This is a genomic window from Paenibacillus sp. SN-8-1 (assembly GCF_050995535.1).
GTDB lineage: Bacteria > Bacillota > Bacilli > Paenibacillales > Paenibacillaceae > Fontibacillus.
On record NZ_CP194782.1, the window covers coordinates 4,195,686 to 4,310,102 of the forward strand.

At 49.6% G+C, this 114,417-nt stretch carries 115 protein-coding genes, 1 pseudogene and 1 riboswitch (2 of these 117 running past the window's edge); of the genes and pseudogenes, 33 read left to right on the forward strand and 83 right to left on the reverse strand.

The features are described 5' to 3' along the window. The 3 genes from ACRRNK_RS20520 to cidR all read right to left on the reverse strand — a co-directional run. Positions 1-73, reverse strand: partial view of an amino acid permease gene (locus tag ACRRNK_RS20520; protein WP_433944444.1) — the start only. 1,328 nt of this gene lie to the left of the window's left edge; the window shows 73 of its 1,401 coding nt (coding positions 1-73); its start codon is at positions 71-73; the stop codon falls past the left edge of the window. Between the two features lie 207 nt (positions 74-280). Further along, positions 281-715: an Rrf2 family transcriptional regulator gene (locus tag ACRRNK_RS20525; RefSeq protein ID WP_433944445.1), complete on the reverse strand. Its 435-nt coding sequence runs from the start codon at positions 713-715 to the stop codon at positions 281-283. 33 nt (positions 716-748) lie between these two features. Beyond that, entirely contained in the window at positions 749-1,663 is a 915-nt protein-coding gene (gene cidR / locus ACRRNK_RS20530) for a cidABC operon transcriptional activator CidR (RefSeq protein ID WP_433946962.1), read from the reverse strand. Between the two features lie 122 nt (positions 1,664-1,785). Here cidR and ACRRNK_RS20535 point away from each other — a divergent pair, with 122 nt between their 5' ends. Together ACRRNK_RS20535 and ACRRNK_RS20540 are read left to right on the forward strand one after the other, a co-directional pair. Continuing rightward, the gene (locus ACRRNK_RS20535) at positions 1,786-2,163 is read left to right on the forward strand and encodes a CidA/LrgA family protein (RefSeq protein WP_433944446.1); all 378 of its coding nucleotides are present in this window, start codon (positions 1,786-1,788) and stop codon (positions 2,161-2,163) included. Next, entirely contained in the window at positions 2,160-2,846 is a 687-nt protein-coding gene (locus ACRRNK_RS20540; protein ID WP_433944447.1) for a CidB/LrgB family autolysis modulator, read from the forward strand. Before ACRRNK_RS20535 ends, ACRRNK_RS20540 begins: the two co-directional genes overlap by 4 nt. Positions 2,847-3,037: 191 nt before the next feature. Here ACRRNK_RS20540 and ACRRNK_RS20545 read toward each other — a convergent pair whose 3' ends face one another. From ACRRNK_RS20545 to ACRRNK_RS20555, 3 genes are read right to left on the reverse strand one after another with little or no spacing between them, the layout of a single operon-like run. Further along, complete coding sequence (locus tag ACRRNK_RS20545) at positions 3,038-3,235, reverse strand: hypothetical protein (protein ID WP_433944448.1); 198 nt, start codon at positions 3,233-3,235, stop codon at positions 3,038-3,040. Then, entirely contained in the window at positions 3,232-3,966 is a 735-nt protein-coding gene (locus tag ACRRNK_RS20550; RefSeq protein WP_433944449.1) for a hypothetical protein, read from the reverse strand. The genes ACRRNK_RS20545 and ACRRNK_RS20550 overlap by 4 nt, the downstream gene beginning before the upstream one ends. A 10-nt stretch (positions 3,967-3,976) precedes the next feature. Then, positions 3,977-4,525, reverse strand: a complete 549-nt coding sequence (locus ACRRNK_RS20555) for an NAD(P)H-dependent oxidoreductase (RefSeq protein WP_433944450.1) — start codon at positions 4,523-4,525, stop codon at positions 3,977-3,979. 152 nt (positions 4,526-4,677) lie between these two features. Here ACRRNK_RS20555 and ACRRNK_RS20560 point away from each other — a divergent pair, with 152 nt between their 5' ends. Beyond that, a complete protein-coding gene (locus ACRRNK_RS20560; protein WP_433946963.1) occupies positions 4,678-5,319 on the forward strand; it encodes an HlyD family efflux transporter periplasmic adaptor subunit in 642 nt (213 codons plus the stop codon). Between the two features lie 9 nt (positions 5,320-5,328). After that, positions 5,329-6,876: a DHA2 family efflux MFS transporter permease subunit gene (locus ACRRNK_RS20565; RefSeq protein ID WP_433944451.1), complete on the forward strand. Its 1,548-nt coding sequence runs from the start codon at positions 5,329-5,331 to the stop codon at positions 6,874-6,876. Between the two features lie 77 nt (positions 6,877-6,953). Here ACRRNK_RS20565 and ACRRNK_RS20570 read toward each other — a convergent pair whose 3' ends face one another. The 3 genes from ACRRNK_RS20570 to ACRRNK_RS20580 all read right to left on the reverse strand — a co-directional run bounded on the left by ACRRNK_RS20570 (position 6,954) and on the right by ACRRNK_RS20580 (position 10,241). Then, on the reverse strand, positions 6,954-7,454 hold the full coding sequence (locus tag ACRRNK_RS20570) for a GyrI-like domain-containing protein (protein WP_433944452.1): 501 nt from the start codon (positions 7,452-7,454) through the stop codon (positions 6,954-6,956). Then, entirely contained in the window at positions 7,447-7,776 is a 330-nt protein-coding gene (locus ACRRNK_RS20575; RefSeq protein ID WP_433944453.1) for a DUF6054 family protein, read from the reverse strand. The genes ACRRNK_RS20570 and ACRRNK_RS20575 overlap by 8 nt, the downstream gene beginning before the upstream one ends. Positions 7,777-8,021: 245 nt before the next feature. Further along, the gene (locus ACRRNK_RS20580) at positions 8,022-10,241 is read right to left on the reverse strand and encodes an S-layer homology domain-containing protein (RefSeq protein ID WP_433944454.1); all 2,220 of its coding nucleotides are present in this window, start codon (positions 10,239-10,241) and stop codon (positions 8,022-8,024) included. Positions 10,242-10,473: 232 nt separating this feature from the next. Here ACRRNK_RS20580 and ACRRNK_RS20585 point away from each other — a divergent pair, with 232 nt between their 5' ends. From ACRRNK_RS20585 to ACRRNK_RS20595, 3 genes are all read left to right on the forward strand, one after another. Continuing rightward, positions 10,474-10,986, forward strand: coding sequence for a ferritin (locus tag ACRRNK_RS20585; RefSeq protein ID WP_433944455.1), 513 nt, complete (start codon positions 10,474-10,476; stop codon positions 10,984-10,986). 208 nt (positions 10,987-11,194) lie between these two features. After that, positions 11,195-11,617: an RrF2 family transcriptional regulator gene (locus ACRRNK_RS20590; protein ID WP_433944456.1), complete on the forward strand. Its 423-nt coding sequence runs from the start codon at positions 11,195-11,197 to the stop codon at positions 11,615-11,617. 64 nt (positions 11,618-11,681) lie between these two features. After that, positions 11,682-12,326 carry a nitroreductase family protein gene (locus ACRRNK_RS20595; RefSeq protein ID WP_433944457.1) on the forward strand — a complete coding sequence of 215 codons (645 nt, stop codon included), beginning with the start codon at positions 11,682-11,684 and terminating at the stop codon, positions 12,324-12,326. A 149-nt stretch (positions 12,327-12,475) separates the two neighbouring features. On the opposite strand, the gene ACRRNK_RS20600 is transcribed toward ACRRNK_RS20595, so the two are convergent. Then, positions 12,476-13,435, reverse strand: a complete 960-nt coding sequence (locus ACRRNK_RS20600; protein ID WP_433944458.1) for a DMT family transporter — start codon at positions 13,433-13,435, stop codon at positions 12,476-12,478. Between the two features lie 242 nt (positions 13,436-13,677). Here ACRRNK_RS20600 and ACRRNK_RS20605 point away from each other — a divergent pair, with 242 nt between their 5' ends. The 4 genes from ACRRNK_RS20605 to ACRRNK_RS20620 all read left to right on the forward strand — a co-directional run bounded on the left by ACRRNK_RS20605 (position 13,678) and on the right by ACRRNK_RS20620 (position 17,656). Beyond that, the gene (locus ACRRNK_RS20605) at positions 13,678-14,760 is read left to right on the forward strand and encodes a suppressor of fused domain protein (RefSeq protein WP_433944459.1); all 1,083 of its coding nucleotides are present in this window, start codon (positions 13,678-13,680) and stop codon (positions 14,758-14,760) included. Between the two features lie 200 nt (positions 14,761-14,960). Then, positions 14,961-15,731, forward strand: a complete 771-nt coding sequence (locus tag ACRRNK_RS20610; protein ID WP_433944460.1) for an N-acetylmuramoyl-L-alanine amidase family protein — start codon at positions 14,961-14,963, stop codon at positions 15,729-15,731. Between the two features lie 451 nt (positions 15,732-16,182). Beyond that, positions 16,183-16,680: an RNA polymerase sigma factor gene (locus tag ACRRNK_RS20615; RefSeq protein WP_433944461.1), complete on the forward strand. Its 498-nt coding sequence runs from the start codon at positions 16,183-16,185 to the stop codon at positions 16,678-16,680. Then, positions 16,673-17,656, forward strand: a complete 984-nt coding sequence (locus ACRRNK_RS20620) for an anti sigma factor C-terminal domain-containing protein (RefSeq protein ID WP_433944462.1) — start codon at positions 16,673-16,675, stop codon at positions 17,654-17,656. Before ACRRNK_RS20615 ends, ACRRNK_RS20620 begins: the two co-directional genes overlap by 8 nt. Before the next feature lie 176 nt (positions 17,657-17,832). Here the strand turns inward: ACRRNK_RS20620 and ACRRNK_RS20625 are convergent, their stop codons facing one another. From ACRRNK_RS20625 to ACRRNK_RS20720, 20 genes and pseudogenes are all read right to left on the reverse strand, one after another. After that, positions 17,833-19,119 (reverse strand): ABC transporter substrate-binding protein, encoded by a 1,287-nt coding sequence (locus ACRRNK_RS20625; protein WP_433944463.1) that lies wholly within the window; start codon positions 19,117-19,119, stop codon positions 17,833-17,835. 35 nt (positions 19,120-19,154) lie between these two features. Beyond that, the gene (locus ACRRNK_RS20630; protein ID WP_433944464.1) at positions 19,155-21,293 is read right to left on the reverse strand and encodes a methyl-accepting chemotaxis protein; all 2,139 of its coding nucleotides are present in this window, start codon (positions 21,291-21,293) and stop codon (positions 19,155-19,157) included. Between the two features lie 456 nt (positions 21,294-21,749). Next, entirely contained in the window at positions 21,750-22,712 is a 963-nt protein-coding gene (locus tag ACRRNK_RS20635; protein WP_433944465.1) for a GGDEF domain-containing protein, read from the reverse strand. A gap of 24 nt (positions 22,713-22,736) precedes the next feature. Next, positions 22,737-23,615, reverse strand: coding sequence for an EAL domain-containing protein (locus ACRRNK_RS20640; RefSeq protein WP_433944466.1), 879 nt, complete (start codon positions 23,613-23,615; stop codon positions 22,737-22,739). 142 nt (positions 23,616-23,757) lie between these two features. Further along, positions 23,758-24,345: a hypothetical protein gene (locus ACRRNK_RS20645; RefSeq protein ID WP_433944467.1), complete on the reverse strand. Its 588-nt coding sequence runs from the start codon at positions 24,343-24,345 to the stop codon at positions 23,758-23,760. Next, positions 24,342-25,172 carry a hypothetical protein gene (locus ACRRNK_RS20650; protein ID WP_433944468.1) on the reverse strand — a complete coding sequence of 277 codons (831 nt, stop codon included), beginning with the start codon at positions 25,170-25,172 and terminating at the stop codon, positions 24,342-24,344. The genes ACRRNK_RS20645 and ACRRNK_RS20650 overlap by 4 nt, the downstream gene beginning before the upstream one ends. Before the next feature lie 102 nt (positions 25,173-25,274). Continuing rightward, entirely contained in the window at positions 25,275-25,490 is a 216-nt protein-coding gene (locus tag ACRRNK_RS20655) for a hypothetical protein (RefSeq protein ID WP_433944469.1), read from the reverse strand. 136 nt (positions 25,491-25,626) lie between these two features. Next, complete coding sequence (locus ACRRNK_RS20660; protein ID WP_433944470.1) at positions 25,627-26,421, reverse strand: collagen-like protein; 795 nt, start codon at positions 26,419-26,421, stop codon at positions 25,627-25,629. Between the two features lie 211 nt (positions 26,422-26,632). Next, positions 26,633-27,103 (reverse strand): YfbM family protein, encoded by a 471-nt coding sequence (locus ACRRNK_RS20665; RefSeq protein ID WP_433946964.1) that lies wholly within the window; start codon positions 27,101-27,103, stop codon positions 26,633-26,635. Positions 27,104-27,143: 40 nt separating this feature from the next. Further along, on the reverse strand, positions 27,144-27,389 hold the full coding sequence (locus ACRRNK_RS20670) for a zinc ribbon domain-containing protein (protein WP_433944471.1): 246 nt from the start codon (positions 27,387-27,389) through the stop codon (positions 27,144-27,146). Then, on the reverse strand, positions 27,386-27,937 hold the full coding sequence (locus ACRRNK_RS20675; protein WP_433944472.1) for a VanZ family protein: 552 nt from the start codon (positions 27,935-27,937) through the stop codon (positions 27,386-27,388). The genes ACRRNK_RS20670 and ACRRNK_RS20675 overlap by 4 nt, the downstream gene beginning before the upstream one ends. A gap of 238 nt (positions 27,938-28,175) precedes the next feature. Then, positions 28,176-28,775 (reverse strand): hypothetical protein, encoded by a 600-nt coding sequence (locus tag ACRRNK_RS20680; RefSeq protein WP_433944473.1) that lies wholly within the window; start codon positions 28,773-28,775, stop codon positions 28,176-28,178. 4 nt (positions 28,776-28,779) lie between these two features. Continuing rightward, positions 28,780-29,247 carry a GNAT family N-acetyltransferase gene (locus ACRRNK_RS20685; protein WP_433944474.1) on the reverse strand — a complete coding sequence of 156 codons (468 nt, stop codon included), beginning with the start codon at positions 29,245-29,247 and terminating at the stop codon, positions 28,780-28,782. Between the two features lie 25 nt (positions 29,248-29,272). Beyond that, positions 29,273-29,653, reverse strand: coding sequence for a hypothetical protein (locus ACRRNK_RS20690; protein ID WP_433944475.1), 381 nt, complete (start codon positions 29,651-29,653; stop codon positions 29,273-29,275). A gap of 14 nt (positions 29,654-29,667) precedes the next feature. Further along, complete coding sequence (locus ACRRNK_RS20695) at positions 29,668-30,126, reverse strand: RidA family protein (protein ID WP_433944476.1); 459 nt, start codon at positions 30,124-30,126, stop codon at positions 29,668-29,670. A gap of 19 nt (positions 30,127-30,145) precedes the next feature. Beyond that, positions 30,146-30,817 (reverse strand): HAD family hydrolase, encoded by a 672-nt coding sequence (locus ACRRNK_RS20700; RefSeq protein WP_433944477.1) that lies wholly within the window; start codon positions 30,815-30,817, stop codon positions 30,146-30,148. 13 nt (positions 30,818-30,830) lie between these two features. Continuing rightward, positions 30,831-31,121, reverse strand: a complete 291-nt coding sequence (locus ACRRNK_RS20705) for a YciI family protein (protein ID WP_433944478.1) — start codon at positions 31,119-31,121, stop codon at positions 30,831-30,833. A gap of 83 nt (positions 31,122-31,204) precedes the next feature. Further along, a complete protein-coding gene (locus ACRRNK_RS20710) occupies positions 31,205-31,594 on the reverse strand; it encodes a tautomerase family protein (protein WP_433944479.1) in 390 nt (129 codons plus the stop codon). 101 nt (positions 31,595-31,695) lie between these two features. Further along, positions 31,696-32,817 (reverse strand): IS200/IS605 family element RNA-guided endonuclease TnpB, encoded by a 1,122-nt coding sequence (gene tnpB / locus ACRRNK_RS20715; RefSeq protein WP_433943985.1) that lies wholly within the window; start codon positions 32,815-32,817, stop codon positions 31,696-31,698. A gap of 172 nt (positions 32,818-32,989) precedes the next feature. After that, positions 32,990-33,517 (reverse strand): annotated as a pseudogene (locus tag ACRRNK_RS20720) (YfiT family bacillithiol transferase). A gap of 172 nt (positions 33,518-33,689) precedes the next feature. Between ACRRNK_RS20720 and ACRRNK_RS20725 the strand changes: the two are divergent. The 3 genes from ACRRNK_RS20725 to ACRRNK_RS20735 all read left to right on the forward strand — a co-directional run bounded on the left by ACRRNK_RS20725 (position 33,690) and on the right by ACRRNK_RS20735 (position 35,491). Further along, positions 33,690-33,845 (forward strand): hypothetical protein, encoded by a 156-nt coding sequence (locus ACRRNK_RS20725; protein ID WP_433944480.1) that lies wholly within the window; start codon positions 33,690-33,692, stop codon positions 33,843-33,845. A gap of 346 nt (positions 33,846-34,191) precedes the next feature. Beyond that, positions 34,192-35,049: an alpha/beta fold hydrolase gene (locus tag ACRRNK_RS20730; protein WP_433944481.1), complete on the forward strand. Its 858-nt coding sequence runs from the start codon at positions 34,192-34,194 to the stop codon at positions 35,047-35,049. Then, positions 35,042-35,491 (forward strand): PAS domain-containing protein, encoded by a 450-nt coding sequence (locus ACRRNK_RS20735; RefSeq protein WP_433944482.1) that lies wholly within the window; start codon positions 35,042-35,044, stop codon positions 35,489-35,491. The genes ACRRNK_RS20730 and ACRRNK_RS20735 overlap by 8 nt, the downstream gene beginning before the upstream one ends. A gap of 48 nt (positions 35,492-35,539) precedes the next feature. Here ACRRNK_RS20735 and ACRRNK_RS20740 read toward each other — a convergent pair whose 3' ends face one another. The 8 genes from ACRRNK_RS20740 to ACRRNK_RS20775 form a co-directional block, all read right to left on the reverse strand. Further along, a complete protein-coding gene (locus tag ACRRNK_RS20740) occupies positions 35,540-37,009 on the reverse strand; it encodes a serine hydrolase domain-containing protein (RefSeq protein WP_433944483.1) in 1,470 nt (489 codons plus the stop codon). Positions 37,010-37,291: 282 nt separating this feature from the next. Next, positions 37,292-39,253 (reverse strand): amino acid ABC transporter ATP-binding/permease protein, encoded by a 1,962-nt coding sequence (locus ACRRNK_RS20745; protein ID WP_433944484.1) that lies wholly within the window; start codon positions 39,251-39,253, stop codon positions 37,292-37,294. Further along, complete coding sequence (cydD, locus tag ACRRNK_RS20750) at positions 39,250-40,983, reverse strand: thiol reductant ABC exporter subunit CydD (RefSeq protein ID WP_433944485.1); 1,734 nt, start codon at positions 40,981-40,983, stop codon at positions 39,250-39,252. Before cydD ends, ACRRNK_RS20745 begins: the two co-directional genes overlap by 4 nt. Then, positions 40,983-41,999, reverse strand: coding sequence for a cytochrome d ubiquinol oxidase subunit II (gene cydB, locus ACRRNK_RS20755; protein WP_433944486.1), 1,017 nt, complete (start codon positions 41,997-41,999; stop codon positions 40,983-40,985). Before cydB ends, cydD begins: the two co-directional genes overlap by 1 nt. Continuing rightward, complete coding sequence (locus ACRRNK_RS20760; protein ID WP_433944487.1) at positions 41,986-43,389, reverse strand: cytochrome ubiquinol oxidase subunit I; 1,404 nt, start codon at positions 43,387-43,389, stop codon at positions 41,986-41,988. The genes cydB and ACRRNK_RS20760 overlap by 14 nt, the downstream gene beginning before the upstream one ends. 593 nt (positions 43,390-43,982) lie before the next feature. Beyond that, the gene (locus ACRRNK_RS20765) at positions 43,983-44,447 is read right to left on the reverse strand and encodes a nitrous oxide-stimulated promoter family protein (protein ID WP_433944488.1); all 465 of its coding nucleotides are present in this window, start codon (positions 44,445-44,447) and stop codon (positions 43,983-43,985) included. A gap of 194 nt (positions 44,448-44,641) precedes the next feature. Next, the gene (locus tag ACRRNK_RS20770) at positions 44,642-46,324 is read right to left on the reverse strand and encodes a hypothetical protein (RefSeq protein WP_433944489.1); all 1,683 of its coding nucleotides are present in this window, start codon (positions 46,322-46,324) and stop codon (positions 44,642-44,644) included. A gap of 5 nt (positions 46,325-46,329) precedes the next feature. Beyond that, on the reverse strand, positions 46,330-47,121 hold the full coding sequence (locus tag ACRRNK_RS20775; RefSeq protein ID WP_433944490.1) for an ABC transporter ATP-binding protein: 792 nt from the start codon (positions 47,119-47,121) through the stop codon (positions 46,330-46,332). Between the two features lie 326 nt (positions 47,122-47,447). Here ACRRNK_RS20775 and ACRRNK_RS20780 point away from each other — a divergent pair, with 326 nt between their 5' ends. Next, on the forward strand, positions 47,448-48,698 hold the full coding sequence (locus tag ACRRNK_RS20780) for an ArnT family glycosyltransferase (RefSeq protein ID WP_433944491.1): 1,251 nt from the start codon (positions 47,448-47,450) through the stop codon (positions 48,696-48,698). Between the two features lie 109 nt (positions 48,699-48,807). After that, the gene (locus ACRRNK_RS20785) at positions 48,808-51,171 is read left to right on the forward strand and encodes a stalk domain-containing protein (RefSeq protein ID WP_433944492.1); all 2,364 of its coding nucleotides are present in this window, start codon (positions 48,808-48,810) and stop codon (positions 51,169-51,171) included. A 124-nt stretch (positions 51,172-51,295) separates the two neighbouring features. On the opposite strand, the gene ACRRNK_RS20790 is transcribed toward ACRRNK_RS20785, so the two are convergent. The 5 genes from ACRRNK_RS20790 to ACRRNK_RS20810 all read right to left on the reverse strand — a co-directional run bounded on the left by ACRRNK_RS20790 (position 51,296) and on the right by ACRRNK_RS20810 (position 57,225). Further along, the gene (locus ACRRNK_RS20790) at positions 51,296-52,897 is read right to left on the reverse strand and encodes a response regulator (RefSeq protein WP_433944493.1); all 1,602 of its coding nucleotides are present in this window, start codon (positions 52,895-52,897) and stop codon (positions 51,296-51,298) included. A gap of 14 nt (positions 52,898-52,911) precedes the next feature. After that, positions 52,912-54,744, reverse strand: coding sequence for a sensor histidine kinase (locus ACRRNK_RS20795; RefSeq protein WP_433944494.1), 1,833 nt, complete (start codon positions 54,742-54,744; stop codon positions 52,912-52,914). Between the two features lie 424 nt (positions 54,745-55,168). Continuing rightward, positions 55,169-55,348 carry a hypothetical protein gene (locus ACRRNK_RS20800; protein ID WP_433944495.1) on the reverse strand — a complete coding sequence of 60 codons (180 nt, stop codon included), beginning with the start codon at positions 55,346-55,348 and terminating at the stop codon, positions 55,169-55,171. Between the two features lie 165 nt (positions 55,349-55,513). Then, complete coding sequence (locus ACRRNK_RS20805) at positions 55,514-56,242, reverse strand: DUF6081 family protein (RefSeq protein ID WP_433944496.1); 729 nt, start codon at positions 56,240-56,242, stop codon at positions 55,514-55,516. Between the two features lie 62 nt (positions 56,243-56,304). Further along, positions 56,305-57,225: a prenyltransferase gene (locus ACRRNK_RS20810; protein WP_433944497.1), complete on the reverse strand. Its 921-nt coding sequence runs from the start codon at positions 57,223-57,225 to the stop codon at positions 56,305-56,307. Positions 57,226-57,476: 251 nt separating this feature from the next. Between ACRRNK_RS20810 and ACRRNK_RS20815 the strand changes: the two genes are divergently transcribed. Further along, complete coding sequence (locus tag ACRRNK_RS20815; RefSeq protein WP_433944498.1) at positions 57,477-59,849, forward strand: putative bifunctional diguanylate cyclase/phosphodiesterase; 2,373 nt, start codon at positions 57,477-57,479, stop codon at positions 59,847-59,849. 123 nt (positions 59,850-59,972) lie between these two features. Here ACRRNK_RS20815 and ACRRNK_RS20820 read toward each other — a convergent pair whose 3' ends face one another. Next, complete coding sequence (locus tag ACRRNK_RS20820; RefSeq protein ID WP_433944499.1) at positions 59,973-60,953, reverse strand: aldo/keto reductase; 981 nt, start codon at positions 60,951-60,953, stop codon at positions 59,973-59,975. Positions 60,954-61,081: 128 nt separating this feature from the next. After that, positions 61,082-61,966: a GNAT family N-acetyltransferase gene (locus tag ACRRNK_RS20825; protein WP_433944500.1), complete on the reverse strand. Its 885-nt coding sequence runs from the start codon at positions 61,964-61,966 to the stop codon at positions 61,082-61,084. A 222-nt stretch (positions 61,967-62,188) separates the two neighbouring features. On the opposite strand from ACRRNK_RS20825, the gene ACRRNK_RS20830 reads away from it, so the two are divergent. Continuing rightward, positions 62,189-63,403, forward strand: a complete 1,215-nt coding sequence (locus ACRRNK_RS20830; RefSeq protein WP_433944501.1) for a hypothetical protein — start codon at positions 62,189-62,191, stop codon at positions 63,401-63,403. A gap of 190 nt (positions 63,404-63,593) precedes the next feature. Here ACRRNK_RS20830 and ACRRNK_RS20835 read toward each other — a convergent pair whose 3' ends face one another. Together ACRRNK_RS20835 and infC are read right to left on the reverse strand one after the other, a co-directional pair. Further along, entirely contained in the window at positions 63,594-63,797 is a 204-nt protein-coding gene (locus ACRRNK_RS20835; RefSeq protein ID WP_068620988.1) for a cold-shock protein, read from the reverse strand. 190 nt (positions 63,798-63,987) lie between these two features. Further along, positions 63,988-64,461 (reverse strand): translation initiation factor IF-3, encoded by a 474-nt coding sequence (gene infC, locus ACRRNK_RS20840; RefSeq protein ID WP_433944502.1) that lies wholly within the window; start codon positions 64,459-64,461, stop codon positions 63,988-63,990. A gap of 65 nt (positions 64,462-64,526) precedes the next feature. Here infC and ACRRNK_RS20845 point away from each other — a divergent pair, with 65 nt between their 5' ends. Beyond that, on the forward strand, positions 64,527-64,838 hold the full coding sequence (locus ACRRNK_RS20845) for a hypothetical protein (RefSeq protein WP_433944503.1): 312 nt from the start codon (positions 64,527-64,529) through the stop codon (positions 64,836-64,838). A 13-nt stretch (positions 64,839-64,851) separates the two neighbouring features. Here ACRRNK_RS20845 and ACRRNK_RS20850 read toward each other — a convergent pair whose 3' ends face one another. The 5 genes from ACRRNK_RS20850 to ACRRNK_RS20870 form a co-directional block, all read right to left on the reverse strand. Next, positions 64,852-65,340, reverse strand: coding sequence for a hypothetical protein (locus ACRRNK_RS20850; protein ID WP_433944504.1), 489 nt, complete (start codon positions 65,338-65,340; stop codon positions 64,852-64,854). Further along, entirely contained in the window at positions 65,294-66,823 is a 1,530-nt protein-coding gene (locus ACRRNK_RS20855) for a GTP-binding protein (RefSeq protein WP_433944505.1), read from the reverse strand. The genes ACRRNK_RS20850 and ACRRNK_RS20855 overlap by 47 nt, the downstream gene beginning before the upstream one ends. A 12-nt stretch (positions 66,824-66,835) precedes the next feature. Next, a complete protein-coding gene (locus ACRRNK_RS20860; RefSeq protein WP_433944506.1) occupies positions 66,836-67,312 on the reverse strand; it encodes a hypothetical protein in 477 nt (158 codons plus the stop codon). A 250-nt stretch (positions 67,313-67,562) separates the two neighbouring features. Further along, positions 67,563-68,744 (reverse strand): NAD(P)/FAD-dependent oxidoreductase, encoded by a 1,182-nt coding sequence (locus ACRRNK_RS20865; RefSeq protein WP_127198564.1) that lies wholly within the window; start codon positions 68,742-68,744, stop codon positions 67,563-67,565. Positions 68,745-68,778: 34 nt separating this feature from the next. Further along, positions 68,779-69,237, reverse strand: coding sequence for a DUF1641 domain-containing protein (locus ACRRNK_RS20870; protein WP_433944507.1), 459 nt, complete (start codon positions 69,235-69,237; stop codon positions 68,779-68,781). Positions 69,238-69,604: 367 nt separating this feature from the next. Between ACRRNK_RS20870 and ACRRNK_RS20875 the strand changes: the two genes are divergently transcribed. Then, entirely contained in the window at positions 69,605-69,766 is a 162-nt protein-coding gene (locus tag ACRRNK_RS20875; RefSeq protein ID WP_433944508.1) for a hypothetical protein, read from the forward strand. 129 nt (positions 69,767-69,895) lie between these two features. Here ACRRNK_RS20875 and ACRRNK_RS20880 read toward each other — a convergent pair whose 3' ends face one another. Next, the gene (locus ACRRNK_RS20880) at positions 69,896-70,252 is read right to left on the reverse strand and encodes a hypothetical protein (RefSeq protein ID WP_433944509.1); all 357 of its coding nucleotides are present in this window, start codon (positions 70,250-70,252) and stop codon (positions 69,896-69,898) included. 36 nt (positions 70,253-70,288) lie between these two features. Continuing rightward, positions 70,289-71,281, reverse strand: a complete 993-nt coding sequence (locus ACRRNK_RS20885; protein ID WP_433944510.1) for a ketoacyl-ACP synthase III — start codon at positions 71,279-71,281, stop codon at positions 70,289-70,291. 102 nt (positions 71,282-71,383) lie between these two features. Further along, positions 71,384-71,465, reverse strand: a riboswitch (cyclic di-GMP riboswitch). 197 nt (positions 71,466-71,662) lie between these two features. Here ACRRNK_RS20885 and ACRRNK_RS20890 point away from each other — a divergent pair. Continuing rightward, positions 71,663-72,382 carry a 3-ketoacyl-ACP reductase gene (locus ACRRNK_RS20890; protein WP_433944511.1) on the forward strand — a complete coding sequence of 240 codons (720 nt, stop codon included), beginning with the start codon at positions 71,663-71,665 and terminating at the stop codon, positions 72,380-72,382. A gap of 455 nt (positions 72,383-72,837) precedes the next feature. Here ACRRNK_RS20890 and ACRRNK_RS20895 read toward each other — a convergent pair whose 3' ends face one another. Continuing rightward, complete coding sequence (locus ACRRNK_RS20895; RefSeq protein ID WP_433944512.1) at positions 72,838-73,434, reverse strand: hypothetical protein; 597 nt, start codon at positions 73,432-73,434, stop codon at positions 72,838-72,840. 127 nt (positions 73,435-73,561) lie between these two features. Between ACRRNK_RS20895 and ACRRNK_RS20900 the strand changes: the two genes are divergently transcribed. Continuing rightward, positions 73,562-73,795 carry a hypothetical protein gene (locus tag ACRRNK_RS20900; protein ID WP_433944513.1) on the forward strand — a complete coding sequence of 78 codons (234 nt, stop codon included), beginning with the start codon at positions 73,562-73,564 and terminating at the stop codon, positions 73,793-73,795. Positions 73,796-73,800: 5 nt separating this feature from the next. Here the strand turns inward: ACRRNK_RS20900 and ACRRNK_RS20905 are convergent, their stop codons facing one another. The 4 genes from ACRRNK_RS20905 to ACRRNK_RS20920 form a co-directional block, all read right to left on the reverse strand. Next, positions 73,801-76,284, reverse strand: a complete 2,484-nt coding sequence (locus tag ACRRNK_RS20905; RefSeq protein ID WP_433944514.1) for an FtsX-like permease family protein — start codon at positions 76,282-76,284, stop codon at positions 73,801-73,803. After that, on the reverse strand, positions 76,278-77,045 hold the full coding sequence (locus ACRRNK_RS20910) for an ABC transporter ATP-binding protein (RefSeq protein ID WP_433944515.1): 768 nt from the start codon (positions 77,043-77,045) through the stop codon (positions 76,278-76,280). Before ACRRNK_RS20910 ends, ACRRNK_RS20905 begins: the two co-directional genes overlap by 7 nt. A gap of 203 nt (positions 77,046-77,248) precedes the next feature. After that, positions 77,249-77,818 carry a hypothetical protein gene (locus ACRRNK_RS20915; protein WP_433944516.1) on the reverse strand — a complete coding sequence of 190 codons (570 nt, stop codon included), beginning with the start codon at positions 77,816-77,818 and terminating at the stop codon, positions 77,249-77,251. A 203-nt stretch (positions 77,819-78,021) separates the two neighbouring features. After that, positions 78,022-78,231: a DUF378 domain-containing protein gene (locus ACRRNK_RS20920; protein ID WP_433944517.1), complete on the reverse strand. Its 210-nt coding sequence runs from the start codon at positions 78,229-78,231 to the stop codon at positions 78,022-78,024. A 114-nt stretch (positions 78,232-78,345) separates the two neighbouring features. Between ACRRNK_RS20920 and ACRRNK_RS20925 the strand changes: the two genes are divergently transcribed. Next, the gene (locus tag ACRRNK_RS20925) at positions 78,346-78,864 is read left to right on the forward strand and encodes a cupin domain-containing protein (protein ID WP_433944518.1); all 519 of its coding nucleotides are present in this window, start codon (positions 78,346-78,348) and stop codon (positions 78,862-78,864) included. 346 nt (positions 78,865-79,210) lie between these two features. Here ACRRNK_RS20925 and ACRRNK_RS20930 read toward each other — a convergent pair whose 3' ends face one another. The 4 genes from ACRRNK_RS20930 to ACRRNK_RS20945 form a co-directional block, all read right to left on the reverse strand. Next, entirely contained in the window at positions 79,211-79,741 is a 531-nt protein-coding gene (locus ACRRNK_RS20930; RefSeq protein WP_433944519.1) for a hypothetical protein, read from the reverse strand. Positions 79,742-79,954: 213 nt separating this feature from the next. Further along, positions 79,955-80,689: a Na-translocating system protein MpsC family protein gene (locus ACRRNK_RS20935; RefSeq protein ID WP_433944520.1), complete on the reverse strand. Its 735-nt coding sequence runs from the start codon at positions 80,687-80,689 to the stop codon at positions 79,955-79,957. Positions 80,690-81,015: 326 nt separating this feature from the next. Next, a complete protein-coding gene (locus tag ACRRNK_RS20940) occupies positions 81,016-81,945 on the reverse strand; it encodes an NAD-dependent epimerase/dehydratase family protein (protein WP_433944521.1) in 930 nt (309 codons plus the stop codon). 117 nt (positions 81,946-82,062) lie between these two features. After that, the gene (locus ACRRNK_RS20945) at positions 82,063-83,085 is read right to left on the reverse strand and encodes an LCP family protein (protein WP_433944522.1); all 1,023 of its coding nucleotides are present in this window, start codon (positions 83,083-83,085) and stop codon (positions 82,063-82,065) included. A 41-nt stretch (positions 83,086-83,126) separates the two neighbouring features. Between ACRRNK_RS20945 and ACRRNK_RS20950 the strand changes: the two genes are divergently transcribed. Continuing rightward, the gene (locus ACRRNK_RS20950; protein ID WP_433944523.1) at positions 83,127-83,333 is read left to right on the forward strand and encodes a hypothetical protein; all 207 of its coding nucleotides are present in this window, start codon (positions 83,127-83,129) and stop codon (positions 83,331-83,333) included. A gap of 15 nt (positions 83,334-83,348) precedes the next feature. On the opposite strand, the gene ACRRNK_RS20955 is transcribed toward ACRRNK_RS20950, so the two are convergent. The 15 genes from ACRRNK_RS20955 to ACRRNK_RS21025 form a co-directional block, all read right to left on the reverse strand. Beyond that, complete coding sequence (locus ACRRNK_RS20955) at positions 83,349-83,474, reverse strand: hypothetical protein (RefSeq protein WP_433944524.1); 126 nt, start codon at positions 83,472-83,474, stop codon at positions 83,349-83,351. A 12-nt stretch (positions 83,475-83,486) separates the two neighbouring features. Continuing rightward, entirely contained in the window at positions 83,487-84,923 is a 1,437-nt protein-coding gene (locus ACRRNK_RS20960; protein WP_433944525.1) for a sugar transferase, read from the reverse strand. After that, positions 84,920-86,110, reverse strand: coding sequence for a glycosyltransferase family 4 protein (locus ACRRNK_RS20965; RefSeq protein ID WP_433944526.1), 1,191 nt, complete (start codon positions 86,108-86,110; stop codon positions 84,920-84,922). Before ACRRNK_RS20965 ends, ACRRNK_RS20960 begins: the two co-directional genes overlap by 4 nt. Further along, positions 86,076-87,188, reverse strand: coding sequence for a glycosyltransferase (locus ACRRNK_RS20970; protein WP_433946965.1), 1,113 nt, complete (start codon positions 87,186-87,188; stop codon positions 86,076-86,078). Before ACRRNK_RS20970 ends, ACRRNK_RS20965 begins: the two co-directional genes overlap by 35 nt. Then, positions 87,163-88,440, reverse strand: coding sequence for an O-antigen ligase family protein (locus tag ACRRNK_RS20975; protein ID WP_433944527.1), 1,278 nt, complete (start codon positions 88,438-88,440; stop codon positions 87,163-87,165). The genes ACRRNK_RS20970 and ACRRNK_RS20975 overlap by 26 nt, the downstream gene beginning before the upstream one ends. Then, entirely contained in the window at positions 88,437-89,924 is a 1,488-nt protein-coding gene (locus ACRRNK_RS20980; RefSeq protein WP_433944528.1) for a glycosyltransferase, read from the reverse strand. Before ACRRNK_RS20980 ends, ACRRNK_RS20975 begins: the two co-directional genes overlap by 4 nt. Beyond that, positions 89,921-91,327 (reverse strand): polysaccharide deacetylase family protein, encoded by a 1,407-nt coding sequence (locus tag ACRRNK_RS20985; protein WP_433944529.1) that lies wholly within the window; start codon positions 91,325-91,327, stop codon positions 89,921-89,923. The genes ACRRNK_RS20980 and ACRRNK_RS20985 overlap by 4 nt, the downstream gene beginning before the upstream one ends. Before the next feature lie 359 nt (positions 91,328-91,686). Further along, a complete protein-coding gene (locus ACRRNK_RS20990) occupies positions 91,687-93,687 on the reverse strand; it encodes a lipopolysaccharide biosynthesis protein (RefSeq protein WP_433944530.1) in 2,001 nt (666 codons plus the stop codon). 6 nt (positions 93,688-93,693) lie between these two features. Next, on the reverse strand, positions 93,694-94,818 hold the full coding sequence (locus ACRRNK_RS20995) for a DegT/DnrJ/EryC1/StrS family aminotransferase (RefSeq protein ID WP_433944531.1): 1,125 nt from the start codon (positions 94,816-94,818) through the stop codon (positions 93,694-93,696). 3 nt (positions 94,819-94,821) lie between these two features. Beyond that, positions 94,822-95,403 (reverse strand): acyltransferase, encoded by a 582-nt coding sequence (locus ACRRNK_RS21000; protein ID WP_433944532.1) that lies wholly within the window; start codon positions 95,401-95,403, stop codon positions 94,822-94,824. Positions 95,404-95,651: 248 nt separating this feature from the next. Further along, a complete protein-coding gene (locus ACRRNK_RS21005) occupies positions 95,652-96,989 on the reverse strand; it encodes a nucleotide sugar dehydrogenase (RefSeq protein WP_433944533.1) in 1,338 nt (445 codons plus the stop codon). 26 nt (positions 96,990-97,015) lie between these two features. Then, positions 97,016-98,029, reverse strand: a complete 1,014-nt coding sequence (locus tag ACRRNK_RS21010) for a Gfo/Idh/MocA family protein (protein WP_433944534.1) — start codon at positions 98,027-98,029, stop codon at positions 97,016-97,018. A 378-nt stretch (positions 98,030-98,407) separates the two neighbouring features. Next, positions 98,408-99,049 carry a YveK family protein gene (locus tag ACRRNK_RS21015; RefSeq protein WP_433944535.1) on the reverse strand — a complete coding sequence of 214 codons (642 nt, stop codon included), beginning with the start codon at positions 99,047-99,049 and terminating at the stop codon, positions 98,408-98,410. 51 nt (positions 99,050-99,100) lie between these two features. Further along, positions 99,101-100,153: a polysaccharide deacetylase family protein gene (locus ACRRNK_RS21020; protein WP_433944536.1), complete on the reverse strand. Its 1,053-nt coding sequence runs from the start codon at positions 100,151-100,153 to the stop codon at positions 99,101-99,103. A gap of 169 nt (positions 100,154-100,322) precedes the next feature. Further along, positions 100,323-101,702, reverse strand: a complete 1,380-nt coding sequence (locus tag ACRRNK_RS21025; protein ID WP_433944537.1) for a glycosyl hydrolase family 28-related protein — start codon at positions 101,700-101,702, stop codon at positions 100,323-100,325. 278 nt (positions 101,703-101,980) lie between these two features. Between ACRRNK_RS21025 and ACRRNK_RS21030 the strand changes: the two genes are divergently transcribed. Next, complete coding sequence (locus tag ACRRNK_RS21030) at positions 101,981-102,928, forward strand: GNAT family N-acetyltransferase (protein ID WP_433944538.1); 948 nt, start codon at positions 101,981-101,983, stop codon at positions 102,926-102,928. Positions 102,929-102,964: 36 nt separating this feature from the next. Here ACRRNK_RS21030 and ACRRNK_RS21035 read toward each other — a convergent pair whose 3' ends face one another. Then, entirely contained in the window at positions 102,965-103,759 is a 795-nt protein-coding gene (locus ACRRNK_RS21035) for an HNH endonuclease (RefSeq protein ID WP_433944539.1), read from the reverse strand. A 541-nt stretch (positions 103,760-104,300) separates the two neighbouring features. On the opposite strand from ACRRNK_RS21035, the gene ACRRNK_RS21040 reads away from it, so the two are divergent. Then, a complete protein-coding gene (locus tag ACRRNK_RS21040; RefSeq protein WP_433944540.1) occupies positions 104,301-105,845 on the forward strand; it encodes an alpha-amylase in 1,545 nt (514 codons plus the stop codon). 143 nt (positions 105,846-105,988) lie between these two features. Continuing rightward, the gene (locus ACRRNK_RS21045) at positions 105,989-106,162 is read left to right on the forward strand and encodes a CsbD family protein (RefSeq protein ID WP_433944541.1); all 174 of its coding nucleotides are present in this window, start codon (positions 105,989-105,991) and stop codon (positions 106,160-106,162) included. 287 nt (positions 106,163-106,449) lie between these two features. On the opposite strand, the gene ACRRNK_RS21050 is transcribed toward ACRRNK_RS21045, so the two are convergent. Continuing rightward, complete coding sequence (locus ACRRNK_RS21050; RefSeq protein WP_433944542.1) at positions 106,450-107,769, reverse strand: MFS transporter; 1,320 nt, start codon at positions 107,767-107,769, stop codon at positions 106,450-106,452. A gap of 209 nt (positions 107,770-107,978) precedes the next feature. Between ACRRNK_RS21050 and ACRRNK_RS21055 the strand changes: the two genes are divergently transcribed. After that, positions 107,979-108,569: a TetR/AcrR family transcriptional regulator gene (locus ACRRNK_RS21055; protein ID WP_433944543.1), complete on the forward strand. Its 591-nt coding sequence runs from the start codon at positions 107,979-107,981 to the stop codon at positions 108,567-108,569. Between the two features lie 112 nt (positions 108,570-108,681). Here ACRRNK_RS21055 and ACRRNK_RS21060 read toward each other — a convergent pair whose 3' ends face one another. Next, positions 108,682-109,689 carry an iron-hydroxamate ABC transporter substrate-binding protein gene (locus tag ACRRNK_RS21060; protein ID WP_433944544.1) on the reverse strand — a complete coding sequence of 336 codons (1,008 nt, stop codon included), beginning with the start codon at positions 109,687-109,689 and terminating at the stop codon, positions 108,682-108,684. A gap of 241 nt (positions 109,690-109,930) precedes the next feature. On the opposite strand from ACRRNK_RS21060, the gene ACRRNK_RS21065 reads away from it, so the two are divergent. The 5 genes from ACRRNK_RS21065 (at position 109,931) to ACRRNK_RS21085 (ending at position 113,923) form a co-directional block, all read left to right on the forward strand. After that, positions 109,931-110,164, forward strand: a complete 234-nt coding sequence (locus ACRRNK_RS21065; RefSeq protein WP_433944545.1) for a helix-turn-helix transcriptional regulator — start codon at positions 109,931-109,933, stop codon at positions 110,162-110,164. 452 nt (positions 110,165-110,616) lie between these two features. Further along, positions 110,617-110,967, forward strand: coding sequence for a DUF2178 domain-containing protein (locus tag ACRRNK_RS21070; protein ID WP_433944546.1), 351 nt, complete (start codon positions 110,617-110,619; stop codon positions 110,965-110,967). Between the two features lie 269 nt (positions 110,968-111,236). After that, positions 111,237-111,863, forward strand: a complete 627-nt coding sequence (locus ACRRNK_RS21075; RefSeq protein WP_433944547.1) for a TetR family transcriptional regulator — start codon at positions 111,237-111,239, stop codon at positions 111,861-111,863. A gap of 36 nt (positions 111,864-111,899) precedes the next feature. Further along, complete coding sequence (locus ACRRNK_RS21080) at positions 111,900-113,174, forward strand: MFS transporter (RefSeq protein WP_433944548.1); 1,275 nt, start codon at positions 111,900-111,902, stop codon at positions 113,172-113,174. 311 nt (positions 113,175-113,485) lie between these two features. Next, positions 113,486-113,923, forward strand: a complete 438-nt coding sequence (locus ACRRNK_RS21085) for a hypothetical protein (RefSeq protein ID WP_433944549.1) — start codon at positions 113,486-113,488, stop codon at positions 113,921-113,923. 152 nt (positions 113,924-114,075) lie between these two features. On the opposite strand, the gene ACRRNK_RS21090 is transcribed toward ACRRNK_RS21085, so the two are convergent. Beyond that, a complete protein-coding gene (locus tag ACRRNK_RS21090) occupies positions 114,076-114,267 on the reverse strand; it encodes a 2-hydroxymuconate tautomerase (RefSeq protein ID WP_433944550.1) in 192 nt (63 codons plus the stop codon). 82 nt (positions 114,268-114,349) lie between these two features. After that, positions 114,350-114,417, reverse strand: partial view of a 6-phospho-3-hexuloisomerase gene (gene hxlB / locus ACRRNK_RS21095; RefSeq protein ID WP_433944551.1) — the 3' portion only. The gene runs 490 nt beyond the window's last position; only the last 68 of its 558 coding nucleotides appear in the window; the start codon falls outside the window, past its right edge — the gene reads right to left on this strand; its stop codon occupies positions 114,350-114,352.

The following is a 114,417-nucleotide window of genomic DNA, read 5'->3' on the forward strand; positions in this document are numbered from 1 at the left end:
CTTTCTTTAATGTGTTACCCTTGTCCTTCATCTCCATCATTGCTGAGATGGACTTCCTTCTCATTATATTCATCCGGATTCCCCTACTCTAAATTTAGTCAGCTCTAGCTGTTATGATTTACGATTTCATGTATCATATTTCGCTATTATAAGGAATTTAACCAAACAAAAGAAGAATAAGCTGTGAGGTAATATATTACTTTTCCTTTTTGTCAAATTTATTGGCATAAAAAAAGCACCCGATGGGATGCTTTCGACGATATTCCAAGTTTTTGAGCGCTTACTTGGCAGACTCGCGCTGAACCAGATCGGAGACAACCTGCTCCATCGTTATGGATGAAAGTTCCTGTTCCATTGCATTCTGCGCCCGGGTGAAGGAAGACTCGAGAGTCGATTGGATGTTCCGTCCGACAGCGCATTCTGGATTCGGATTGCTGTGAATGGAGAACAGCTCATCTGAAATATCCACCTGAACTGCCCGGTATACATCCAGCAAGGTGATATCTGCAAGCGGGCGTGCGAGCCTGGCTCCTGCCACCCCTGCTGAGGTCATCACAAGCCCCGCACGGCTTAGCATACTCATAATCCGGCGTATGACGACAGGATTCGTATTGACACTGCCCGCAATGAACTCGGAAGTAATACGCCCTTCCTTCTCCAGATCGAGCAGAGATAATATATGCACTGCAACAGAAAAGCGGCTGCTGATCGCCATTTCGTCTACCTCCTAAGCCTAGTATAGGCCTAATTATACCAGAGACTCCCCCTGCTTGTTATTCCCTCCGGTTAATACCTCTTGGGCAAAACGAATCCATTCTCTTGCAGCAAACGACAAATAGCGGTCCTCCCGCCAAATGATACCCAGGTTCCAGGGAATTACCGGGTCCACCAGAGGCAAAATGGTAACCCGGGAAGGGTCCACTTCCCGGCACACCGTCTCTGGCAGGAGAGCGACTCCCAGGTTAGCCGCTACCATCTCACTAATTAAATCCCACTGAGAGCTTTCATAGACGACTCGGGGCTGAAATCCAACGCGCATACATTCCGTAATAATCCGGTCATGAAGAACGAAGTCCTCCCGGAACAAGACAAAGGACTCCTCTACAAGCTCGGTCAAGGGGGCCTCCTTCTGGCCAGCTAGCCGATGTGACGGGTGCACGATCAGATTCAGCTTCTCTTCCACAAAGGAGAAGCACTCAAGTCCCTCCACAGTTACGGGCAGCACAGTGATACCTACATCCAGCGCCCCACTGTCCGTATCCGCCTCCACCTTCTTGGCCCCGTCCTCGAACAGCTGAATCGTAATGTCCGGGTACCGCTTATGGAACTGTCCGATGATCTTTGGGAAGAAGCTGGCTCCTACCATTGGCGGAAGACCAATTCGAATATGCCCCTTCTTCAAATTCCGCAGATCGTCCAGCTCCGCCGACATATTGTTGAATGACTTGACGATATTCTGAGCCTGGTTAACCATAATCTGTCCGGCATCCGTTAGACTGATCCGCTTGCCAACTCTGTCAAACAAGACGATCCCAAGCTCCTCTTCCATCTGCCTGATCGTCTTGCTGATGGTCGGCTGTGTGATATACAGCGACTCAGCCGCTTTCGTAAAGCTCTTCAAACGGGCTACCTCGATCAGATATTGCAATTGACGGATATCCACAGGAAGCACCTCTTCATTCATAGCCATTTGGAATGTGAAATATTCAATATATGCATTATACCTATGAAAGTAATTGATGTAAAATTTCAATATACACAGAAAATGAAAAGAGGCTTTCGCAAATGGGAAAACTAAAGTCTTTGCTGATGGGTGTTCTACAAATCGCCATCCTGTTCTTTATTTCCATGGCTATGAATAAAATTGTGGACCTGCTCCACTTGAATATACCTGGAAGTATCCTGGGAATTATCGTCATATTTACCCTGCTGAAGACCGGTGTCTTGAAGCTGGAATGGATCGAGAAGGGGGCCAATTGGCTGCTGGCCGAGCTGCTGCTGTTCTTCATCCCTTCCGCGGTAGGTGTAATGAAATATATTCCTATGCTTGAAAGTGATGGAGTTCGCATCCTGATCGTCGTTATTTTTAGTACATTTATTGTTATGGCCAGCTCGGGCCTTACAGCGTCCCGAATTGCCAAGCGAAAGGAGAAGCAAGTATGATTACAGGTCTGATCTGTCTGTTCATCACGGTAAGCCTTTATTTTGTATGCAAAAAATTGTACGGATACAAGCCCCGTGTCTATTTATCCCCGCTGCTTGTCACTCCGCTGGTTCTAGTCATTGGGCTTCTGCTCGTTCATATCCCTTATGAAGCTTACAACAGCGGAGGGAAATGGCTCAGCAGCATGCTGCAGCCGGCAACGATCGCCTTTGCCGTACCTCTGTTCAAATACTATAAAGTGCTCAAGAAGTATGCGGTCTTGATTCTAATCAGCGTCCTGTCTGGTTCCGTTGTGGCCATGGTATCCTCCCTGCTGCTCGCTCAGAGCATGCATCTGGATAACGCCCTTGTGAGCAGTCTTGTGCCGCGCTCCGTCACTACCCCCATTGCCATGAGTGTATCCGAGGTAATTGGCGGAGTGCCCAACATCACGGCCGTCTTCGTCATTATCACTGGGCTTCTTGGTTCCATTATCGGTCCTATGATCGTTAAGATGTTCCGGATCGATAACGAGGTTGCGCGTGGTGTCCTGTTAGGTACAGGCGCCCACGGTACCGGTACCTCGAAAGCCTTCGAGCTAAGCTCGCTGACAGGCACCATCTCAAGCATTTCGATGATTGTCGCCGCCTTGTTCACCCTTGGTGCAGCCCCATTCATCATCTCTATGTTAGCCCGTCTATAAATGTAAGCACACTGCTCACATACTGAAGTAGCCCTGTCCCCCTGGGACAGGGCTTTATTATTTGCTCTGCATGAAGAAGATCAGCAGCTACAACATAACCGTTCAGAAGTAAGTCTAATTAAACCAAAAAAAACCGCAGGCCCAATACAGGCTGTGCGGTTCTTCTTGGTTTTTCCCTTTGACCTGAAGGCTCATTTATTGTTGGGTTGTCTGCCCAGGTTTTTATTTACCCACTGTGCCACTGAGGACTCGCTGCCTGCTCCTAGTTCCTCCGAGAATTCGGCATCCACCTTGGCCGCCCCCTTCTGCCCGGCAAAATTCCGCAGAGCCGAGCGAAATGCCTGATCCGGCATTTGAAGGTCACTCTTTGCGCTCTTATTGTTATTCATTCCTGCCGCCCCTTTTCTCTATGATCTGCTGATTTCCTCTCCAGAATGTTCCGAAGAGCCTCCCGGTAAGCCTTATCTCCGGCGTCATCATCGCTCTCAGGCACTGTCTTCACTTCCTGCTCCGGCTCAGCCATCTGCCTTAGAGCCTGGCGGTAATCTTCATCGCGGGTCGTCGTCATGTTCCTGGCCAGAACCTTGTCCACTGCTGCTCCGGCATCATTTCTCAGTGTATCTGGCTCCTGAGCATGAGAACCTGGCTGGGGCTCTAGCTGACGGGATCGCGATTCCGGATCGCTCCGGAACTCCGGTTCAGGCCGCGGCTTCGCGACTTGTTCCGATGGCACTCTATAATCGGGCCTCGTAATTTGTTCTGCTGCCGCTCTATGCTCTTGCTCTGTTGTCGCTATACGATCCGGCTTCACAATTTGTTCCACAGTCGCTCTATGCTCCTGCTCCTTAATTGCTCCCGGAGCATTAAGCTCCGGCTCGTCTTCAAGCCTCCGCTCAGCTACAGGCTCCAATATTTCATTGATCTGCATCACAGTAGGATCAAGCCGGGCAGGATCACCGGCATCCGGACGGGCTGCGCTGTCCGATCGCGCGGCGGCTTCCCCGGAGACTTGTCCGCCGGGTCTCTCCTGCTGCTCTCTGACCCTTCTGCTGGATCTGATATTGAAAATAACGAGGAATATAACCCCAATGACCACCAAAGCTGCAAATGCGTACTCCATAGAGCGCCCCCTACCTGGTCTGTGCATCCGATAATTTAGCCGCAACGCTTGCGGCCCTCTGGCCCAAAGCTCTTCCGAGAATCAAATCCTTCTCGGACGGCAGATTGGGCGGATCATACGGGGACAGCTCTACAGGACAGGTAACTCCAACCCCGTAGTAAGAGCCATACAGGGCATTCTCCCGGATATTTCCCGGCAGACCGACAATGATCATGCCTTGATGCAGCATAGGAACAATCAAGTTCAGCATCGTTGCCTCAACCCCTCCGTGTACCGTCGCGGTTGTACAGAATACGGCGCCTACCTTGCCGATGAGCGCGCCCTGTGCCCATAAATATCCCAGCTTATCAATCCAACTCTTCAGCCCGCCGCTGATCGACCCGAAATGCCCCGGGCAGCCCCAGAGAATCGCATCCATCTTGGGCAGATCCTCTACCCTTGCATCCTTAACATGATGCAGATGCACCTTGGCGCCGGGAATCTCCGCCCCTTGCGCCACGGCCCGTGCCAGTGCTTCAGTATGGCCGTTATCACTGTCATATACGACATAAATATTCATATCCAATCCCCTTTACCTTCTATCCTTCGTGTATTGGTATGCCCGAAATAACAGAGAATCATTAGCTTCCCATACTGAATAAGGGAAGAACTTTCAGGAAATCCTCTTCACAGGAATGAGAGCATGAACTTCGATAAAACAAAGAGGGGGCAATTCCTATGAGTTCACGTGCAATACTGGTCAATATTCTGGTTATTGTGGTGATCCTGGCCGGGGCTGGAGCAGGAATCTACTATTACAATCAGAACGCCAACTATGTCAAAACCGATAATGCGCAGGTTGCCGGACAGCCAATCACGATCAGTGCGCCCGCAGCCGGTAAGCTGGTAAGGTGGAATGCCAAGGTCGGCCAGGTCTACAGCGCGGGGGAACGCCTTGGTTCTGTTCAGTCCACCGCCGGAGCAGCCGACATTACCCTTCCTGTGTCCGGTACAGTTGTACAGCAGACCGGGGTACAGAATGCCCTGGTAGCGGCGGGTACGCCGCTGGGACGGGCCTATGATTTCGATAATCTCTGGATTACCGCCAATATTGATGAAACACAGATTAACGACGTTAAAGTTGGGCAGAGCGTGGACGTGTATATTGATGCTTTTCCCGGAACGGTCATATCGGGCAAGGTAGACAGTATAGGACTGGCCACGGCGGGCACCTTCTCCCTGCTCCCGACCTCCAATACCAACGCCAACTATACCAAGGTGGCTCAGGTCATTCCGATTGTGATTACCGTAGAGGGCTATAAAGGGCTTGGCATCGTTCCAGGCATGAACGCATCAGTAAGAATTCATATTTAGGGGGCACCTATGGAAAATATATCGCTCGGCCGCACCCTGACCGTTCTGATGCTGGGCGCGTTCATCTCCATTCTGAACCAGACGCTTCTAAATGTGGCCATCCCGCATCTGATGAACGACTTTAACGTGTCAGCCACAACCGTTCAGTGGCTTTCGACCGCCTATATGCTGGTCAACGGCGTCCTGATTCCGATTACCGCCTTTCTGATTGAATCATTCGGTACACGGTCTCTGTTCATCTCGGCTATGGCCCTATTTGGAGTTGGTTCTGTCATATGCGCGGTGGCTCCAACCTTCTCGATCATGCTGATCGGCCGGATCATACAAGCCGGCGGCGCTGGCATTATCATGCCTCTTGTGATGAACGTGTTCCTGACGGTCTTTCCTCCGGAAAGGCGGGGCGCCGCTATGGGAACGATGGGTATTGCCATGATGTTCGCCCCTGCGATTGGTCCTACCCTGTCCGGTTGGATCGTAGAGCACTATACTTGGCGCATCCTGTTCATCATGGTCATTCCGCTGACTTTGCTCGATATCATCTTATCCTGGCTCTGGCTGCGGAATGTGTCCAAGCTGTCATCACCCAAATTCGATATGCTCGGCACTCTCTTCTCCACCATTGGGTTCGGAACCCTGCTGTATGGCTTCAGCTCCGCGGGCAGCAAGGGCTGGAGCAGTGCTACCGTCGTCATTTCACTTGTGCTGGGTGTCGTGTTCATCCTGCTCTTCATCTTCCGGGAGCTCGGAATGGACAGTCCGATGCTGGAGTTCCGTGTTTTCAAGTATGATATCTTCACCATCTCAACCTTTATTGGCTCCGCCGTAAATATGACCATGTTCGGGGCCATGCTGCTCCTGCCGATCTATCTGCAGAATATTCGGGGCTTCTCACCGCTTGAGTCGGGTCTGCTCCTCCTCCCAGGCGCGCTGCTAATGGGGGTGATGTCGCCGATCTCGGGAAGCATCTTCGACCGGATCGGCGCACGGCCGCTGGCGATCATCGGTCTTGCCATTACAGCGCTCACCACCTTTGAGTTCAGCAAGCTGACCTCAGATACTACCTACGGCCACATTATGATGCTCTACACGGTGCGCAGCTTCGGCATGTCCCTCCTGATGATGTCCGTTCAGACAGAGGGGCTTAATCAATTGCCCCGGCATCTCGGGAGCCATGGGACGGCTATGTCCAACACCGTTAGGCAGATTGCCGGCTCAATTGGGACGGCCCTGCTTGTCACGGTAATGACTACAAAGACCACCGCGCATCTGGCTGACTACGGAAATGTGATTACGACGAACAATCCATCTGTAACCGATCAGATCGGGAACCTCAGCCAGACGCTGGCTGCAGCGGGAGGACTTCCGCCTGAAACTGCTCAGGGCGCAGCACTTCAGGTCGTCTACGGCCTTGCTTCCAAGGAATCCGCCATTCACGGGATTAATGACGCCTTCATTATTGCCACCTGGATCGCCGTCATCGGTCTGGTCCTCTCCCTGTTCCTGAGAAGATCTGTAAAGCCTTCTGCTTTGAGGCCGATCGATACCCCAGAACAGTGATCGTGATCGCCTCACCGCACAAAATAAAGGACCCCAAGGCATGCAATCGCCGGGGTCCTTACTTGTATGAATTCAGGTTATTTGAGTATAGGAATGAGTATGTTAAATTCAGGCTCCTCGGTATGCGGGTCCTGGTCTACCGGGTATTCTTCGCAGTGGGTCAGATCCCCCGGAGCCTTCTTGTATCCCTGCTCTTCAATCCAGGCAAAAATGCGCTCATAGGATTTGTCGATATTCTGTCCCTTGCGATGCTCCAATCTGGCATAGGAAAGTGCCGGAACCGTAATACTGACCATTCCCTCAGGGATGTCATCAGCCCCCGATACTTGCATGGCGGAGTAATGGATGAAGCCGCTCTCCGTTACCTGATAGGAGAGGCCGAGCAGGGTACTCGGATCGGATACATGCTGAATTTCATGCAGGCGGTCTTGCAATTCCTGAATGACCTTGCGAATGCCGCCTGCGCCCGCCTCGGCAAAGGTCCCCTCCCATTTAATGCCTACGGCCTGAAAGGCCGGTTTCTCCACAATCGTTATTTCATGGCTCAGTGTCATCTTCAGCTTCACTCCTCTAATCAACAATATATTCGCTTAAAACCCTTTCCACACTTCCAGCGAAATCGTCTGAGGCTCCCCAGTCAAACTTAAAGATCATCCCTTCGGACGAGCCTGTTGAAATGGCTCTGACTTCTGTCGTGCCATAAATGTTATCAGCTATGACTACAAGAGCAACCCGGTTCTTCACCCGAAAGAAATACTTCTCGAAGATCAGAGTTCCGATCTCCCGGCCATCGCCCAAATCATGAGACTCCTCATGGATCAGATCGGCGTCCAGGCCTTCTTTTACCAGCTCCCGTACATCTCTTGGTGTCAAATTCACTTTAAATCTGCTTTCGCTCACCTTCTTTGCATCCTCCCTGTATAAGAGTTGTTGGCGCATCGACTAAGCGGTAGTATCTCTACTACCCAGCCTAACATTTCCTGGGGGTGTGTTTCAAATATTGGGTATGTTAGAGCTGCCAGTGCTCTTTCACAACATTCTGCGAGCATGAAGACAAGTAATATCGAAACTTGTAGATTGAGTTCCTGTATGCAAAGAGGGATTTCGCCAATGCGAAATCCCTCTTCCTTGTAATTCAGCTTAGTCTAATACAGCTTCAACAGCATTGCTGCCGCTTCAGCACGTGTGGCCTTTGCCCCAGGTGCAAAGCGGTTGCCTTCGATTCCGTTAAGCAATCCTGCATTAACCGCCGCCGCCACATATGGAACGGCCCAAGCCGGAACAGCTGCTGCGTCCGCAAAAGTCAGCTTAGCCTTAGGATTTACCTCAAGGCTCAGCGCCCGTGCCACCAGAACCGCCATTTCAACACGAGTAAGCTCTTGGGCTGGACGGAGTGTATTGTCGCTATACCCGCTGATCAGGCCGGAATTCACCAAGTTCTGAGCAGCCTCTTTTCCCCATGCGGGTATTTGATTCGCGTCTTTAAAGCTCAGCTTCTGTCCGGAACCAGCAGTTCCAGGTCCAATAACCCGGTTCAGCATGACCATGAACTCCAGCCGGTTAACCGCTTTGTTAGGGTAGAACTTACCATCTCCATAGCCATTAACCATACCTTTGGTCAGCGCCTGGTTGATGGCTGATTCCGCCCAGTGTCCTTTAATGTCTGCCACCAGGGGAGCCTGCTGATCTTTATCCCCTGTGCCTCCTGTCGTATTACCGTTGCCGTTGCCGGTGCCATTGCCATTGCCATTGCCATTGCCACCATTACCCGGCGCAGTAGTACCGTTCCCCGCTCCTGCACCATTTCCGCTTGAGCCGGAACCGGAACTTCCATTGCCGTTCCCGCTTCCGCCGGTGTTCCCGCTATTATTATTGCCGCTTCCCCCACCGTTGTTACCGCCTTCTTGACCACCGGAAGCACTCTTCTTCACGATTCCGAACTGATCAATGATGAACGGCTTCTTGTCATTCAAATTCTGGTCAATCTCATAACCAATGACCGTCAGCTTGTTGTCATCAATCGTAACTCCGACGAAATTCTGAACCTGACTGCGCATAGGGCGTTTGGCATCAGCTGGGTCGGGGCCATACTTGGCTGCATGGTTCTCATCTGCAACCTCGAATAAATTGTAGTACGGGTCTCCCAGCTTATCACTCTTGTTCTTGTAGTATACCTTCGGTCCGGCAGTGGCCGGAATCAAATAGATCGGGCTTCCCGGATTGACGGTATACTCAATCGTTTTGCCATTGATCATTTCCGTGATTTTATTGGTCTTCTCAGCTGTACCATCTTCCTTGATCGGCTTGGTGCGGGCATAGATATGATCATGGCCTTGGAAGACCAGGTCGATTTCCAGCTCTGCCATGATTGGAGCAATCTTCGTGCGTACGCCGTTCGGTCCCATAATATCTTCGTCCGTGGCGTGATTGGATGTCGTGTAAGGTCCTTTGTGGAAATTCACAACAATCCATTTGGCTCCCGCTGCGCGGGCTTCCTTCACATCCTTCTTCAGCCATTCCACCTGAGCCTCAGAGAAATTCGCATAGGTAGCATTATCCTCTTCATTGCTGTTCAGGATAGCGAAATGGGTATTGCCGTAATTGTAAGAATAATAAGCTCCGGTCTTCGTGTCCGAGTTATCTGCCTCTTTAATGTTGAAATGCTCGATAAAGCTGTTGGCATCCTCTTCATGATTCCCGGCTGCTGGAACGATGGTCGTATTGAGGAGACTATTTTCGGTATGGCCTAACAGCCAATCCCACTGCGTCTCTTCTTTACCCTTATCTACAATGTCACCGTTAATCATCATAAATCCTGCGTTTGGAATCGTCTTGAACGCCTTCGCGATCGTCTCAGAGGACAGAATCGCTTCCTCTTCAGTTTTAGCTTGTGTATCGGTCAGATCGATAAAGGTGAAAGCTCCGCTCTTCGGAGCTGTTCGGAATGTACCTGTCCTGCTCCATACCCCAAGCGCTTTATCTCCAACCCGGAAGTAGTATTCCGTATTTGGAGCAAGTTCCGTGGCCACTGCCTTATGTACAAGCTCCCCCGGTGAGTTAGTGGAAACTGCGCTTGTGCCGTTAAATTCTAAAGCGCCACTGAAGTCAGCCTCCTCGCCTTTCTTCTCAACCGCTTGAACATCATTTCCTGTTACTGTAAGTGGTGTAAACCAGGTGAAGCCCTTCGAAGTAGCCGCATCCCCATGGAAAGTCACGGTGACTTTGCTCACCGAATCCCCGTCTCCCGATGCTGCAACTCCATCTTCAGCTCTGGCCGATCCGGCCGGAAATGCGGATGCTAATCCCCCTAACAACAGAATAAACGCCAAAAATACTTTAAAATAACTGCCTCCCCAACGCTTCATGACTACACTCCCTCTTTATACTAAAGCTTCGCCTGCTTCTCAATTTGGACAATTGAACAAATGAAGCTCTCTAGGGATTGTAGTCAAGCTGTATTAATTGAGTGTACGATTTATGTAAGAGCAATGTAATTACTTTCAAAGGGTGGTCTCAAATAAGTGATTTAATTGCTGTCCGGGCATAAAGTGATATGTTAGTATAAGGATGATTTCTCATTTCCAACACAGGAAGGGCGTGGACGACTTGGTAAAAGAATCATTATACGAAGCTCTGAACGAACAATTTAATTTTGAACTCCACTCTGCGCATGTCTACCTGGCTATCGCCGGTTACTGCTCGGCCGTCAATTGGGATGGCTTTGCCAACTTTTTCTTAGTCCAGGCTGAAGAAGAGCGGTTTCATGCATCCAAAATCTATAAGTTCCTGAACGACCGCGGCAGACGGGTGCTTCTTTCAGCACTTGAGGAGCCCAAGAACGATTATGACTCGATTCTCGATGCTTTCGAGCATGCCTACAAGCATGAGCAAGTGAACACCCAGCGGATCTACCATCTGTCGGATCTGGCTCTGGATGACCGGGAGCACGCCACACTCCAGTTCCTGTCCTGGTTCATTGAAGAACAAGTGGAAGAAGAAGCGCTGTTCGATGGCATTATCCAAAAGCTGAAGCGGATTGATGTGAACAGCACAGCCTTTTTCGAGCTGGATAAGGAATTTGGCGGACGCTCGTTCTCTCCGGAAGCCTAAGACTAAGCAAGGATCATACCTGACTTAACACAAAGAAAGAGGGCTCCTCGCCCTCTTTCTTTGTGTTCCATGTTCAAACATACAATTCAAACAGCTTATAGCGGTTGTTCGAAGTCCCCGCATATAGGTTATATACTGTGCTTGAAATTGTAACAGTTAAATTATATACTGGTAATGAACTACCAGGAGAGGGGATTGGCACCACAACATGTCCAACGATAAATTAATAGGTTCCCCTAACTTCAAATGGTTCGGTCTTGCTGTTCAGGCCCTGGTTGTGCTATCCAAGCAGCCGGAGTGCTGTCCAAGCGGCGAGATTGCCTGCCAGCTGCATTCTGAAGCCACTCTGCTCCGCCGGATTCTCTCCAAGCTTGCTTGCGAAGGCATCCTGGAGACAAGAGAAGGCCGAGTCGGTGGTTACCGGCTGAAGCGCGCACCCGAGGAGATCTCTCTGAAGGACGTTTACCTCGCCTTGGAAGAGAAAGGTCCTTACTGCAGCGCGATGCTTGAGACCACGGGTGATCATGCTTTCGGAAGAGAAATGCATGAATCGTTCTCTGCCATCGTTCAGGAAATCAATGAAAATGTGCTTCAGGTATTAGAGAAACATACCGTGGCTGATTTGATGTAGTCTTTTTTCGGTTTTAACTGTGCGATTTATTGCACAGTATATTATATATTTAGGAGTGATTCAGATGAGTAACCAAGTTCAAGTGGCTCAAGATCTTTACACCGTATTGAAGGAAAGACATTCCGTTCGATCCTACGATCCATCCGTACGCATCTCCCGTGAAGAGTTAACCGAAATTCTGGAGCTTGCCTCTACTGCACCGTCCTCCTCCAATATCCAGCCATGGCGCTTCCTTGTCATTGATGACGAGAAGCTGAAGGAAGAGCTCGTTACGATCGCGAACGGTCAGAAGCACGTAGCCGAAGCAGCAGCAGTCATCGCGGTTCTGGGGGATCTGGAATCCTATAACAAGGCTGACCAAATCTACACCAAGACCGTTGAAGCAGGTCAGATGACCGAAGAGAGCAAAAATGCAATGGTTGAGCGTATTGTGAAAATGTACGGCGGTCTGCCTAAAGACAAACTTCATAACATCAATCTTCTGGATGCAGGCCTAGTCTCCATGCAGCTTATGCTTATCGCCAAAGCTAAAGGCTATGATACCGTGCCTATGGGCGGCTTCAATGCAGAGAAGTTCAAGGAAGCGTACAGCCTTCCTGACACATTGGTCCCTGCTGTTCTTATCGCTATCGGTAAAGCTGCTGCACCGGGCCGTTTCACTGGAAGACTGAGTGTGGAAGAGACTACGTTCTGGAACTCTGTGAACTAATATAGAATGAACTGAAAACCGCCGATAACTTGAAGAGCTGTCCCATGCAATTTGTTCAGATGACAAATTGCCGGGACAGCTCTTGTTATTGGGTCAATTATTGAAAAGCCTAACCAGATGAATAGACATTGTTCTGGTTTCTAACACCGTTAGAGTCCATCCCTCTCATGTCCCTCGCTGCTACGGCCCCTCTTCTTCCGGGTCAGTACCCCCTTTGGCAGACACACGCCGACTACACCCACCAAGATCATCACGGTTCCGATGAAATGATAGTACGCCAGCGCCTCATGTAGAATAACCGCACCCGCCCCAATAGTTACGACAGTCGATAGTTGGTTGAACACACTCATTTTGGAGGCCTCAATCCGGGAAATCGCATAATTCGAGAGCAAGGAAGTGCAGACAGAAGACAGCACAGCCAGATAAAGGATGGCGGTGATGAAGCTTATCTCCGTAAATGGCTTGAAGTACGTGCTTATCGTCCCCTCCGCTGCATGTCCGGCGAGCGACATCGCGTTAAATACGATGAATCCGATACTGATCATCACGAAGGTCACGTCCGAAAGCTTCAGGCTCTTCATCCACTTTCTAGCAAGCACTGTGTAGATGGCCATGGATAGCGCGGATAACAGAATCAGGATCAGGCCAGCGGCGTTAACCGAATGAGCCTGAGTCCCTTTCATCAAGAAAATGAAAATTACCCCGGCCACAGACAGGAGCATACTCAGCTTCTGCAGGAGACTCGCCCGTTCCCCCAGCAGCAGCGAGGCCAGAATCATGGTAAGAATGGGAACTGTCGCCGTAATAATCCCCGCTTCGGACGATGAAGCATAGACCAGGCCAAAGGTCTGGAACGCGAAGAAGAGCGCCGGGTAGAAGATGGCCAGCGGTAGAATTCGCAGGACACTGCTCCATTGGATGCTCAGCCGGTTTCGGCCTAGGAGCAGCAGCAGGACGGCAGCAATCAGGGATACCGTGAACCGGTGTGCGAGAATATCCGAAGGGGATGCGTTCTCAAGCGCGATTTTCACAAAAATAAAAGAAAAACCAATAATGAGCGCATTTGCAATTGCGGCCATGTAAGCCTTCACTAGAGATTGATTGTTCATATATAAGTTCCTTTACCGTCTGTCATGCAGACTGAAGTTTCATGTGCACTTCTATTCTATATGGGTTAGTTGCGGACAACAATACAATCCCCGGAAAAATATAAGTTTCTCCTTTCTATCTGGCAGCTTATGAAGGACTAAAGTCATGTTTTTACCAAATATGACCACGGGATGTCATTGTCCATGTTAGAATTTAGCGGATAAAAGCAAAAAAATGACGACATAGACAGGAGGCCCTTTTGATGAGCCACATCGACCACGAGCTTGAGGATGATCAGGCACCCGGATGGGATGCCATTGATGCGCAGATGCAGAGAATTTATGGAGATCAGGAGCCGAAGCACTACGGAACCCTGATTCCTTATATGCTCGGAGGCCCGGATCCACTTAACGGGATCAGCGCCTATATACAGAATGAACCGGTGCCGCATTGGCACTTTGTAACATACGGATTCTCGGAATTATATGAGAAGGAGTCTGAGGATACCGAGTACAGCGGTTATGGATTTGAGCTGACCTTCCGTCTGCTGAAGGGACCGGATGAGAGCGAACCGCCTGCGTGGGCGCTGAACCTGCTGCAAAATATGGGCAGATATGTTTTCAGCAGCGGCAATGTCTTCAGATCGGGCGATTATATGGATGCGAACAGTCCTATCGCCCTCGAGCACGACACACAGCTGACGGCGCTTGCCTTCATAGATGACCCTGACCTTCCGGAGATCACCACACCGAATGGCAAAGTGAGCTTCCTTCAAATGGTCGGCATCACGCGTGATGAGCTGGAATCCATGCAGGCCTGGAACACCACCGGAGTGCTTCGGGAAGCCGCGGAATCAGGAAAGCTCCCTCTCTATGTTACAGACTTGACCAGACCTTCACTTCTAAGTGATCCACAGCTAAGCGAGAAGATACGGCTGGGCGCGGACAAAGACGGGTCAAGTACCGGCTTCCTGTTCGTGGATCAGCTGGACTGGCAGGAGCAGAAGGGGCTGTTCCGGGGAACCACGTATACGCTGGTCATTGGGGCGAAGCAGGCCTCTGTCATCAGCAAGGTTCTGCCTGGCCGGTTACTGAAGGAGAATCCGCTTACCCTGTCCTCCTCCGAGTGCAGGGTCACCTTCCACGCGGGTGAGAGCTCCGGCGTAGATGTGCAGGAAGACGGCATGGACCTGATCCTGAACGAGGAAGCGGTGCGCGAGCTGAGCCAGAGGCTTGAGCCGGTGGCGCAGGAATTCAAGCTGAGCGCCTGCAAGGGACTCTCCGTCAAGATCGTGCGAACCTTGATCCGGGACCAGGATGGCCAGATCGTGGAGACGATTGGCTGATCGCCAGGCATCGCTGGGCGGCTAGCGAAGTGGTGCTGATCGGCTGGGTGACCGAATGGCTAAGCTGCTAATCGGAGCAGGCGTCTCTCACTATCTATTTGCGATCTCATTATCTTTTTATCAACCTATTAGTGGTCTGCTGATATATAATAGATTCTATGAAATTATTACCTATAATCGTGTTTAGGAGTGTACAAACGTTGAAGAAAAGCTATACCTCTCTACTTGCTATGCTAGCTATGATGGTTGTCCTCGTCTCCTCCACCAGTGCTGCGGGGTCCTCCGTAACGGGAGCCCAAACAGAATCAGGATCGGGCTCAGCAGCAAGTGCCGAAGTCAAGAAGACTTATGTCATCTGCATTGATCCGGGGCATCAGCTCAAGGGTAACAATCAAAAGGAACCGATTGGCCCCGGTGCTACCGAAAAGAAGCCCAAAGTCAGCTCCGGCACACAGGGCGTAGCCACTAAAAAACCGGAATATGTGCTGAATCTGGAAATCTCCCTCAAGCTGAAGAAAGAGCTGGAGAAGCGCGGATACAAGGTCGTCATGACCCGCGAGAAGCATAATGTGAATCTGAGCAACAAAGAGCGTTCCGATATCGCAGGCAAGGCCAATGCCGACCTCTTCATCCGTATTCACGCCGATGGGGATAACTCCCCGAAGACCGAAGGCTTCAGCGTATTGTATCCGGCCCAAAGCAACAAGTATACCAAAGCCATCTATGCGAAGAGCAAGCTTGCCTCCGAGTATATCCAACAGGGAATGAAGAGCGCGACCCAGGCCAAATCCAAGGGCGTGGTTCCCCGCAGTGACCTGACCGGCTTCAACTGGTCGAAGGTTCCCGTAACCTTAGTTGAGGTAGGCTTCATGACCAATCCGGCTGAGGACAAGCGGATGTCTACAAACGCTTACCAGGACAAGCTGGTAGCCGGGATTTCTGCCGGCGTGGACAAGTATTTTCAAAAGTAAGTGAGTAAGTGAGTAAGCGGCCTGTGCTAAGTGGGTGGGTGAGCTACCTGTGGTAACTGGTCTGTGGTAACTGGTCTGTGGTCCCTGCTAAATGAGTGATTGTGTGCAAGGAATGAGCCCATCCTTACGTATCGACTTTCAATGAATCATTCGGCCTGCGCGGTGCGCGGGCTTTTTGTATGCCTGAAAAGGCGCGGGTACTAACCGCAATTCCATAAGGATTCCATAGTAATTCCATAGGAAGTGCTGACCTACATAATCGTCGTCCAGCAGACCAGTAGGTTATCAAGAAATCCCGCGCAAGCAGCGATTCAGTGGTCTCTCATTTCCTGTAGCGTCTTACCGTGAACAGTCAGGCTACCGATTGTAGAGTCTTCTGGATAGTAATTTTCGGGGGAATTGTATACTTTTCATGCTGCCCCATCGTTATAGTGCCGGAAGGAGGGAAGAGATGACCCCTGCGCAGAGGGAATGGACCCAGAATCAAATGAACAAGATGCACAGCTATCTGGTAAAATTGGGGGCTTCAAGCGAAGATGCCAAAGACATTATACAGGACACGTTCTACAAGGCGTTACTTTACGAGGACTCCATCAAGCCGGACAAAATGTCCGCCTGGCTGTTCAAAGTAGCCATCCATGCCTACTATGATTTGTGCAGGCGCTCCAAAAGACAGGCCTCTCTTCCCTCCTTGGAAGAGTTGGTCTCCACGGAGTTTTTGCCAGAGGAATGGCTCACAAGCCAAGAGGATCGCCAGGAGGTGCAGAAAGTGCTGGAGAAATTGTCTCCGGTGCACAAGCAGGTGCTGGAGCTCAGATACAGGCAGGAAATGAGTTATAAAGAGATCGGCGAATCCCTGGATCTGAAGCCAAATAACGTGAAGACCTATTTATCGCGGGCCAAGAAGCAGTTCGCCAAAATATACAGGAGGTCGGGTAAGCATGAGTGAACATGAAGATGAGCATGACAAGCTATCGTCGGAGAAGGCTTTTGACGGTGATTCCGTGAATCGGATGTTTCGTAAAGCCAGATGGAAAAGTATATTACGAAACACCTGTATTTCAGCTGTTGTCTGTATTGTGCTGTTCCTGGGAGGATTCATTCTAAATCAACAATTAGCCAATAAAGCGGGCTGGAGCGCATTCACACCCATTGAATTAAATAAACGCATTACCGGGCCCAATTTGTATATGGATCACCCTCAGTTCCGTTACAGCTTACTTGGAGGAACGTTAGAATATCAAGAATTCAAGATTATCGAGAATCGGGTTATTCCTTGGGATGATCATTCACTGAAGTACAATGTGATTGAAGGCGAGGCTACCGAGCTGCTTGGAAGCAGCTCGGGAGTCCCCGTCATGGAGAATGGACAGGAGCGCTTCTTCAATGACCGCAGTGGAGAGCGCCAAATGCTCTTTTATCATCCAGCTATGAAATATGATTATTATTTTAACGACTTGCCTCTATTGGATAAGATGAGAGATGACCAGTATATCGAGATGGGACTATCCTTCGATAAGGGATATACGCTAAGCCAAGTGGATCAGATGCTGCCTCAGGGTGTGCATGCATCTTGGTACTGGGCGGACAGCTATAACGAGAATGATCTTAAACATTTGAAGTTCAAGGCTGCACCGGAACGGGCCGAAGAATTGTATGGGTTCCAGGCTTACATGGAACCCGGCGATTATACAAGGAGGACTACCGAGGAGAAGTTCCTGATGGATATCCAGACTGTCATAGATTCCAGCAACGCTTATTATTCTAAGCAAGCTGCCCATGTCCTTGCCGCCGTAAAGTCACACCAGCAGTCGGGCATGATTATCGGCGTTGTCGTTACAGGAACCAGGGATCTGCTGAAATCTCTTCAGAAGCTCCCTTTCATTAGGGCTGCGACCCTTGGGGCGACCGTCGATATGTATTAATCTAACATTTAACTTAGGAGTATATTAACCTGGTATATAAATTGAAAATATGTAATAACACGCTATAGATTATATACCTATGTATAACCGCAATAAGCGGCCATCCCCAAATGGCCGCTTTTTGCTTTATGATCTTTTACCAGACGCTGCTCCTCGCTGCGCTGCTTCACCAGCCGTTAACGCTTGGCCTGTGCCCACTTGGCATTCCACTCGCTGAAGAAGGTACGGATATCGGGGGCAACCGCCGCTTTCTGTACAAAGCTGGTGTCCCAAATATCAAATCCGGCTTTTCCGGCGATCGTGTAATAGTCTCCGTCCATACCCACATCCTCTATAAGATTGGGCTTATAGGACATGAACTCCTGCAGCTGTGGCAGATTGGAATCCCGCGTTCTCAGAGTCGGGATAAATCCGGTATCATCCGCTATGCTGGAGTCTTCAAGCAAGAACTTAATCCACGCCTTGGCGGTTTCCTTGTTTTTACTATTCTTATTGACCACGTACCAGGCATCCGAGCTAAGGGTTGCGTTCATTTTATCGGTAGTTGAGACCGGCAGCGGCATAAACCCGATATCGCCGGGCTTGATTCCGCTATCCTTTCCGGCATCCAGTATTTGCGGAATGACCCAGTTCCCCAGATAGAACATGGCTGATTTCCCCTGGGCAAAACTCAGCTTGGAGTCCTCCCAATGATCGTTGTACAAATCCTTCTCCACATAACCTTTGTCCACCAAAGTACGGACGATATCTAAAGCCTTGCCGATTTCGTTGTCTTTCTGGAACGGGGCGTTGGAATTAATCATGTAATTCAGGGCGTCAGAACGTCCGTTCATGACTGGCACCATCATTGCGCCCCATTGGGTAAGTGTCCAACCGGATCCGTAATTCAAGTTCAGCGGCGTGATTCCGGCCTGTTTCAGCTTCTCGCAAGCCTCATAGAACTCCTGCATTGTCTTGGGAGGTGTCGTAATCCCGGCTTTACTGAAGGCCTGTTTGTTATAGACAAGTCCCATGGCGCTAACACCTACGGTGATGGCGTAATGCTTATCGCCCTGCATTTGAACGTTGGCATAGTACAGGTTGTCGAACAGTCCCATGTCATCCAGCGGTTCGAAATATTCAGGAAAGTTCTTCTTCTCGAAGTTATTGGGCATGATCAGGACATCCCCGTAATTGTTGCTCAAGATCCGGACCCGGATATCTGTCTGGTAATCCTTAAGGCTCACCACCTTCACATCTCCGACTTCCGGGTATTTCTTCTTGAATTCCTTCTCATATTTGTCGAAGGTGCCGTTCTCGAGCAGGTCACTGCGATGGGTAATAAAGGTGATGTCGCCGTGAACGCCAGAAGACGCTTTGGCCGCTGTATCCGTGTGAGTCTGTTCGGATCCTTCATTACTGCAGCCTGTGAACACTACTGTGCTAAGAAGCAGAGCGGCGGTTAATCCCTTCCATTTTCTCATTGTTAATCCTCCAATAGCCTGTTTATGATGGTACATCAGTTCACCTGAAAAGAAGCGAGGATGTCACGCAGCGATGTCGAGAGCTGTTCCAGCTCGCCAGACAGCTCCACCAGCTTGTCGCTCATCTTCAAGTGGTCCGCGTTCAGCGAGGCTACCTGTTCAGTAGACGCGGACGTCTCCTGGGAGACGGAGCTTACGTTCGAGATGGTGTCGCTCAGTACGAGCTGTGCGTTCTTCAACTCGTCTACCGATCCAGTGACCTGTTCAGAGCGTTCAATGAGCTGGCTCATTTGATTACGGACATTTTGCAGGATTCCGTCCGTGTTCTTCACCGTCTCCACCTGAGATTGATATAACGGGTAGGCTTTGGACATTTCTGTAACGGTGTCCCCGATTTCGTCTTGAATCTTGCCGATGATCCCTGTCACGACATCGATGGAAGAACGGGATTGATCGGCCAACCGGCGAATCTCATCGGCCACGACCATGAAGCCTCTGCCTGCCGCGCCGGCCCGCGCCGCCTCAATGTTGGCGTTCAGGGCAAGCAGATTCGTCTGCTGGGTCATTTCCTTCATGACATCCAGGATTTTGTGTATCGATGAGGTGCTCTCGCTCAATTGATTCACACGATTCATCATTTCACGGGTAATCTGCTCGGTGGTATAGGTCTGGTCGGTCAATTCATTCATGTAATTAGTACCTTGCTCGCTATACTCACTGACTTGAATGGCCGCGAGGTTCATCTCCACATTGGTGTTCACGAATTCGGTCATCTGCTGATTGATCACCGTGGTCATCTCTTGCCCCTTCTCCGCTTCCAAAGCCAAGGAGTGGGCACCTTGGGCGATATACTCCGCGGCCTCGGTTGCTTCGGTGGCAGCAACCGAAGTCTGACGGGATACATCGGCCAGCTGGCCTGCTGTCGACATGACTCTTTTTGCGGAATCCAAGGTTTGTCTTACAAGAGCGGAGATCTGCTCCATCATAGTGTTGAAGTTGCCCGCCAATTCTCCAATCTCATCCTTGCTCTTAATGTCCGTCCGTACCGTGAGATTCCCTCTTGCCCCTTCATTCAAAAGGTCACGCAGCTTCACTAGCGGGTTAGCGAACATGCGCACCATAATCATACCTAGCACTACGGCAACCAATGCGGAGCCGATCAGGGCTAAGATGAGGAAGGTGAGGATTCGGTTCGCGTTCTTAAGCAGACTCTCAACCGTGATATCCCCGGTCAGGTACCAGCCCGTGATATCTGACTTGCTGTAAATATATAGCTTTTGATGCCCCGTGCTATCCTCTCTGGTCAAAGTGCCCGAGGTTGAGATTTCCTTGTCATTCGCTACCGGCACGGTAAAGGCAGGCTTACTGCCGATAGCCGAACCTGCGGTGGAGTAAATCGTCTGGCTTGTCGCGGGATCGTAAATATGTACTGCACTTCCTTCCTTGGAGTCGGACAGCTTCATATTCTCCAGACGGCTCGACAACGCCTTCATGTCGATCTCGACAAAGAGCAGCGCGATGGTTCCGTCATAATCCCTCAGTACACGCGCATGTCCAAAGCTCGGTTTTCCGTTCGCGATAAATCCGTTAGCCGAAGCTGGAATCCAGACGGACTCCCCTTTTGTCTTCATGGCTTTGTCGAACCACTTCTGGGCTGGCAAGGTATCCAGGTTAAGGTCCACAGAACTGGCTAAGGCTGAGCCGTCAGGCTTGAACAGCGTGATAGAACGGATATTATCGTCTGAGGAAGCCGAATTCTTAAGGTAGGTATTCAGATTCTTCTGCTGCTCCATGTACTCCAGCGTGTCCTTCTTCGTGGAGGCAAACGTTCGAAGGTCATTCAGAAAATTCTGGTCCACTATAAATTGCAGCGAACTATCTTGATACTTGGCAAAAGTCATATCGAGATTTGTACTAGACTCGATAATGGTCTGCTTGGAGAAGCCCGATACCTCGTCCATAATGGATTGCTTTGCCATAGAGTAAGACTGCCAACCAACCAAACTGACAATAATAAAAACGCCAATGAAGTAAAACAGAAACAGCCTGACCCCTACGCTCCTCTTCGGGTTCAGCTTCCACCTGCCTGTGTTCGGGTCGCGCACCACATTGCTCCATTGATGAAGCCAGCGTGAAACCCACCCCCGGGAATGCTTTTTTTGATGATTATCCATATGCTGCTACCACCTATCCCTTACTCCGTTATTCTCAGCTTGCTGTGGCCGCTGCATAGGCAGCCCTTCGCAAAAAACTAATATTAGAAAAAATTCGGCGCAATTTTCACCAAACTGAGGCTATTACTATCAGTATATCGGTAGCTAATCGCAAAAATTTAAGTAATCGATGAGGTTACAAAAATATTTATTTGCACAATATATTTTTTTGCCAATAAGTTAGCGTTTTCATGCATTTATAGGGATATCCTCTATATTACGCTCACAGGACTGAACACTAAATTTCATAAGTTCTACGCTAATTCCCTTTAACATTTAACTTAATTTATTATTTATGTGACTTAACTTTTATTATTTGTAACCTTACAGCACAAAAGGTGAGAACCACCACTATTCAGGCAAGAACCGCGGATCTGATAAAATTAAAAAAAGCCGCATTTCTGCGGCTCTCACTCTTTAGCACAAGTTAGACTGCCTCTCTACATTGGTGTAGAAACAGCTGAATTTGTGCTTTTTGCATATTTTCTTAATTCGGGCGGATTCACTGACAATCTCCTCAATACTTCCAAACTGACGGGATTCATTCGTGACCACAGCGATTGAGATGCTCACCAGCGGAATGGACTCGACCTGACCGAATCTGTTCTCACTGATCACATACTCGCGCTGGAGATCCTCCTGAGAATAGAAGGAGGTGATCGTATTATCGAACTGCCGGATGATACTGGTACATACTTCTTCATAAGCGGAATCATTCAGAATAGCAATGAAGTCATCCCCTCCAATATGCCCTACAAAGCTGTCAGGCTGTGTCACCTTGCTGCGGAGAATGGAAGCCGTGGCCTGAAGCAGCCTGTCCCCTTCCTTGAATCCATATGTATCATTATAGGCCTTGAAGTTATCGAGGTCGAAGTACAGGACACTGAAAGTCTCTTGGGCTAGGGATAGCTTCAATCTCTCTTCAATGGTGAGGTTGCCCGGAAGGCCTGTCAGCGGATTAAGAAAGCTGGCTATCGTTGCCCGAATCTCGGCGAAGCTGAGCAGCAGATTCCGGATGCTGACTACACCGTGAAATTGACCGTTCCTCGTCACAATCACGTAGTCGTAGAGCTCTTCTTCCTCCCGCGCCATCGCGAGCTTGCTTACTTCGGTAATATTCTCGCTATAATCCACAATAAGCGGACTTTGGTTCATCACAAGCTCAACCGGCCGGCCCATATACAAATTGTATCCGTACAGTGTGCCAATCAATTGGTAGAACCTGGCCCTCATCACCAATGCGGCAGGCTGACTGCCGTTCTGCACAACGACGCCCTGAAGCTTAGGGTTATTCTTGAAGATCTGGTCCACCTTCTCGCATTTCGTGTTCACGTAGACGTGTGGTATCACTTCCGCAATCTCTCCAATTTGTGAAATCATTCTAAGCCCCCCTTGTACAGTATTTCAGAAAGAAGCGGCCGCCTGCTTCGGCGGAAGCGACCCCATGGTCAGTTCGCTGCTGGGCCGACCCAGCGCATAGCCTTGTCCCATATGTACTCCCCGATCACGCAGATAAGTCAGTTCCTCCGCACGCTCAATGCCTTCCGCGATGACATGGGTTCCCGATTTATTCGCATACTCCACCAGAATCATCACGATCTGCTGCTGTACCGGATTCAGATGGATATTCTGAATGAGTGAACGATCCAGCTTCACATATTCCGGCTTCAAATAGACCAGTGTCTTCAAGCTGTTGTAACCCGACCCCGCATCATCTATAGCAATCCGGAAGCCCTGAGCCCGATAGGAGGCCAGTACGCCTTCGTAAGATTCATAATCAGTCACCGCCTGCTTCTCGGTCAGCTCAAATACGATTTGGCCGGGAGACAATCCATATCCCTTCACTAATTCAAGCAGCTCACCGCTTGAAATATGTTCCTCGCACAAGGCATGCGGATGGACATTCATAAATATTAGGGCATTACTTCGTTCCGGCAGACCTGCCACCTTCTCCCGAAAGCTTCTTAGTGAAATTTGTCTGCAGCCCTGCTCGAACAGGGAGACCTGATCGGTCTGCCCCACGAAATCATAGAAATGCTCTGTTGTCGGGAACAACTCCGATGCGGGAGGTCTATTCAATATCTCGTAACCTACGTTCTCCCCGGTGTCCAACTCGAGTATCGGCTGGAAGAAGGTAGACAGCGTCTGATCCCTCATAATTTGATGAAAGGCCACGAACCTCCTGTACTCCAGGATCTCCTTCTTGCGTGCTTGATTGAGATATTGGAAATAGGTGAACAGACTGTTGTGATGTAGCCTGGAAGTATGCTGCTTTGTCATCATGCTCTCCCGCTTTCTTCTAAACGATATACACCTATAGTAGTACACGTCTGATTCAGAAGTTGCATGTAAATGTTAATGGAGCATTAAAAATTATGAGAATAGTACCATTTCGTGTAGGATATATCTCTAATTAGGAGTCAGTCTATACCTTGGCCTCATTGATATATTCCTTAGCATACCGATAGGCTAGTCTTAGCAACAGGAACTCGGCCAATAGGGAAAGTAGTCCACAGAAAGGTAACACGCTAACAGCCAACACATCGGGTGCATTCAGCACAAATGGCAGGAAGATCAGAATACTAACATTCACGATCAGATAGAAGGCTCGGCGCATGGCTGTAGTATGCCGCAGCTCACGCAGCTCATGTACCCATGCTATGGCTATCAACCCCTGGAATATCCAGTATACAAGCAGCGTATGCAGCATCAACACTACCACTGAGAGGAAGCTGAGCTGCAGCGGCTTATCCAATAAATTCAGAAAGCTGATCTGTGCCCCTTGAATGACCTCGGGTAACGAGCCGACGATCAGCACGAACGCTACCCACTTTGCTCTCACAAAAGAATCATGCTTCCGGCTTAAATCACGCAGCGCCAGCGCAATCATAATATAGCCGATGAAGTCAGGCAGGATATCCAGCCCGACTATATACAAGTCAAGCAGGATGAATACAAGTCCCCAGCCAATCCGCCGGAAGGCATTAGATAATGGTGGAGTTATTCCTATCATTTCGAGCCACCTCCTGAACGAACAAGCCGTTTCATCTGTTCATCGGTCAGGTTTAAATTGCTGTTGATCGTGAAGAACTGGGTGACGCTGCGGCCATCCCGTAGACGAAATTCAAGTCTGCACTGAGGCTGATAGTTGACATAGGCAAGTGGGCTATGATCAGGGATTTCCCATTTATATGAGATAATCAGACCTTCCCCTTTTCGTAAGGAAATAGGATATTTAAGGGATTCAATCGGCTTATCGGACAGGTAAAGATGAAGAAACGGCTTCAGCTGGTCACTATAAGTGAAATCGATGCGCTCTAATATAGCAGGCTTCAGCAGCGTTCCAAAATTAGCACCCGTTCTGTCCGAAGAAGCTGATGACGAGTAGAAATCAACGATGTTCGCATTTGACGCCGGTAGAACCTGTATCTCACCAATCGGGACTTTACGCGGCGGACCCTCGGTATAGAAGACAGTCGCCTCCTTGATCGTCACCGGTGTCTTAATGGGCTGCTCAGATCCTTGGGCGTTAAAGCCCGCAATTGCCTTCATTTCGTTCTGATAAGTTCCGCTATTCCAATTAGATAAAGTGAAGCTGAGCTGCGGCAATTCATCAATCTGTACCCCTGTCACCTTATTGGGGCCATTCTTGTTCTCCAGATAGATCAGCTCTATACTTTTGCCATCTTCAGCAATCAAGGTATTGTAATTGTTCAGGAATAAGGGCTCTGCCAGCTGCATGCTCCGGTAATACCATAGGTTCCCACCCCAGCTTCCGAAGATAAGAAGGAGAACGACTGCCCAAGCTGCTATTTTTTTCGGTTTGGATTCGGTCTTCACTTCATCACTCCTCTCTACCCCTTATTCCATCTCCATAAAAGAATAGCGCCTGTGCCGCGCATTCATAGCCACTTCTAATTAAGAGATCACCACATACGAGTATCATCTCGTATTCACCCAATCAATGAATATCACTCCAACAAGCAGGACAAGAATACCCGCGCACAGACGAATGAACCCTTTCCCCTGCCAGCCTAGCCGGCCTTTATTGTAAGGCTTCAATCCGAAGTACAGCCATTCCCAGAACTTCTGGGGAAAAATTAATGCAAACAGACCTACCATTATACCAAAAGCAATACTAGCGAAAATAAGGCCCATCTTTGTCCTCCAGTTCTCACTTTTTTTGTGAACAATTAACGCTTTACCTATTTATTTTACCATTAATTGGGTGTAAAATTTTGTTCTACCAAATAAAAAAAGCAGTCATGAGGAAGTCATGACCGCTTATCCTGCATTATGCTAATTTCTCAATAACAATGGAGGCACTTACTGTTGGTGTGCTGGCAGCGCCGCCGCCAATTGAGTTTTGCAGGGTTTGGGCCCCTGTAGGATCGATGCGGTTCAGGGTCAAAGTTCCACCCGCCGTTAACGCGGTAACCACTTGGCCCGTATATGGGTTATTACCCGCACCTGACCCATAGTTACTGCATAGAACCAATGCAGCTGGCGCTGCCCCCGCAGGATCAAAGAACAGTCCGAAGGCACTGTTACCCGCGGTCGGGAATACCTCCCACGTAATCTTATAGGTACCACTTGTGTTAATGACAATAGTTGAAGGGGGCGTAAAGGTAATCGCGGTAGAATTGATGAGCGAATGGTTAAAAGTTACAGCACCGCCCTCTCCTCCTCCTGTTGGCGCCGCGGCTACGGTCTGCGCCTCATCACTGCACAGGAAGGCGAAGTCGGAAATGCCGCCCGCTGGCCCGGCAGGTCCGGCTGGGCCTGTTGCTCCGGCTGGCCCCACTGGACCTTGTGGTCCCGCTGGTCCTACCGCACCTGGAATCCCTTGGGGTCCAGGGAGACCTTGTGCTCCAGCTGGTCCGATCGGTCCCGGAATACCTTGTGGTCCTTGTGGCCCTGGAGGCCCTGGTACAGGGGTTACTTTTACAATTGGCGGCGGGCAGCTCACTCTAACGACTTTCTTTTTAACAATAAATTTCTTGTGATGCGCTCCCTTTCTTCTACACACCTTACACATTCTTCCGTGTCTTTTGCCGTGGGACTTAACTAATGAATGTTCAGTACTCAATTGGACACCTCCTCAGGATTAGACTACATCCTACGCATATCCGTCCCGCAGGGCATGTGCTCCAACCCAGCAGCCTGGCAGGCATTCATCCAATTTCCCGATAAAGAGGCTTCTGCGGATTTAAGTTTGTCCTGAACATCCAAGCATTCTCCGGTACTCTGGGGAGGAAGATATCCTCCCGGACCGCCGTCTCTCACCCCGTTGAAAGGTACTAGGAAATGAACAACAGCATGGCATTCCCCTGTCTAACCGCCTCCATATAGTATTCTTTCAACTCCGAATAGTAAAAGAGCACATATTCCATCTCCTCATCTTGGGACCAATCTTGAGAGGGGTAGATCTCCAGCTCATTCATGACGGCCGCGTCAAAGCGCTGCTTAAGATCCTCTTCGGTTATGTTCACCAAGGTTAGAGCCACCTCTTGCACTTCCTTATTGGTCAAGTAGCGCGTCTTCCCGTACCCTAGATCTTCACCGACCTCCGTCCCGCCCAGAATAACATTGAACAGCGGAGCCTCGCCCTCCCATGCGCTTCCGTTCAAGAGAAAGTGGATCGCATGCCAGGATTTGTCCAGATCCAGCCCCACTTCCTTCTCATCAAACACAACCGTCTCCGCATCCACCTCTCCCTTAATAATTAGATCCAGGGTCTCCTCCGAGATTTGCTTCAAATTTCCAATCATACCCACGATTTGCTCCACTCCTTTGTATTAAATGTAGACTTCAACCTCCGAACAGAATATCCATGATCGTGCCCAGCTTTCCGGATTTGTGCCCTCTTAGCACATCCGGGTCATAGACCTCGACAATCCCGCAATGTGTACATGAGACAAACAGAAAGTGATTATGCTCGATATCAAAAATTTTACTCAGACCCGTCCCGCTCATCGCCACTTCCCTCACATGGCAATCGGTATTGCCGCATTTGGAGCATTTGTAATTATTAATAATCGCTTGTTCGATATTCATAATCTCCGAGGCCTCCCTTTAGCCCACTTATTGTAAATTAGTGATCCTACAGTAAAACCAGCCGTATTCAGCATGACATCATCTACGTCCCCAGAACGCGGATAGATCAGGTTCTGCTCGGTAAGCAGCCACTGAAGAAGCTCAATGCCAAGCGAGAGAATCAGCCCGGCCAGGATCACATTACCCGTATTCCTGAAGAACCTCTTATATGCCCCAAGACAGCCGAGCGGAAGCAGAAGCAGCACATTTCCCCCAATATTCTTCAGTCCTTCGTATAATGAGCTGTTCAAGGATTCAAGCATTCCCTTAAATGGAACCAGGTTAATAATGACTCCCTGACCATAAGCCTTCATGTGGAGAATAGCTCCTGCGCTAAATGGAATGGGAAAAAAGGTCACAGCCACAACACCACAGCCATATAAAGTTACGACGATACTCCCCAGCATACGGGTAACCGGCCTGCGGAGCATGAGGTTCACGACAATGACGATAGGCATGACGAACAGGAAGCCGAGGAACATTGCTTGACGAGAACTAACCATATTCATTCTTAGCGCTGTTTATCACCGCTTCACCTCTGTTTACTTTTACCCGCAGGCCTGAATCTGTATCACTCACACTCTATAAATAGAACACGGCCCGGCCATGGATCGTTATGCTCCTGGCCGGGCCGTGTGTGTGTGAAATTTGGGATACCCTCATTCTAGCCGATATGGAGCCAGGTCTCTGCGCTATTCCTCACATTTGCTATGGGAACCGCAAGACCCATCCCATCTTCTGACCAACCTAGTAACGCTGCTTGAATCTCTCCAGCCACCAATCCTTGGAGATCAGGTACGGGCCGTCAATCGGCATAATAATATAATCTGTCACCGGTTCAATCGGGGCGGTAATCCCTGCATAGACCAGATTGACGCTGAGGGAGAAGGGCTTGATCTTCCTTCCAACCATCCGCTCGTACTCCTCAACGTATTTATTTACTCTGGGGAAGCCCTCCCAATAGTACATCGCCATTTGCCCACCAGCGGGCATGTTCCACCACTCTATAAAGGCTGGCCAGGAATCGATGCAGCATTGACGCAACAGATCCCCCTCTATATCACTGAAATGGCGTTCAGCCAAGCCTATTCCCGGACCGAGTTGATGAGACCGAATGGCATAATTGTTGGCGAGCAGCATGACCAGCCGATCCCACCATTTATCCCACTGCTGCTTAAGAACCAGCTTATCCTTTTCTTCCATGACTGGATCCTTGGGTGCGGGCCAGAATCTCTGATGTCCTTCACCCGACTCTGTAAATAATCCGTACATACAGCCTACATAGATAGGAAAATTCAACATATATTCCCCTGACAGGCCAATAACCCAGTTGCTTGCTAATCTCATCGCTCTAGATCCTTTTCGTATAGATTAGAATAGGCTTATCGCCCATTGTACTGCTATTCACTTCCTCAAATCCCTGTGCATGCCAGAACAGATGCGCGGGCTCGTTGTTCGCAATGACTCCGATTCTGAGTTCCGTCACCCCCCGCTCCCTCATCAGATCATAGAAATGGCTTAGGGCCTGCTTCGCATACCCGTGATTCTGGTATTCCTTCTTGATCGTGAGCAGTCCAAGCCATGGGTATCCGTCATTCGGATTCTTCATCAGCCAGTCTATGACCCCTACATAGTTGTGGTCCGCTTCAATGAGGAATCTCTCCGCACCGATCCGCACAGATTCACTCCTATCATCTATGATCTCCTGGAGAGTTAATTCTTCCTTATCATTTGAGATCAGGTTGAACGCCGGATTAGAATTCATAATCACAAGTTCAGCTTCCACGTTGTCCGCGGAACACTCCACAAAATTCAACATGTTCAGTTCCCCCATGAACTATTCCTTATCTATTAACATTATCGTAAGTCTTGAACAGTCCCTTTGTCTCCAACCATTGCTGAAGGGCCGTGACAGGAAAGTAATATCTGCCTTGGATCCGTATATAGGGAATAGGGTTCTCCCCTGAGAATCCTGCTGAATTCACCACATCATTCTTGAGTATGGTGTTCAGCTCGTCCTCCGTAATACCCAGGAACATGCTCGCCTCCTGAGCATCCATCATAACTTTATTCTGCACTGGTTCAGTTACCGGCTTAGCTGCCGGTTCAGCCACCTCTGTGAGTGTAATTTCCTTATGGGTACTGGAAATAATCCAGCATCCCAGCACAATACAGATACCCAGAAATGCAATAGCTGCAGCCAGCCCCTTACTCGATGAGTCCAACACCGTTCCCCCTCTTACTCCTCAACTTGAAATATCGTATCCACAATGATTGGCAGGTTCTCTCTTACCGATACTGCTCCAAACACGGACCTGGCGTGACTTCCGCGTTCACCGAACACATCCAAGAACAGATCGGTACATCCATTCAGTACTTTATGATGTTCTTCGAACTCGGGACCTGCATTCACGAAGCCTTGAACCTTAACAACCCGGATAACCTTATCCAGTGATCCCAGTGCCGACTTCAACACAGCCAGCACCTCAAGTCCTGCCAGCCTTGCAAATTCATAGCCTTCCTCTGTGGTGTACTCAATTCCAAGCTTGCCCTTCGGGTGCCCTGACGGACCCTTGCCCGAGACGAACATAAGCCCGTTAACGATGATATAATTGGCATATTGAGCAGCAGGCTGGCTTGCCTCAGGAAGCACGATATTTAGCTCTGTAAGTCTATTCTCAGCGGAATATCCAGACATATATTTCTACCTCCTTTATTCAGATTAGGCTTAATCCATAAATATGCTCATAAGCTCTTGTACATGGGATATCCTGAATCCTGCTCACAATCAGATCGGCTCTCGATAAATCCTGATTACCCGAATTGGCATTGATATACCCGATGCACTTCATGCCGGCAGCCTTGGCCGCCGCGATGCCGTGGGCAGAGTCTTCAAGCACCAAGCAGCGGCCCGGCTCCGCCCCAAGCAGCTCAGCCGCCTTTAGATATACATCCGGTGCGGGCTTGCCCTTGGCTACCTCTTCCCCGCTTACCACACACCTGAATTCCTCAGCTATGCCAAACTTCAAGAGTACCTCCTTGATGAACTCTGGCGGCGATGAAGAAGCGATCCCTACAGGGATCTTGAGTTGCTTCATCTCCTCAATGAAATTCTTAATTCCCTGAATAGGCTCCATCGGTGCCGCTCTTAATGCCTTAATTTTGCTCTCCAGCTGATACCTCAGAATGTCCTCAACCGAATGGGACAAGCTGTAATCCTGCTTGATGAGCCCCCACATTTCAGGATTCGTCATGCCAACGTACTTCTCCAGCTCTTTCTGTGTAATCTCGGCCCCATAATATTTCATCGTGTCTAAATCGACTTCAAAGTGAAGAGGCTCACTGTCAATAATGACCCCGTCCATGTCAAAAATAAAAGCCTCTAGCATCTATATCCCCCTCTCATTTATCCATGTAGCTCCCGAACTGCTCATCAAATTTAGTAATTTGAAACTCAGTAATTTCATATTCGGCAACTCTATGCTTATAGAAAGGATCGTCCTGGATCAGCTCTTCTACTTCTTCCCGGCTTGAAGCTTTGGCGAGGATAACTCCCCCTGTGCGGGGGACCTTCCTGCCGGAAAAAATAAACCGCTTCTCCGCATACTGCTTTTCCAAGAACTGTACGTGTTCCTCAATATACTGATCTACAACTTCCAAGGGCTGCAGGTAATGCAGACTAATGATGAACATGGATGACTACCACCTTTACGATTACTTTATTGAAGCCAGTAAAGAATTCACCTCAGGGATAGCAGATTCAGATTCCCTTCCCTTTAAACATTCACTTTATAATTCAGCTGAAGCTCATCCCCGGGCAATCCACGGATTCCCCAATTATGCTTGGGCGTCTCAAATATCGTAATCTCAATATCATTAGGCTCAATGTGCAGCTCACTCGATATCCGCTCGAACAGCAGTGTGATGAGCTTCTTCTTGGATTCTACCGTTCTGCCTTCAAAAATACTGATCTCTATAATCGTATATTTGTCCGACCGATCCTCCGAGAAGAGGAAATCCTCCTGCTCCAAATGAATGAACCGGTGGAATCTCTTCCCCGCCGGATACTGAAATGCATCAACCACACAGCCATGAATAACAGAGGACAGCTCCGCTTGTATGGGTTTTAGATGTTCCTTAATTCCGTAAACCTTGATTTGTGCCATAATTAGCCTCCTTTTTTCTTGAACTACTCTCCACTTAACACCTACGGGTCGTTTGAAGTGGGAGATTCCTAAGTACGAAAGCCTATCGGCTTTTAATTTGATTAGGCTATCCCCGTAGTCCCTACGGTTAGAAGTCTTATAGCTTCATTTTTAAGATTCTGTCCTGCGTTAATATCCCTGTCGTGATGTGCTCTACAAGAAGGGCAATCCCATTCACGAAGGTTTCGATGTTTAACGTCTTTGTTTTTATAGCCGCAGCACGAACACAATTGAGAACTAGCGAAGGTTTTAGATACAGCAATCACTTGCTTACCATACCATTTTGCCTTGTATTCTAACATCTTGTGGAATTGCGACCATGACACCTCACTAATGGCTTTGGCTAACTTAGGATTCTTCAACATGTTCGTGACTTGCAATGTCTCAATGCCAATGACATCGTGGTTTTTGATGATATCCGTAGAGATTTTTTGCAAGTAGTCTGTTCTTGTATGGGTGATCCATTCGTGGAGTCTTGCAACCTTGATCCGCTGTTTGTTCCAATTTGAACCACCCTTCGTACGTCTGGAAAGAATACGTTGTGCTTTTGCTAGTTTCCCTTCGAGTGTACGAAACCATTTCGGGTTAGAGAATACCTCTGCTGTACTCAGGATAGCAAAGTCCTTCAGCCCAACGTCAACACCAACAGAAGAACCTGTTTTTTCTAATGATTGCACTTTTGTTTCTGCAAGAATAGAAATGAAGTACTTTCCGCTGGGATTACGCCTAACGGTTGCGTTAAGAATACGCCCTTCTACTTCACGACTTTTAGCAAAGCGAACAAGACCCAGTTTAGGCAATTTAATTTTGTTGCCTACAACGGCAATATTTCCGTTTGTTTCCTTTGTTGTGTATGACTGCACTGGATTTTTTTTAGACTTGAAGCGAGGTGCATGGTTCTGCTTTTTAAAGAATCGTGTATACGAATCGGCAAGGTTTTTCAGTGAGGATTGAAGGGCAATGCTGTCCACTTCTTTTAGCCAGACTAATTCTTTCTTTAACTGTGTCAATTCAACAGAACATGAATGGTAAGTTAATCCTTTTCCTGTTTCTTTGAAGATATCCGTCCATTGTGCTAAAAAACGATTAAATACAAAACGACTACACCCAAATGTTTTAGCAATTAGGAGTTCCTGTTCTTTCGTTGGATAGATACGAAATTTGTATGCTTTGTTGACTAACAATACGTTTCACCTCACTATCACCAGAACCTACGTTCTCATTATACCATGTTCAGGTAATTTTTGGCTATTACCAACCGACATTCATCCCCTCCCTACTCATTAGGCTTCGCCCTCCACATTCCTTGAGGAAGGGGTATTCTGTCGGAAGGTCGATAAAAATAGAGTATGTATTCTAAATGCCCATCCGGTCTCTTAAAGCTGTGATATGAGCGGTATGGTGCTTGCCATGCCAGACATAGACGCCCAGCGTATAGTCCAGCCGGCTCGAATTCTTCGATTCGGGATGATAGAACATCCGCGTGTAATCTGATTCGCTCATGGAGTTTAGAACGATCCCCCATCTCTTATGCAGTGCCTCTAGCAGATTTAGTGAAGGCTCAATAGCTCCAGTTAGAGAGTCCTGCAGATTAGCCCAGCGATCCTCGTAATAAGGCTTGATCGACGGGTTCTCTTATGTAAGCGCCAGCTTGAACCGAATATAACTGTTCATATGGCTGTCCGCTACATGATGGATCACCTGCCTGATCGTCCACCCGCCATCGCGGTACGGGAGATCCAGCTGATCTTCACTTAACCCTTGAACCGCTTCCCTCAATTGGGACGGAAGCTCTTCGATTTCCTGAATCCAGCTTGCCTTTTGATCCTGTGAGATTTCTCCCTCGAATGCAAATTTTCCAATCGGGTATCTCATGTCCATAATAAACACCCTTTCCTCTATCAAGTTAAATTGCCATGCCTGAATTTGGTATCTCCAACCAGTGTACCAGACCACTGCCCGGCTGGAAATAATGAGAAATAGTCAGGTGGCGTAGTTCATTTTTCGGGTAAATTAAGAGTAGATTGAATTTGAAGAAGAATGGAGGTTCGTAGGTATGAAGATGATCATTACACAGCAGGAAGCTATGGAGAAGGGCGTCTGGAAGGAAGTCGTCAGAATATTTGGAGTTGCCCAGGAGGACGAGGTCTGGCCTAACGAGACTTACATACTGACTGAGGAACAAGCTCGGCAGCTGGGGTTTATTAGCTAAGTCTGCTGACGGCAGTTGGCTGGCACAACCATGAAAAAGCTCTCCACGAACGATACGAGATCGTTACGGAGAGCTTTTTTGCTGCTGATTATCCGATGCTGTAATACAAGGCTCTTTGGCCTTCCTTTGGTATCCAGCCATCATTGCCATTATGAGGCATACCTCTTGACTCAATATTCGCGCATTTACTTAAGGGAGAACGCTCACTCTCCTTATAATTGACGAGCAATTATGACACTTTATTCCACTCATTTACAAAAGTCCAGGCCCGTTTGTCTATCCGCTCGCCCAAACGTGTTACAATAATTAAATAGGTGTTAGACAGGTCCACCGAGAGGAGTTCGTTATGGCTGAAAATATACTTATACGTAACAATGTAAAGATAACAGGCAGCGGTACGACAAGTATGATATTCGCACATGGTTTCGGTTGTGATCAGAATATGTGGCGGTTTGTTGCCCCCGCTTTTGAGGAAGACTATCAGACTGTATTGTTTGATTATGTGGGCTCCGGGAATTCAGATGCATCGGCTTATGACCCTATCCGGTATGGGGAACTGGCTGGTTACGCTCAGGATGTGCTCGAAATTTGCGAGACACTGGGCCTTAAGGACGCCGTATTGGTTGGCCACTCTGTCGGAGCGATGATTGGCATATTGGCCTCGATCCAGAAGCCGGAGTTCTTCAGCCAGTTGATCCTGATTGGTCCTTCACCCCGGTACATCAATGATCTTCCCGATTACATCGGGGGATTTGAGCTCAGCGACCTTGATGGCTTATTTGATTTGATGGACAAGAACTATTTCGGCTGGGCCGGTTACCTGGCTCCTGCCATTATGGCGAATTTGGACCGTCCCCTTCTCGCTGCTGAATTGGAAGAGAGTTTTTGCAAGGTGAACCCTGCCATTGCACGGCAGTTCGCGGAGGCCACCTTCTATGCGGATAACCGGAAAGATCTTCCCAACGTGACGACCCCCGCGCTTATCCTGCAAAGTAATGAAGACATTATTGCCCCGCTTGAAGTGGGTGCTTATGTATATCACCATATTCCGGTCAGTACGCTGAAAATTATGGAAGCAACAGGCCACTGCCCGCATATGAGCCATCCTGAAGAAACGATCGGGCTCATCAAGGAGTATCTGGCAAGCAATACGAATACGTCTAAAGGCCCTTCTGGACAAGGAGGAGCTAAAGCTAATGGATGAGCGATTAAATTATGCCCCTTGCGGTTATCTTTCCTTATCGGAAGACAATACGATCCTTACCGTCAACGAGACCCTTCTTCAATTGCTTGGGTTCGATCTGCAAGGACTGCGTGATTGCCATATCGAATCCATCTTGACAAGGTCCAGCCGGATTCTCTTTCAGCTCCATTTCATGCCGCTGATCAAGCTAAATGGAAAGATCGAAGAGATGTTCCTGATCCTGCAATCCGCCAGCGGAGCTGAGGTCCCTGTTCTCCTGAGTGCTGTTCGGCGGGAACAAGAGGGAAGCCCTGTCCACGACTGCATTATTATGGTCATGCGCCGCAGGATGGAGTATGAAGAGCAGATCTATGCCGCTAAACAAGCTGCCAAGAAGGCGGGTGAGGAACTGGAGTTCCTAGAGGCAGCGCTTACGAAGAAGCGTAGTGAGCTAAGCGGTTAACTTGAATAGGGAGGCAGCTGTCTCCTTGCAGCATTATATATACCTCGCCTAGTGATCCGTATACAGCACCCCTATAACCTTGGGAACTTGCCCCAGTCCCTCATTTACATTGCGGACGCTGTCTATCGTTAACCGTTCATCTCCAAACCGGAAGGTGAACGTGTCGCAAAATGGCATTTGCAGCCAGCGCCAGATCATTACAAAGGTATCCTCGCTCTCCCAGTATCCTGATGCGGAAATCAGATGATCACTGCCCTCTATCGTCACCCGGTTCTCAATCCATTCTCCCGAGCCGCAGATCAGTGTATTCTGTGTCCCGTCGAGGTGCATCCCCAAGGCCGAGAATGCCCCTGCAAATTCAAATTCCACGACATCAATATGGTAGGAATTGTCCGTAAGCTTGTAACGCTGACCTGATCTGTTCAGTGCCTGATAAGGCACTGCCCGCACCTTGGGCGACGATAAGCTCAGTGTCTTCAGCTTCTTCTGAAGCACCGCAAGAGCTTTCCCTGAGTCAACCGTCTCTGTTAGAGACCGCCGCCCGGCTTCAGCCGGAAGCGCAAATCCCGGGAGAAGATGCTCCCAGACCAGGTTTAGTACCTGCTGCATGTCCTCATGCCCGCCCGTCATTACAATCACAGCCTTATGCCGAGGCAAAACAATACAATATTGCCCAAAAGCTCCATCTCCGCGGTAACCCCCATGGCGGCTCATCCAGAACTGATAGCCATATCCCTGGCTCCAGTCCATACCCCAGCTGCCTGGATTCTCAATCTGAAGCGAAGTTGCTTCGCTTATCCAGCTTGCTGGGATAAGCTGCTGCCCATCCCACTTTCCCTTCTGAAGATACAGCTGTCCGAACTTCGCAATATCCTCTGTCCTTAGGTTCAATCCAAAGCCGCCGGTATTCTTCCCAAGCGGGCAGGTATCCCAATGAGGATCTTCAATCCCAAGCGGTTCAAATAACCGCGGCTTTAAATAGTCGATCAGGCTCTGACCAGTAACCTGCTGAACAATGACCGCCAGAATATGAGATGCCCCGCTGCTGTACACAAAATGTGTACCAGGCACTTCATCAGGCTCCGCAAGGAAGAACGCCTTCACCCAATCTCCATCCGGATCCGCATACATCAGCTCCATAGGATCTGTGGCATGACCTGTGGACATCGTTAGCAGATGCTCCACCTTCATCTCACGTAGATGAGGCCCCGCCGTCCCCGTTAGTTCTGAAGGAAAGAACGAAGTCACCTTATCCTCGGTGGACAGCAGCCCCGATGCCACAGCAAGACCCACAGCGGTCGAAGTGAAGCACTTCGTCAAAGAGAACAACATATGCTGACGCTCCAGCGTATAGGGTGCCCAGGCTCCTTCAGCCACAACGGCTCCCTTCCGCAGCACCATTAAGCTATGCAATTCCTGCCCGCTTTGCTCGATTCCCTCCAAAAATGCCGTTATTGCCCCTGCCGATACACCTTGTGATTCCGGGCTGCTTCGCAGCAGCCGACGAGCTTCAGCCATACTTTTGTCACCTTCCGAATAAATAGAATACTAATCTGTATCTCTATTATCCGGGTAGCCTTTGTGTAAAGTCCAGTATGAGACTTGTGCGATTCATTTCTGCTTAGTTTGAAATTAGGACCAGTAGGCGTAGTAGCTATGTTGGCTGCGCGTGCCAGACAAGATTTCTTGTTTGACACGCTTCTTTTGTTGAAGTCGATACATTATAAGGAAACTAAAGAAATAAACATTTATACCAAGGCAGCTGATTTGTGCCAGGTATTCAATTACGAAGTCTTTAGTTCAATCCTTCTTGAGATACTTAGCGGCTCTACACTCAACAATTACGGGCCGATCCATATCGTACAAATTCCGGTAACGCGGATAGCGCGCCATCAGCTCCTCATGGGTTCCCCTCATTTCAATTCTGCCATTCTCCATAAAGATGATCTCATCCATGTTCTCGGTTCCAGCCAGATGATGGGTGACCCAAATCAGTGATTTGCCGTTAGTGGCATCCAGAATCGTCCTCATCAACTCCCGCTCCGTTCGCGGATCAAGTCCCACGGTAGGCTCATCGAGGATGACAACCGGCGTATCCTGCAGCAAAATACGCGCAAGCGCCACCCGCTGACGTTCTCCGCCGGAGAACCGTTGGCCGGTCTCCCGCATAAGGGTCTCGTACCCAGCGGGAAGGGTCCCAATCAACCGGGCAAGCTGAGCCTGTTCGGCAGCCCGGCGGATCTCCTCATCCGCAGCCTGGGTCCGGCCCAGCCGGATATTGTTCGCCACAGTCGTATCGAACAGATGGGGACGCTGATTGAGTACAGAGATGACCTCAGGAATATGGTCGCCGAGGTCTCCGGCCATCATCCCGTTAATCCGCACAACTCCCGCAACTGGTGCAAGCGCCCCCTGAATGAGCCCGAGCAGGGTTGACTTCCCGGCTCCACTGCGCCCGATCACGGCAATCCGCTTGCCCTGCGGAATATCCAGCGAGATACCGCGGACCGCAGTCTCTGTAGTCCCCTCATAGCTATAGCTCACTTCTTCCAGCCGAATGTGCGCAGCCCTTGGCTTCACGAATCCGGCGCCGACAAGAGCGCCGGCTCCGCAAGCGGCTCTCGGCCGCTCAAGGCCCGACCGTGCCACTTCGGCAGCTCCCGGCTGCTCTTGGCTCGGCCGTGTGGCTTCGGCAGCCCTCAGCTGCTCATGGCTCGGCCGCGCGGCCCCGGATGCGCCGGCGGCTTCGGCGGCCTTAGCCCCTTCAGCCGCTCCGCCCCGGCCCGCGGTCCGGGCCGCTTCCTCACGTCCGGCTGAAGATATTTCATTCAGCCTATTCAGCGAGTTCCGGTAACGGGGCAGCTTCTCCACCGCCTCAGATACGGGGAGGAAGACGTCCATCAGCGGGAACACGACCAGTACAAAGGCGGCGATAAGTGTCCCATTCATACTGCCATCCGCCGTCCGCCCGGCTGACCAGAACATCATGAGGAGGACGCCGCCCAGTACCACAAGCTGCCCGAGCAGGGCTCTTACTCTCGCCCATCTCTTGAGTACCCGGTCCGCCCTGGTAATCCGGGCCTCATCCGCTTCATAGGAGGCCAGGAAGTCCCTGGTCCTTCCGCTGATCACCCAGGTGCCCAGTCCCATCACCGCATCCGTCAGCTTCTGATACAGCCGGCTGCGTTCCTGCTTCATCCGCTCCTGAGTCCTTGTGGTCATGAGCAGGGATATGAAAGGAAGCACGCCAAGCAGAATCAGCAGTAGACCTGCGGTCATCAGGGCAAAGGTGGCGTCGAACCGGCCCAGCGCAGCAATCACGACTGCATACATGACCACCGCAACCGACCCCGGAAAGGCAGTCCGCAGATATACATTTTGCAGCTGCTCGATGTCCTCCGCCAGCACGCCCAGGATGTCTCCGGTCCGGTATTTGGAGCGTAGGTTCAGCGCACCCGGCTCCAGACTGTCATACAGTCTCACCCGCATTTGGGACACAATGCGCAGCACCGCGTCATGCCCGACCAGCCGCTCCACATAATGCAGGACAGCCCGGCTGATGCCGAATGTTCTGACCCCCACGATGGGAACATACACCAGCAGGATGTTCTCGGGGCGAAGCGCCGACTTTGAGATCAGATACCCGGAGGTGAACATCAGCATCGAGGCAGCAGAGGCTGTCAGCACACCAAGGATAATAATCAGGATGAACCGCCCCAGATGGGTCTTAATATACGGCTTCAGCCAGCCTTCTTGTCTCATGCTGCTCCCTCCTCCTGTTCCATAACCAGCGCGTAATAGGCGCCCTGCTTCATCATTAATTCCTCGTGGGTTCCCACTTCTGCCACCCTGCCTTGGTCCATGACCACGATGACATCCATATCCGGCATCCAGTGCAGACGGTGGGTCGCAAGAACAACTGTTTTCCCTTCAAAAAGCTCAAGCATCGTCGCCTTCAGCTCATACTCGGTCTCTATATCCAAATGGGCTGTCGGCTCATCCAGCAGGATGACCGGGCGATCACTAAGTAAGGCCCGTGCAAGCGCAACCCGCTGCTCCTGGCCTCCGCTGAATCGCCTTCCTCCGCCGCCGATCATCTCTTTATACCCATCCGGCAGCTGTTCTACGACCGGACCGAGCCCGGCCGCTTCTACGGCCTGCTTCACTTCATCCAAGGAGGCTTCAGGCCTGTAGAACTTCACATTGTCTTCAAGCGTGCTGCTGAAAATATAAGGCTGCTGCGGAATATACACGATCTGATTCCGCCAGACCGCCTCCGATAATGAATGCATAATCCGTCCATCTAGCTCCACTAAGCCTGCGCTCGGGCGAAGGAATCCGCCCAGCACATCAATCAGCGTGGACTTGCCCGCGCCGCTCTCCCCGATTATGCCGATCTTCATTCCTGCGGTTAACCGGAGATCTACACCCTCCAGTGAGGGTCCCGACCCTTCTTCATGCGTCACGCTGAGCCCCGACAAGGCCAATCTGCTGCCATCCGTCCAGCTGTAGTCCGGCTCAAGATCGCCCTTCTCACTCAGTTCCTCACCTGACTGGCTGTTCATGATCGCCTGCATGGCCTCCCCGGCTTCCTTGCCGTCCAGGGTAGCGTGAAAGTCTGCGCCTACCATTCTAACAGGAAGGAAGTATTCTGGTGCCAGAATGAGCACGGTCAAAGCCGGCAAAAGCACCATATGACCGTTAACCAGGCGCAGCCCCAGGCTTACCGCGACGGATGCGACCGACAGCATAGTGAAGAAATCCAGCGCGAAAGAGGACAGGAAGGCGGTGCGCAGCGTCTTCATTGTGGCTGCTCGGTAGCTACCGCTTACACGTTCAATGGACTGGCTGTGCGTGCGGCTGCGCCCCAGGAACTTCAGGGTCTCCAGACCACGCAAGGAATCCACAAAGTGGTTCGACAAGACTTTATACGTCTTCAACTGACCTTCCGTCTGCTTGCGCGCGGCGAGCCCGACCAGGATCATGAAGACGATCAGAATAGGCATCGTCATGGTCAATATGACCCCCGAAGCCGTATCCAGCGTGTAGATGAAGCCAAGAATCAGCACCGGGGTGAACCCGCCTGCCAGCATACGCGGCAGCAGCAGTTCGATATAGGTGCGGAATTTAGTGACTCCCTCCAGCACGAGGGTAACGAGATTACCTGTCCCTTCCTTGCCGGCATATCTCGGTCCGAGCTCAAAGAGCTTGCCCATTAGTTGGCTGCGCATCCGGGCGCCTGTGAGTTCAGCGAATTTGGCAGCAATAGACTGCTGGAAGTAGACCGTAATCTGACGTACGGTAAAAGCACACAGGAACAATACAGCTGTGCCGTATTGTTCCTGCAAAGGTTCCCCTGCGAACAGCGCGGAGACAGCCTCCGCCAGCCATTTGGCCTGCAGGATAATCGATAGGGTCTGAATCAAGGTTAGGACGGCCATAGCTGCCATTACCGGCCGTATGCCTTTCAGCCCCAGCAGTTCGCGTCCCATTAGTACTCCAAGTGATCTTTCTCGTGAACCCGCTTGTGGAACACGAAATAGCTCCAGATCTGGTAGCCGAGGACGAATGGCAGCAGGGACAGGGCAACAATGGTCATAACTTTAAGCGAATAATGTCCGGAGGCTGCATTGTCAATAGTTAGACTGAAGGCGCTGCTCAGCGAGCTGATCATCACTCGCGGGAACAGTCCAATGAAGACCGCGGCGATAGACAGGGCAATGACCGCACCGGTCATGCCGAACGCCCAGCCGTCTCTTTTATCCGAGGTAAACCATCCGGCCAGCAGGAAGGCTGCAAGCCCGAGAACCGCGACAATGGCAAGCAGTCCTCCACGTACTTCAAACACATCCGTCATCGTGTACGTAAGAATCGCGAACAAGACAAGCAGCACGGCCAGCGGAATCAGCGCCGTCTTCGCCTGGCTGCGCGCACGGTCCCGAAGCTCCCCGGTTGTTCTGAGCACCGTGAACAGAAGTCCGTGAACATAACAGAGCACCACCACCACGATCCCGCCAACCAGTGTATAGAGGTTGACCATATCGAAGAGCCCCGCCTTCATCTCCATATGCTGGTCTATCGGGAGTCCCTTCAGTAGGCCTGAGAAGACCACGCCTAGCAGGAATGGCGGCAGGAAGCTGCCCGCGAAGATTGCGATGTCCCAGGTCTTCTTCCACCGCGCGGAATCCACCTTGCCGCGGAATTCGAACGCAACCCCGCGTCCGATCAGGGCAAGAAGGAGCACCACCAGCGGAGTGTAATATCCGCTGAACATGGTGGCATACCAGTTCGGAAAGGCCGCGAAAATCGCGCCCCCCGCTGTAAGCAGCCATACTTCGTTGGCATCCCAGAACGGACCGATGGAGTTAATCAGAACCCGGCGGTCCGTATCATTCTTGGCGAGCACCTGGGTGGCCATGCCTACGCCGAAGTCGAAACCCTCCAGGAAGAAGAACCCGATGAACAATACCGCAACCAGCACGAACCATAATTCATTAAGAGACAGCATGATATTCCTCCTTGCCAAACGGATCATGAGTATGGGCTTTCGTCTGCTCTTCCGCATACGGCCCCTTTTTGATAACGCGAACGAACAGATAGACCAGTACCGCGGCAAGCGCCGCATAGATCAGGCAGAACGCGATCAGGGAGAACAACACTTGCCCGGGAGTAACGCTAGGCGAGACGCTGTCCTTCGTCTGCATGAGTCCGAACACGGTCCACGGCTGTCGGCCGAATTCCGTCATCACCCAACCGGATGTATTCGCAATGAAAGGCAGTGAAATGCTGAAGAGCATGGTGCGCCAGTACCACTTGTTAAGACGTTCGAGACGTTTCCTTGCCGCCAGATAGACTCCGTAAGCACTGAGCACGATCATCAGACAGCCTGCGGCAATCATGATGCGGAAGCTCCAGAAGGTTGTACGAACCGGCGGGATATAGTTGCCCGGACCATAGGTCTTCTCATACTGGGCTTGCAGCTCGTTCATCCCCTTCACTTCCCCTGAGAATTTGCTGTACGACAGGAAGCTCAGCAGATAAGGAATTTTGATCTCGTATTTATTCTCTTTGGTTGTCGGGTCAATCGAAGCTACAACCGTCCACCCTGCGGGATCCCCGCTCTTGCCCCAGAGTCCCTCACTGGCGGCCATCTTCATCGGCTGTGTCTTAACCAGGTATTGAGCCTGCTGGTGGCCAAAGATCGCGGTCAGGAAGGAAGAGATCAGAGCTACTATCACGGCAATTTTGAATGATTTCTTGAAAAAATCCACGTCCTGCTTCTTCAGCAGCTTATACGCGCTCACACCGGTAATCAGGAAAGCTCCGGTTGCAAATGCGCCCAGCACGGTATGCGGGAATTCCACCCACAGCTGGCCATTGCCGATCAGCGCGAAGAAATCGTTCATTTCCGCCCGGCCGTTATGGATAGCGTAGCCCACCGGTCTTTGCATGAAGGAGTTGGCGGCAAGAATCCAGAAGGCGGAGATGGTTGTGCCAAGCGCCACCAGCCAGATGCTGAGAAGGTGCACCTTCGGGGATAACCGATCCCAGCCGAAGATCCACAGTCCAATGAAGGTCGATTCCAGGAAGAACGCGAACAGCGCCTCCACCGCAAGCGGTGCGCCGAACACATCTCCGACGAACCGGGAGTAGTCCGACCAGTTCATGCCGAACTGGAACTCCTGCAGAATGCCGGTAACAACACCAACTGCAAAGTTAATCAGGAACAGCTTCCCCCAGAACTTCGCCATTCTTTTGTATTCTTCTTTTCCCTTGACTACATACATCGTCTCCATCATCGCGATCAGCAGAACCAATCCGATCGATACCGGAACGAAGAAGAAGTGAAAAATTGTGGTTGCAGCAAACTGGATGCGTGCAAGCAGTAACGTATCCATTTCTCTCTTTTCCCTCTTTCTGAATTTGTTTGTTGTTCAGGTGTTACTTTCGATCTTGACTTTGATCTTACATTTGGGCTTGAATTCATCTCATCCCAGGCAAAATGAAGCCGTTCTTGGTGTAGTTATTGCATCACGTTGTGATCCTGGTCACTATTTTCGCAAAAATTTTCTTTTGCGCTTGTGATAATTATCACATCCATCCGCTCAATTCAGACAGATTTGTGACAGAAATCACATAACAATGCATAAATTTAAGATGACATGTTCTCCATTGGGAATGGTCGTAACTACTGAGAATGCTTGCTCCACTTTCGGCCGTCGCCCGCCTCCGGGTTTCTTGATTTACTGTATTTCACTGTTGAAATCCGGAGATAAAGCATATGCTGCCGATGTAGCTTTCTTTCAGAAAGCTTGTAGGCGGCCGTTTACGCTCCTTCAGTTCCAAGCGTCCTCTCCGTTACTCCTGTCCCTGCATGCCGATATTTCAAACACGCTTTATATAAGCTTTTATTTAAAAGAAAAAGACTGCTCTCCAGCAGAATAAACTGCTTACAGAACAGCCTTTTACCGGGTGATCCCCGTAAATTCAACTATGGAGTAGGGTGCTTATGCTTATCTCCCCGCTGATCTAGCAGATGCCATATTGCCAGCACCGGGTGGCTCATCAGCATCCGTGGACCCGAGTACCTCATCACTTCTTTAATCTGCAGTCGCTGCTTAGGCTTATAACAATGAACCGGGCACTCTACACATGTCGACTTCTCTTCTCCGAACTGACACAGGCTCAGCCGCTTCATTGCATATTGATGCAGCACATAACATTCCTGGCACAGCCGGATGGTGCGGCTGCCATTGTCACAGTCATGCATGCGGCTTGCCCGGTTATGATGACCGGAGCAGTACCTTCCGATCATGAAGCTAACGGTCAGCTTCTCGCGTCTGATTCTTGGCCCGTTATTCTCAGCCTTACGCACCGCTTTCGGCTTTACCGCAGTCTGCCCCACCAGTTCGTAGAGTTCGTAGGCCCACTCTCTTGTTCTCCTTCTATTATCCATAGGCTCCTCCTGGACAAAATGATCTTATCCGCATTGTATCTGCTTATCCGCAGGAGCGCTGTGATTCCGCCAACATGAATCTGGATAATTGTTTGTCATATGGATTGAACTAAAGACTGCGTGATCGATTCTTTTGCATAACAAGTGTTAGCCTTGATCCATGCGCTCATTTCTTTAGTTCATTCCATTTAGCATCAACGATTTGTATTCTTTAAGCTGTTCAGGCTGCTGGAACGGAATACGATCCTCCAGCCTGCCACGTTCAGCACCAGCAGCAGCCCCATGTAAATATACACTCCGTAAGGTATCTCGGTGCTGAAGTAATGAATCCCGGCAAAAACGCCCAGGATCAGCATGAGCGGAATCGTCAGTATCGCTTCCTTCTGCTGGGTTGCCTCGAAGGCTTCCGAGAACGGCAGCGCCTTCCGAAGCACCAAGAAGCAGATTAGCGTATACAGCGGCAGCATCAGCAGCACATCCAGCAGATCCGGCAGAATTCTCATACCGAATATGGCAATAAATATAATGCTCTCCAGAATGAACATCGGAATCAGCAGTCTCGCCAGAAAAGCCTTGAGCGTTCCCTTATAGATAGGAGCCGTATGGCTGATCGGGGCAATCTGATAGATCCATGACCCTTTATATCTGCCCGAGTACTTCAGCATCATGACAACAGTAGGCACAAGCAGCGCACAGAAATAAATGAATAAATACATCCGGCTTGATGCAATCCCCTGAAGTCCGCCCTCATGGAAGTCCAGGAAGAAGAAGATGAACGGGAAGATAATCGAGAAGCCCAGTGTCGGATAGACCTTCAGCTTGAAGTCCCGCTCTGTACTCATCATTTTGGCGGCAAAACGGAAGAAAGTCTCCTCCTCACGGCTGCCGCTGACCCATTTAGCTACCAGATCCGTCAGCCTTCCCCCTGCGCGCCCTGCCCGAACACTCTGATCGGACAGCTTCTGCAGATTACGTTCAAAGGCAGGCATCATTTTGACATAGATGAAGAGCAGAATTATAGGCACCAGAATGACCAGCAGCGTGAAGATCATGTAGTGACTTTGCCTTGCTCCGTGCAGCAGGGTCTCGAACGGGGAACCGAACCAGATGGGGAACAGGAAGATCTGCCACCACTTTGGCTGAAAATGCACCGTGAGGTTCACCAGGTTGAACAGCCGGCTGACCAGCTGATAACCGATCGTAATCCCGATCGATAGAGCAATCTGCACATAGTTGATCATATCCTTCAGCTTCTCTCCGTCAAAGAACTTCAGCACGAAGAAATAGAGGACCGCCGTAAGCACCACGATCAGAATATCCATCAGGATGGTTTCAATCAGGAAGATTAGGAAGAACAAGACACCGTGCTCAATAAGGCCGGCAATCAACGACGGAGCCGCCAGCGTCCCGGTAACGAAGAACATATAGATTAGAATATGAATCAGCTTCGCCATATTGATTGTCTTCCGGTCCACCGGCTTGGTGAACAGAATCGTCTTATCCCGGATATCCAGCAGTACGGAAGAGAAATCCGAGATCAGCGAGGTCATCACCAGGAACATCATAATGCCGAACACGATACTCATTTGAAAAATATAATTGTCTCCGAGCAGAACGATCGGAACCAGCATCAGCCCCATCAGCCCGTACAGCCAAAGCGACCGTATAAAGGAATTGCCTTCCTTCTTATTCTGATCGCCGAGAGCAGTATCTTTCTTCTTCGATTTATTCCCGCCAGCTATAATCGTTGGGACCCTTCGTCCATCCATAATGAGCTTAATCTGGAGAATTGACCTCATCATGGCATAGTCAACGCCCGCCTTCTCAAAGGCCCCCCGGAATAGATCAAGTCCTTTCAAAATCCGGCTTTCTATCATACGGCTCAGGCCTCCTGTACGGCAGCCACGAACGCTTCAGCGATCTGCCTGTGCTCATTGAAGCCGGTCAGCTGATTGAAGATTTCCTCCAGCGACCCTTCCTTGCTCCGGTCCTTCAATTCGCTAAACGTTCCATCGGCGAGAATTCGCCCCTCACCCAGCAGAACAATCCGGCTGCTGATCTTCTCGACCACATCCATAATGTGAGAAGAATAGAAGATCGTCTTCCCCTGCTCGGCGAGCAGCGAGAGGATCTCCTTCAGAACCATCACACTGTTCGCATCCAGACCGCTCAGCGGCTCGTCGAAGAACAGAATATCCGGGTTATGCAGCAGGCTTGAGATAATCATTACCTTTTGCCTCATCCCCTTCGAGTAAGAGCTGATCCGGGAATTGTAGGCCTCCTTCAATCCGAAGCAATCTATTAATCTTCTTGCTTTCTCATCTGCAGCATCCCGATTAATTCCATATAATTCTCCGATAAAGGTCAGGTACTCCTTCGCCGTAAGTGTATCGTAGATTTCAGCGATCTCAGGCACGTAACCGATTCTCCGTTTATAGCTGATATCCCCGCTCGAGATATCAGTTCCCAGGATCTTAACTTCCCCTGTATATCCTTCCACGAGCCCGAGCATGATCTTCACGGTCGTGCTTTTCCCTGCACCGTTAGGTCCTATGTATCCTATAATCTGGCCTTTGAACACATCCAGATCAATGCCATTCAGTACGTATCTGTCGGAATATTTCATCCGCAGGTCACGGATTGTAATTACGGGTTCTCTATTCACCATTCTCATTACTCCTCTCATTCACTCCAGATATTTTACCATATGTTTCTAAATGGCGTTAAAACTCTATCCTTCATTCCAATCGCCGTAGAATCGCCCCACTATAGGGTAAAGTTTCCTGAAAGTTCCCCGCTGGGTTGGCGAATCATACTATATACCTTTATACTTATTTAGGTTGCTATACACTAGGAATATAAGACTACCAAGAACTCTATGGAATGAGTTACAGAGGTAATTCACACCATATTACTAAATGGCTTTGGAAGTATTAGCAACTTTTCACAGTTTTGCGCGTTTATATATTACATGATGAGAAAGGGAGAGTTCTGATCCTGATGCAATCTTTTTGGTCTAAGTCTTTTCGGGGCAACAAACCTGCTGTAATTATTTTGCTGCTTATTATTTTTATTCTAGCAGCTTATTTGAGAGTTGACTTTCTCCGATCTGTTCAACATTCCGTCTCCACGGACTCCAAGCAATACGACATTATGGTCAAGCAGATTCTGGAGAAGGGGGTCTATGGGTACCGAAGCACGGAATCCAATGCTCAGGTATCGCCAGGTCTACCTATGTTCATGGCGGCGGTCTATAAGCTAGTAGATTACAAGACCCATGATCCAGCTCCTTACATTCGTTATATTCAGGTCGTGCTCAGCCTCATTACCCTCTTTCTCATTTATCGGTTGGCTAGGCGCATGGGAGGGACAGCAGCCGGACTCTTGGCTGCCTTTGTCGGTGCCATTTATCCTCCATTTATCTGGAGCAACGGCGCAGTGCTCACCGAGGTTATATGTACGTTCTTCCTGGTCTCTTACTTGTACCTCCAGATTGTTGCGTTCGAGAAGAAGACATGGAAGTGGGCTCTCGCTAGCGGCGCCCTGATCGGGTTAACCGTGCTGACCCGGCCGGAGTTCCTGCCGCTCATCTTTGTATGTCATGCCGTCTACTTCCTTTGGACGAGAAAATGGAAGGACACGCTCAAGCTGCTCTTGGTCACCTTGATTGGAGCCGGTATTATCCTGTCTCCGTGGGTGGTCCGCAACATCATCACCATGAAGCAGGTCATTATCGTTGCGACTCAAGTGAATCCATTTGCTGCCGGAACCTATCCTTACAACAACTATTTGGACGGAATGGTAGACCGTCACGGGAAGACCCAAATGGAGGTTGCCAAAGAACGCCTTAAGGTTGGATTTACCGAGAAACCATGGTTGTTCCTGAAATGGTATACCATCGGAAAGCTGGATTACATTTACGGGAAAATGTATTTTGGAGCCGGACATAAGCCTTATTACTCGGTCTTCCCATATGCTATCCGGAATTTGTTCCACCAGTGTCTAGTTCTATTCTTCCTGGTCGCCTTAGTTGGCACTGCCCGCCGTTTCCGCAAACCTGAATTTCTGCTGGCCTCGACCGTGGTAGTTATGTCCTTGATCCGGCTGCTGTTCGTTCCGGAATTCAGATACAACTACACCGCCATGCCGGTCATCATCATTCTGGATTGCGTAATTGGAGTTGCCATCATTCGATGGGTATACACCCGCTATAAAGGACGGAAGAATCCTGCTCCAGCCGTTTCGGAGTAAAGTGCGTCATTCCTTAACCCTATGACAACGTATTGGAAAGCACATGAATTTATTCGTGTGCCTCCTTTCCTATTGTCTAAATTCAGAATTTAAAGGAGTACATTTGCTAATGGATTTTAAAAAGGCTACCTTGGTCACTGCCCTCATCATTTCCCAGGCTGCTGCGGCGATGCCTGCAAGTGCTGAAGCTGTCTCCTCCTCGCAGGTGCAGTCACAGGCAGCGGCCGGGGTACAATCTCTGAACTCTGCCTCACCTGTTACATTCGAGACTAACGGAACAACAAAGCCTGGCACTAATTCTTCGCTGGAAGGAACCAAGCAGGTTGCTGCGGTTAATTCAAATAATCAGACTACCGAGAACACTGCTCCATCATCCCAGGCTACCCAGCAAGACCAGACATCGGGTTCCCCTGCCACTTCCAATCCCCCTGCGGATAGCCAAGGCAGTCAAAGCAGCGTCCCAGCGGATGGAGCCGGCACTACGGATTCCGGGAGCAGTACCTCCGGGGACAGCTCACAGCCGCCAGACGGCGGCACGCTGACGATCCCAGATCCTACTTCCAGTCCTGCCACACTAGCTCCTGCAACCACCGGCAGCGGACAGCTGATTCTATATATGGACAGCAGCAGAATGGAGCAGGATGGCCGCGTCTATACGGCTACGCATCCGATGACCGTGAAGAAAGGCGTCTCTTATGTCGGAATTCGCTCTTTGGTAGACCGGGTCGGTTATCAACTCGCTTATGACGGGAAGACCAAAGAGACGATTATTACTTACGCAGGGAATGAGCTTAGATTCAAGACAGGCAGCAGCATCTACCGGGTCAATGGAGTCTCCAAGACGATGCGGGGCGCCTCTTATCAGGACAAGAATGTATTTATGGTTCCTCTGACTGCCATTACCCAGGCGCTGAATATTCCTTATAGCGTAAGCGGCAAGAAGGTCATTGTTCAGCTGTCCACCAAGCCGGTCGCTACCTTCTCGGTACAGTCCGGTGATATCTTTGCCGGTCAGACTGTACTGAACTTTGCTACCAAAAGCTACTCTCCCAAGGGACTGCAAATTGTGAATGAACGATGGGTGGGCCGTCCCGATCAGGACATGTTCCAATCGGCTGGCACGTATCCGGTAACTTACTCTGTTCAGGATTCGAGCGGGGAATGGAGTGCTCCATTTACTTTGAACATCAAGGTAGTTAATCCCAATGTGCCCCCGGTAGCCCAATTCGTTACCGACAAGTCGGAGTATAAGATGGGTGAACTCGTAACTATTACCGATCAAAGTACAGATGAAGAAGGTGCCATCACAGACCGAAAATGGACGAATAAGCAGCTTGCTTACTTCACTCCGGGATCTCAGACGATCTCGTTAACAGTTACAGATAAGCACGGGGCTACCAGTACGATAGAGAAGACAATCAATATTACCAATGAGACTCTATATACAGAGGACCAATTCTACAAGCTGTTCACACCAGTCGGACAGAATCTCCAGATTAACGGAGCAGGCGTGTTGAACTACGACAAAATTCCGTTCACCTATACGACCGAGCCGTATACTCTGTTCCGCGACAGTGGACCGGAATCGGTCACAAGTGAGGGCATTCTGTATCAGGATACCATTACAGGTCTAACCCGCTTCATGATCCATCACCGCAACCGGCTTGGTGAGAAAGCCAAGGTGTATCTGGTCGCGAAGAATATGGATTCCCAGAACGCAAAGATTGATTATCTGAGCTATGGCACCGCTGGACCTAACCAACACCCTGAACTGACAGGCCGCTTATCAGTACAGCGTTATTTCGAGAACTATCAGACCAGCAGCAAGCAGAAGACGGTTACGCTGGCTCCAGGCGAGACCAGAGTAATCTTCGAGGACCTGAGCGCAACCGCTCTCAGCCAGGAAGATGTAATCTCCCTGTTCGGAGATTTGTACAGTGATTCCCAAGTCCAATACACCGTCATGATCGTGAAGGCCAATAACGATCCAATCAAGGCACTTACAACTCTGCCTTCGCTGGACCCGAAAGAGTCCATCATTCGGGGAACCTTCGCTGACTCTACTCGTGTCTTCGAATACGGTGAGCTCGTTGGCAATACCAACATGCGCCTTCATTTGACAGATAACACGGCAGATCCATTCCAGACGGGAACTGATGGAATCATGGGAACTCCGGCTACGAACTCAGGCAACTATGGTGTATTGTACAAGATTATTCTGCACCGTGTGGCTCCGAACACCCTGATTACGTTCAATCCGCGTGGAGGCCTATATATGGGCGCCGCATTGGTGAACGGCAATGTGGTCAGCTTCTCACATTCCGGTTCAGTTAACGTACCGAACCAGACCAGCGTCCTCTATAGAACGAAGGACTATGAAGAGAATGTAGAGATTTGGATCTCTCCTTCAGCCGGAAGCAACATGCCGTTCGCATTGCTCTTCATGCCAATGTCTCCGGTGAAACAGCAATAACAACAAAATCCAGCTAACGCTTCCTATGTGTTAAGGTATTATTCTTATTTCATAAGAGACATACACAGCCGCTCCAATTCGCAGTGATCTGCGGGGGAGCGGCTGTGTCGTTCCATTTCAGTTATTAGTCTGCTCTCCGGTATTCCCGAGGGGTCATTCCAGTGACCTTCTTGAATACCCGGCTGAAATATTTCTCATCCTGAAACCCGACCATAGTCGAGATTTGGGACAATCTCAGATCCGAGCTTCTCAGCAGCTGCTTCGCCTTATCGATCCGCAGCTTCGACAAATATTCAGACAGATTCTCACTGGATACCTGCTTGAATTTGCGGGAGACGTTCTCCCGGCTAATGAAGAACCGGTCCGCAATATGCTGAAGGGTAATCTCTTGATGATAATTGGTATGAATATACTGTTTGATATCTTTTACCAGCTGGCTATCCAGCTTCTTTGTGCCTACGAACTCACTTGAGATGTCCTGGAGGGTATTCACGATCTGATCCTTCCAGTATTCCATTGAGAAATTACCCATCTCATCGTAGGGAAGCTCCATGCGCAGCGAAGACAGCTCGGACGGCTGCGTCCTACTGAACAGGTCCTTTTGCGAGCGAAGCAGTTCAGCTGTAAACTCTTCATGCCAGCTCTCCAGCTGCTCAGCAGTAATCACCTGCATTTTGCTAATTTGGGTATACCATTCATCTACTGCCTCATTAATCTTTTCACTGCTCCCGGACATTACGGCGAATTTAAACTTCTCAATATAAGGGGTAAAAGGGCTTGGAGTCTCATCCCCGCTGCGGCGCCGATATTCATGAATCCGCTGGTCCTGCTCAAGAAGGTTCCGCCTTCTGAGCGCCATCATTGACTGCTCAAACGAGGCCCGAATCCCTTCGGGAAACGCCCAGGCACTCCCCCAGCCTATATCGAACTGAACCTGGTAAGTTCGCTGCATGGCTTCATTTATTTGCTGAAGACGTTCCTTGAATGAATCGCTGGAGTCCCAAAATAACAGCACGACATCAGCTCCGGCATTCAGGTACCGGAACGCATGTCCACAGTTGCCTTCTGCAAGCACTTCGTTACATACATTCACAGTCACATACGATGCCAGCTCCAGATCATCATGAAGCCGGTCCAGAAACCGGCGATTCACTGGATGCAGCGACAGCACCGCAACCATTACGTGCTTCGTGCCGCGGCTGAGCCCCAACTCCTCTTCAAGCCGCTGCGGGTTCAATTTGGAATAAGGAATGGCACCTGAAACAAAGTCGGTTAGGAGCTTATCCCAATAGACAGGCCGCAGCACATTCAGCTGGATCTTCTGATCAAGTGAAGCGATCCATTCTTCCTCCTCTTGCTTCCACATGCTCAGCGCGCGCTCAGCGGCTGCAACCAGCTGCTTGCTGTTAAGCGGCTTCAGCAAGTAATCTGTGCCCCCATACATAATGGCGGGCTTTACATAATTGAAATCCTGATAACCGCTAATGACAATGGTCTTGGACCTGGGAGAATTCTCATGGATCCATTTCAGCAGCTGCGAGCCATCCATTAATGGCATAACCATATCTGTGAAGATAAGCGCCGGTCGTTCAGACTGGATAATCTCAATGGCTTCCTTTCCATTCCCAGCTTCATAGACATCCTTAATGCCGTAGTTCTCCCAGGGAATGAAATAGCGGACCGCTTCCCGCACATGCATCTCATCGTCAACGATTAGAGCCTTCATAATTCCCTCCTTCCTCAAGGTTCCCCGGGCAGCTTCCCAACGGGGATAGTAAGTGTAACCGTAACTCCCGCATACTCATTTGCGGAGATGTGAATCTTGGATTCCTTCCCGAAATATAATTGCAGGCGGGCAAGCACATTGCTAAGCCCAATACTCTCTGATGACTTATCTCCTCCATCCATAATAGCGCTTTCAACTTTGTGTGTCTGATTTGCTTGAACACCTGCCCCGTTATCCGAGACGCTGATGATCATATCTCCCAAATTGCTTATTGTGCTGCTGATCGTGATCCGTCCGTCCCTAATGCCTTCTTTGAAGCCATGCTTGAAAATGTTCTCCACAATGGGCTGCAGTATCATCTTGGGCACCAGAATATGCCGGGTCTGCTCTTCAATATCCAGCATAACAACAAGATTCTCTTCTCCAAAGCGTCCCTTCTGAAGCAACAAGTAATTCTCCACATGCTCGAGCTCTTCCTGTAAGGTTACCTCTGTCTTCTCCATTGTCATCGTATAGCGCATCATGCTTCCAAGAGAATAGATTTGGTCATAGACCTTGGGCGCATTGTACCTAAGCGACATCGACCCGATTGATTGCAAGGCATTATAGAGAAAATGAGGATTGATCTGTGCCTGCAGCGCCTTAAGCTGATTGGTCTTGTTCGCAAGCTCCAGACGATACTCGGTTAGAATCAAGTCATTAATGGTCTTGGTCATCTCTGTCATTTTCCGTGCCAATATACCGAATTCATCCCCGGATTCTATATCAATCCTGGCATTGAACTGGCCAATCTGGACCTTTTGCGTATAGGCAATTAATCGCTGGATGGGTGTAGTGAACCGGATCGATATCCAAATCGCCGCACACACGGCAATAATCAGGAAGACGAGCCCAATGACCGCATTAATCTCGGTAATATGTCCGGCATCACTGTACAAATTATCGTAGGGCACCAGCTTGATGAGCGCACCTGTGAAGAGAGGACCCGGAATTCGCTTGAAGAATACAATCCCGCCGAAGTCCTCATCTTGGGAATAGAAATAGCCTTCGTTCTTATCTTTAGGAAGACTGCTCCATACCGCAGTCAGCTGGCTGATATTCTGTCCCTGCTCCGAGGCATATAGCACCTTCTGATCTTCATTGACCAGATAGAGCTTCTCCGTTCCAGGAGTGAACATGGATTTCGTAATCTCACGTAGTTCAGTCAACATGAAATCGATGGACAGATTCGCCATCACTTCATTACTCGGAGTACGGAAGATGGGATAATGGACGCTGAATACCTCCGTGGTCCCCGATTTCAGATTCGGAATGACAGACTTAAGCCCATATCGGTGATCCAGATGGGTAGGTTCAAGAAACGGCCGATTTCCCCCGGTTTGGTCTTTTAAAGGAACATAGCCTGGGTTCTTCTCCCTGCGGAACATTCCCTTAATCAGAGTATTGGAAAGTTGATTGGCCCGGATATACAGATGAATCTGATAGATATCGCCATTCGACTGATACAGGTTATAGAGTTGACTCGCCATAATATCCCGGTTGTCTGATAGCTCGTTACCCTTACCCAGTGAGTCGGAAGGTCTAGTGCTCTCAATGACGGTGAACAAGGAGTTGGGCAGGTTAATCCCGCTATAAATCGATGACGCCAATTGATTAATTCCGCTAAAATAGTTAGATAAATTCGCGCCGCCAAGGGTCAACAGCCTAGTATTCTCATTGATCGACTTCTTCGTCACAGACTCCTTCGTATACAAATAGGAGGCAGTTAACGAGATACCCGCGGGTACCACTGTGATGAGTAGAAGCAGAGACATGAGCTTGGCTTGAATGCTCATTTTTTTGAACAACGTCCACCCACCTTTTTTTCAAAATATTAGCAGAGTTCCGAGATATTTTCTACCTTATATTAGAATGTGGTGAGCAGCGGATAGTAGAGTATATATAAGCCATAGTTAAAATGTTCACATTTGTGGGTACAGTCGTAACTACGGGGAATGCTTGACTTTCGGCCGCTGCCCGCCTCCAGATTTCTTGATTTATACCGCAAGGCGGATGAAATCCGGAGACAAAGCATATGCTTCCGATGCAGCTTTCTTTCAGAAAGCTTGTAGGCGATCGCTTTCGCTCCTACAGTTCCAAGCTTTCCCTCCGTTACACCTTACCCTCAAGTCAAATTTTTAACTGCGTCTTATATAGCGAATGAAATGAATAAAAATAAGGCAGGGTCACTAGACCCCGCCTCGGATGCACTTGCTTATTTAGCAGCTCTGACTATTCATCATCCTGCTTGCTGATATATTCATTCGGAACATCCTTGCCCTCTGCGTTATGGTTCTTGAATTGGCTCAAGCGGCCTGCTCTAAGCTCACCGCCGCGCACATCGCTTACACTCTGACCGTTATTGTCCAGGCCCTTGAAAGTCTTTGGGTCGTTCTGCTCCGGATGTGTCACCCTTTATCCCCCCTCTTACTTACCAATTCGTTCATCATGACTGTATTATGTCTTTTCTGGCAGCAAATCATACGCCTGTCGCCTTCATAGATATGCAAAAAAAGCCTTCTACAAAGCCATACTCGCTCTGTAGAAGACTTTCTTATTCTGATCCCGCTGCTCTTGCTATTCTGTAATCGTTACGGTTACCGGGGACCATTCGGCTGTCACGGTCTGTCCATGAACCGATACGCTCCCTTCCGGAGTCAGGTCCTTCTCGGTCATAATACCCAGTGCGATCGTGAATTGGTTGAACTTGATCGGTACATTCTTCTCCCGCCGGATTTCCTCCCCATTCAGGTAAAAGACTACTTCATCATTACCCCGGTTATACGTAATCTTATACGTATTAAATTCCCGTGCTTTGAAGTTCGTCTCTTCCTTGAAGATGCAGAAGTACTTCGTCTTGTCGCTCTCCGGCACTTGAACACCAGGGAACGGAAGCACCGCGTAGACACTCGCGTACTTATCATTGCCTGCGAAGAAATCCAGGGCAGCCCCTGTTGTAAAGTCCAGCAGATTCACAGACACATAACCGTCATACAGGTCGCCTGGGGCTGTTCCCTGCGTCCGGGAGCGAATCTGCAGCTCAAAGCTGACTTCGCCTGCTTCAGGCACTTTAATCTCCTCAACGGAATAATACATGTGCTTGGCATTATCAAGAATCTGGATCTGATTGTTCTGACGGCTGAGCGGAGCCCGTACATATAGAATGCCATTACGCACAATAATAACAGCTTCCGGCTCCCGGTAGGCCCAGAATGTACCATCCGGCAGCTTGAAGCCGCCTGTCTTCCAAACCTCGCCGTCAGACAAGATCGTATGAAAGTCTCCGATTACCTTTTGATTGTCCATATTATTATATCCTCTCTTGGGTGTAATTCATCGTGTTGCAGTCAGGGGCGATAGATATATATTCAGGAAATGATACCCTGAAGGAGCAGCGCGGCGCTCATCACTATACCACAGCGAATCGAAGCCTTCATCGAAGCTCCCATCAGCGGCAGGTATGCCGGAGAAGGATTATGCTTCCCAAGCTTCGTGTAGGCCTGATACAGCGGGACAGCCGTAAATAAGGCAAGTAATCCGTAGATGGGCAGTGCCCCGTCGGCCACACATACCAGAACAGACGCATAGGCGAGATAGAGCAGAGCCTTGGAGAAGCGCAGCGCTCTCTCCTCTCCCCAGACCACAACAAGTGTATTTTTCCCCGCCTGTCTGTCCGCCTGCCAATGCAGGAAATGATGATTGAACAGAACGAGTGTGGTCAGCAGACCTACAGGAAGTGACAGCAGTACAGACTGGACACTCATCTCCTGTGTCTGTACATAATAAGCACCCATAACCGGCAGAATGCCGAATGAGAGCAGGATCGCGATCTCACTCATTCCCTTTCCCCTGTAACCAAATTGAATAGGCGGGGCTACATAGAAATAAGCGATCAGACCGCCTAGTCCCCCGAATACCAGCACAGGCCAGCCGCTGTACAGTGCAAGTCCAATCCCGCATACAGCAGCGATACCAAGCATGATCCAAGTGATGGAGGCAAAGGTCCGTTCGGGCATAACTCCACCGGAGAGAAAGCCTGAATTTGTGCTTATAACATCCGGGGTATCTCTGGCGACGGTATCCGTCCCGCTCCGGTAATCCCATAGATCATTAACCATGTTCGAGAATAGGTGTGCCGCACCCGCCCCAATCAGGGTAATTACAAAGAGAAACGGGTGGAATACCCCTTTCCATACAAATGCCCCAAGTGCACCAAGAATAACAGGCACAAGCATAACAGGTATAACCTGGAATCGGGATGCCTTCTTAAATAATGTCCACTTGTCCAACTGTGGTCATCCCCTTTCTAAAAACAAAATATGATTTATTTCACAATCTCAATTATACAGGAATGAAATTATTTTTGAAAAAAGAAAACATGCGTCTAAGGACCAATTTACCATGACAAAAGAACTATGTCGTATTAAAATAATAAGACTGATTACCGATATAAGTGGTAACTGTCTAAATGATATGGTTCTCTCTCATATAGTGATCCAGAACATAATTTTACATACTTACAGGGGATTGGAGAAAACTGATGACCATTTTAACAAACTCTATCATTGCAGACCTGATTCCGTTCCTGTTCCTCTTCTATATGGCCGTAGAAGTCTTCTTGCGTCAGCGCAGCAACCCGCTTCACCAGCTGACCATGATTCTGATCTTCTCCTTGGGACTTATTTTTCTTTTTAATTTTTTGACATATCAATCCCCTTTGGGCACTGAGGCCAATCTGTATGCATCCCTTCGGTTTGTATTCTCGTTCCTGACCATGTCGCTTTCGCTATACTTCTTCTGTGAAATTGGCCGGCTTGGATCCAGAGCCGTGATCAGGCATACGCTCTGCCTCTTGCCCATGTTGGGCATATTGTTTGTTATCGTTCCCTTTAACGGCAAGCCTGCCATCCACATTGCAGAAATTGACCATGTACGCACTACGGAGTTCAGCGGATCCTTTATGACCGTGCTTGTGCTCTTGATCTTATATGCCCTGACTGTTCTGCCTGTAATTATCCTGATCGCCAACCGCAAGAATCGTAAGAACAAGCTGCTGATCCAGGAACGCTATCGGGTACGTGTCATCCTAACCGGCTCCACGATGACCGTAGCGCTGCTGGTGACCTTATTGATCATCAACCAGTTAGTCAAAAATACCGGGCTTCATCTGTTCGATTCCCTGTCCAGCTATTGTGTATTTCCGTGGATCATCGCGGTTCGTTACTCGATGGTTCGCTTTGACTTCCTGGCGTCGGCTGGGCGTCGTTATGAGCTTCTCTTCGAGTTATCCCACAATGGGATTGCCCTTCTGGATGAGAAAGGGATCATCGTGGAGACGAATCAGGCTTTTCAAAGTCTGCTCGGGTATGACCCCAATTCGTTGAAGGGGCTCTCTTTCCACACGCTGCTTCCGGAGGGAGAAGCTGACCGATTCTTCACACTCTATCCGGGTTACTTCCAGAATCTGAAGCCGTTCCACACCGAAGGTGAACTGAGGCACCTGGACGGCACGCTGAAGTTCGCCGAGATTCACTGCGACTTTCTGGAGACGAATGGAAAGGTGCTCTCTTTTCTCGTTACTCAGGATATTACCGCCCAGAGGAACACCCAGCGTGAGCTGACCGAACTCGCCTACCATGATACATTGACCGGTCTCGGGAACCGGAGACTGCTGCAGGATCGAATGAAGACCACACTGGGAGAAATTCATTTCAAGAACAGCAAAGTGGCTATTATCTTAATAGACCTCGATCAATTCAAATGGATTAATGATACTTTGGGCCATTCCTCAGGGGACCTCATGCTGCAGCAGGTTGCCAAGAGCCTCAGGAGCCATCTGCCGCAGAACTGTGTCATCACCAGGCTTGGGGGCGATGAATTTGCGATTATGATCGAGGATTTAAGAGAAGAATCGGACGCAATCGATTACTGCAACGTACTAATCAATGTCTTCAAGGAGCCCTTTGCGGTGGCGAACAAGCTGTACACCGTTACGGCAAGTATGGGAATTAGTATCGCACCGCGTGACGGAACCGAGATGGACACCCTTCTTCAGAATGCGGACATGGCCATGTATGAAGCCAAGAAGGCGGGCCGCAATCAGATACATATGTTCAACAAGGAACTGCAGGAGAAGGCAGACCGGTATCTGGCCGTCTATAACGGACTCTCCAAGGCCATCGCTAACGAAGAGCTCAGCTTGCATTATCAGCCCCAAATTGATCTGCAGACCCAGCGTGTGCATGGAGTAGAGGCATTGCTGCGCTGGACCAGCGGAGAGCTGGGGCCGGTATCGCCAGCGGAATTTATCCCGGTGGCAGAAGATACCGGGCTTATTCTCGCCATGGGTGACTGGGTTCTGAGCGCCGCCGTCCAACAGGCGAAATATTGGGTGGACCGGGGCTACAAAAATTTTGTGGTATCTGTTAATATCTCGGCTCAGCAGCTCAGGGATCCGCAGTTCGCGATGAAGGTTATTGATCTGCTCCGAACCAGCAGGCTTCCGGCCCGCAATTTGTGTCTGGAGATTACTGAGAGCACGGCAATTGTTGACCTGGAAGCTTCCCAGCGGCTGTGCCGGGAATTAGCCAATCTGGGTATAACTTTGGCCCTGGATGATTTCGGTGTAGGATACTCCTCCCTAAGCATGCTGAATAGCCTTCCGCTCCATTATCTGAAGATCGACCGATCACTGGTCACGAACATCGCGATCAGTCAGCGAGATTCGGCTGTGGTAGGAACCATCATCGAGCTGTCCAGGAACCTGGACATGAAGGTCGTGGCCGAGGGGATTGAGACGACCGAACAGCTCCGGCTCCTCGAGCAGCTTGGATGCCATGAGGCACAAGGCTACTTGTGCGGAAAGCCGATGCCGGCAGATGAGCTGACCGGATTCCTGGAAGGAAAAAAATAGTCATATATCTCACCAAATTAAAAATTATACAACAAAAAGGGACCGTCCCATCAGCCACAATCACGGCTTAGGGGCTGTCCCTTTGTTATACAATTTTAAATACTATGCTTCTTAGAGCTTATCCTACCAGGCATAGGCCCGTGGCGCCTCGGCTCCCGGTCCCGGGAAGATCTCATCCAGCCTCTTAAGAGTCGCTTCGTCCAGCTTGATCTCTACCGCACGCAGGGCATTATCCAGCTGCTCGGTAGTACGCGGTCCAATAATTGGCGCAGTCAGGGCAGGATTATGCAGGGTCCATGCCAACGCCACATTAGCCTCGGATTCTCCAAGCTCCTTGCATAGAGCAGAGAAGGCCTCGAGCTGCGGACGAAGCGATTCAATTCGTTCCTTCTGGTGGGAGGTCCGGGTTCCTCTATCGGACTTCAGCGCGCTTCCGCCAAGCATCCCGCCATCCAGCGGGCTCCAGGCAATAACTCCGATTCCGAGGTGCTCCGCAGCAGGAAGAACCTCAAGTTCAGGCAGCCGGCACAGCAGGCTGTACTTATGCTGCTCGGAGACTAAGCCGAGGAGATGGCGTGACCTTGCAGCGCTCTGTGCCAGAGCAAGATCCCATCCGGCAAAGTTACTGGAGCCGACATAACCGATTTTCCCTTGGTGTGCCGCTAATTCGAAGGCTCCCCATAGCTCTTCCCAGCTGACGCCGCGATCTACGTGGTGCATTTGATACAGCTCGATATGATCTGTCTGAAGCCTGCGCAAAGAGCCTTCAAGGTGACGGCGGATTTTATAAGCTGACAGCCCCGCCTCATTGTTAGGGCCATCCGTGTTGTCACTCATCTCACCGTATACCTTAGTTCCCAGGATTACTTTCTCACGGCGGCCTCCGCCCTGCTTGAACCAGCGGCCAATGATTTCCTCAGTGCGCCCAGCATTCTCACCCCAGCCATATATATTGGCCGTATCAAAGAAATTAATCCCGGCCTCAAGAGCCATATCCATAATACGAAAAGCATCCTTCTCGTTCGTCTCCACGCCAAAGTTCATTGTGCCGAGGCATAGACGGCTTACCTTCATCCCACTTCTTCCCAGACTCCGAAATTCCATACTCTATACCACTCCTTCAGGTTAGTAGATCATACATGTCTTATTATATAGAGCTCCAGAACCGTATACAAAAATTGATATATCGTTTACATTTCGTTGCTGAACTGAACTAAACTAGTCCGCAATTGTTACACCTGCTTCTGCTCCTGCTCCATGTACACAAGCTCGGCCCCTGTTGCGAACCCAGCTTCCATCAGGACCTTAGCTAACCCCGCATGGCTCGCCCGAAGATTGATGATCACTTTCTTGGCATTCCCTTTACCCGGATCGAACACCTGACCTAGCATATACTTGTAAATTTGCTCGCTGCTAGCCTGATCCGGCTTAACTTCGCACTGGTACAGCGCGATTGAAGTGAGCCTGCCTTGTGGATCATAGCCCTGTCTGTATATGGCGTAGCCTACCGGTTCACCGCCAAGATAGACGATCAGGGATTGGCCGCCCTTCGCACTCTGCCACTGAGCCTGCCAGGCTGCTCTACTATTATAGAACGGCAGCCTGGATGCCTCGATCGGCATATCCATCATCGTAACCAAGGTGGAGTCTATGCCGGGTTCCGTCTCCAAATGGACAGGGTCGCTGCAGCTCATATGCAGAAGCTTATCCTTGATGACGTAACCGAACCTTTCATACAGCTTAATGGCCCCCTCGTTCTGGACAAAAGCCTCCAGCGTCGCCAGGTGTACTCCAGCCTCAAGGTATGCCTTCATACTCTCTTCCATCAGAAGCTTGCCGAGACCTTGCCCCCGGTACTCCGGAGCAATCCCGATCCCTCCATTCCAACCAGTTACCTGACCTTCAGCAGAACGAATCCCATTGAGGTTAATGCCAATTGGTTTATCTCCGTCCAGCATGATGTTAGATAAATCCAGCAGCAGGTCTTCATTCGTTAGCCTGGCTACGAAAGCCTGCAGTGGCATGGATAAATCCACATAATACCCCTCAAATCCTCTCGCCCAAGCCTCCAGAGCCATCTTCATCGGCACCTCATGCAGTCTCTTCATTGTCACCATACTCTCACCTCATAAGCAAAATAGTAGATTGGTAGATTGATAGTTTGGGAACTTGGTTGGTTCTTAGAATCAGCTTACCGCACCGCTTCTCAAAATTCCAATTCGTCTCATCACGTTCATTGGACCAGGTTCTATCAGATTGACGGATGATGTAAAGTGGCTATATAGTAGGAAAAGGTTTTTGGTAATTGGAATATCCTAACGATTAGGAGCGATCCTTAAATGAAATCTCGTCCATTACAAATTTTCTTGTCACGTCCCGCTCTAGTGCCTGCTCTTCTGTTCGTGCTAGCCTTTGCCCTACGCCTGCTCTATGTCTTCGTAACCAGTACCCAGAGCTTCCTTGAAGGAGATGCCGGGCGTTATTTCGCTATGGTGGAACAGATGCTCTCCGATCATATTTATGGGTATGGCAGTGAGGAATCCAATGCCCGTGTGACCCCGGGCTTTCCTTTATTCGCCTATTCCATCTACTCGGTATTCCCATTCACGCCGAACGTCTTCAGATGGGTGCATATTCTGATCGGTGCAGCCACCGTCTTTCCGGTGTGTTCTTACGTAAGCTCGGTCTCACGCCCCCTGCTTGGCTGGGCGGCTGGATTATTCGTGGCTGTATATCCACCACTTATCTATATGACCGACCTCTTCCTGACGGAGACGCTATTTATCTTCCTGCTCGCTCTATTCTTCGCCAGCTGGCAGTGGATGATGAACAAGCCTTCAGTCTGGTCAGTCATCCTGAATGCAGCGGTGCTCAGCTGGGCTATTCTAACCCGCCCAGGGATGCTGCCGGTGCTCATGATTGCGGTGCTGTTCCTGCTGTTCAGCAAGCCCACTTGGCGCATACTCATTCCTTATCTATTAACCGTGGGCGCCTGCTTCCTCCCATGGGTCGTCAGGAACTGGATCGTACTGGACGAGTTCACTCTACTCGCTTCTGACAGCGGCAATGCCCTGTTGTCCGGTGCCTACCCGTTCTTCCAGGAGAACCCGAACTACAAAGAAATGTACAGCCTCAGAATGAGTCAGACACAGTATGGCGTAAGGGTAATCTTGAAAGGATTTAAGGAGAACTTTCTGGAGTATCTGAGCTGGTTCTCCTTCGGCAAGCTATATTATACGTTCAAGTCTATGTGGGTTAGCAGCACCATGAATTTTCCGAAGCTCTATATGTACGGTGGGGTCCTGCTCCACTATCTGACCTTACTGCTCTCCCTGATCTCGGTTCCTTATCTGCTCATCAAGAAGAACTTTCTTGCCTTTGCATTCACAGCGATGCTGCTCTTCCAGTTACTCTTTATCCCGACTGCACGTTACGGAACACCTTTTATGCTCTTGATGGCGATGCTGGTCTGCTCCGCAGGGTATACGTTATGGATCAGCCGGAAGCAGAATTACAAGCTGCCTGCCGGACCTACAGGAGAACCCTTACACTAAATTCATAAAGAGACAGTCTCCACTACAAAGAAAAAGTCTCCGTGCCACGTTCATTGTGGACGGAGACTTTTTAGCATATCACTACAAACCCATAGAGACTCCAATACGATATCAGTCCCTCTTAAGCAGTCATAACAAAAAACATCCCTTAACCAATTGGTTAAGGGATGTTCGTATCTGTAATAAAATATTACAGTTTTACAACGTTCTCAGCTTGTGGTCCACGGTTGCCTTGAACAACGTTGAACTCAACGCGTTGGCCTTCGTCCAAAGTTTTGAATCCTTCGCCAGTGATTGCGGAGAAGTGTACGAATACATCGTCGCCACCTTCAACTTCGATGAAACCGAAACCTTTGTCTGCGTTAAACCATTTAACTGTACCTTGTTGTGCCATGTGTATTACCTCCAATAATTTATTTAACATGTTTCTTTTTATTCTTTAAAATAAAAAATTCACACATTGTAAAAGGTTCATGCTCTTGTATGATAACCCTTTACAATGTGTAAATGAGGTTAATGCGCTCAAGTAACCTCATTATAGCTTATCCATTTTTAAAAAGCAAATAGGCACAAAAATAAAATTTTCAGCTCGGATCTACCTGTACATCAGCTTGTTTACCGCTTACATGGATTCCTGACTTCGGTGTCCCAAGCGGCTTCAAATCACGGAGCAGCTCCTCCAGAAGTGCCTTGGCCGCAGCTCCCTCCTTACTCGAGACCTTGACCACAAGCTGAACGGAGTCGCCTGACTTCAAGATGCGCTCGGCCTGCTGCTTCTTCGTCTCGTAATCATGCTCCTCAATCCGGGGAGTTAGTCGAATCTCCTTAACCTTCGAGGGTTGGTTCTTCTTGCGCTCCTGTCCGGCCGCCTGCTTCGCCGCACCTGCCGAGATCAGCTGGCATGGAGGCGGGCTGCTCATCATTGAAGTGCAGACCAGATCCACCTTGAGCCGCTTGGCCAGCGCGAGTGCTTCAGTCGTCGGCATGATCCCGAGGTCCTCGCCATTCACACCGGTGAGCTGAACTTCGGAGGCCTTTATTTTACTATTCATAATCATTGTTATACTACCCGGCCTTTCGCTATAATATACGTTACTTAATATCAAAAGGAGCTATCCCCATTATGAGCCGTAAAGAGATTGAAGAGCAAATTATACAGAACTATCAGCGTGACGAACAGATGATGATCCTGATATTCGCACAGTGGTGTGTAAATCACGGACTTGACCCTGCTGAGTTGTATGGGCGGGCTTACCCGCAGCAGACGGCCAACGCCGCGCTGCAGCAGGGGATTGAACTCACAGTCCCAAAGGAAGAAGCCGGCGAAATTCCACATGACACCTTGCTTAGTGTTCTGTCCTTATACGGGAACGAAGACCTCGCTTTTGTTGTTACAGAAGAGATTGAGAAGCTGCGCAAGAAGAATAAGAATTAAGTATAAGCGCTATCTATAACGCCTTGCGCACACTCAAAATATACTTGGCCTGATCGAGGGGATTCACTCCCCGCCGAGGCCGCTCAGCCTTAATATCCGCTGGACATTCCTCATAACCATTGAAGAAAGTCACAATCGTGCCTCGGCCTTTCGTGAGTGAGCTTAAGGCTACCGGGTATTCGAGCGATTCCGCCAGCGGCACCCGGCCTTCAATCGTCATCCGGTCACCGCGAAGCTCAGGCGCACCGAATTCGGCGCGCATCTGCACAAGATCGTTCATGACACGCCCGCCGAATTCCTCGGGGACGACGATTCGGAACTGAAGAATAGGCTCCAGCAGCCGGGTCCCTGCCGCTGCAAGCCCGTTCATCAGCCCCATCGGTGTAGCTACGGCGAAGTCCAGCGGGTGCGTATGCCAGACATGGTGCTGACCTTCCACCAGCGTAATCTTGAGGTCAGTCACTTCCCAGCCATATAGCCCCTGCTGGAGTGCTTCGGGCACCCGGCGGGCAACTTCCATTCTGGTATTGCGGGAGCAGATCCTCGGTACGGACAACCGACGAGTACTTAAGACCACTCCCCCGCTCTCCCGGCTCAATAAGAAACCGAAGAATCGCCCAGCAAGGCTTAGGCATCGTGTAAGCGATATATCCCTCTGCCGTCTGTATGGGCGTTTCTTTGTAGATCACAGAGGGCTGGCTGAAGGTTACGCTCAGCCCATATCTGGAGCTCAACAGGCTCGTCAGCATCTCCAGCTGAATCGGGCCCATAATCTTCACGTGCAGTTCCCGCTCATCCTGCAGCCACTGCACATCAAGGAGCGGGTCTTCATCCGACAGCTCCTGAAGTGCCTGTACCACTCCCCTGTAGTCCTGTTCATTCTCCCACTGAGCTTGAACCGTGAGGAGCGGCACTGCAAGCCGTGCTTCCTCCGGAATTGCCTCAGGGCTCCCCAGGATATCTCCAATCCGCACTTCGGTTAAGCCGCAGACTGCGGCGATATCCCCGGCTTCCAGCAGCCCCACATCCTCGGAACGGCCGCCCTCCACCCTTCGGATCTGGGTGATCTTCTCCTGAGTCTGCCGGGTATGGTTGCGGATCACATCGCGGTTTTGCATAGCCCCCTCGTACAGCCTGACGAAAGCCATCCTCCCCATCGTCTTATCCCGCTCAATCTTGAACACGATCCCAGATATCGGGGCTTCTGGATCCCCTCCAGGCGCCGGCAAGTAATCTGTAATCGCATTCATCAATGCGTGGATGCCAATCCCCCGAGAAGAGGCGCCGAATAGTACCGGATAAGCGGTCCCGCTTCGGCTAATTCTCTCCGCTTCCGATTTCCACCGGGCAAGTGGAAGGCTGTCCCCGTTAAAATAATGTTCAAGCAGTCTCTCATCATGGTCGGCCACCGACTCAATCAGATTCTGCTGAGCTTCTTGATCAGCCTCGCTTAGCCACAGGTCATCTACGCCGCTAAATGCTTGCTCATATCCAACCGGAGACTGCACGAGCAGCAGATTACGCGAGAGATACTGGCGAATGCCATCCAGAACACGGTTCGAATCCGCACCAATTCGGTCCATCTTGTTCACATACAGAACAGTCGGAATATTCAGCCTGCGGAGCGCATTCCATATCAATTCGGTCTGGGCCTGCACCCCTTCTACAGCCGAAATAATGAGCACCGCACCATCCATCACGCGCAGGGAACGCTCGACTTCGGATAAGAAATCGACATGTCCGGGTGTATCAATCAGATTAACCCGAACTCCTCCCCATTCATAAGAAGTCGTTGCTGCCCGTACCGAGATCCCCCGTTCCTTCTCGATATCCAGCCAGTCCGTCACGGCTGTGCCTGAATCCACACTGCCGAGACTGCGGATACGTCCGCTCTCGAACAGAATATGCTCAGTCGTTGTTGTCTTGCCTGCATCCACATGGGCGAAGATGCCCACATTTCGCCGATTCACGGATGAATTGCTCATCGAATATTCCTCTTAATCCCTGTCTACCAGGTACTTGTTCGTCATATAATGGGCATCGCCTTTGTTCGTCTTCACCAGCGGCTTCTTCTTGTCCAGGAATACGATCTCCTTGCATTTCGTACAGTACCATTTGGTCCGGTAATAAGGAGATTCCGTTGTATACGTCGTACCGCATTTACAGTCGATATGAATCCATACCGAATTCTTCTTGAATTCCTCTGAAAGTCTGTTGTAGACGACTTCCTGCTGCTTGGGAAGGACCACTTCCCGGTAGCTGGAGAATACATTCTGCACCTTGAAATCCGCCACCAATTCAGGATTTAGTCCGAAGAATTCTTTGCCAATCTCAGTTACAAACTTGGTATTGCTTCTATAACTGTCCAGCCACTCACCGATTTGAGCAGCGGAGAGAGGAACCGTTCCTTTAACGCCGCTATTGAGTGTATACGTCATTATATGTAAATTGTCATCTTGTTTGCCAGAATACATGATCATACCTCCTATATGGATTGAACAAAACACCCCTCATTTTTGATTCATTCCATATGACTATTACACATTAATGTACCACTAAGTACAGCCTAAACAAAGCCCGTAGACGTTGGAAAAATCATACTGCTGCGTTTCTGAATTTCTTTAATATAGGGATGATCGGTCAAAAAAAGGACTACAGTCCCAAAACAACAAAAAAAGAAGAACACGCGGGCGTGCTCTTCTTCTTGAAGAGATAAACAATGGATTAATAAGCCAGGGCAAAAAGGCCATGGATATGGGACAAGTAACGGATGTTACTTGCTTCTTTCATCAAGGAAGCCGGAGTTCCTTTCAGGCGGGTCTGGTTAGCACCCAGCATCGCGATGCCGTCTTTACGACCAAGGCTTCCAAGCGTACCGGAGAATACAGGGTTGAACGCTTCAAATGGAGCGCCTTTGATCATAGCAGACAGGTTGTAACCGATGGTTTCGCCCATTTGCCATGCCAGCTGAGCTGTCGGCGGATAAGGACGCGCGCCTTCGCTTGGAATGACAACCGCGCTGTCCCCAGCGATGAATACATCTTTGTGGGAAGTCGATTGCAGAGATTCGGTAACGGATGCACGGCCGCGGTTAACTTCGATGCCACAGTTAGCAACAACGGAGTTCCCTTGAACGCCGCCTGTCCATACCAGTGTAGAAGTTTCGATTGAACGTCCATCTTTTAGAATTACGGATGTCGGCTTCATTTCTGTAATTGGCACGCCAGTTACGAACTGAACACCGCGCTTCTCAAGACTAGTTGTCGCACGTTCCACAAGCTCTGGCGGGAATCCTGCCAGAATCGAAGGACCTGCTTCAACACAGTACAAGGACACTTCATTGAAATCGATACCTTTTTGACGGCAGATCTCAGGAAGCTCATCCGCGAATTCACCAACAAGCTCAACACCTGTCAGGCCGCCGCCACCAATTACGAATGTAGCATCCGCTTTGTTCTTGGACTGCTTGTATGCGTTAAGTCTTTCTTCCACGTGAGCGCGAACCCGGTTCGCATCATCCACAGATTTCAAAGTGAAGCTGTACTCCTGAAGTCCAGGAATTCCGAAGAAAGCAGTCTCACTGCCCAGTGCGATAACAAGCGCATCGTATCTGAGGGTATTTCCATTGCCAAGAACAACTTGCTTGTCATCCGGCTTAATAGTTTGAACTGTATCGATCACCAAATTCACATTTTTGCCTTTAAGCAGCTTCTCAAGCGGAAGTGCTACTGCTTTCTCATGAAGATTGCCTGCAGCAAGGCGGTGAAGTTCAGTAATAATCTGGTGTGTAGGGTAACGGTTAACTACGGTAATGTTCGCTTCATTCGCATCAAGATACTTACGTGCAGTCAATGCGCTTAGCAATCCGCCGTAGCCGCCGCCCAAAATCAAAATTTGCTTCGACATATCCATCCTCCGTTCTGAATTGTGTTAGTTTAGATTAACGTTGTCCTTTTTGACGATCGTTCAACGTGTCCAGGAAAGCCTGGGTGAAACGAAGCGATTTTTGCACATTCGGATCTTTAAGAATTTTGAGCAGACCAAATACGCCGATGGTTGAAGTATCGGCTTGTGCGCGCTCATTAGCTTCGATTGCTGCAGCTGCAACTCCCTTAACTTTACCCACTACCGGAGTAGCGAATTCTGCGAACCCGTGTTTCAAGTCGTTAACGAACACTGGATCCTTGGCAATGCTTTGTGCGAAGTCATAAGCTGTAGTAAGAGCGCCCATCATTTCGGTGAGCTTAGGCAGCTGGTCTACCAGCACCAATAGGGATTGCTGTACCTCCGGCTTCATCAGCTGATCCAGCAATTCTCTGCCAGCTTCAGGAGATACCGCTTGAGCAGCAACTGCCTCCTCAGCAGCAGATGTCTCTTGTTGATTAGAAGTTTGTGACATTTGGAACTTCCTCCTTTACATTGAATTATACAGCGTGAATTTTGGAACAAGAATCAGGTTACCTGTCCTAGGTTCACTCTGTATAGTAGTCCGTTATTTACGTAATACCTGCGAAAGACCTTACTTTCCCAAAGGTCAGTTGATTGACCTATATAAGGGAAGGGACCATTTCTTAACGTTTCCGAAAAATTGAACAGGCCGAAACGGAACTCTATACTTCTATATTACACCACTTGTCAAAGAACTGAAAAAGAAATTTCACGATATTTTAAATATCGCAATGAAAATTGGCGTAGACATGCTACAATTTGTTCATAATGTGCATGATACATGTGGAAAAATCAATTCAAGGAGGCGTTACAATTTTATGAAACAAGAGGCTATACTCCGCCTTCTTTTTGCCATTGTACTGTTCACGCTTGTCCCGTTTCTGTATGAATACCGACTGGTTGCATCCCTGTTCACTGTAATGGGCATTTATTTCGTTGTTACAGGGGCCTCCAAATTCACCAAGAAACGCCCAAAATAAAAATTGCACCCTGTATATTTACCCGGTACTTTATGTTTCCCTGAACCCTGCAAGGTATGCGTGTACCGCACACATTTTGATCAAAAAATAAACGGCCCTCTCTTCTCAGAGCAGGGCCGCTGGTGCTGTCTAGTTATAGGCGTATGCCTCTTCCAGCGTATCCATAAATATTCCGGTATAGGAGATCGACTGGGCCAGCTTCTGCATTTGATTCTTGGCAATGACGGAAGATGGATTGATCATCAGAATATTCTTGAATCCGTTGGACATATATAGCTTGAAGCAGCCCTCAAGCACGGGCAGCATGTCCTGCTTGGATACAGACAGATCTGTGGAATCAATGATCAGATTGTATTCGGATGGATGGATGGAATTCACATTCTCCTCATATTCCTTCAGGAACGCTTCGGCCTCATCAGGCTTCATAAAGCCCCCTACTGTAATAACCAGTGCCTTCTCGGCTTGCTTCTTCTCAAATTTAAACATGATGTTTCTCCTTCATAACAAGATATAGTCTATATGTTAAAATTCATATAAAAGTGCGGACATGGTGTAACCGATTCCTACCGAGCAGAAGACAACCTTGTCTCCAGGTAAGATTTTGCCGGCTTCAAGCGCTTCCTCCAGCGCAAAGATCGGGCTCGTTACCCCGGTATAACCGTATTTTTCTCCGACAAATGTATATTTGTCCAGCCCCGCATTCATCTTCACCAGCGTCTCCTCGATCTCCGGACGGGAGAACTGGGAGAATAGCCAGTGGTTGACACCCGCGGCATCCAATCCGTTTCGTTCCAGCATGACCGAGATCATATCTCTCCACTCATCAGAGAAATAGCTGACGTCATGAGGAATGAAGCGAAGTCTCTTATCCGATTCCTGAACTCCTTCACTGAACATCTTGGACAGGCCGACAGCCGGGAAAGTTACCGTATCCCCAAGCTTGGAGTCCGTCTTATAGTTCGCGTCCAGAAAGCCTCCCGGAAGCTCCTGCTTCTCCAAGATGACCGCTGCCGCTCCATCCGAGAAATTCGGATAGACTACGGTATCGTCCTTACGGGCAATATTGCTGACATGCACACTGCCTACAATGAGCGCACGCTTGATGAACCGGTTCCCCGAAAGGTACTGTCGTACCTGATCCATGGCTGTGAGCATACCGATGCAGTTCGTATTAAGATCATAGACAATGTGGGCATTGACCGCCCCAATCTCTCTATGAATCAACAAGGCGTTGCTTGGGTAGGTGTATTCAGGTGTGTCAGATACGAATACCACCATGTCCAGCTCTTCCGCACCTACCTTCGATTCAGTAAGCAGCTTCTTCGCTGCGGCTATCCCCATAGTTAGTGAATTCTCATCCTCGGTGCTTACCAGATATCTGGTCTTTCTCCCAAGATGATTCATGAGACCTTCCGATTCCAGGCCCATCTTGTTAAAATGCTCGACGAAATAAGCATTGTCATAGGCCGTAGGTGGATGGTAGGTTGCAATTCCTTTGATGTGAACCTGCTGCACGTGATTGACCTCCTTTTATAGCAGGTCTCTCCTATTGAAGCCAGACAAAAGGCCTACTCCTAAGAGTAGACCTGAGGTAATAAACCTAGTATTCATCCTCCTGCTGGTAACCGGCTGTCTTAGCGTATGCCTTAGACCCGTGGCTTTGCGTCCTTGCCTTTCAGCAAGTTTGCCTTTTTCAAGTTAGAGAGTTTTCGACCTGTTTCGCCATTCTATTATAGTTCGAACTTCCTGCATTGTAAATAATACCCTAGTAATTTTCATAAAATTTCCCTAGACTTTCTAACCCTAATCCGCTTCCTATCCAGGAAAGTGTAAAAGCCCATGTGTTCAGGGTATTATTATAGATGTGAACTAATGAATAGACTGGAGTGATTCAAGATGGAACTTACCGGGAAGAATGCCCTGATTACAGGTGCGGGAAAAGGGATCGGACGAGCAGTAGCCATCGCGTTGGCTAAAGAAGGCGTGAATCTTGGCCTGATTGCCAGAACCGAATCGGATCTGAAAGACCTCGCCCAGGAGCTGCGGAGCCAGTATGGAATCAAGGTCAGCATCGCCCCTGCGGATATCTCCAATTCTGCCGAGGCAGAAGCTTCCGCAGCCAAAATCAAGCAGGAGCTTGGATCCGTGGATATCCTGATCAACAATGCGGGGATCGCCAAGTTCGGAACCCTGCTGGAGATGGATCCGGAGGAGTGGAAGAGAATCCTGGATGTGAACGTGATGGGGACTTATAACGTCACCCGTGCGGTTCTGCCTGATCTGGTTGCCCAAAACAGCGGCGATATCATCAACGTGGCCTCTACCGCGGGTGAGCGCGGCTTCGCGACAGGCTCAGCTTACTGTGCCTCCAAATTCGCCCTCATGGGCATGACCGAGTCGCTGGCACAGGAGGTTCGCAAGCACAACATCCGCGTCACCGCCCTGACGCCGAGCACGGTCAACACCGACCTGGCCTCGAATGCCGGACTCAAGATCGGCGATGAAGACCGGATGATGCAGCCTGAGGATGTGGCAGATCTCGTTCTCGCCGCGCTGAAGCTCCCTGCCCGCGTCTTCCTGAAGACTGCCGGGATTTGGACGACTAATCCGCAATAAAAATTGATCTGGTTCTACCTAATAGAACTGTGAAATATTCGGTTGTCTCATTGTCAATGCTAACACCGTGTAGTAATATGGGTATAAAGATAACAGACGTAAGATACTATGAAATAAGGGACCGGTGGCGACCAGTCCCCTGTACAACAACTTGAGTGGGGTTACTCCTCCACAGTTAAGAAGTTATAAGCGGAAGAAGTGACCTGCACGGTTTGCCGACCTGGAGCAGGTTACTTCTTTTTTCGTTCGATGTATGTCAGCAGCGCGATAATAAACGCAGCAAACCCAATGACATCTGCAAAAGAGAAGTTCATACGCCTCACCTCCTTTCCAGAGGAAGACGCACCCACTCAAGGCGTGTTGTACACGCCTATTATATCAGACCGTTCCTTTTTATGGATACGGTCTTTGTTTGTGTCTCCTGCTTATATAGATGACTTCTTAAGCGGTCATGCCTATTTCTGAACCGTCAGCGGAATTCTTTTCGACCAACTAAGGCCCCCTGAATCCTGCATATAAGTCATTACGATAAAAGTATTGTCCGGACTCGCCAGAGGCGCATCTTTCGGAGTGAAATACATGGGTGTAATCGGATAGCTGGCCTTCAAGTAGGCAAAGCCCATGGCTTTCTTAATTAAATCCCACTGACCAGCAAATCCGGTTTTCTCCACCTCCTTCTTAACAAGGGCCAGACTCGCTGAGCTGCTGCCGATAGAAAAGTCATCTGGATTGCCAGATACATGCACTCCTGATCTAAGTGGGGAATAGGCAAAAATCGGATATACTCTGATCGTGTAATTATCGTTAGCCAGCGGGGTTTTCTTTTCATTATCAATTTTCATCTGGATAACCTGTTTGTAGAACGTCTCGGTTGGTATATCGGTGTCGGGCAGCTTCGAGTTGGGATCTACATTTTGGAGATAAGCTTGAACCACAATATCATCTGGTTGTATATACAATACCGATCTGCTTCTGGTTAACCATACAGATGTAAAGATAAGTACGACTAATAGAACAACAGTACCACTAAAAACTTCTCTTTTATGGATCAAAATAACCTCCCTCTTTATCAAGAAAGCTCAACATGAATCTGTATCCAACATTAGGATATGATTACATTATACTACTTATTAAGAGGTAGCCCCGCATGCCGAATGGCTTGGCACAGGAGGTTCATAAATGCAACATTCACATTACCGCCCTAATGCCGGACTCAAGACTGGCGATGAAGACCGAATGATCCAGCTTAAGGATGTGGCGGAGTTCGTTCTCGCCGCACCTAAGCTTACCTGCCCGTGTCTTAGTATAGACTGCGGATTGGACAAAGAATCCGCTGCAAAGAACAAAAGAGCCGCTGATCAGCGGCTCTTAACTAAGAGGTCATATTATAGCCAAAAGCTATTCTTGACGTGAACCCGTCATTTATTATCTTGAGCCAATTCCCCAATAATCTTTCTATTTCCAATATGAGTGGCAAATGGAGTGAAGACCACTAAAGCAATGGCCATAATAATCCCGCTCACAAGGATAATAGATTGGAAATCATATCTCACTCCGTCAATTAGACCAACAATGTAGGTTAACAATAGGCCGGTTGTAATGCCAAGAATAAGGCCGCTAATCAGATATAGGTATACCTGTGTCAAAATGACTTTAATTAGCCCCTGCTTACTTAGAGATAAGGCGCGTAATATTGCGAACTCCTTCCTCCGGGTGTGAATGTTATTGATTAACGAATTTATCACGCCCAATATAACACTGAGCATCACAATGACCATTACAGCAATAAAGAGGAACCATCTTTGCTGAAACATCTGTTTTGACTCTTGTAAGGCATCTTCAAAGGTATGGACTTTAAATTCAGGATAAAGCTTTTTTAAAGTGTTAATTTTAGGAGTAATTTCAGATAGTTGATGTGCTCCTATAAAAACTCTGTCTATCTTCATATAGGGGAAGTGAAATTTTGAATTCTTCCAATCAATATAAATTTCAGCATAAGTACCAGGAAGCTTATCCGTAATATACTCAACGGTTAGTTTACCTACGGGAATGTTCTCCCCACTCCCGATAGGATATAGAGCGGCATTAAGCTGATCGCCTCTTTCAATGCCTAGTGTATCTGCGAGCTTTCTCGTAATAACGATACCATTATCTGCATGATCCATTTCGTCTTTAACAAGACCTTGCTTCTTCATCTCATCAAGGTCTACCAGACTATAACCAGAAGCATAATTGTTGGTCTTATTCGTACTTAATACAACCGAATTCTCATTGCTTACTAAACTTGCATTCTCGCTGTCGAACAAGCGGTGAAGCTCATTTCGAATTTCTGAGGCTGCCTGATTGGAATCCGTCGAACGATTAGTAAGGACTACATTCGTTACATATTGATCTCTTAAATACTGATCATTATTCAGCTCCAACGTCTTTAGCAACGATGATCCAAAAATGTTAATAATCATCATGGCGCCTATGGCTAACGTAATAAACGTATTCTTGCGTATTTGAGGAATGACATTCTTAACAGCAACATAAGACGAATTTCCTAGTACCTTCTTGAATAATGGGAGAAGTTTGGTAAGTATTGCTCTCATATAAATCGGATACAAAATAAAAATTCCAAAAACTACAAACAGTGCGCCCAATAATAAATCTAAAGCTCTCGTACCATATGAGCTTGTTAGACCAAGCACGATCGAACATAGAGATAAGACAACTAATGAATAACCAATAACTTTACGTAATTTCTGGTTAGAGAAGTCGATCTTCTCGCTTTCTTGCATCATCCTTACTGGTAGAATCCTTCCATATCGGTAACATGGGACTAACAATAAAGTTTGAAGCAGCACCATGCAGCACAAAGTTATGGTCACTGTTTGAAATAACGGAAATTGTACTACCGATATCTTAATTGAGAATAAAGAAGCAGCATATTTCATCAACAACTGATAACTCGCTACAGCAGAAAGGAATCCAAAAGCTGTTCCACATATATTAATAATGACGCTTTGCTGCAGAACGATATCGAATATTTGCCTTGTTGTCGCCCCTAGCGATCGCATAATGGCGAATTGATTTTTATACTTGTAGAAAAGCACCTCAAAGTTCGAGATGATAAATAAAGATGTGACAACGAGCAAAAAGATGGACAGGATGATCATAAAGTAATTTAATTGACTTAAATTTTGCTTCAGCGCTTCATTTTCTTCTGCGACATCTACTCTTAAATCTTTATCTATAAGGCGGATATTCTCAGCAAGGGAATACACATTGTTATTTCCTGCTTTACTAAGCAAAATGTAGGTTGCAAAAGTATTCTTGGTATCCGGCCTGCGTTCAAGCATATCGGTTAGGGTAGTATGCGGGAGGATGAATAGATCAGGCATTACTCCAACGCCATCTAAATCTTCAATAATCTCTTTAACTACGAACTGTCGATTTTCAATAGAAATGACACTACCCGCTCTAACTTTTAACGTCTCAGCCAATGATTTATTTAGAATGACTTGGCTATTGCTTATATTTTCATGAAAATGATATCTGCTTTTAGCTAGCTCGTCATTCCCTACGCCTACTGTGTAGATATCTGCGTTTAAATGTTCGATAGGCAGCCGAGAAATTAATACTGGTGATGCCTCTTTCACTCCGGCTTGCGAGGAGATAGTATCGTATAGCGACTTATCTATTACTTTTATTTTGCCAGTATCATAGCCAACAGACATGTCCATATTCCCATATATTTGCTTAAACTCTTGATTGACCGAAGCTTTAGCGTTATAAGAAAAGAGAGTCATAATAACAACTAAATAAATGGACAATGCGATACCGATAATGGAAGTTACCGTAATGAATTTATTATATTTGAAGAAACGAACATTCAGCCCTTTCATTGAACTTAACATCGGGTCATCTCCATCATATTTTTGAATTTCGTTAATATCACTTCGACATCCAAATGATGATGTTCGCAAACATACTCGTCAACGATTTGCCCATCATGAAAAAAAATAACTCTATCCGCATAGGTAGCCACCCTTGGATCATGCGTAACGAGTATGATGCTTTGATTTAATTTCCGCTTCATTTCTACTAGGACATCTAAAATTTCCGAAGATGTATTGAAATCCAAGTTTCCAGTTGGTTCGTCCGCTAGAACAATAGGCGGAGATGAGATGATGGCTCTAGCTATAGCAACACGCTGCTGCTGTCCGCCTGAGAGCTGTATTGGCCGATGCGATCTCCATTGGGTCAAGCCTACAAGCTCTAATACCTCGGCTGTCTTACCGATGATTTCGTCTTTCTCGATCCCCTTAAGGATCAACGGCAAGCTTACGTTCTCTTCGACATTTAAATCTTTGAGCAGGTGATACGATTGGAACACAAACCCAACATAATCGCCGCGGTATTGCGAAGCGTAAGGTTCTGTGAACATATTGTTCATTTCTTCACCAAGCAGTCTAATCTTCCCTTGAGTGGGTTCATCTAAAGCACCTAAAATATTCAGCAATGTACTTTTACCAGAGCCGCTTGTTCCCATAATGGCGAGGAATTCGCCTTGACGTAATTGAAATGATACATTTTTCAAGGCATGAGTTTCGTGTTCAATGTTTTTATAAGTTTTAGATAGGTTCTCAACAGATAAGACGATGTTATGATTAGTCAAATAACTTCCTCCCATTCAACGATTTAGCACAATTAATACATAATATACCATTTTAGGGAAAAGAGTTGAACTTGGGATTATGGTGGGGCACTTATCAAAAGCTATTAAAACACTCTATGGCTAATTCTGCACCAAAGAAGGATTAAAAAAACAAGAAAACGTAATTATGAACCCGACGCAATTGGCTGGTCAGTCTAGTAACATCAATTTAGAGGGATCGTCTTCGACCAACTAAGATTTCCTGAACGTTGAATATAAGTCACTACGACAAATGTGTTGTATGTATCTGGCATATGTTCATCCTTGGGAATAAAAAATTTTGATGTAATCGGATATTTATCCTTCAAGTATGAAAAGCCAACTTGATGGCTAATTAAATCCCGTTGTTCAGCAAATCCTGCCTTTTCCACTTCTCTCTTAACAAGGGCCTGACTTACTGAATCGATGCCGAGGGAAAAGTCATCGTAACTGGCATTTTCAAACGTCCATGATGTAAGTGGATCGTATGCAAAAACCGGATATATTCTGATCGTATAATCATATGGGTTAAATGAGGGCGATTTCTTTTTATTATCAATTTTCATCTCTATATATTTGGAGTAGTAATTCGGGATGGGAACTTTGGTGGTGGGTTTAACGTCGTTCAGATAAGCTTGAACCACAATATCATCTGGATGAATATGCAGTGTAGGCTTGGGTCTAGTTAACCATGCATAGGTAGAGATAAGCACAACTATTAAAACAACACCAATTAAGACCCTTTTATGGTTCATAATATCCCTCCCTTATTAAGCATTTAAAAATAATTCCCCCTCCAAAATTAGGATATAATTTCATTATACAACTTATTAAGGGTTGGACTTCCAGTAACTTACTTAGAAAAATTAAATAACCTTAGTCCGGTAGAAGACCGAACTAAGGCTGCATCGTGCGATGCTTGTTTAACTATCTGCTTAACGGGAGCCGCTTCAATCGGCTACGCTCTTTCACGGTCGCTTACGCCCGCGATAAATTTAATGCAGTACAGTGCACACAGTCCAACAATCACATATACCAGCCTGGATATCCCGCTATCCGCTCCTCCAAAGATCGCAGCAACCAGGTCGTATTTGAACAAGCCTACAAGAAGCCAGTTGAGTCCGCCGACGATGAGCAGGACAAGAGCAACTACATCTAATGTTTTCATATTCTAACCCCCTATCCTGTTCTATTTGCACAGCAGGTATCTTCACGCATTATCTTTACCCTACAGAGACTTTCTTAAACGTATTCAATACCTATACGGGAAGGAGCAATAACCATGAATAACCTAAAAGCAGTCCCCTATCAGTTCAGTGACGACGGGATCATTCCCAACCACCCGGATCTACCTGTCCTTGTTTATCCCGAAGCCTTTAAGAATAACCCCCATGAGACCGAGGCCATCTTCAATTCCCATGGCTGGCTGAACAGCTGGACGAACGGCGTATTCGATTATCACCACTACCACAGCAACTGCCACGAAGTGCTGGGGGTTATCCGCGGGACTGCTCTGGTACAGCTCGGCGGCGAACAAGAGGAACAGGTGCAGCTGAATACCGGGGATGTCGTCCTGCTTCCAGCCGGAACCGGGCACAAGAGGTTATCCGCAAGCCCAGACTTTCAGATTGTCGGTGCTTATCCAGGCGGCATGGAGTATAACACGCGCAGAGGAACACAAGAGGATCGGCAGAAGGCGCTGGCCGAGATTCCCAAGGTGCCGATTCCGGATACGGACCCTGTCTATGGCAAAGTTGGGCCTGTGCACAGGCTGTGGGGGAGAGGAACCCATCGGGGTTAAACCACTTGTCCGTGAGGAATACTTGACCGGCGCATGCAGATATTCAGAGGTAAGCATAGGAAGGGTTGGTCCAATTCCATTGTGCCAAGGAACGGCTTCTTTTGCAGTTTGGTGAGTCATTCCGCCGTAGCCAGCGGAGAGAAGAACGATTGCGGACAAGCGACAGCGCTCGCCTTTGTGTTCGGATATCTTCCGCTGATCGATCATTCAGGATATCCGAACACAATAAGCGATGGGAGCAACGTTCTTCTCGGAGCCGTTCGAACGCGAGCCGAACTCTTACCACATGAATATCACACAAGACAGGGCCGCCCCTTTTGGGACGACCCTGTTTATATTCGCTTTCTTAAGGGACAAACTGCTGAACGATCTTGATCACTTGACCATCTTTAATCGTAATGTGATAAGGAAATTCTCTTATATCCATAAGTTTGGTATTACGGTAGATAGACTGGAATTTCTTGAGCGAGACATGCTCATTCCACTTGAGGTCAATGTCCTCCACTTTACCAGTACGGTCATAAATCTGCATCATAACCTTCGCGCTCGCTGCTACCGGATAGCTGACCGTGCGCTTGCTGTCATTGGTAATGTAGTAGCCATCCGGGGCTCCCCCAATCTCCTTGTACGCCTTGGGCTCGCGCTCCTTGAATTTAATATCTGCGTCCTTACCCATATACCAGCCGATCGGATCTACGGTAATACGCACCTTGCCATCCACACTTTTCATTTGCTTAATGTATACGGTCCTCGTCTGCGTCTTGACTGCATCCTTGGTCACTGCTCCTGCTGCTGATGCTGTACCGGACGTACTAAATACGGTAAATACGGCTAAGCTGAGTAAAGTAAATATTAATGCTGCTGATCTCTTCACCATGCATCCCTGCCTGTTTCTTATTGGTATACCATTCAATAACCAATTCTGCGCTCTTCAAACGCCTGATCGATCTTATCTTTAATTATATATGTGTGAATCCGGAAATGAATCACAATATCGTTACAGAGAAACGCCTGATTTGTCATAAGTATATGGAATGAACTAAATAAGTTCAATTTATATAACAGATAGCCTCCCTAACAAAAAATCCGCCTAACGCGGCGGATTTGTAATGATTACGGTAATACTTTGGTCCAGCTCCTCATCCCAGTCCATGAAGCATTCTGCGATGGTCCGGCCCAAGGAACTGCTGATCTGACTGCTGCCTGTTATGTAACCTTTCTCGAGTCGCCTTTTCACATCCCGCAAAATCTCTCCACGCTCCAGCCGGATCAATTCCTTCTCCAGCTCACCGAGGACACCTCTGCGAAGGACTAACAGTGTTCTCGGGTTAATCTCGTAGGAGGAAATCTCAAGCGGCTCCTTCTGCACGCGTCCGCTGATCCGTACCATTTCACGCTCGGTCTCTGACTTCCCAGGGTATTCCTTGGGCTGCGGTTCATTTAGGCCTATCACTTCAGGGAAGATGGCAACCAGCATTCCGTTCTTGCTGCCGAATTCCCAATCATAATGAAGCTTCTCCGGCTCTATGCCGAGGACAAGTTTAAGATAGCTCGTAATCTCGGGTATGACCCGCTGCATAATCTGGTCTCTTATTTGACGGATAATGGGTTCATGATTCTGTTCCAGCAATACACGCTCTGAATTGATCAGGAAGTTTCTCAAGTAAATCGTGGTGAACTTATGACTTATAGAGACGACAACGGATTCAGGTCCTTTGCCGAAGTGCTCTCTAAATACTTTCCCTGTAAAGCTTGCGATTAGCTGACAAAGCTGCTGAGATTGTAATTGGTCCATTAACAACTGACTCGCCTTAGCTTTGCTCAACCAGGCTGTGCTATGTTCCAGGCTTCCTGCTTAAAAGCCGCAGCGAGTCATTCTATCCCTCCCTTAGCAAACATAAAAAGACCTAACATCCCTGTTCATAGAGAAGTTAGGCCATGAAATTGACTTTTATCCTAAGATAGATTCATTCATTTACCTGACACTATAAAGTTCACACTCTGTTAATGAGACTCTGTCCGTCAATCCAAGAACAACGAGCATTAGGGTTAGCCTCGGAAATCACTAACTTATACACGTAGTCCCAACCATCATAGCACATTTTGCCGAGAAGAAACACATCAATAAGAACTATTTTAGTCCCATATGTTCTAGCGTACCGCCGCTTTGTGAAGTGAGTATTCATTCAGGGTCATCTGCAGTCCGTCCACGATGGTATGAACGGGTTCCCAATCCAGCAGCGTTCTCGCCTTATCATTGCTCAGCAGGCTATGAACAATGTCTCCCTCTCTGGCCGCCTGATAGTCTGGAGCTATATGTAGGTTGTTCAGATCGCTCAGGATCTCGAACAATTCACGAATCGTCAGCGGCTTCCCACTGCTGATATTCATCACCTGTCTGGACCCACGCCAAAGGGCGGCTACATTGGCTGCAGCCACATCTTTTACAAAAATGAAGTCTCTGGAATGCTCTCCGTCCCCATAAATGGCAGGACGCTCACCCCCCAGCATCCGGTCTACAAAGGAAGCGACTACCGCTCCTTCTCCCTTCACCGTCTGACCGGGGCCATACACGTTAGCATATCTTAGAATGGCATAATCGAGCCCATACTGACGGGAAAAGGACTCAATATATTTCTCCGTGGCGAGCTTAGAGAGTCCATAAAAGGAGAGAGGGTCTACTTCATGATTCTCATCAATAGGGAGATAGAGGGGATTACCGTAGACTGCTGCTGAAGAAGAAAAGACAATTTTGCGGACATGATAATCCACGCACTGCTTTAGCAGATTGACTGTACCCAGAATGTTAATCTGTGCATCCAGGTATGGATTGTGCAGGGAGCGCTGTACGCTGATCTGACCAGCCAAGTGAATAACGGCATCTGGCCGCTCCGTACTGAAGATCTGAGAGAGATTTCCCGAGCCGATATCTGTCTGATAGAAGGTAACTCTCTCGTCAAAGTATGACTTCGTCCCGTCCTCCAAATAATCGATTACGATGACCTGATGGTTCTGTTCCAGCAATTGCTCAACCGTATGCTTTCCGATAAACCCCGCTCCGCCTGTTACTGCGATCTTCATTAAATCTACTCTCCCATTCTTATAGGTACATGAACATGAAATGAGCGAAGCCTCGCAGCTCTCTCTTTCATGTGAGTCGATTCAATGTATGAATACAGCAATGAAAATATGACTTTTTTATTTCATGCTATATATTTCTTTCATTTGCGTTAAATCGGGAATCCAGTAGTATAGGTCTTTCTTAACCAAAGGATCATAAAGTTTATCACTATGTCCGGGAATTTGATAGTATTTCATATCCTTTGTCTTCATCCCCTTGGCCAGCAGGGATAAGCTCAAAATATCGCTGTCGTTCAGATTCGTATCCACAATGTCCTCTCTCACCTGCTTGATGAGAGCCGGAAGATTCGCAAGATTCCCCGGCTGCAGCAGCGTTCGCAGGACGCTCTTTAGCACAAGAGCCTGATTCTGTTGACGGCCCTGGTCGCCTTCCGCAAGCGAATGGCGCTCCTGTACAAGCTTTAGTGTCAAATCCCCATTAAGCCGCTGCTCGCCCGCAGGCAGCGTCAGGTGGGCATAGGTCAGCTTCACGGGAGCGGGAAGCGTGATATCGAGTCCACCAAGAGTATCAATGAAATGCTCGAATCCGACGAAATTGGTCTTCACATAATAATTGATCGAACAGCTGCACAAATTGCTGACGGCCTGGAGCGAGGCTTTCGTTCCCTCATGATTGCCGCCGTGAAGCTCTCCGAGCAGATGGGCATGGTTAATCTTCGTGTATCCCACTCCCGGCAGCTTAACCCGCGTATCCCGAGGAATAGAGACAAGACTAACCTTGCCCTCATCAATGTTAACCTTCGCCAGCATCATTACATCTGTCCGGGAATCCTCACTACCCCTGGCGTCAATGCCCAGGATCAGAATATTAAGATTCGTGTGTTCCAGGGCCGGCTTCTCCGTTGCATTCATCCGAGAATGCTCCGCGGAGGCAGCAGCTGCCGTTGTTCCGGTGCCTGCAGCGGCCGCGCTACGGCTGCCCGCTCCCGCATTTGAGTCCGGGTCCGGAGCAGCCAGCACGGGAATCTCCGCATGACGGAAATGCTGCGCAGGCTGAAGAGACCAGTAGAAGGCATAACCACCCAGGGCTGTGCAGAGCAGGAGCCCGGCTATCAGCACATATACTCTGCGTCTTCTCATCTTTCGCCCTTACCTCCTTCTTCCTAAAACAAGCGGTATTCATGGACCGGAAGCAAGCCTATTCGGCCTTGATTGGTTTTCCAAGGCGGACTAGGCCGGACTTGCTGGTTTTGCTGGTTTTGCTGGTTTTACTGGGTTTGCTGGAGCTGCTGGTTGTTCTTGTTGTTCCTGTTGTTCTTGTTGTTCTTGTTGTTCTTGTTGTTCTTGCTGTTCTTCTTGTTCCTCTAGCTCTTTCTAGCTCTTTCTAGCTCTTTCTAGCTCTTCTAGCTCTTCTGGCTCCTCTGGCTCTTCTGGCTTTTTTGGCTCTTCTGGCTCTTTTGGCTCTTCTGGCTCTTGCTGTTCGTCGGATTCTTCTGGTTCAGCCTGACAGCCTGCGCCCATATATACAAAGAGCCCTCACCTTAACCATGCAGCCGTTTCGATGCGGCTGGAAGCTCAGGTACTGTGGTGTTCAGTATCTTCTCCAGGCCAAGCCCTGCGGCAGACTTCGTCTCGGCCATGATGCCCCGGGATTGCTCCCGCTTCAGCACCACCATAATGGTCTGGAACAGAATGCGTAAATCGAGCAGCGGGGAATAATTCTTGATATACAGCAGGTCGTAGCGCAGCTTATCCCCTGGAGAGGTCGTATAGTTCGCCTTCACCTGGGCAAGACCTGTCAGTCCCGGCTTGACCATAAGCCGGTACGTATAATGCGGCAGCTCCGATTTGAACATAGAGATGAAGAAGGCGCGTTCGGGACGGGGACCAACCAGACTCATATCCCCTCTAAGAACGTTGATTAACTGGGGAAGCTCATCAATCCGGGTGGCCCGGATGAACTGGCCAAGTCTCGTAATTCTAGCATCCTGGTCCCCGGCGAGAACCGGCCCTGTACTCTGCTCCGCATTATCGATCATGCTGCGGAACTTAAGAAGATGGAAAGGCTTCTCATGAAGCCCTATCCGCTCCTGAACGAACAGCGCTTTGCCCCTTGAAGTCATCGGAATGAGAATGAACATGAGCAGCATGATGGGGGAAGCGGCCAGCAGCAGCAGGGAAGAGATGAAGAGATCGACCAACCGCTTCATGGCGCGCTCGATTAGCGTCAAGTGCGGCGGCATGATGGAGTAGACCATCAGATCATCAAGCTGCTGGGGCTCGGCATTGACGAGCGACAGCTCGTAGAAGTCAGGAATGAGAAGGACCTCGATCTGCCTGGTCCCTGCAGCTCGGATGAGAGATGACTTGGTATCCGCAGGCAGATCGTGAGCTAGAAGGACCACGTCAATACTCTCCCACATGCTGCCAAGCGGCGTGTTCTCTTCATCCTGGCCCATGGCGATAACGTATTGAATATCCAGCCAGGCACTCCCTTTACTGAGCATTTGCTCCAGACCACTGAGGTCTGAATGCTCCCGGCTTACCAGAACCATAGCTCTCTTGCGCCCGATTCCCCGAGACTGTATATAGAAGATGAGCAGACGCAGGCCAAAGGTAAGGAGAAGTTGGGTGAAGAAAGCAACGATAACTACACTGCGGGGCAAGCTGAAGGTCTTCAGCCAATAATTCAGCACGATGAGTTCGACAACAAATACAAGATGAGCAAGGACCAAATTATACAGATAGGTTCCGGGCTTCTGACGCCCTGCGAAATCGTACAAATAGAACATATAGTAAGACACCACGGTGAACAGACCAAGCCAGGGGGCGTAATCCAGAAAGGAGCCCCATTCCTGCTGGGGAATATCTCCCTGAAATATGAGCTTGTAGGCTAACAAATAGCTGGCATAGACAAACAAGCAGTCCAACATCAGAACAAACACCTTCATGCTCTTGAACCGAAACAGCCTGATCATCTGAAACGGGCAGCTCCTCTCTCCCTAGTTCTATCCTCAGCAAAAAGGTCATCATACACTTCTCTCATCATCGAGCGGATTAGCTTCAAATCATACCGGGAAGCCATCTTCTTGCTGCGTTCCCCCATTTGCCGCCGGAGCTGCGGGTCCTGATACAGCTCTTGCAATGCGGCGGCTGTCGCCCCGGTATCGTCAACCGGAATTACATATCCGTTATCCCCATGAATAACAAGGTCTCTGCTTCCGCGCACATCCGTAACGAGAATCGGCTTCCCGGCCGCAAGACCCTCCAGCAGTACCTTGGGAAGCCCCTCCCGTCTCGACACCAAAGCAAGCACATCAGCTGCCTGCATCAGCTCCGGGATATCCTGACGATAGCCGAGGAACCTCACTTGATCCTCCACTCCAAGCTGTTGACACAGCTTGATACAGCTGGCCTCTTCAGTCCCTACACCCGCAAGCAGCAGCGTTACGGGCACTCCCCGCTGTGTGAGCTCATGTACCGCATGTATGAGCTGCTGTTGATTCTTATTCCGGTTCAGTTCAGCGATACAGAGTACGACCAGCGAAGGGTTCTTGATCCCAAGTGCATGCCGGAGATCCTCCGCACTTACCTTCGCCCGCGGACTTAACAAGCTGACATCCACACCCACCCCAGGCAGGTAGATGAGGTTCCCTCTCACAGGAAAGTCACTGGCCCGCTCGTAATCCTCCCGGTTGATCGTAATCAGGGTATCCGTGAATCTGGACATAAGCCGCTCCAGCGGGTAATAGACCAACCAGGCGAGCCGGGAAGCCCCGGTATGGAAATGAAATCCGTGAGCGGTGTATACTACGCCCCGGCTGCCTGTCAGGAATGCCGCAAGCCGGGTAATCAGGCTGGCATTCGGAGTATGTACATGGATGAGATCATATCTCTCCCGGCCAAGCCATTTGATCATCTGGAACAGAGCCTTCAAATTTCCCCAGGATAGGGGCCTGCGACTGAAAGATACGTCCCTGCATTCGAATCCCTCATCTCTGACCTTCTCCCGTCTATGATCAGAGCCCCCATAGGCATGAACTTCAAAGCCCTCACGACGGAGATCCTCCATGAAAGGAAGGTGGAACGCTGCTAGATGTGAATATACCGTAGCCACATAAGCGGCTTTCCTAGGAACTGTATGACTTGCTTGCCTCTTGCCCATATACGTTCTCCCATCGTTCAACAATCGTATTTATATTAAATTTACCGCCAACATATTCCCTTCCGGCACTGCCCATTTCAGACCGTATTTCTTCCGGCTTCTCCATAACCTTGATCATGCACTCAGCCAAATGATCCGGATCGGACGCTTCAGCCAAGTATCCGTTCACGCCCTCATGCACAACTTCCTTATTCCCGCCTACATCCGTGGCCACAATCGGCAGCCCGCTTGCAGAGGCCTCCAGCAGAACCATCGGCAGACCCTCCCACTTCGAGGACATCAAATAGCCATCCGCCGCACTCATCAGCCGAGTTACGTCTGTACGCATGCCAAGGAACAGGACGGACTGTTCCAACTCAAGCGTCCGGCACAGCTCTTCAAGCCGGGAACGCTCCGGGCCGATGCCGGCAATCAGGAGGCGGCTTGCTGGATTGGCCCTGGCCGCAAGGGCGAATGCGTGAAGCATGGTCTCGTAATCTTTCTCCGGGACCAAGCGGCCCAAGGCCAGCCAAGTGAACTTGCCCTCCAGATTCATCTCACGGCGCAGAAACATTCGGTCCTGACCCGATCTGCTGAAATGATCCAGATTGATGCCGTTCGGCATGAAGATAATTTTGCGGCGGGGTACGGCCTTAATTTCGATATACCGGTCTACCGCCTCCTGACTAACATTAGTCATCAGATCACAGAGCGGATCAGTAATCCGGTAGAGCAGGTTCCGCAGCCGCCCCCCCTCATTAATGCTGTGAGCGGTACAGATTAGAAGCTTCATGGGCACGAATAAGCGGGTTACCCTGGCCAGCAGGTTGGCATGAACCATGTGGCTGTGAATAACATCAGGCTTGAATGAACGAATGAATCTACGCAGACGGAGTATTGCCCTGGGGTCGGGGATTCCTTTTCGCATATTCAGCGTAAGCACCTCAACGCCCATCTCATCCAGCTCATCTAGATAAGCTACGGGCCGAACCATACTGATGAGCTGAATCAGGTAGCCTTTACTCTTAAGTGATCTGCAGATATGGACGAGCTGGCTCTCCGCACCGGCATAATCAAACCCTGTAATAAGATAGAGCACCCTCTTCAATTCTTCCTGCCTCCCCCTTCCGCCTTGCCGGCACGAATACCAGTGACACAAACGCGATCAACATATACTCGTAGTTATAGCCAAAGTCACCGCTGAGCAGGGCGCACCCGAGAGACTGAATCAGCAGAACCATCAGAACCGGATGTATCCGCGCCGACCATAATGAGAACAGATATGCTATTATCCACATGAATAACCCGGCAATACCAAGCTCGCTGGCCATCTCAATAATGACGTTGTGCGGGAACTCATCCTGAACAGGCGGGGTGTTGCCTCCAAGGCCCGAACCGAAGAAGGGATGGTCCTGAAAAACCTCAAACGCCTTGATCTGCAAATCCATGCGTCCCAGAAAGTTGTCGTCTCCCTTCAGCTGACTCTGGCTGAACAGCACTGTGAACCGGCTGCTCCCAACCCACTGCCCCAGCTGATCTGAGTATAGGCCGGCCGCGGCTGCAGTCAGCAGGACTGCTCCCGCTAGTACAGCGGTATACCGCTTCAGCTTATTGAACTCTCCGTTCTTATACTTCTTATATAAGAAGTAGGCCAGGATGAGCAGATTCGCAGCCACAAAGGAGGCGACGGGTCCCCTGGACTGCGTGGCGAACGCGGAGGTCAGGGCTGCCGCTAACGTGGCCAGCCGAATGAGCCAGGGGATGTTCCTTCCCCAGATCGCGACCGTGGCCGCCATGAGTGAGATTCGGGCATTAAAGATCGGGTTATCCCCGGGAAGCGTCAATCTTCCGGGATATTCCGGATTATATTGACCGAATATGAGATGGGTGGACGCATAGGCAAGCCCGAACAGGGCAACTACGGTCCAGGAAAGCTTGCCATATCTTTTGTATACGATATAGGTGTATAAGCCGGGAATAACGGCCCTGGTAATCAGTAGGAGTTCCTTGGACAAGCCGCTGGAATTCCTGGAGGCCCAGGCAAAGGATACGACGCAATAGCCGAAAAAGAGAACCCAGAGCCATAAGCCGCCATTGCTGAACATATCCCTGAGAATTGCCGGCTTTTGGAGTAGAGCAATACCAACAAGGAGCAAAGGAGCCCCGACCAGAAGAATTAGGGAGTTCACGGGAATATACTGCTTGTAGAAGTAACCGATCGCATCAAAAAAAATGCTGAAGCCGAGCACATAACCCGCATCAATTTTAAGTCCCAGCTGAAGAATGCACTGTACACCGAAGATCAGAATCACGAAGACTAGCAAGAGAATCAGAATGAGCTCCACGTTCACGTTCTCCCACCTTTTTCTCTGATCAGCTTCATGTAACTGAGCCGCTGCGATTCCTTCACCCGGGTATCCAGATGCCCGATCATTCTCCTCGGAACCTTCTTCCCCCGCCACTCGCTGGCAAAAGCATCGATCTGCGCAAGTCCGTCCCTTACATTGCCGGGGCTATTAGGCAGCTGGAGAATGAACGGCACCGGCTCCGGGAAGTCGGTCTCTTCATAAGCCGTAATTACAGGCAAGCCGTTCGCCAGATACTCCCTGACCTTAAGCGGCGAAGCCTCCTTCATCTGCTTCCGGTAGAGTGCAAGCGTCCCGATCGCAAGGTCTGCCCTTGCCAGCAGCGGCTGATATTCCTTCCGGGCGAGCCTTCCGTGAAAGATCATGTTCGCGGGTACGGGCTCCGGCAGCTCAGCCGCATCCACCCCGATGATATCAAAGCTCCATCGCGGCTTGGCTTTGGCTAATTCAGCTATCGCATCAACACCATGCCAGGCTTGACCCGGCGAGCCAATGAAGACGAGCTGCACAGCATCGGCTGCAGGACCCTGTACAGAGGGGTCATCCAGCTCTTGAGGCTGGTTAGGCTGGTCAAGGTGGTCAGACTGATGAGAGTGGTGCAGCTGCTCGGACGGGTCCGGATGATGAAACTGTTCGCAATGTTCAGACTCCTGGAGCTGATAAATCCAAGAAGGGTCGGGCTGGTGAGGTCCATGAGATTGCTCAAGATGATTAGGCTGGTCAATATGCCCGGACTGAGGGGTCAGCTCAGGATGATGAAGCTGCCCGCCTTCGGGCTGGTGGGGTTCACCCTGAACAAGCAGTCCCACCGAGCCCTCAGCAGCCTCGGGTTGGCCGGAAGTCTCCCCGAACCGGGCTGCTCGCGCAGAGTAGCCGTTAGCTGCTGCCTGTACGGAGACTGGCAGCTCTGGCTGTTTGCTGCTGGAGCTCTTGCTCACCAGGAAATCGTCCAGACAGATTCCATTGCCAATGATTATGCTGTGCCGTATATAGCGGCTGAACTCCGGCACCTCGGACAGCTCCCTGCTTACGAATACACTTCCCGCCGCTGCCCGCAGCACCAAAGCGCGAGTTAATCGGTGAAAGTGATACCGCAGATCCTTGTCCATCCTCATTTCCGTCAGATCGTTGCTGTTGATCTCAAGTACCGAGGGGAATCCTCGAAGAAGCCCTGGTAGGGAATAGTAGTAATGATCGAAGCGGTGATAGATCACGTCGGGCTTCCACTGCCGGACCCGCTGGGCCAGCTTTTGGAAATCCAGCATGCGGGACAAGGCCCCCTGATAGGACTGTGCAATCACTTCTCCCCCGCCAAGTTCATGGACCCACTCTTCCCCTGTCCCGCTTGTGAACAGGAAGAGCGTTACCCGATGACCGAGCCGCGTCCATTCCGAGATCTGATCGACTACCTTTTTGAATACACCGCTTCGGGGACCTTCATTCCAATGGATTACGTATGCGATTTTCACTTGACACTCACCCTTTTTGGATTGTGGATGCTGAGCTTCTCAAGACACGACTGATAGAGCTCCCTGTCGGCGGACCTCATAAGCTGGCTGTTATGCCACAGCAGCGTGAAGTCCCCCTGATATTTCGCACACTGCTCGTAGTAATGGAGAATGGTCCGAAGCGCCTTTTCCCCTGTCAGGCCCATGTAGCTCTGGTGCACAATCGTCTGATCCATGACGATCAGAGGCCGTTCGCGAAGCTTAAGCTGCTGCCGGGTCAGCAGATTGAACACGGGGAATTCATAACATACCCCGCACCGGAATCCGGCAAGATCCGCATAGATTAGTGTGCTGTCATAGTGCAGACCCGCGTCCTCCCAGTGCTGCCAAGTAACCGGGGCCTGCCATCTGAGGTAATGCTGTCTGCCGCCCCAGACCTGCTGAGAGATGCCGCACTCCTCGGCGGTGCTCCGCAGGATATCATACTGCCTGCGAATTCGCTCCGGGTTAAGATACGTCTGGTAAGCAGGATGAAGCCCGATCTCGTGCCCGCGCTTATGAATCTGTCTTAGCAGACTTCGAATATTCGGGTCGGCCATCTGATAATTGCCATCCATCCCAGGCTGAGTCTCCTGAGTAATGAAGTAGAAGCTGCTGCGAATCCCGTGCTGTTCACTAAGGTCCATGAGCCACTCAAATGTGTTAAAAGGATCTGCGCTTAAGTCACGGAATCCCCGGCGCAGCATACCGGCCTTCTTCAGTGCCGATTCCGTATCGAAGCGGCGGAGCATGTCTCCGGCGCTCTCCTTGGCTACACTGAGGAAGCTCCGGCCATATACGAAGAATGGAGCGTCCACATCATGGCTGATGAGCTTCCTGAGCTCACGGTCCTTCCTTCGCAGCTCCGGACATAGCCGGCAGAGGCAGGCGTAGAGAATCTCCACGTATTCATTGACAATCGGACGATCCAGAAATCCGGCCTGATAAGCAACCGAGCTGTAAGCTGTGAAGCGGTCATGCTGGTCCCGTTCTGGAACAACCAGCTCTTCGTACCTTGCAAGCATGAAGAATGCACCGCCGAACAGGTCGATACCGCACGTAATCTTCTTTTCCTCTGTATGGATAAAGGTCCCCTTAAGGTTAGGCCTGCCGTATATTACCGGGACGGAGCCAAATCCGGGAACCACCGCTTCTTCCAGAGGGAGCCTAGGCATCGAACTGGGCTTAAGCCAATCTGCTTCTCGGGTACGAAGGAACACATCGGCAAGAATCAGACAGGCATCTGCCTTGCTGCCGGCTCCGGTAATCTCAATATCTTCCCGCTCTTCATAGGATACGGAATAATCCAGGCCGAGAAATTCCTCCAGAATAACCCGGTAGATATATTCTCTTTCCGGCCTGCGCTCTATTGGAGAACGTAGCATTAGCATCGCAATCTCGTTACCCTCGTTCCTTTATATTTTAAGTGAGGAGGAGCCCGGCCCTGGCCTTGCCGGTTGCCTTCCTAGAGGTTCTGAAGAAGGTTCAGGTTATGGGCCCGCCGGAGGTACTTATGGGGATGAAGAAGCTGTAGGACCATGCCGAACACTAGGCCCGGGTGTCTCATTTAGAAGCTTCTGGTGAAGCCTTAACTCTCGAACTGGAGGAGGTTTCAAATCATGCTTCTAGTGAAGTTTCACTTGAAGCCTCCGCGAGAAGTACTCAGGGGAGCCTGCTAGGGCAGTGCCCTGCCTTTTTCCGCTGCCTTGCTGCTGAATCTACTGCTGAACTTTCAGATGAACCTTCAGCTTTCCACCGAACTTGCTGAGGAGCTCCCCGCAGTACCTTTAGGTGAACCTTCTACTGAATCTGCTGCTGAGCTTTCCACAAAACTTACAGCTGGGCCTTCTGCTCGGTCCTCGACTGAACCCCCTGCGGCGCTTGCGGCTGAACCTGCTGTTGAGCTTGCTGTTGGGCTCGCTGTTGATTCTTCTACCGACCTTGCTGTTGTTCTTGCTGTTGATCCTTCTGTTGAACTTGCTACTGGGCTCGCTGTTGAGCTTGCTGTTGATTCTTCTGCCGACCTTGCTATTGAGCTCGCTGTTGATCCTGCTATCGAACTTGCTACTGAGCTTGCTGCCAAGCCCTCTGCCGACCTTGCGGCTGCGCTTGCTATTGGGCGTGCTGCTAAACTTATTGCCAAGTCCTCCACCAAGCTACCTGCCGGAACGCCCGAGCCCGCTTCCAATGAAGCCTGCTTATGAGCCTCCTTCTCCAGCCTGGCTGCCTGCACAATATGCCTGGCTACCTCCGCATAAGTGAGCCTCTCTTGCGGTCTTGTATCCCAGGCCTCCCGCTGTTCCCGCAGCCACTCAGCCCTCGCCCTAAGCAGCTCCCGTTCCCTGATCTCGTAGGCTTCAAGTACCTCAGGCTGAGCCTCCGCACCAGAGGGAGATGAGCCCCCCGGACTCTCTCCCGCCTCCGCTGCACGGCTGCTGATGAGATCCGCTTCCGCGCCCAGCCCTTTGTCATCGTACTTCCTGATCGACAACCAGGATAATCCAAGATGAAGGACATAACCCAGTGTAGAGGCAAGGCTAAAGAACAGAATCACCATCTCCGGTGTCTGGTTCGTGTATAGAGCCAGGACAAGCGAAGAAGTAACGATGAGCGTTCGGATAATCTCCCGGTATAGATGGAGCTCCTGCCTCTCCATAACATCAATGGTGCTGCCGACTGAATTAGCTACGAACTGGCTCAAATACATCATGGACAGAATACGGATGTAATCCCCTGACTCCCTCCATTCATCCCCGAACAGGAAAGAGAACGCAGCCGGACCAATGGTGAAGAATACTGCAATAATGGCAAGCCCGAGTACGAATACATGTCGTACTGTCTTGAGGAACAACGGCCTCATCTGACCCGGATTCGAAATCATATATTCGGACGACTCCGCCAGATATACATTGCGGATTGAGCTCATAATGAGCGTCATGGGAGAGCCCAGAATACGCTGTCCCAGCGCGAACCAGCCAGCCACATGCACGCCGTAAAAGGTCGCCAGCCATATCGTTGGCAGATAGATGACGACGCTGTTGAGCATGTTGGATGCAAGCGACAGCTGCGGAAAGCGCCGATACCGATAGGCGCTTTCCCGCAGATCCGGCCACTTCAGCCGAATGGAGTTCTGCCGCATATCGCTGCGCCACTGCTTCCACTGGGGAAGCAAGCCGCCAAATCTTCCGAGAATGTCCCCCGCGATCAGCCCCAGCGGTCCGAATTGAAATAGACTGAGGGTAATCTGCGAGGATACTTGCCCGATGCTCTGCGTGTATTTGGTTCTGGCTAGCTTGCGGTAGTGCTTCTTGCGAATCAGCCAGTAATTCAGGATCTGGTAACATCCCCCGAAGAACAGGCTGATGGCGAACAGCAAGGAGTAGTGGGGCAGGTCGCGGTCCTGCAGCCAGACTGCAAGCGGCTGCTGCAGGAGGAAGATCGCAATCCCGCTGACCACACTCACCCCGCTGCATATTAGAAGGCACAATCCAAGCACACTGGAAGCTGTCTTGTCATCTTCAGGCAGCGTGACCGCACTTTCATAGGAGAAGGACACCAGCATAAGCAGAATGCCGATGACAGATAAATAGATGGAATAGGTGCCATATTCAGCCGGGGTGTATAACCTTGTCACTAGTGGCAGTGTCACCAGGATGATCAGCTGGCTGATCAACGTGCCGCTGGCAAGCACAAGGACACTGCGCAGAAATTTATCCAGAGCTAACTTTCTGAAATAATTCCGCATGTGATCCTATCGAAGAGCCTCTATCACAGACTCAGCCACAAATTGTTGTACAGAAGCCTCAATCTTCGGTCCAATTGGCAGAGACAGAACCTCTCCGGCCAGCAGCTCCGCGGCCGGCTGGCTGACTCTCAAATGATGATAGACAGGCAGCTGATGAACCGGAATCGGGTAGTAGACCACCGAGCTGATCCCCTTCGCCGCAAGCTTCGCCTGAACCTCATCCCGCCTTCCATCCAGCACACGGATCGTGAACTGATGATAGACATGCCTTCCATAGAACTCCTCGGCAGGCAGCAGGATGCCAGGAGTCTTATCCAGTAGCTCCCGGTACACATCGGCCGCTCTCCTGCGGGCCTCATTCCATTCCTCGATATAAGGGAGCTTCACCCTTAATATGGCGGCTTGGATTTCATCAAGACGCGAGTTATAGCCGACCAGCTCGTTCATATACTTCTTCTTCGATCCATGGGCTCTGAGCATGGAGACTCTCTCTGCGAACACCGCATTGTTCGTTGTAATCATGCCGCCGTCCCCGTAAGTCCCCAGATTCTTGGAAGGGAAGAAGGAGAAGCAGCCAAAGTCCCCGATCGTACCCGCCTTCCTCCCCTTGTACTCAGCTCCGAAGGCCTGAGCAGTGTCCTCCACAACGTAGAGTCCATAACGATCAGCCAGCTCCAGAATCGGATCCATATCCACCACTTGACCGAATAAATGAACGGGAATGATCGCCTTAGTCCGCGGGGTAATCACTTCCTCGATCCGGTTCACATCCAGATTAAATGTCCGGGGATCCACATCGGCGAATACAGGCACAGCTCCTACCTGGCTGATGGCCTCGGCTGTAGCGAAGAAGGTAAACGGGGTGGTTACCACCTCATCCCCCGGACCTACCCCGGCAGTCAACAGCGCGAGAACCAGCGCGTCTGTCCCCGAATTAAGAGCTATCGCATGCTGTACCCCCAGATATTCCGCGGCCTCCCGCTCAAATTCATGTACATTCTCCCCCATAATGAATGCACCTTTGTCCAATACGTTCTCAATCGAACGCAGCAGTTGGGGCTTCAGCTCCATAATCTCTTGACTGAGATCAAGGACCGGGACGCGCTTCAAGGTTACTTGCGGCTGCTCCATCCTCTACACCTCTTTCGTTAAATGAACTATATCCTGGTTCAATTCATATTCGCGCCCGCAGGCCGCGCAGGCTGATTCTCTCCCTGAGAAATGGAGCGTCACCCCGCACTTGCACACCCAGCCAATCCGGCGGGCCGGGACTCCCGCGCAGAGGGCGTAGGGCGGGACATCCCTGTGAACCACCGCTCCAGCTGCAATCAGAGCCCACTGCCCAATTGTCACTCCGCATACCAACGTCGCATTCGCCCCGATCGATGCCCCGCGCTTCACGATAGTTCTCCGGTAATCGTCGGAAGTATTGCGGGGAAATGCGGCTCTCGGCGTCAGCACATTCGTGAACACCATACTTGGGCCGCAGAATACGTCATCTTCCAGCACGACACCTTCATAGACGGAGACATTATTCTGGATCTTCACTCCGCTGCCGATCGTGACATGGTTCCCAATGTATACGTTCTGTCCCAGGCTGCACCGGCTGCCAATAATGGATGTTGGGGACACGTGCGTGAAATGCCAAATCTTCGAGTCTTCTCCGATGACAGCACCGTCATCAATTACCGCGGTGGGATGAGCATAATAAGTCATGAGTACCTAGGCTCCTTTGGGTATGCATCAAATTACTTTGACTTTCATTAAATGGAACTATGGCTGCACCCAGCCACGGGACGGTTGCCTGCACTACCTGCAGCCTGTCACATCCGGTCGCTTGGGACTGCACCAGGTGCAGCCCGTTATAGCCAGCGCATCTGTTGCACCGAACCACTCTCACTTCCATCCAATTACATCAGGTTCCATCTAAATCCCATCGAATTTCATTCAGCCCGAGTCAAAAGCTACAGCAAATAATAGTGCCCCGGCTTATCCATCCCCCGCATCCCGTTACGCGTATCGAACAGACACCGGCTCGCGCTGCGAATAAGCTCGTAATCAAATCCGGAATGATCCGTTGTGATTACAGTAATGTCTGCCTCGGCAATCCGCTCCGCGGTCAGCTCCACACATTCGTAATCACGGCCTCCATGTCTGAACGCCTGCACGTGGGTGTCGCTCACCCACACCTCGGCGCCCCGCTCCTCAAGCTGCTCAATCACCTTCAGCACCGGCGACTCCCGGTAGTCATCGATGTCCTTCTTATAGGCAACGCCAAGCAAGTAGACACGCGAACCGCTGATCGGCTTCTTGTACTTGTTCAGAATTTCGCCGATTCTCTGCACGACGAACTCGGGCATCGCATTATTAATCTCCCCGGCAAGCTCGATGAGCCGGGTATGATAGTTATATTCCCTGGCCTTCCAGGTCAGGTAGAACGGGTCGATCGGAATGCAGTGTCCGCCAAGCCCCGGCCCGGGATAGAACGCCATGAAGCCATAGGGCTTCGTCTTGGCCGCATCAATCACTTCCCATACGTTGATGCCCATCCGGCTGCACAGAACCGCCATTTCATTGGCCAGAGCTATGTTAATGTGTCTGAACGTATTCTCGTAAATCTTCTCCATCTCGGCGACAGAGGGACTGGAGACGACATGAACATGGCCGTCCAGCACCTCGGCATACAAGGTCTGTGCCACCTTGGAGCAGGTCGCTGTAATACCGCCCACAACCTTGGGCGTGTTCTTCGTGTTGAACGATTTATTGCCCGGATCCACCCGCTCCGGCGAATAAGCAAGGAAGAAATCCTCTCCGCACTTCAGCCCCGTTGCCTCCAGGATCGGCTTCACCAGCTCCTCGGTCGTCCCTGGATACGTGGTGCTCTCGAGCACTACCAGCATGCCCGGGTGAAGGTATCTGGCAATCTCCCGGGTGGAATTCTCCACATAACTCGTATCCGGCTGCTGATAGGTATCGAGCGGAGTAGGTACACAGATCGTCACAGCATCCACCTCCCGGAGAAAAGAGTAATCCGGCGTTGCCTGCAGCAGTCCGTTCTGAACAATACTCCGCAAATCCTCGTCAATCACATCCCCAATGTAATTGACACCACTGTTCACCATATCGATCTTGCTCATCTGCACATCAAGCCCGATCACACGGTAGCCTGCCTTTGCCTTCTCTACAGCCAGCGGCAGGCCAACATAGCCTAGGCCAATAACCCCAATTACCGCTGCCCTGCTCAGCAGCTTCTCCATTAATCCCGCACTGTAATCCTGCTGCTTGGCGCTTTCCCCCAGCATGATATAGCCTCCGTCCTCATATTCGATCAGGTATGAATCTCCTGCCTGCCCGCAGCCGTAATAATCTCCTCCACAAGACGGACGGCCCGAACCCCGTCTTCCACCGTTACCGACGGATTCCGGTCCTCCTCAATCGCCTGGATCATATCTTCGATAATTCGCTGATGGCCGGGTACACCATAAGGGTCCAGCTCCACCCGCTTGGTAATCATATCGATCTCCCCCTGGGTCATAGTGGAGCACTTCCACTGCTTAATCCAGTTCGCAGTAGGTCCGCCGATAATCACATAGCCATGCTCGCCGAATACACTGATCGACTCCTCGAGATTATGTTCATATACTGTCGTTGCCGCCTCTACTACTCCCAGCGCCCCGCTGCCAAATCGCAAAGCCGCGATAGCCACGTCCTCGGTCTCGATTCGGCGCAGTCTCGTATCCGCCATGGCCTGCACCTTGGCGACCGGACCGAATAGCCAAAGCAGCAGGTCCAGGCTGTGAATAGCTTGGTTCATCAGCACACCGCCATCCATCTCCCGGGTTCCGCGCCAGGCTGCCTGATCGTAGTAAGCCTGGGACCGATTCCAGCGGACGGTTGCATTCACATGACTGATTTTGCCGAGCAGCCCGCTGTCCAGCGCCCATTTCAAATAACGGACCGCTGGCCGGTAACGATTCGGGTGCACGACGGCCGCCTTGACTCCGCCCAGCCGAGCTGCCTCCCGGATGGCTTCTCCATCCTGAGGTGTCAGCGACACTGGCTTCTCAATCACCAGATGCTTGCCCGCCCGGGCCGCCATTTCAGCGAGCCTTGCATGAGTCCCGCTTGGCGTGCAGATGCAGACCAGGTCAATCTCCGGCATCTGCCTAAGCATATCGTTCATGCTTGTGAATGCGGCTGCGCCGCATTTCGCCTGAAGCGACTCGAGCTTGAATGGGTCTGTATCGCATAGCGCAACAAGCTCAGCGCCTTCCAGTGCTCGAATGGCTTCCATATGCTTAAGGGCAATATGCCCGCAGCCTACAATGGCGCACCTAATCATGAGTAATCCCTCCATGTCATGTTCTAACTATATAAATTGAACTAATGATTTCCATGCTAGTAAGCCGTATGAAAATGTTCCTACGATCGCTGTTGTTCTTAGACTTCTTAATTGAATTTTTATAGGTATATAAGCCGCAGTTAAAATGTTCACATTTGTGGGTACAGTCGTAACTACGGGGAATGCTTGGACTTTCGGCCGCTGCCCGCCTCCAGATTTCTTGATTTATACCGCAGGGCGGATGAAACCGGAGACAAAGCTTATGCTTCCGATGCAGCTTTCTTACAGAAAGCTTGTAGGCGAACGCTCTGCTCTCCAGAATCATTTCACACGCTTGCCTATACGAATTCTTAAATTCAACTTATATATACAAAAGTGCTACGCAGACCTCTCCATCTTGCCGCTCTTCACACCGCTTCTTCGGCGTGTTAACCGCCGCTTCTCCAGCAGCAGGGAGATGCTTAAGGCGGCGAATAGACCAATGAGCACGCCGAGCGCCAAGTTAAACATCTTCTTCGGGCTTACCGGCTCGGAGGCCTGATCCATATCCGCATAATCAAGCACCGTCACTTTGGCACTGGAGACAATCCCCTTGGACTTGCTGATGAACGCATCTGCGAAGGCATTCACAATAGATACCGCACTCTGCGGATCACGGTCTGTGGCATACAAATTAATGACCAGCGTACCCGGATCGGTACGCACCTTGATCTTCTGAAGCAGCAGGGTCGGTGACTCATTCAGCGACAGCTTCTTCTTCACTTCACCCGCCACGCTGCGGCTCTGGATCGTATCCTCGTAGGTCTTGGTTAGCATCTGACTCGCCAGCAGCTCATTGTAGGTGCCGGATTCACTCGTAGAAGCAATGTTCGCCATTAAGCTGGCGGAGGCTTGATACTGGGGCTGAACGAACACATTGATCAAATAGGCGCCTCCCACACAGACCAGGATCGTCAGAATGGCCACAATGTAATGCCTTTGGACCGATTTCAATAGGAAAATCACATTCAACTCACTCACCCTACCTTTACCTTTATACCTGTACGGAATGGAATTCTGCTCTGGCTGCCCTTAAGCATTTGCTTCCTTGGACCATTCCATAGGGCCCAACATGATCTGCCGTTCGCGGGCTGGTACGGCACCGAGGATCTGATCGCTCAGCTCCTCCATATTCCGGCTCTCCATTCCGTACAGCGACTGAAGCTTCTTATAATGAGCGACGATCTCTTCCAGAAGCTTCAAATTGCTGCCTCGTTCATCCACCAGATTGTAGGGATGGCACCATAGGTGATAGACTTGCTTATTCCTCGCGGCATAGGTCATCCCTCTCAGAATCCGTCTCCGCCGAAGCGGCTCCAGAAGCGCAAGCTTCCCCGAGTAGGAGCGAAGGAAATGACTCGCCGGAAGGTTAACGGGCTCCCCCCGCTTCGGACTTTCCAAGGTGTAACTATGAAATCCCGACAGATTGAGATAGGTATCCATAAGGCGGAGAGCCCGCCGCAGCAGGGAGTCTCCTGTGCTGTATCCCCTCTTGTAGAGCCAATGCTCCGGATTGCCCCGGTATGCACGGACTCCTTCTGGAAGAAGCAGCGGCAGATAAGCCGGGTTGACCTGGTTACGCGGAAACACAATACTTTCAAGCTGAATCCCTTGAGACTTCGCAATTTGGACCGCTGCCCGCAGATCCGCCTGGAACTCCGCCGAGTCTTGTCCCGCTTCCAGGCAGTAGTAATGGGAGAACGTATGCGTAGATACGCGCTGATATCGGGTCCGTTCAATCCGCCTGATCAAGGACAAGCCATAGTGCGAGGAATCCGTCTGCTCATCCGTGCCGACCCCGTCACTTGTCAGATGCGGATAAGGAGACAGGTTGACATCCTGATAAGCGGGAAGCCTCGAAGGAAGCCCTTGTAACATCTGCTCTTTGGATTCAAAGAACATCAGTCCCACGGTTGCCCAGGTCGCGTGAATTCCACTGTCCTCAAATAGATTCAGCACTTTGGGGATAATCTCTCTTTCTTTGGCGGAATGCCCCAGGTAGTGAGATATCGGGCAAATATCCCGAAGTCCCCAGTACAATTCAAAATCCATGGATATGACGAATTGTCCGCGGTTCATAGGCATCGCGTCATTTAGTCCCCCTTAATTCATGAATCCTTTCCCACACGCTTGCTCCTGCCCTGCATGAACAGGCCCCTAGCCTTTGTCTGTATTTCATAGATATACAAATAGAGCGGCCGTTATGCCAAAAAAGTAGATTCAGCATAAAGACCACTCTATAATCAGCCCAAGATCAGGCTCTTACCGTAACATTCTGGTTGGTTGACGCCAATTGAATCTTGAAGTTGGAAGCTTCAATGATATTTCCGCGAAGGGCAAGATTAATCTGCGTATATCCATCCAGGTAGGTGGATAGATCAATACCCCCGCCATTTTTCAAAATAATCGTATTGTCCTTGATGACCCCGAAATCCGCGTTCTGCCAGGTCCAGATTCCCCGCTCACCGTTCTCAATTGTATTATTCTTGATGGTGAAATTATAAATGTTGCCAAGGCGAATCGCGGTGGTCCCCTTAATCCGGCTGTTGCTCCCCATGACAATCTTGTTGTTCGAAATCACCGTGTTGCGTACCGTCTCCATAGCACTGACCTCAATCGCCGCATAGAAGCTGCCGATTCCGTCAATCACGTTGGAGTGGACAATGTTATTGCTTCCGTACACACTGACCGCAGAGAACATATCCGGTGCGAGCTTCCCCTTATTGACTCCCTGATAGTAGTTGTTGTTCAGATAGGAGTTCACAATATGGTTGTCGCTGACCTTGACCCCCTGAGCGTAGATCTTTATTCCGCGCTTGGCGCAGTATTCAAGCAGGTTCCCCGAGATGAGACTGTCCGTATTCTGGCCGTTATTCTCATCCATGGCGGGGTCTTCATAATAAATGCCGTCCGCGTCGTCGGCAGGACCGATATGATGGATATGCGAATTGGTGATTACCACCTGTCTGGCCGCCCCCTCATTCGATCCCCAGGTTGTCGTAATATAGATACCCCGGGCAATCATGGAGCCATTCGACTGGTTAATCGCATAGATATTCTTCACTTCCGAGCTGTCAATCTTGATCTGGCTGGTATTGCCGTACACGACGATTCCGGCTACCACCTCCGAGTAGCCCTCTTCACTCGGGTTCTTGCTCTGCGAGGCATTTGCGACCGTAACTCCGGATATATTCACACGCTGGACGCCCCCGCCTACGACAAGGACCCGGTTAACCTGCTTGTTCCCGTCCAGACTGAGATTGCTGATCTCCACATCACTGCCTGTTACCCGCATCAGCTCCCAGCCGAATTTCTTGCCTGAAGCCATAATCACCGAATCACTGCCCTGTCCAACCAGCTTGGTTCTGCTGCCGATGATCAGCGTGCGGTTCGGATCTATCACATAAGAACCTTTGGGGAAAAATACACTTCCCCCTTTTCCAGCAGCCTGATCAAGCGCCTTCTGTACATAGGGGGTATCATCATCCCGCCCGTTCCCTTTGGCACCAACCTGCCTTACGTTAATGACATTGCCTGCGCCGCCGAGCTGGCTGATCATAGCCTGCTGAACCGTATCTCCAGAATTCGCCATAGCTAGGATGGCGACCATAACCTGTTTGAAGAACTTCTTCACTCTGCGTCCCTCCTGACAAAATGGCTTGGCTAACCTTCTTGTTGTAATCGTTTGCCGCTGCAGATAGGGGTAGGCTGGTAGGCTTGGATGCGTCCTCTATAGTTAAATTCTAACATTCCCGCCTGTGCGTTAAGAATCAGTATTAGCCTAATTTCAGCGGTCTAAGCAGCCCGAATATGATATGAGCATAAAGTGACGAAAGCTGAATATACATGCTTGTATGGAAAGTAAGGGAAGACAAGCTTTATATTTCTGGAGGATAGGAGAGTAAGGATCACATGTATGATATGAAGCTGCTGGAGCGCTGGGCAGAATTTAACCGCCAGAAGTGGGGATGCCGCGCGGTCATTCGCAGCTTCCAGGCGCCCGGCTCGAACAGCCGCAGCGAAAGCCTGTTCTTCTTCAACCGTAGGGGGAGGCTGTACCTTCCCCCTCTTAATCCATATCATCCCACTCTGTTCCATCCTACACCCACAACCCAGCCCCATCGGATTAGCTCCCAGTGGCATGAGGCCGCAAGGCAGATGATCCCTGAAATGTGCGCGGCCATGGGAAGCGCCGGCTTCTGCCTGCCGCCTGAATTCACAGATGTACGCCCATTCATCTGGCACGGCTTCGAGGTGATGGTGAAATATACTTACTATCTGGAATTCCCCTTTTGTCTGGAGAATACTAGCGGAGATATCCGCGGCCGAATTAAGAGAGCCGCTTCAGAAGGTTATTATGCGAGACGTACAACAGATATGAGTGAAGTGCATCAATGCCTGATAGGTACGGAGACGAGGCAGGGCTTCTCGCACAATTTGTCGCTCGGGGATCTGGAGCTGGCCCAGGAGCTTCTCGGTGAAGAAGCCCTCCGCTGTTATGTATGCTATTCCAGGGAGGGGGAGCCGGTCAGCTCCAGTGTAGTTCTATTGCTTGATCCCGATCGACCTCAAGGGTGGATTGCCGGCAGCAAGGTAGAGCATCTAAACAAGGGCGTTGTCCAGCTGCTGCAAAGCGTCCTGCTTCAAGACCTCTCAGACAACGGGATGAAAGGCTTTGATTTCGCGGGGGCCAACATTCCGTCAGTGGCTAAGTCCAAGGCACCCTGGGGTGCCTATCTCGTTCCCTATTATCTAGTCAAAAGGCGGGTGTTCAAAGATATCCTGCGGGTCACATGGAACTGGTGGAAATTCGGCAGGGATCAGCGCCGCTTAACCAAAACAAAGACGCCATCCGGTTAAGGATGGCGTCTTTGGCTTGCGTGATATTTCATGCTGTCATTTTATTATCCCCTTGAGGAATTCCTCCGCATCCTTGTCGGCCTTCATCTGATTGCACAGGCTGCAGGCGCAGACACAATTGTCCGGTGTCGTGTGGCCCCCCTTGGCCCGCGGAAGCAGATGATCGATCGTATCGCCATATTCTCCACAGAAGTAACAGGTATAGTTATCCCGCGTCAAAATATACCTGCGGAAGCCCTTGCTTGTGTACAGCCTGCGGATCGTACGCGGATTCACTACGACGGCCGCATGCTCCCTGACCAGGGTCACGGCCAGTTCCAGGTCCACCTCCTGCTGCCAGCCTCTGCCCCGGTCAGTCCGGCCACGCATGCGGACACGCCCCAGCTGATTGGGCCGCAGCCGGGTCGGATCAGTTGGGTCAGCTGGGCCGAGGCCCGCTGTCTTCGGCTGTCGGCTTGAGACAGGCCGGGACGCCGCGCCCTGCCGCGAGGATCCACTGCCCGGTTGCTCTGCTCCGGGCGAATGCCCTGCTAAAGAGCGCGGCTCACCAGACGGCGGCCTGGAGGCATCCGCCGCTTGGGCAGCCTTCGCAGGCCTCCGCGGCTGACCGGGTCCACCCGCATGTGAATGCGGGAAATCCTCATGCGCCGCCGCTTGAACGGTCTCCTTCCCGGAGGAGGCCGCCTTAAGCTTGCGGCGGCAGGCGCGGCAGGTTCCCCGGCGGGCGCCCGGCTTGCTCCCCCTCCCGGTTCGGCGGAGAAACTCCGTAACCGGCTTCTTTTCCTGACAATGAGCACACTGCTTATATGTAGTCGATTCGTTTGATGTCATTATGTGCGGGGCCATCTATTTGTCTGGATAAGTCCCATTATCCCGCCCCTTTCGTCACCTCATATTGTTCAATTATTAGTGGGGAACTGATTTTGCCGCCCGTCATACCTTGAATTATAGAAGAATGGGTCTCTAACTTATACCACTTTTCCGCACGCTTGAAGCTGTCGCGCGGGTTAACCACATCTTCACTCTGCTCCGCCAGCTAGGAGAACCATGTCCATTCCCATGATGATGAGAACTTCTTGGCTAAAGGATGAATACTGGTATAACTATACTGAGCTGCCCATAAGAGCTATCTTTCCTAATTCCTAGACGAAGATTACAGGATAAGGTTACAGTTCGTATGAAATCCTATCCTATAACACGGGCACAAGAGTCAGCTGTTATACTTTCAGGTCATTTTTGCCCATTTTCAAATATTTCAGAAAACTTATACTTCCCCGGACCTTGCTTGGTTAAAATATACAGCCGAGTGGGTAATGCTTAATTATGCAGGTTTAAGCACACGATGCCTGTGCTGATGGAGGAGGAGTCCAAATTGAAAAGAAATCATACGATTATGCAGTTTTTTGAATGGCATGTAGAGCCGGACGGAAAGCACTGGAATCGGCTCTCGGAGCTCGCCCCCGAACTCAAGGCTGTAGGTATTGATGCCGTATGGGTACCGCCTGTCACAAAAGCAATTACAACTGAAGATACCGGCTACGGTGTTTATGACCTATATGACTTGGGTGAATTCGACCAAAAGGGAAGTGTTCGCACCAAGTATGGAACAAAGGATGAACTGGTCAAAGCTATTGCCACCTGCCAGCAGAATGGAATTCTGGTCTATGTCGATCTCGTGATGAACCATAAGGCCGGTGCGGATGAGACGGAACGCTTTGAAGTGATTGAAGTCGATCCGAATAACCGGACTGAAGAGATCTCCGAACCTTTCGAAATTGAGGGCTGGACCAAATTCACCTTCCCGGGCCGCGGAAATACCTACTCCCCCTTTAAATGGAACTGGAAGCATTTCAACGGAACGGATTATGACAATAAGGAAGGCCGTTCCGGCATCTTCCGTATTCATGCCGAGAACAAGCAGTGGGCCGAGAACGTAGATGACGAATTCGGCAACTATGACTACCTGATGTTCGCGAACATTGATTACAGCCATCCGGATGTACGTCAGGAGATGCTCGAATGGGGCAAGTGGCTCGTGGATACGCTGCAATGCGGCGGTTATCGGCTTGATGCGATCAAGCACATTAACCATGACTTTGTCCGGGAATTCGCAACAGCGATGAAGAAGAAGCGCGGAGAAGATTTCTATATCGTCGGGGAGTTCTGGAAGGATGAGCTGAAGGCGTGCCAGGAATTCCTGAATACGGTCGATTATAAGATCGACCTGTTCGACGTCTCTCTCCATTACAAGCTGTATGAAGCCTCCCATGCGGGGAATTCTTTTGACCTGACAACGATATTCCATGATACGCTTGTTGGCTCGCATCCGCTGAATGCCGTAACTTTCGTGGATAACCATGATTCCCAGCCGAACGAGGCGCTGGAATCGTGGGTGGAGGATTGGTTCAAGCCGAGCGCTTACGCGCTTATCCTGCTCCGCAAGGATGGGTATCCGGTTGTGTTCTACGGCGATTACTATGGCATTGGCGGAGAGCATCCGATTGCCGGGAAGAAGGATCAGCTCGATCCCCTGCTCTGTGCCCGCTATAACAAGGCTTATGGGGACCAGGTGGATTATTTCGACCATCCGAACACCATTGGCTGGGTTCGGCTTGGAGTTCCGGAGATTGAGCGTTCCGGCTGCGCTGTGGTCATCTCCAACGGAGATCATGGTGAGAAGCGGATGAATGTCGGGAAAGATCGGGCCGGGGAAGTGTGGATAGATCTCACGGGAACCCGCGAGGAGCAGATTACCATTGGAGAAGACGGATTCGCCGTCTTCCCGGTTAACGGCGGCAGTGTATCCGTCTGGGCCCAGCCGGATATCGACATCGAACCGGGTGAAGAGATTCAGCCTGATGATCTCATCTGCGGACAGCCAGATGATGGACATTTCGGGCTTGAGGAGCAGGCTTAAGAAAAGGCCGGCGAATGGCTGCAGGGATCGTTCTTGAGATGGTCCCCCACAATGGTCTTGCCAGGATCCTACCCTTCCCCTCTGATTGATTAGCCGCATATCGGGTAAATACTCTATACACTAACCGTAAGGAGTTGTTGAATATGAGTCATGATAACGGGCTTAGCGATAAGATCAAAGGCGGCGTGTCCAAAGCCAAAGGCGAAGTGAAGGACCAGATCGGGAATGCAACAGACAATGCTTCACTACAGGCTGAAGGCAAAGCAGACAAAGTTAAGGGCGCTGTTCAACAAAAAATCGGCGAACTTAAAGACTAAACAAATTCAGCAGCGGCTGAATAGGAAAATCAATATACCCCCGCCCATCTCAATATGGGCGGGGGTATTTGTGAGGTGCAAGACACTTAAATGCAAAGCTTAAAAAGTATAAGACATATATTCTTGAGGGTGATAAGGACAAGGCCGGTCCAGTTTATGGTTTAATTACCATAAAAACAACATTTGGTGAGGTCCTATGAGACTTGTGAAAAACTTCGTTTTTGTTGTTCTAACTTTGGTTGCAGATTTATGGGCTGGTAGTTTCAACCGAGGGGAGTCTTCAGCCTTTACCTAAGCAGAGAGTTCAGCCCCCGCTTCCCGGTTACCGGAAGCGGGTGACTTCGGTATCGGCGAATCAGGATATATCCGGCAGCAGCCAAGAATCCAAGCCCGGCATCCGCGGCGATAAGAAGTTGATAACTCTTCATGTAATCGTACAGTGTGCCGCCAAGCAAGGCTCCCAGAATCCCTCCGCCCTGATGGAATAAGAGCAGCGTTCCTACAAGTCTGCCTTTAATTCCTGCAAGCTGATCCGCGATCATAAGTCCCCCTGGTATTGCCCCCAAGTATGTAACTCCGAAGGTAAAAGCAAAGATCACCGGCGACCAGGAGAAGTGGGCGAACAGCACCACAAAACTAATCACCCTGATCCCATACAGCATGGACATGACATAGGGCTTATTCCACCGATCCAGGAGAAATCCAAAGGCGAAAGAGCCCACAATCTCCATAATGCCTAGAACAGCCATCGCTGCGGCTATAGAGCTTTGCGAAACCCCGGCTTCCTGGTGAATGGCAACAAGATTCATCTCAACAGTTCCCATATTGAACCCGCATGTGAACAACGCGAACCCAATCAAAGCTAGAACCGCAAGCTGGGTTCTCCCGAGATGCCTCAAGCCTTGCGCAGCCATGGATGGCGCAGGCGCTGTTCTTGCTACTCTGCCCTCTGTCCTTGATGCTGTTCCACCAGCTCCGCCCTTGGCTGCTCCGCTCTCTGTCCCTGCTGCCTCTGCTGATGCTTCATTCTTCTGAGGATTTTGGATGAATAATAGAATTAAAGGAAGGGTTACAGCAAGGCCAAGTAGACACGAGGTCAGGAAGGTAACCTTCCAGCTGAGCCAGGAATTCTGCGCGAAGATCGGTGTACATACCGCAAGTCCAATGGAAGAGGCACTCTGGATCAATGCTACCGCCTTGGCTCTGTGCTTACCGAACCAGCTAAAGAGCAGGACATAGGTCGTTGAAGCTCCAATTCCGGCAAGGCCGCTAATCACCCCATACCCGGTGAAGAACAGCAGCGGGTGCTGTCCCAGGCAGACCACCCCGGTACCGGCTATGCTAAGAAGGGTACTGAGCAGCATCACCCTCTTCACGCCAAAGCGGTCAACCAACCATCCCCCCAAAGGTGCACAGAGGGCAGCAATGAGCAGATTGGTTGACCAGGATAATGAGATGAATCCTCTTTCGATATGGAGATCTTCTGATATCTGTATCTGGTAGAACGCCATGATGAACCGGGATAATGCCCCAATGAATCCGACAACCCATAAGACCCCTAGTCCAATCCATACACTGTTGCGGCCTTTGCCCACAGCGTTGTTCAAGCTTTCCAGCAAGCCCTCTCCCCCTTTACTTCTCTATAAAAATTGTGCATGATATAATCTCTTTAGCTCATTCCACCTAGTGGCAACAAAACTCATTACAGCAAATTTCCAAACTAAAGATACCGATCGGTATCTTTATATTAACATAAGAAGACTATTCTTCAATACCATAATTTAACTATCATTTAGATTTACGGAGGGGATACGTCATGACCAAAGGAGAGCAGACTCGTAAATTTATCATCAAGCAGTCCGCGGAGCTCTTTAACCAGCATGGGTATGCAGGTTCTTCACTTTCAGATATCACCCTCGTTACCGGGATTAAGAAGGGTGGGTTGTACCGTCATTTTACGAGTAAGGATGAAATTGCCGTTGAGGCTTTCCAATATGCCTGCCAGGTCGTTGGGGGCAAAATCGGGGAGGCTGTTCAGCAAGGGCATACTTATTACGACAAGCTGATGGCCTATTTTCGTGTCTATGAGCACGTGGTCGAATCGCCACCCTTCATTGGCGGTTGTCCCTTGCTTAATACGGCAGTAGAGTCAGATGACTCCCATCCGCTGCTCCGGTCTAAGGCTCAGGAGAGCTCCAAGAGAACACTCGAAGCGATCAAGGAGATTGTGGAGCAAGGCATGGCTTGCGGAGAGTTTAAGGGGGACGTTGATGCGGAAGCCGTTGCCATGTTCACCCTGTCACTGCTTGAAGGTGGAATCATGCTCAGCAAGCTTGAAGGAAGCAACCGGCCTATGCAGCTCAATATGCAGAGCTATTCCAGCTATCTCAAGCAAATCTGTATTTAAGTAATCGGCACCCATCATTTCCATACTCGGTATACCAAAAACCCGGCTGCGTAGTGATCGTGATCCTACGCAGGCCGGGTTTTCTATGGGATCAGTATTCTCTTATCTTATGTTACTTCACCAATGATTTAACCGCATCATCGATGGTCAGCTGGTTGGCAACCACACCGCTATACAGCCAGCTGCTCGTCCTGCTCATTTCAAATACATGGCCTGCTTTAACAGCCGGAATTCCCTTCCAGATCGGACTGTTCAGTGTGTCATCAGCACCTTGGCCCTTATCGCTGTTCACCAGGAAAATATAATCCGCCTTCAAATCCGCCAGCTTCTCAAGCGTAACCGGATTCCAGCTTGCCCGATCCTTCTCTGGAATATCCGTAACCAGATTAGGTGGCTGAATGCCCAGATCGCCGTACAATACCGATCCGCTGGAGACGGTCTGATCTACAAGATAGAAGTTCTTCTGGGTAAGCCAGAGAATTGCTGCCGTCTTCGTGCCAATAGCAGAGCTGATCTTCTCTTTGGCTTCTTTGGCTTTGGCATCATAGTCGCTGATCGCCTTCTTCGCTTCCTCAGACTTGTTCAGAATCTCACCAATCTTAAGCAGCGCCTGGCGCCAATCCTTGTTGACCGCATCCCCTAATACATAGGTAGGTGCAATCTTATTGTATTGATCATACAGGCCCTTCTGTACCTGGGACTCGGAGCCGATAATGATCAAATCCGGGCTTAGGCTCAGCACCGCTTCAGGCGGCAGATCATAGGAGATGGTTGGAATACCGTTCAAGCTGGTCTGCAGGTACTCCTGAATCCCGTTAGCTACAGACCACTGGGCAACCGGCTTGACGCCAATAGCCGCCAAGTGATCTTCAAGATAGGACGCAAGCACCTTCTGCGGATTAGCCGGGATGGTCACCTTATGACCCATCGCATCGGTCATTAACTTCTCCTTGGACCCTGCGGTATTACCCTCCGAGGCGCTTCCCTGCTCAGCCTTATTCGCAGAACTTTGAGTATCTGCAGCCTTGCTTCCGCAAGCGCCAAGAATCATAGTTAAAGCAAGCAGAACAATGAACAACAGCCCAAATTTATTTCTTCTTTCCTGAAATGAACGAATCATGACTTCCTCCCGAGTGGTAGCTGTAAATAAGCTAATTTATAAAACAATGATAATAATTATCATTATCATTGTCAACCATTTCCCTGCTCCATAAGCCGCAGTCTGACCGTCAACTCCTATGATCCCATATTATTTGAATGCGAAAAACTGCACTCCACAAAAAAGTTATTTAAATTTGTATAACTATACTTTACTTTTTTAAAAGTATAAGTTACAATAAAGGTGGAAGGAGTTGTAAACATTGGAAAATACACCAGATTCTATTGTTAATAAAGTGTATGAATACAGAGTACTAAAAAAGATGTCTCAAAGCGAGCTTGCCAATGTCGTTGGAGTATCCAAACAAACCATATTCGTAATGGAAAAGAACAACTATTCACCATCCCTACTGCTGGCTTACAGAATTGCCAATTTTTTTGGAGTAAGTATTGAAGAAATCTTCGCCTATAAAGAAGGGGGTCAACAAAATGATTAGTAACTTGGATACGTGGTTAGACAATGGCAGCAACTTCAACTTGTTTATTGGAATTGTTACTTCAATTGGAATACTAAGTATGATTATATATACTTACTTCCTAAATAAGATTGGCAAAAAAGATGAATACAGTCTGCAAATCCGACTAAATGTGACAAATAAGATGTTCATATCGCTCGCGATTTTATTCATAGCTTTTATCTTTGTGGCTCCAAATGGTCTCGCGCACTATAAACAACTTATTTCCATGTGCATATCAATTACAGTTCTAGTTGGTGCTGTATCAGCTGCATACTATTACATTAGAGATTTCAAAAATTAAGGTGTAATTCGGGCAGATTTACTTGTAACTGTCAAAAGAAAATAGAGTTCTAGACTAAAAATAAATTGTTAGACTGACAATGCTTCGTTAAGCTAACAGGCAGGTTAACATATGAAAGGAAATGATCAAAATGATAACTAAGTCTATCTCAGATATCCATAACGCAATTTTTTCCCCTTTAAAATTTTGGGCTGAACAATCTACGGGAAATTGGAATATTCTCATTGGAGTTGGTTTTTTACTGGTTATGGGCAGTGTGATTTTTGCCTATGTATTTTATAAGAAGATTGGGCAAGACGACGAACGAACAAATAAAATCTTTTTAAAAAGCGGTTCCTGTATGCTGTTGGCAATTATTCTATGTGACATGATTTTTCCTAAAGATGATATGTGGACCATCTTTTTCTTGTTCAAATATACGCTGGCATTTTTAGCAGGGGGGATTTACCTAGCCGTCCAATATAAAAAGGATTTTTTATAAGGAAAGGTCGGGGAACGAGACTCAACCAAGGATGGAGGATTAGACAATGCTAGTAAATATGCTAACTAAGCAATATGGAAATTCAATAGTTTTAAACTGTCTTTAGACTAACGGGGAAACGTTAGTTGAACGACAACAGCGGCAGTCTAATACTTTATTTTCACCGACAATAACACTAAAAAATTCCAATTCCCCCTTGCAAAATGAACCATGTGTCATTTATATTAATGACACATGGTTCATTTATTTTATTCAGAAAGGGGATTGTCATGTCTCCCAAAATTTCAGACGAAGTCAAAGAACAGCGCAAACAGCAGATTCTAGGTGCAGCTGAACAGGTCTTCATACGCACGGGCTATGAGCTGGCTACGATGAAGAATATTGTTGAAGAAGCGAATATGAGTCGCGGCTGGATTTACCTGTATTTTCAGACCAAGGAAGAGATCTTTGAAGCCCTAATCGCCAAATACGATCAGGAGAACGAGAGAATATTTAGTGAATTGATGGCCAATTCCTCAAGCATCTGGGCAGCACTTGAGATGCTGCTGGCCGAGCAGAAGAAAAGCATGATGACCATAGAGAAAAGCCTGGCTTCCGCCTACTATGAGTATTTCCTCTCGGGTTACCGCGACAAGGACAGGCGGTTACGCCTTATTCGGCACTATGAGACGGCACTCAGCAATATCATTCGTCTTCTCGAGTCGGGGATCGCCAAAGGCGAATTTCACCCCACTCTGCCAACTGAGCTCATCGGCAAGATCATAACTTCGAATTTGGAAGGTATCATGACTCTGTCCATGGCTGTCGGTGCAGAACAAGCGGAGGCCGCCGCACAGATCGATGCCCTGATTCCCTACTTCAAGATGCTGCTGGGCGTTAGCGAAGAATCAAGCTAAAGCAAGTTCATTTCGTTAATAAAGGAGCCCATCATTATGCAGTTGTTCAAAAACTTAACGTTCACCAAGATGTTCCTCGCGAACTTCACCTCCCAGCTGGGTACCGTGGTTGGCAATATGGCTTTTGTCTTCTACCTGCTGGATCACTTCAGCAATCAGCCTGTCTACGCCACGGTTGCCGAGCTGATGTACTCCCTCCCCACCCTCGCAGTCTTCTTATTCGTGGGCGTACTGGCCGACAAGCTGGACCGCAAGCGGATCGCGATGAACAGCGATTGGATTCGGGCTGGACTTACCGTATTGCTTCTTATAGCCGTTCACCAGGAGTGGATTATAGCGGCCTTCAGCATTCTGTTCCTACGCAGCGCTGTATCCAAATTCTTCGTGCCGGCCGAGACGAGTCTGCTGCAGGGCATCATGAAGGAGGATCAGTATGTCCAGGCAGCTGGCCTGAATCAATCGGTGACGGGGATCTTCATGCTGTTCGGAACAGGCCTCGGATCGATATTTTACACCTACCTGGGCATTGAAGGTGCCATCATGATTGATGGAGTCAGCTTCCTCATCTCAGGGCTGCTCATTGCCAGATGTAAGTTCGAACCCGAAGTTCGGCTTCCGAACGGCCCAGCGAAGCTTGGCGATCTGCATATTCGCAGCATAGCCAAGGAGTTCTGGCAGGGCCTGACGTATATCCGCAGCAATCGGCTCTTGATGGCTATTATCTCCGGCTTTCTGGTATTCGGTCTGATCAACGGGGTATTTGCGGTTCTGCCTATATTTACGATGAGATATAAGCTTAGCCCCGAGCATTATCAAACTTATTCTGCCCTGATCACGGTCTTCCTCGGAATCGGATTCCTGATTGGGAGCTCTGTGGGACCTCTATTGATCAAGAAATTCTCCAAGGTATCTGTCTTGATTACAGGTCTCATCCTGTCTGCGGTATTCACACTTCTTCTCGGTTTCATATCTGAAATATGGATCTATCTCGTGCTTGTCCTTATCGTCGGATCTATTCTCGCCCCCGTCAACGTGGTCTTCGGCGGATGGCTGCCCGAACTCGTAGAACCGGGAAGCATGGGCCGGGTCAGTGCATGGATTGATCCTCTAATGATGCTGGGCCAATCCGTCTCCCTGGGGCTTTTGGCGATGGCTTTCCCAAAATATGTATCCATCGATATGCTGTACGTCCTGCTGGGAATCTGTATTCTGGCTGTCAGCTTATACTATTGGTTCGTGCTTCCCTCTCTTGACCGAAGACACCGGGCAGCGAAGCCTCAAGCACACGCTGCATCGGTATCCGCTGAGTAAATAACCTCCAAGCGATTCAACTACCGGGGCCTGTGGTAAATAATCGGGGCCGGGATACAGATAGCTGGCTTACTTCAGCTGAATATTACGAGAAAAGCCTATATGTGTCGATTTCGTGCTTTTCAGCTAAAACTAAGGTTCGGCGCATATAATGATCATAAGCTGCAACAACGGAGCCTGAACAGGAGCTCGAGAAGGTTGTAACTTTTACCGGAGTCATTCGTAATATACACCATGACGTTGTCGCCCTTATCTAAGCCATCGACCTTGCCCTGTACATACAACCAACCCCGAAAAGAGGTTATTACCAAATGCATCCAAAGCGTATTATTATAAGTGGAACCATTGCCGTAGTCGTTACGATAAGCACGGGCTTGCACAGTGAGAAAATATATGCCAGCCCGCTTGTTAAACTTATTAGCATCAATCTCGATAAAATTAAGCCCCAGCTCAATAAGAGCCAGGCCCAGGCCGATCTGCCTGCCGGAGATCCGCTTCATGCGGCGCTCGGCACCTCATCTGACGAGGAACTGTACCAAGCCGTATACAGCGGTCAATCGCTGGCGCAAATTGCAAGTGCTAATCAAGGTGACACTCAGCGGGTCATTGACCTTCAGCTTGCAGAGCTCGAGCAGCAGCTGGATGAACGGCTTGCAGCCGGCAGCCTGACCTATGAGCAGTATGAGGCCCAGAAGGCTGAGCTGCCCGCCATTGTGGCAAGCAGCGTGTATGGCCAGCGGTATAGCTAGATTTATTCCTATGTGGTCCGCTTGGCAGTTCAGGCGGCCGGAGGCATCTAATTCAGAGCGTGTAGCCTGGAGGCAGACTCCGCTTAATATCTGTACAGCAAGAATCCCCAGCCTACACCGGCTGGGGATTTTTTTCCTACTGCTAATTTGTTCTAGGATTCCATATCCACATATAACTGACCGTGCTTGCCGTAATTGTCCGGCGCCAAATCCTCAAAGAAGATAAACACCTTGTCAGCCGGGATACCCATCGTCTCCCCAGCCGCCTCAGTCACCCGCTTAATGAACTCACGCTTCTGCTCTTTGGTCTTGCCTTCAAGTATTTTTACCGTTATAAATGGCACCTTCATCCACCCTTTCAGTTACAGATTCATGAGGAAGCTCAATCAAGCCGGCTTTCCACAACATGCAGACCATCGGCAGCTCCTACTCTAGGTTTGCATGCCTTCCGAACATCTTGCCCGAGCTCTGACCTTTCTTCTCCATTAACCGTA

What these genes read in the sequence shown, in the direction of transcription:
- ACRRNK_RS20525 (WP_433944445.1), bottom strand. Translation starts at nt 715, where the DNA reads ATGGCGATCAGCAGCCGCTTTTCTGTTGCAGTGCATATATTATCTCTG.
- ACRRNK_RS20535 (WP_433944446.1), top strand. Translation starts at nt 1,786, where the DNA reads ATGGGAAAACTAAAGTCTTTGCTGATGGGTGTTCTACAAATCGCCATC.
- ACRRNK_RS20540 (WP_433944447.1), top strand. Translation starts at nt 2,160, where the DNA reads ATGATTACAGGTCTGATCTGTCTGTTCATCACGGTAAGCCTTTATTTT.
- ACRRNK_RS20545 (WP_433944448.1), bottom strand. Translation starts at nt 3,235, where the DNA reads ATGAATAACAATAAGAGCGCAAAGAGTGACCTTCAAATGCCGGATCAG.
- ACRRNK_RS20550 (WP_433944449.1), bottom strand. Translation starts at nt 3,966, where the DNA reads ATGGAGTACGCATTTGCAGCTTTGGTGGTCATTGGGGTTATATTCCTC.
- ACRRNK_RS20555 (WP_433944450.1), bottom strand. Translation starts at nt 4,525, where the DNA reads ATGAATATTTATGTCGTATATGACAGTGATAACGGCCATACTGAAGCA.
- ACRRNK_RS20565 (WP_433944451.1), top strand. Translation starts at nt 5,329, where the DNA reads ATGGAAAATATATCGCTCGGCCGCACCCTGACCGTTCTGATGCTGGGC.
- ACRRNK_RS20580 (WP_433944454.1), bottom strand. Translation starts at nt 10,241, where the DNA reads ATGAAGCGTTGGGGAGGCAGTTATTTTAAAGTATTTTTGGCGTTTATT.
- ACRRNK_RS20590 (WP_433944456.1), top strand. Translation starts at nt 11,195, where the DNA reads ATGTCCAACGATAAATTAATAGGTTCCCCTAACTTCAAATGGTTCGGT.
- ACRRNK_RS20595 (WP_433944457.1), top strand. Translation starts at nt 11,682, where the DNA reads ATGAGTAACCAAGTTCAAGTGGCTCAAGATCTTTACACCGTATTGAAG.
- ACRRNK_RS20600 (WP_433944458.1), bottom strand. Translation starts at nt 13,435, where the DNA reads ATGAACAATCAATCTCTAGTGAAGGCTTACATGGCCGCAATTGCAAAT.
- ACRRNK_RS20605 (WP_433944459.1), top strand. Translation starts at nt 13,678, where the DNA reads ATGAGCCACATCGACCACGAGCTTGAGGATGATCAGGCACCCGGATGG.
- ACRRNK_RS20615 (WP_433944461.1), top strand. Translation starts at nt 16,183, where the DNA reads ATGACCCCTGCGCAGAGGGAATGGACCCAGAATCAAATGAACAAGATG.
- ACRRNK_RS20620 (WP_433944462.1), top strand. Translation starts at nt 16,673, where the DNA reads ATGAGTGAACATGAAGATGAGCATGACAAGCTATCGTCGGAGAAGGCT.
- ACRRNK_RS20625 (WP_433944463.1), bottom strand. Translation starts at nt 19,119, where the DNA reads ATGAGAAAATGGAAGGGATTAACCGCCGCTCTGCTTCTTAGCACAGTA.
- ACRRNK_RS20630 (WP_433944464.1), bottom strand. Translation starts at nt 21,293, where the DNA reads ATGGATAATCATCAAAAAAAGCATTCCCGGGGGTGGGTTTCACGCTGG.
- ACRRNK_RS20635 (WP_433944465.1), bottom strand. Translation starts at nt 22,712, where the DNA reads ATGATTTCACAAATTGGAGAGATTGCGGAAGTGATACCACACGTCTAC.
- ACRRNK_RS20640 (WP_433944466.1), bottom strand. Translation starts at nt 23,615, where the DNA reads ATGATGACAAAGCAGCATACTTCCAGGCTACATCACAACAGTCTGTTC.
- ACRRNK_RS20645 (WP_433944467.1), bottom strand. Translation starts at nt 24,345, where the DNA reads ATGATAGGAATAACTCCACCATTATCTAATGCCTTCCGGCGGATTGGC.
- ACRRNK_RS20655 (WP_433944469.1), bottom strand. Translation starts at nt 25,490, where the DNA reads ATGGGCCTTATTTTCGCTAGTATTGCTTTTGGTATAATGGTAGGTCTG.
- ACRRNK_RS20665 (WP_433946964.1), bottom strand. Translation starts at nt 27,103, where the DNA reads ATGATTGGAAATTTGAAGCAAATCTCGGAGGAGACCCTGGATCTAATT.
- ACRRNK_RS20670 (WP_433944471.1), bottom strand. Translation starts at nt 27,389, where the DNA reads ATGAATATCGAACAAGCGATTATTAATAATTACAAATGCTCCAAATGC.
- ACRRNK_RS20675 (WP_433944472.1), bottom strand. Translation starts at nt 27,937, where the DNA reads ATGAATATGGTTAGTTCTCGTCAAGCAATGTTCCTCGGCTTCCTGTTC.
- ACRRNK_RS20680 (WP_433944473.1), bottom strand. Translation starts at nt 28,775, where the DNA reads ATGAGATTAGCAAGCAACTGGGTTATTGGCCTGTCAGGGGAATATATG.
- ACRRNK_RS20685 (WP_433944474.1), bottom strand. Translation starts at nt 29,247, where the DNA reads ATGTTGAATTTTGTGGAGTGTTCCGCGGACAACGTGGAAGCTGAACTT.
- ACRRNK_RS20695 (WP_433944476.1), bottom strand. Translation starts at nt 30,126, where the DNA reads ATGTCTGGATATTCCGCTGAGAATAGACTTACAGAGCTAAATATCGTG.
- ACRRNK_RS20700 (WP_433944477.1), bottom strand. Translation starts at nt 30,817, where the DNA reads ATGCTAGAGGCTTTTATTTTTGACATGGACGGGGTCATTATTGACAGT.
- ACRRNK_RS20705 (WP_433944478.1), bottom strand. Translation starts at nt 31,121, where the DNA reads ATGTTCATCATTAGTCTGCATTACCTGCAGCCCTTGGAAGTTGTAGAT.
- ACRRNK_RS20710 (WP_433944479.1), bottom strand. Translation starts at nt 31,594, where the DNA reads ATGGCACAAATCAAGGTTTACGGAATTAAGGAACATCTAAAACCCATA.
- ACRRNK_RS20725 (WP_433944480.1), top strand. Translation starts at nt 33,690, where the DNA reads ATGAAGATGATCATTACACAGCAGGAAGCTATGGAGAAGGGCGTCTGG.
- ACRRNK_RS20730 (WP_433944481.1), top strand. Translation starts at nt 34,192, where the DNA reads ATGGCTGAAAATATACTTATACGTAACAATGTAAAGATAACAGGCAGC.
- ACRRNK_RS20735 (WP_433944482.1), top strand. Translation starts at nt 35,042, where the DNA reads ATGGATGAGCGATTAAATTATGCCCCTTGCGGTTATCTTTCCTTATCG.
- ACRRNK_RS20740 (WP_433944483.1), bottom strand. Translation starts at nt 37,009, where the DNA reads ATGGCTGAAGCTCGTCGGCTGCTGCGAAGCAGCCCGGAATCACAAGGT.
- ACRRNK_RS20745 (WP_433944484.1), bottom strand. Translation starts at nt 39,253, where the DNA reads ATGAGACAAGAAGGCTGGCTGAAGCCGTATATTAAGACCCATCTGGGG.
- cydD (WP_433944485.1), bottom strand. Translation starts at nt 40,983, where the DNA reads ATGGGACGCGAACTGCTGGGGCTGAAAGGCATACGGCCGGTAATGGCA.
- cydB (WP_433944486.1), bottom strand. Translation starts at nt 41,999, where the DNA reads ATGCTGTCTCTTAATGAATTATGGTTCGTGCTGGTTGCGGTATTGTTC.
- ACRRNK_RS20760 (WP_433944487.1), bottom strand. Translation starts at nt 43,389, where the DNA reads ATGGATACGTTACTGCTTGCACGCATCCAGTTTGCTGCAACCACAATT.
- ACRRNK_RS20765 (WP_433944488.1), bottom strand. Translation starts at nt 44,447, where the DNA reads ATGGATAATAGAAGGAGAACAAGAGAGTGGGCCTACGAACTCTACGAA.
- ACRRNK_RS20770 (WP_433944489.1), bottom strand. Translation starts at nt 46,324, where the DNA reads ATGATAGAAAGCCGGATTTTGAAAGGACTTGATCTATTCCGGGGGGCC.
- ACRRNK_RS20775 (WP_433944490.1), bottom strand. Translation starts at nt 47,121, where the DNA reads ATGAGAATGGTGAATAGAGAACCCGTAATTACAATCCGTGACCTGCGG.
- ACRRNK_RS20780 (WP_433944491.1), top strand. Translation starts at nt 47,448, where the DNA reads ATGCAATCTTTTTGGTCTAAGTCTTTTCGGGGCAACAAACCTGCTGTA.
- ACRRNK_RS20785 (WP_433944492.1), top strand. Translation starts at nt 48,808, where the DNA reads ATGGATTTTAAAAAGGCTACCTTGGTCACTGCCCTCATCATTTCCCAG.
- ACRRNK_RS20790 (WP_433944493.1), bottom strand. Translation starts at nt 52,897, where the DNA reads ATGAAGGCTCTAATCGTTGACGATGAGATGCATGTGCGGGAAGCGGTC.
- ACRRNK_RS20805 (WP_433944496.1), bottom strand. Translation starts at nt 56,242, where the DNA reads ATGGACAATCAAAAGGTAATCGGAGACTTTCATACGATCTTGTCTGAC.
- ACRRNK_RS20815 (WP_433944498.1), top strand. Translation starts at nt 57,477, where the DNA reads ATGACCATTTTAACAAACTCTATCATTGCAGACCTGATTCCGTTCCTG.
- ACRRNK_RS20820 (WP_433944499.1), bottom strand. Translation starts at nt 60,953, where the DNA reads ATGGAATTTCGGAGTCTGGGAAGAAGTGGGATGAAGGTAAGCCGTCTA.
- ACRRNK_RS20825 (WP_433944500.1), bottom strand. Translation starts at nt 61,966, where the DNA reads ATGGTGACAATGAAGAGACTGCATGAGGTGCCGATGAAGATGGCTCTG.
- ACRRNK_RS20830 (WP_433944501.1), top strand. Translation starts at nt 62,189, where the DNA reads ATGAAATCTCGTCCATTACAAATTTTCTTGTCACGTCCCGCTCTAGTG.
- ACRRNK_RS20835 (WP_068620988.1), bottom strand. Translation starts at nt 63,797, where the DNA reads ATGGCACAACAAGGTACAGTTAAATGGTTTAACGCAGACAAAGGTTTC.
- infC (WP_433944502.1), bottom strand. Translation starts at nt 64,461, where the DNA reads ATGATTATGAATAGTAAAATAAAGGCCTCCGAAGTTCAGCTCACCGGT.
- ACRRNK_RS20845 (WP_433944503.1), top strand. Translation starts at nt 64,527, where the DNA reads ATGAGCCGTAAAGAGATTGAAGAGCAAATTATACAGAACTATCAGCGT.
- ACRRNK_RS20855 (WP_433944505.1), bottom strand. Translation starts at nt 66,823, where the DNA reads ATGAGCAATTCATCCGTGAATCGGCGAAATGTGGGCATCTTCGCCCAT.
- ACRRNK_RS20860 (WP_433944506.1), bottom strand. Translation starts at nt 67,312, where the DNA reads ATGTATTCTGGCAAACAAGATGACAATTTACATATAATGACGTATACA.
- ACRRNK_RS20865 (WP_127198564.1), bottom strand. Translation starts at nt 68,744, where the DNA reads ATGTCGAAGCAAATTTTGATTTTGGGCGGCGGCTACGGCGGATTGCTA.
- ACRRNK_RS20870 (WP_433944507.1), bottom strand. Translation starts at nt 69,237, where the DNA reads ATGTCACAAACTTCTAATCAACAAGAGACATCTGCTGCTGAGGAGGCA.
- ACRRNK_RS20875 (WP_433944508.1), top strand. Translation starts at nt 69,605, where the DNA reads ATGAAACAAGAGGCTATACTCCGCCTTCTTTTTGCCATTGTACTGTTC.
- ACRRNK_RS20880 (WP_433944509.1), bottom strand. Translation starts at nt 70,252, where the DNA reads ATGTTTAAATTTGAGAAGAAGCAAGCCGAGAAGGCACTGGTTATTACA.
- ACRRNK_RS20890 (WP_433944511.1), top strand. Translation starts at nt 71,663, where the DNA reads ATGGAACTTACCGGGAAGAATGCCCTGATTACAGGTGCGGGAAAAGGG.
- ACRRNK_RS20900 (WP_433944513.1), top strand. Translation starts at nt 73,562, where the DNA reads ATGCAACATTCACATTACCGCCCTAATGCCGGACTCAAGACTGGCGAT.
- ACRRNK_RS20905 (WP_433944514.1), bottom strand. Translation starts at nt 76,284, where the DNA reads ATGTTAAGTTCAATGAAAGGGCTGAATGTTCGTTTCTTCAAATATAAT.
- ACRRNK_RS20915 (WP_433944516.1), bottom strand. Translation starts at nt 77,818, where the DNA reads ATGAACCATAAAAGGGTCTTAATTGGTGTTGTTTTAATAGTTGTGCTT.
- ACRRNK_RS20920 (WP_433944517.1), bottom strand. Translation starts at nt 78,231, where the DNA reads ATGAAAACATTAGATGTAGTTGCTCTTGTCCTGCTCATCGTCGGCGGA.
- ACRRNK_RS20925 (WP_433944518.1), top strand. Translation starts at nt 78,346, where the DNA reads ATGAATAACCTAAAAGCAGTCCCCTATCAGTTCAGTGACGACGGGATC.
- ACRRNK_RS20930 (WP_433944519.1), bottom strand. Translation starts at nt 79,741, where the DNA reads ATGGTGAAGAGATCAGCAGCATTAATATTTACTTTACTCAGCTTAGCC.
- ACRRNK_RS20940 (WP_433944521.1), bottom strand. Translation starts at nt 81,945, where the DNA reads ATGAAGATCGCAGTAACAGGCGGAGCGGGGTTTATCGGAAAGCATACG.
- ACRRNK_RS20945 (WP_433944522.1), bottom strand. Translation starts at nt 83,085, where the DNA reads ATGAGAAGACGCAGAGTATATGTGCTGATAGCCGGGCTCCTGCTCTGC.
- ACRRNK_RS20950 (WP_433944523.1), top strand. Translation starts at nt 83,127, where the DNA reads ATGGACCGGAAGCAAGCCTATTCGGCCTTGATTGGTTTTCCAAGGCGG.
- ACRRNK_RS20960 (WP_433944525.1), bottom strand. Translation starts at nt 84,923, where the DNA reads ATGATCAGGCTGTTTCGGTTCAAGAGCATGAAGGTGTTTGTTCTGATG.
- ACRRNK_RS20965 (WP_433944526.1), bottom strand. Translation starts at nt 86,110, where the DNA reads ATGGGCAAGAGGCAAGCAAGTCATACAGTTCCTAGGAAAGCCGCTTAT.
- ACRRNK_RS20985 (WP_433944529.1), bottom strand. Translation starts at nt 91,327, where the DNA reads ATGCTACGTTCTCCAATAGAGCGCAGGCCGGAAAGAGAATATATCTAC.
- ACRRNK_RS20990 (WP_433944530.1), bottom strand. Translation starts at nt 93,687, where the DNA reads ATGCGGAATTATTTCAGAAAGTTAGCTCTGGATAAATTTCTGCGCAGT.
- ACRRNK_RS20995 (WP_433944531.1), bottom strand. Translation starts at nt 94,818, where the DNA reads ATGGAGCAGCCGCAAGTAACCTTGAAGCGCGTCCCGGTCCTTGATCTC.
- ACRRNK_RS21000 (WP_433944532.1), bottom strand. Translation starts at nt 95,403, where the DNA reads ATGACTTATTATGCTCATCCCACCGCGGTAATTGATGACGGTGCTGTC.
- ACRRNK_RS21005 (WP_433944533.1), bottom strand. Translation starts at nt 96,989, where the DNA reads ATGCTGGGGGAAAGCGCCAAGCAGCAGGATTACAGTGCGGGATTAATG.
- ACRRNK_RS21010 (WP_433944534.1), bottom strand. Translation starts at nt 98,029, where the DNA reads ATGATTAGGTGCGCCATTGTAGGCTGCGGGCATATTGCCCTTAAGCAT.
- ACRRNK_RS21020 (WP_433944536.1), bottom strand. Translation starts at nt 100,153, where the DNA reads ATGCCTATGAACCGCGGACAATTCGTCATATCCATGGATTTTGAATTG.
- ACRRNK_RS21030 (WP_433944538.1), top strand. Translation starts at nt 101,981, where the DNA reads ATGTATGATATGAAGCTGCTGGAGCGCTGGGCAGAATTTAACCGCCAG.
- ACRRNK_RS21035 (WP_433944539.1), bottom strand. Translation starts at nt 103,759, where the DNA reads ATGACATCAAACGAATCGACTACATATAAGCAGTGTGCTCATTGTCAG.
- ACRRNK_RS21045 (WP_433944541.1), top strand. Translation starts at nt 105,989, where the DNA reads ATGAGTCATGATAACGGGCTTAGCGATAAGATCAAAGGCGGCGTGTCC.
- ACRRNK_RS21055 (WP_433944543.1), top strand. Translation starts at nt 107,979, where the DNA reads ATGACCAAAGGAGAGCAGACTCGTAAATTTATCATCAAGCAGTCCGCG.
- ACRRNK_RS21060 (WP_433944544.1), bottom strand. Translation starts at nt 109,689, where the DNA reads ATGATTCGTTCATTTCAGGAAAGAAGAAATAAATTTGGGCTGTTGTTC.
- ACRRNK_RS21070 (WP_433944546.1), top strand. Translation starts at nt 110,617, where the DNA reads ATGATAACTAAGTCTATCTCAGATATCCATAACGCAATTTTTTCCCCT.
- ACRRNK_RS21075 (WP_433944547.1), top strand. Translation starts at nt 111,237, where the DNA reads ATGTCTCCCAAAATTTCAGACGAAGTCAAAGAACAGCGCAAACAGCAG.
- ACRRNK_RS21080 (WP_433944548.1), top strand. Translation starts at nt 111,900, where the DNA reads ATGCAGTTGTTCAAAAACTTAACGTTCACCAAGATGTTCCTCGCGAAC.
- ACRRNK_RS21085 (WP_433944549.1), top strand. Translation starts at nt 113,486, where the DNA reads ATGCATCCAAAGCGTATTATTATAAGTGGAACCATTGCCGTAGTCGTT.